The organism is Micromonospora sp. bgisy143 (assembly GCF_057708145.1).
Map to the genome: position 1 here is coordinate 1 of NZ_JBYIRN010000020.1, position 115,343 is coordinate 115,343.

93 protein-coding genes, 3 pseudogenes and 2 riboswitches (1 of these 98 running past the window's edge) are annotated in these 115,343 nt (G+C 71.7%); of the genes and pseudogenes, 38 read left to right on the forward strand and 58 right to left on the reverse strand.

Features of this window, described 5'->3' with window-relative positions; all coding sequences use genetic code 11:
- Positions 1 to 65: 65 nt before the first annotated feature.
- From AC3EN4_RS21895 to AC3EN4_RS21925, 7 genes and pseudogenes are all read right to left on the reverse strand, one after another.
- A pseudogene (locus AC3EN4_RS21895) lies at positions 66 to 1,436 on the reverse strand (RICIN domain-containing protein); the annotation flags it as partial.
- A 168-nt stretch (positions 1,437 to 1,604) separates the two neighbouring features.
- Positions 1,605 to 4,001 (reverse strand): ricin-type beta-trefoil lectin domain protein, encoded by a 2,397-nt coding sequence (locus tag AC3EN4_RS21900; RefSeq protein ID WP_435207584.1) that lies wholly within the window; start codon positions 3,999 to 4,001, stop codon positions 1,605 to 1,607.
- Between the two features lie 66 nt (positions 4,002 to 4,067).
- Positions 4,068 to 4,919, reverse strand: a complete 852-nt coding sequence (locus AC3EN4_RS21905; RefSeq protein WP_435207585.1) for a sugar phosphate isomerase/epimerase family protein — start codon at positions 4,917 to 4,919, stop codon at positions 4,068 to 4,070.
- A 6-nt stretch (positions 4,920 to 4,925) separates the two neighbouring features.
- The gene (locus tag AC3EN4_RS21910; protein WP_435207586.1) at positions 4,926 to 6,113 is read right to left on the reverse strand and encodes an ABC transporter substrate-binding protein; all 1,188 of its coding nucleotides are present in this window, start codon (positions 6,111 to 6,113) and stop codon (positions 4,926 to 4,928) included.
- A 10-nt stretch (positions 6,114 to 6,123) separates the two neighbouring features.
- Positions 6,124 to 7,101, reverse strand: a complete 978-nt coding sequence (locus tag AC3EN4_RS21915; RefSeq protein WP_435207587.1) for an ABC transporter permease — start codon at positions 7,099 to 7,101, stop codon at positions 6,124 to 6,126.
- A 2-nt stretch (positions 7,102 to 7,103) separates the two neighbouring features.
- Entirely contained in the window at positions 7,104 to 8,078 is a 975-nt protein-coding gene (locus AC3EN4_RS21920; RefSeq protein ID WP_435207588.1) for an ABC transporter permease, read from the reverse strand.
- 58 nt (positions 8,079 to 8,136) lie between these two features.
- The gene (locus tag AC3EN4_RS21925) at positions 8,137 to 9,651 is read right to left on the reverse strand and encodes a sugar ABC transporter ATP-binding protein (RefSeq protein ID WP_435207589.1); all 1,515 of its coding nucleotides are present in this window, start codon (positions 9,649 to 9,651) and stop codon (positions 8,137 to 8,139) included.
- Between the two features lie 524 nt (positions 9,652 to 10,175).
- Between AC3EN4_RS21925 and AC3EN4_RS21930 the strand changes: the two genes are divergently transcribed.
- Positions 10,176 to 13,730 carry a ThuA domain-containing protein gene (locus AC3EN4_RS21930; protein ID WP_435207590.1) on the forward strand — a complete coding sequence of 1,185 codons (3,555 nt, stop codon included), beginning with the start codon at positions 10,176 to 10,178 and terminating at the stop codon, positions 13,728 to 13,730.
- A gap of 84 nt (positions 13,731 to 13,814) precedes the next feature.
- Here the strand turns inward: AC3EN4_RS21930 and AC3EN4_RS21935 are convergent, their stop codons facing one another.
- The 8 genes from AC3EN4_RS21935 to AC3EN4_RS21970 form a co-directional block, all read right to left on the reverse strand.
- Positions 13,815 to 14,786, reverse strand: a complete 972-nt coding sequence (locus AC3EN4_RS21935; protein WP_435207591.1) for an aldo/keto reductase — start codon at positions 14,784 to 14,786, stop codon at positions 13,815 to 13,817.
- Positions 14,783 to 15,661 carry an amidohydrolase family protein gene (locus tag AC3EN4_RS21940; protein ID WP_435207592.1) on the reverse strand — a complete coding sequence of 293 codons (879 nt, stop codon included), beginning with the start codon at positions 15,659 to 15,661 and terminating at the stop codon, positions 14,783 to 14,785. Before AC3EN4_RS21940 ends, AC3EN4_RS21935 begins: the two co-directional genes overlap by 4 nt.
- Complete coding sequence (locus tag AC3EN4_RS21945) at positions 15,658 to 16,419, reverse strand: SDR family NAD(P)-dependent oxidoreductase (protein ID WP_435207593.1); 762 nt, start codon at positions 16,417 to 16,419, stop codon at positions 15,658 to 15,660. Before AC3EN4_RS21945 ends, AC3EN4_RS21940 begins: the two co-directional genes overlap by 4 nt.
- The gene (locus AC3EN4_RS21950) at positions 16,416 to 17,444 is read right to left on the reverse strand and encodes a zinc-dependent alcohol dehydrogenase (RefSeq protein ID WP_435207594.1); all 1,029 of its coding nucleotides are present in this window, start codon (positions 17,442 to 17,444) and stop codon (positions 16,416 to 16,418) included. Before AC3EN4_RS21950 ends, AC3EN4_RS21945 begins: the two co-directional genes overlap by 4 nt.
- Positions 17,445 to 17,581: 137 nt before the next feature.
- Complete coding sequence (locus AC3EN4_RS21955; protein WP_435207595.1) at positions 17,582 to 18,817, reverse strand: mandelate racemase/muconate lactonizing enzyme family protein; 1,236 nt, start codon at positions 18,815 to 18,817, stop codon at positions 17,582 to 17,584.
- A 1-nt stretch (position 18,818) separates the two neighbouring features.
- Complete coding sequence (locus AC3EN4_RS21960) at positions 18,819 to 19,646, reverse strand: carbohydrate ABC transporter permease (protein ID WP_435207596.1); 828 nt, start codon at positions 19,644 to 19,646, stop codon at positions 18,819 to 18,821.
- Positions 19,646 to 20,626, reverse strand: coding sequence for a carbohydrate ABC transporter permease (locus tag AC3EN4_RS21965; RefSeq protein ID WP_422739783.1), 981 nt, complete (start codon positions 20,624 to 20,626; stop codon positions 19,646 to 19,648). Before AC3EN4_RS21965 ends, AC3EN4_RS21960 begins: the two co-directional genes overlap by 1 nt.
- A gap of 5 nt (positions 20,627 to 20,631) precedes the next feature.
- The gene (locus tag AC3EN4_RS21970) at positions 20,632 to 21,900 is read right to left on the reverse strand and encodes an ABC transporter substrate-binding protein (RefSeq protein WP_435207597.1); all 1,269 of its coding nucleotides are present in this window, start codon (positions 21,898 to 21,900) and stop codon (positions 20,632 to 20,634) included.
- A 150-nt stretch (positions 21,901 to 22,050) separates the two neighbouring features.
- Here AC3EN4_RS21970 and AC3EN4_RS21975 point away from each other — a divergent pair, with 150 nt between their 5' ends.
- On the forward strand, positions 22,051 to 22,821 hold the full coding sequence (locus AC3EN4_RS21975; RefSeq protein ID WP_435207598.1) for a FadR/GntR family transcriptional regulator: 771 nt from the start codon (positions 22,051 to 22,053) through the stop codon (positions 22,819 to 22,821).
- A gap of 410 nt (positions 22,822 to 23,231) precedes the next feature.
- On the forward strand, positions 23,232 to 25,046 hold the full coding sequence (locus AC3EN4_RS21980; protein ID WP_435207599.1) for a family 43 glycosylhydrolase: 1,815 nt from the start codon (positions 23,232 to 23,234) through the stop codon (positions 25,044 to 25,046).
- 162 nt (positions 25,047 to 25,208) lie between these two features.
- On the opposite strand, the gene AC3EN4_RS21985 is transcribed toward AC3EN4_RS21980, so the two are convergent.
- Positions 25,209 to 26,204, reverse strand: a complete 996-nt coding sequence (locus AC3EN4_RS21985) for a ribonucleotide-diphosphate reductase subunit beta (protein WP_422740679.1) — start codon at positions 26,202 to 26,204, stop codon at positions 25,209 to 25,211.
- Between the two features lie 53 nt (positions 26,205 to 26,257).
- Positions 26,258 to 28,645, reverse strand: coding sequence for a ribonucleoside-diphosphate reductase subunit alpha (locus AC3EN4_RS21990; protein ID WP_435207600.1), 2,388 nt, complete (start codon positions 28,643 to 28,645; stop codon positions 26,258 to 26,260).
- A 139-nt stretch (positions 28,646 to 28,784) separates the two neighbouring features.
- A riboswitch (cobalamin riboswitch) is annotated at positions 28,785 to 28,998 on the reverse strand.
- A 175-nt stretch (positions 28,999 to 29,173) separates the two neighbouring features.
- Positions 29,174 to 29,247, forward strand: a riboswitch (cobalamin riboswitch).
- Between the two features lie 57 nt (positions 29,248 to 29,304).
- On the opposite strand from AC3EN4_RS21990, the gene AC3EN4_RS21995 reads away from it, so the two are divergent.
- The 3 genes from AC3EN4_RS21995 to AC3EN4_RS22005 are packed head-to-tail and all read left to right on the forward strand — an operon-like array spanning position 29,305 to position 30,856.
- Positions 29,305 to 29,508, forward strand: a complete 204-nt coding sequence (locus tag AC3EN4_RS21995; RefSeq protein WP_422739778.1) for a CbtB domain-containing protein — start codon at positions 29,305 to 29,307, stop codon at positions 29,506 to 29,508.
- Positions 29,499 to 30,263, forward strand: a complete 765-nt coding sequence (locus AC3EN4_RS22000) for a CbtA family protein (protein ID WP_435207601.1) — start codon at positions 29,499 to 29,501, stop codon at positions 30,261 to 30,263. The genes AC3EN4_RS21995 and AC3EN4_RS22000 overlap by 10 nt, the downstream gene beginning before the upstream one ends.
- Positions 30,260 to 30,856 (forward strand): histidine phosphatase family protein, encoded by a 597-nt coding sequence (locus tag AC3EN4_RS22005; RefSeq protein ID WP_435207602.1) that lies wholly within the window; start codon positions 30,260 to 30,262, stop codon positions 30,854 to 30,856. The genes AC3EN4_RS22000 and AC3EN4_RS22005 overlap by 4 nt, the downstream gene beginning before the upstream one ends.
- A 134-nt stretch (positions 30,857 to 30,990) precedes the next feature.
- On the opposite strand, the gene AC3EN4_RS22010 is transcribed toward AC3EN4_RS22005, so the two are convergent.
- The 4 genes from AC3EN4_RS22010 to AC3EN4_RS22025 all read right to left on the reverse strand — a co-directional run bounded on the left by AC3EN4_RS22010 (position 30,991) and on the right by AC3EN4_RS22025 (position 41,156).
- On the reverse strand, positions 30,991 to 36,615 hold the full coding sequence (locus AC3EN4_RS22010; RefSeq protein ID WP_435207603.1) for a GH92 family glycosyl hydrolase: 5,625 nt from the start codon (positions 36,613 to 36,615) through the stop codon (positions 30,991 to 30,993).
- Between the two features lie 227 nt (positions 36,616 to 36,842).
- A complete protein-coding gene (locus AC3EN4_RS22015; protein WP_435207604.1) occupies positions 36,843 to 38,303 on the reverse strand; it encodes a hypothetical protein in 1,461 nt (486 codons plus the stop codon).
- Positions 38,300 to 40,156 (reverse strand): dynamin family protein, encoded by a 1,857-nt coding sequence (locus AC3EN4_RS22020; RefSeq protein ID WP_435207605.1) that lies wholly within the window; start codon positions 40,154 to 40,156, stop codon positions 38,300 to 38,302. Before AC3EN4_RS22020 ends, AC3EN4_RS22015 begins: the two co-directional genes overlap by 4 nt.
- 115 nt (positions 40,157 to 40,271) lie before the next feature.
- Positions 40,272 to 41,156: an IniB N-terminal domain-containing protein gene (locus AC3EN4_RS22025; protein WP_435207606.1), complete on the reverse strand. Its 885-nt coding sequence runs from the start codon at positions 41,154 to 41,156 to the stop codon at positions 40,272 to 40,274.
- A gap of 287 nt (positions 41,157 to 41,443) precedes the next feature.
- On the opposite strand from AC3EN4_RS22025, the gene AC3EN4_RS22030 reads away from it, so the two are divergent.
- The 8 genes from AC3EN4_RS22030 (at position 41,444) to AC3EN4_RS22065 (ending at position 50,225) form a co-directional block, all read left to right on the forward strand.
- The gene (locus AC3EN4_RS22030) at positions 41,444 to 42,715 is read left to right on the forward strand and encodes an Hsp70 family protein (protein ID WP_435207607.1); all 1,272 of its coding nucleotides are present in this window, start codon (positions 41,444 to 41,446) and stop codon (positions 42,713 to 42,715) included.
- A gap of 5 nt (positions 42,716 to 42,720) precedes the next feature.
- Positions 42,721 to 45,288: a helix-turn-helix transcriptional regulator gene (locus AC3EN4_RS22035; protein ID WP_435207608.1), complete on the forward strand. Its 2,568-nt coding sequence runs from the start codon at positions 42,721 to 42,723 to the stop codon at positions 45,286 to 45,288.
- A gap of 25 nt (positions 45,289 to 45,313) precedes the next feature.
- The gene (locus tag AC3EN4_RS22040) at positions 45,314 to 47,287 is read left to right on the forward strand and encodes a nitrate- and nitrite sensing domain-containing protein (RefSeq protein ID WP_435207609.1); all 1,974 of its coding nucleotides are present in this window, start codon (positions 45,314 to 45,316) and stop codon (positions 47,285 to 47,287) included.
- Entirely contained in the window at positions 47,284 to 47,733 is a 450-nt protein-coding gene (locus AC3EN4_RS22045) for a roadblock/LC7 domain-containing protein (RefSeq protein ID WP_422739767.1), read from the forward strand. Before AC3EN4_RS22040 ends, AC3EN4_RS22045 begins: the two co-directional genes overlap by 4 nt.
- On the forward strand, positions 47,711 to 48,091 hold the full coding sequence (locus AC3EN4_RS22050; protein WP_422739766.1) for a DUF742 domain-containing protein: 381 nt from the start codon (positions 47,711 to 47,713) through the stop codon (positions 48,089 to 48,091). The genes AC3EN4_RS22045 and AC3EN4_RS22050 overlap by 23 nt, the downstream gene beginning before the upstream one ends.
- Before the next feature lie 71 nt (positions 48,092 to 48,162).
- On the forward strand, positions 48,163 to 48,897 hold the full coding sequence (locus AC3EN4_RS22055; RefSeq protein ID WP_435207610.1) for a cellulose binding domain-containing protein: 735 nt from the start codon (positions 48,163 to 48,165) through the stop codon (positions 48,895 to 48,897).
- A gap of 41 nt (positions 48,898 to 48,938) precedes the next feature.
- Complete coding sequence (locus AC3EN4_RS22060; protein ID WP_422739764.1) at positions 48,939 to 49,319, forward strand: YccF domain-containing protein; 381 nt, start codon at positions 48,939 to 48,941, stop codon at positions 49,317 to 49,319.
- A 108-nt stretch (positions 49,320 to 49,427) separates the two neighbouring features.
- A complete protein-coding gene (locus tag AC3EN4_RS22065) occupies positions 49,428 to 50,225 on the forward strand; it encodes an SAM-dependent methyltransferase (RefSeq protein ID WP_422739763.1) in 798 nt (265 codons plus the stop codon).
- Positions 50,226 to 50,307: 82 nt separating this feature from the next.
- On the opposite strand, the gene AC3EN4_RS22070 is transcribed toward AC3EN4_RS22065, so the two are convergent.
- Entirely contained in the window at positions 50,308 to 51,054 is a 747-nt protein-coding gene (locus AC3EN4_RS22070) for a cellulose binding domain-containing protein (RefSeq protein WP_435207611.1), read from the reverse strand.
- A gap of 349 nt (positions 51,055 to 51,403) precedes the next feature.
- On the opposite strand from AC3EN4_RS22070, the gene AC3EN4_RS22075 reads away from it, so the two are divergent.
- Positions 51,404 to 52,471, forward strand: coding sequence for a hypothetical protein (locus AC3EN4_RS22075; protein WP_435207612.1), 1,068 nt, complete (start codon positions 51,404 to 51,406; stop codon positions 52,469 to 52,471).
- Between the two features lie 91 nt (positions 52,472 to 52,562).
- On the forward strand, positions 52,563 to 53,489 hold the full coding sequence (locus AC3EN4_RS22080) for an acetamidase/formamidase family protein (RefSeq protein WP_435207613.1): 927 nt from the start codon (positions 52,563 to 52,565) through the stop codon (positions 53,487 to 53,489).
- A 59-nt stretch (positions 53,490 to 53,548) separates the two neighbouring features.
- Here the strand turns inward: AC3EN4_RS22080 and pdxY are convergent, their stop codons facing one another.
- The 3 genes from pdxY to AC3EN4_RS22095 form a co-directional block, all read right to left on the reverse strand.
- Positions 53,549 to 54,400: a pyridoxal kinase PdxY gene (gene pdxY / locus AC3EN4_RS22085; protein ID WP_435207614.1), complete on the reverse strand. Its 852-nt coding sequence runs from the start codon at positions 54,398 to 54,400 to the stop codon at positions 53,549 to 53,551.
- Between the two features lie 166 nt (positions 54,401 to 54,566).
- Entirely contained in the window at positions 54,567 to 55,349 is a 783-nt protein-coding gene (locus tag AC3EN4_RS22090) for a S1 family peptidase (RefSeq protein ID WP_435207615.1), read from the reverse strand.
- Positions 55,350 to 55,812: 463 nt separating this feature from the next.
- Positions 55,813 to 55,956 (reverse strand): hypothetical protein, encoded by a 144-nt coding sequence (locus tag AC3EN4_RS22095; RefSeq protein WP_435207616.1) that lies wholly within the window; start codon positions 55,954 to 55,956, stop codon positions 55,813 to 55,815.
- Positions 55,957 to 56,202: 246 nt separating this feature from the next.
- Here AC3EN4_RS22095 and AC3EN4_RS22100 point away from each other — a divergent pair, with 246 nt between their 5' ends.
- Positions 56,203 to 57,183: an ATP-binding cassette domain-containing protein gene (locus AC3EN4_RS22100; RefSeq protein WP_435207617.1), complete on the forward strand. Its 981-nt coding sequence runs from the start codon at positions 56,203 to 56,205 to the stop codon at positions 57,181 to 57,183.
- Positions 57,180 to 58,007, forward strand: a complete 828-nt coding sequence (locus AC3EN4_RS22105; RefSeq protein ID WP_435207618.1) for an ABC transporter permease — start codon at positions 57,180 to 57,182, stop codon at positions 58,005 to 58,007. Before AC3EN4_RS22100 ends, AC3EN4_RS22105 begins: the two co-directional genes overlap by 4 nt.
- On the opposite strand, the gene AC3EN4_RS22110 is transcribed toward AC3EN4_RS22105, so the two are convergent.
- Complete coding sequence (locus AC3EN4_RS22110; RefSeq protein WP_435207619.1) at positions 58,008 to 61,184, reverse strand: ATP-binding protein; 3,177 nt, start codon at positions 61,182 to 61,184, stop codon at positions 58,008 to 58,010.
- A gap of 150 nt (positions 61,185 to 61,334) precedes the next feature.
- On the opposite strand from AC3EN4_RS22110, the gene AC3EN4_RS22115 reads away from it, so the two are divergent.
- On the forward strand, positions 61,335 to 62,786 hold the full coding sequence (locus AC3EN4_RS22115; protein ID WP_435207620.1) for an SDR family NAD(P)-dependent oxidoreductase: 1,452 nt from the start codon (positions 61,335 to 61,337) through the stop codon (positions 62,784 to 62,786).
- Between the two features lie 21 nt (positions 62,787 to 62,807).
- A complete protein-coding gene (locus tag AC3EN4_RS22120; protein ID WP_435207621.1) occupies positions 62,808 to 63,278 on the forward strand; it encodes a heme-degrading domain-containing protein in 471 nt (156 codons plus the stop codon).
- A 51-nt stretch (positions 63,279 to 63,329) separates the two neighbouring features.
- Here the strand turns inward: AC3EN4_RS22120 and AC3EN4_RS22125 are convergent, their stop codons facing one another.
- Positions 63,330 to 64,706: an FAD-dependent oxidoreductase gene (locus AC3EN4_RS22125; protein ID WP_435207622.1), complete on the reverse strand. Its 1,377-nt coding sequence runs from the start codon at positions 64,704 to 64,706 to the stop codon at positions 63,330 to 63,332.
- 228 nt (positions 64,707 to 64,934) lie between these two features.
- Between AC3EN4_RS22125 and AC3EN4_RS22130 the strand changes: the two genes are divergently transcribed.
- The gene (locus tag AC3EN4_RS22130; RefSeq protein WP_435207623.1) at positions 64,935 to 66,311 is read left to right on the forward strand and encodes a serine hydrolase domain-containing protein; all 1,377 of its coding nucleotides are present in this window, start codon (positions 64,935 to 64,937) and stop codon (positions 66,309 to 66,311) included.
- A 40-nt stretch (positions 66,312 to 66,351) separates the two neighbouring features.
- Here the strand turns inward: AC3EN4_RS22130 and AC3EN4_RS22135 are convergent, their stop codons facing one another.
- On the reverse strand, positions 66,352 to 67,572 hold the full coding sequence (locus tag AC3EN4_RS22135; protein WP_435207624.1) for an MFS transporter: 1,221 nt from the start codon (positions 67,570 to 67,572) through the stop codon (positions 66,352 to 66,354).
- Positions 67,573 to 67,613: 41 nt separating this feature from the next.
- Here AC3EN4_RS22135 and AC3EN4_RS22140 point away from each other — a divergent pair, with 41 nt between their 5' ends.
- A complete protein-coding gene (locus AC3EN4_RS22140; protein WP_435207625.1) occupies positions 67,614 to 68,750 on the forward strand; it encodes an ROK family protein in 1,137 nt (378 codons plus the stop codon).
- Between the two features lie 24 nt (positions 68,751 to 68,774).
- Here the strand turns inward: AC3EN4_RS22140 and AC3EN4_RS22145 are convergent, their stop codons facing one another.
- Entirely contained in the window at positions 68,775 to 69,152 is a 378-nt protein-coding gene (locus AC3EN4_RS22145; protein ID WP_435207626.1) for a MerR family transcriptional regulator, read from the reverse strand.
- Between the two features lie 137 nt (positions 69,153 to 69,289).
- Positions 69,290 to 69,739 (reverse strand): Rv0361 family membrane protein, encoded by a 450-nt coding sequence (locus AC3EN4_RS22150; protein WP_435207627.1) that lies wholly within the window; start codon positions 69,737 to 69,739, stop codon positions 69,290 to 69,292.
- 429 nt (positions 69,740 to 70,168) lie between these two features.
- On the opposite strand from AC3EN4_RS22150, the gene AC3EN4_RS22155 reads away from it, so the two are divergent.
- Positions 70,169 to 71,293, forward strand: a complete 1,125-nt coding sequence (locus tag AC3EN4_RS22155) for a DUF1996 domain-containing protein (RefSeq protein ID WP_435207628.1) — start codon at positions 70,169 to 70,171, stop codon at positions 71,291 to 71,293.
- 80 nt (positions 71,294 to 71,373) lie between these two features.
- On the opposite strand, the gene AC3EN4_RS22160 is transcribed toward AC3EN4_RS22155, so the two are convergent.
- The 3 genes from AC3EN4_RS22160 to AC3EN4_RS22170 form a co-directional block, all read right to left on the reverse strand.
- Positions 71,374 to 72,201, reverse strand: a complete 828-nt coding sequence (locus AC3EN4_RS22160; protein ID WP_435207629.1) for a hypothetical protein — start codon at positions 72,199 to 72,201, stop codon at positions 71,374 to 71,376.
- 198 nt (positions 72,202 to 72,399) lie between these two features.
- Positions 72,400 to 72,618, reverse strand: a complete 219-nt coding sequence (locus AC3EN4_RS22165; RefSeq protein WP_435207682.1) for a hypothetical protein — start codon at positions 72,616 to 72,618, stop codon at positions 72,400 to 72,402.
- A 20-nt stretch (positions 72,619 to 72,638) separates the two neighbouring features.
- Positions 72,639 to 72,845: a hypothetical protein gene (locus tag AC3EN4_RS22170; protein WP_435207630.1), complete on the reverse strand. Its 207-nt coding sequence runs from the start codon at positions 72,843 to 72,845 to the stop codon at positions 72,639 to 72,641.
- A 201-nt stretch (positions 72,846 to 73,046) separates the two neighbouring features.
- On the opposite strand from AC3EN4_RS22170, the gene AC3EN4_RS22175 reads away from it, so the two are divergent.
- Both AC3EN4_RS22175 and AC3EN4_RS22180 read left to right on the forward strand, forming a co-directional pair.
- Positions 73,047 to 74,174, forward strand: coding sequence for a helix-turn-helix transcriptional regulator (locus tag AC3EN4_RS22175; RefSeq protein WP_435207631.1), 1,128 nt, complete (start codon positions 73,047 to 73,049; stop codon positions 74,172 to 74,174).
- Positions 74,171 to 74,800 (forward strand): HD domain-containing protein, encoded by a 630-nt coding sequence (locus AC3EN4_RS22180; protein WP_435207632.1) that lies wholly within the window; start codon positions 74,171 to 74,173, stop codon positions 74,798 to 74,800. The genes AC3EN4_RS22175 and AC3EN4_RS22180 overlap by 4 nt, the downstream gene beginning before the upstream one ends.
- Before the next feature lie 218 nt (positions 74,801 to 75,018).
- Here the strand turns inward: AC3EN4_RS22180 and AC3EN4_RS22185 are convergent, their stop codons facing one another.
- From AC3EN4_RS22185 to AC3EN4_RS22215, 7 genes are all read right to left on the reverse strand, one after another.
- Positions 75,019 to 75,996: a hypothetical protein gene (locus AC3EN4_RS22185; protein WP_435207633.1), complete on the reverse strand. Its 978-nt coding sequence runs from the start codon at positions 75,994 to 75,996 to the stop codon at positions 75,019 to 75,021.
- A 32-nt stretch (positions 75,997 to 76,028) separates the two neighbouring features.
- On the reverse strand, positions 76,029 to 77,558 hold the full coding sequence (locus AC3EN4_RS22190; RefSeq protein WP_435207634.1) for an OmpL47-type beta-barrel domain-containing protein: 1,530 nt from the start codon (positions 77,556 to 77,558) through the stop codon (positions 76,029 to 76,031).
- Positions 77,559 to 77,566: 8 nt separating this feature from the next.
- The gene (locus AC3EN4_RS22195) at positions 77,567 to 81,511 is read right to left on the reverse strand and encodes a ThuA domain-containing protein (RefSeq protein ID WP_435207635.1); all 3,945 of its coding nucleotides are present in this window, start codon (positions 81,509 to 81,511) and stop codon (positions 77,567 to 77,569) included.
- Positions 81,512 to 81,530: 19 nt separating this feature from the next.
- Complete coding sequence (locus tag AC3EN4_RS22200; protein ID WP_435207636.1) at positions 81,531 to 82,535, reverse strand: multicopper oxidase domain-containing protein; 1,005 nt, start codon at positions 82,533 to 82,535, stop codon at positions 81,531 to 81,533.
- A 232-nt stretch (positions 82,536 to 82,767) separates the two neighbouring features.
- Positions 82,768 to 83,604 (reverse strand): amino acid ABC transporter ATP-binding protein, encoded by an 837-nt coding sequence (locus tag AC3EN4_RS22205; protein WP_435207637.1) that lies wholly within the window; start codon positions 83,602 to 83,604, stop codon positions 82,768 to 82,770.
- A gap of 5 nt (positions 83,605 to 83,609) precedes the next feature.
- Complete coding sequence (locus AC3EN4_RS22210; protein WP_396799691.1) at positions 83,610 to 84,404, reverse strand: amino acid ABC transporter permease; 795 nt, start codon at positions 84,402 to 84,404, stop codon at positions 83,610 to 83,612.
- Between the two features lie 76 nt (positions 84,405 to 84,480).
- Positions 84,481 to 85,299: a basic amino acid ABC transporter substrate-binding protein gene (locus AC3EN4_RS22215; protein ID WP_435207638.1), complete on the reverse strand. Its 819-nt coding sequence runs from the start codon at positions 85,297 to 85,299 to the stop codon at positions 84,481 to 84,483.
- Positions 85,300 to 85,663: 364 nt separating this feature from the next.
- Between AC3EN4_RS22215 and AC3EN4_RS22220 the strand changes: the two are divergent.
- A pseudogene (locus AC3EN4_RS22220) lies at positions 85,664 to 86,056 on the forward strand (helix-turn-helix domain-containing protein); the annotation flags it as partial.
- Positions 86,057 to 86,173: 117 nt separating this feature from the next.
- On the opposite strand, the gene AC3EN4_RS22225 reads toward AC3EN4_RS22220, so the two are convergent.
- The 3 genes from AC3EN4_RS22225 to AC3EN4_RS22235 form a co-directional block, all read right to left on the reverse strand.
- Positions 86,174 to 87,082: a hypothetical protein gene (locus AC3EN4_RS22225; RefSeq protein WP_435207639.1), complete on the reverse strand. Its 909-nt coding sequence runs from the start codon at positions 87,080 to 87,082 to the stop codon at positions 86,174 to 86,176.
- A 79-nt stretch (positions 87,083 to 87,161) separates the two neighbouring features.
- Positions 87,162 to 87,824: a response regulator gene (locus AC3EN4_RS22230; RefSeq protein WP_435207640.1), complete on the reverse strand. Its 663-nt coding sequence runs from the start codon at positions 87,822 to 87,824 to the stop codon at positions 87,162 to 87,164.
- A complete protein-coding gene (locus tag AC3EN4_RS22235) occupies positions 87,821 to 88,939 on the reverse strand; it encodes a sensor histidine kinase (protein WP_435207641.1) in 1,119 nt (372 codons plus the stop codon). Before AC3EN4_RS22235 ends, AC3EN4_RS22230 begins: the two co-directional genes overlap by 4 nt.
- Positions 88,940 to 89,155: 216 nt before the next feature.
- Here AC3EN4_RS22235 and AC3EN4_RS22240 point away from each other — a divergent pair, with 216 nt between their 5' ends.
- Positions 89,156 to 89,539, forward strand: a complete 384-nt coding sequence (locus tag AC3EN4_RS22240) for a DUF6223 family protein (RefSeq protein WP_435207642.1) — start codon at positions 89,156 to 89,158, stop codon at positions 89,537 to 89,539.
- Between the two features lie 51 nt (positions 89,540 to 89,590).
- Here AC3EN4_RS22240 and AC3EN4_RS22245 read toward each other — a convergent pair whose 3' ends face one another.
- Positions 89,591 to 90,013 carry a DUF6069 family protein gene (locus tag AC3EN4_RS22245; RefSeq protein WP_435207643.1) on the reverse strand — a complete coding sequence of 141 codons (423 nt, stop codon included), beginning with the start codon at positions 90,011 to 90,013 and terminating at the stop codon, positions 89,591 to 89,593.
- A 153-nt stretch (positions 90,014 to 90,166) separates the two neighbouring features.
- Between AC3EN4_RS22245 and AC3EN4_RS22250 the strand changes: the two genes are divergently transcribed.
- A complete protein-coding gene (locus AC3EN4_RS22250; protein ID WP_435207644.1) occupies positions 90,167 to 90,661 on the forward strand; it encodes a MarR family winged helix-turn-helix transcriptional regulator in 495 nt (164 codons plus the stop codon).
- 23 nt (positions 90,662 to 90,684) lie between these two features.
- On the forward strand, positions 90,685 to 92,196 hold the full coding sequence (gene pdxR / locus AC3EN4_RS22255; protein ID WP_435207645.1) for a MocR-like pyridoxine biosynthesis transcription factor PdxR: 1,512 nt from the start codon (positions 90,685 to 90,687) through the stop codon (positions 92,194 to 92,196).
- On the opposite strand, the gene AC3EN4_RS22260 is transcribed toward pdxR (AC3EN4_RS22255), so the two are convergent.
- The 10 genes from AC3EN4_RS22260 to AC3EN4_RS22305 are packed head-to-tail and all read right to left on the reverse strand — an operon-like array spanning position 92,141 to position 101,614.
- Positions 92,141 to 93,601, reverse strand: a complete 1,461-nt coding sequence (locus tag AC3EN4_RS22260) for a UbiD family decarboxylase (RefSeq protein ID WP_435207646.1) — start codon at positions 93,599 to 93,601, stop codon at positions 92,141 to 92,143. The two genes, pdxR (AC3EN4_RS22255) and AC3EN4_RS22260, sit on opposite strands and share 56 nt — an antisense overlap.
- Positions 93,598 to 93,963: a chorismate mutase gene (locus AC3EN4_RS22265; RefSeq protein ID WP_435207647.1), complete on the reverse strand. Its 366-nt coding sequence runs from the start codon at positions 93,961 to 93,963 to the stop codon at positions 93,598 to 93,600. The genes AC3EN4_RS22260 and AC3EN4_RS22265 overlap by 4 nt, the downstream gene beginning before the upstream one ends.
- Complete coding sequence (locus AC3EN4_RS22270; protein WP_355050129.1) at positions 93,960 to 94,307, reverse strand: cupin domain-containing protein; 348 nt, start codon at positions 94,305 to 94,307, stop codon at positions 93,960 to 93,962. The genes AC3EN4_RS22265 and AC3EN4_RS22270 overlap by 4 nt, the downstream gene beginning before the upstream one ends.
- A complete protein-coding gene (locus AC3EN4_RS22275) occupies positions 94,297 to 95,001 on the reverse strand; it encodes a flavodoxin family protein (RefSeq protein ID WP_422739729.1) in 705 nt (234 codons plus the stop codon). The genes AC3EN4_RS22270 and AC3EN4_RS22275 overlap by 11 nt, the downstream gene beginning before the upstream one ends.
- A gap of 54 nt (positions 95,002 to 95,055) precedes the next feature.
- Positions 95,056 to 96,360 (reverse strand): TrpB-like pyridoxal phosphate-dependent enzyme, encoded by a 1,305-nt coding sequence (locus tag AC3EN4_RS22280; RefSeq protein ID WP_435207648.1) that lies wholly within the window; start codon positions 96,358 to 96,360, stop codon positions 95,056 to 95,058.
- A gap of 29 nt (positions 96,361 to 96,389) precedes the next feature.
- The gene (locus AC3EN4_RS22285) at positions 96,390 to 97,610 is read right to left on the reverse strand and encodes an MFS transporter (protein ID WP_435207649.1); all 1,221 of its coding nucleotides are present in this window, start codon (positions 97,608 to 97,610) and stop codon (positions 96,390 to 96,392) included.
- Entirely contained in the window at positions 97,610 to 98,836 is a 1,227-nt protein-coding gene (locus AC3EN4_RS22290) for an ATP-grasp domain-containing protein (RefSeq protein ID WP_435207650.1), read from the reverse strand. Before AC3EN4_RS22290 ends, AC3EN4_RS22285 begins: the two co-directional genes overlap by 1 nt.
- Positions 98,833 to 99,621 (reverse strand): B3/B4 domain-containing protein, encoded by a 789-nt coding sequence (locus AC3EN4_RS22295; RefSeq protein WP_435207651.1) that lies wholly within the window; start codon positions 99,619 to 99,621, stop codon positions 98,833 to 98,835. The genes AC3EN4_RS22290 and AC3EN4_RS22295 overlap by 4 nt, the downstream gene beginning before the upstream one ends.
- Positions 99,618 to 100,310, reverse strand: coding sequence for an anthranilate synthase component II (locus AC3EN4_RS22300; protein ID WP_435207652.1), 693 nt, complete (start codon positions 100,308 to 100,310; stop codon positions 99,618 to 99,620). Before AC3EN4_RS22300 ends, AC3EN4_RS22295 begins: the two co-directional genes overlap by 4 nt.
- Entirely contained in the window at positions 100,307 to 101,614 is a 1,308-nt protein-coding gene (locus tag AC3EN4_RS22305) for an anthranilate synthase component I family protein (protein WP_435207653.1), read from the reverse strand. The genes AC3EN4_RS22300 and AC3EN4_RS22305 overlap by 4 nt, the downstream gene beginning before the upstream one ends.
- A gap of 515 nt (positions 101,615 to 102,129) precedes the next feature.
- Here AC3EN4_RS22305 and pdxR (AC3EN4_RS22310) point away from each other — a divergent pair.
- Positions 102,130 to 103,530, forward strand: a complete 1,401-nt coding sequence (pdxR, locus tag AC3EN4_RS22310; RefSeq protein ID WP_435207654.1) for a MocR-like pyridoxine biosynthesis transcription factor PdxR — start codon at positions 102,130 to 102,132, stop codon at positions 103,528 to 103,530.
- Here pdxR (AC3EN4_RS22310) and AC3EN4_RS22315 read toward each other — a convergent pair whose 3' ends face one another.
- Positions 103,531 to 103,989 carry a GNAT family N-acetyltransferase gene (locus AC3EN4_RS22315; RefSeq protein WP_435207655.1) on the reverse strand — a complete coding sequence of 153 codons (459 nt, stop codon included), beginning with the start codon at positions 103,987 to 103,989 and terminating at the stop codon, positions 103,531 to 103,533. It abuts the gene before it with no gap.
- A 57-nt stretch (positions 103,990 to 104,046) separates the two neighbouring features.
- Positions 104,047 to 104,763, reverse strand: coding sequence for an alpha/beta fold hydrolase (locus AC3EN4_RS22320; RefSeq protein ID WP_435207656.1), 717 nt, complete (start codon positions 104,761 to 104,763; stop codon positions 104,047 to 104,049).
- Positions 104,764 to 105,089: 326 nt separating this feature from the next.
- Between AC3EN4_RS22320 and AC3EN4_RS22325 the strand changes: the two genes are divergently transcribed.
- From AC3EN4_RS22325 to AC3EN4_RS22355, 7 genes and pseudogenes are all read left to right on the forward strand, one after another.
- On the forward strand, positions 105,090 to 106,571 hold the full coding sequence (locus AC3EN4_RS22325) for a family 43 glycosylhydrolase (protein ID WP_435207657.1): 1,482 nt from the start codon (positions 105,090 to 105,092) through the stop codon (positions 106,569 to 106,571).
- A gap of 90 nt (positions 106,572 to 106,661) precedes the next feature.
- On the forward strand, positions 106,662 to 107,711 hold the full coding sequence (locus tag AC3EN4_RS22330; RefSeq protein WP_435207658.1) for an SMP-30/gluconolactonase/LRE family protein: 1,050 nt from the start codon (positions 106,662 to 106,664) through the stop codon (positions 107,709 to 107,711).
- A 257-nt stretch (positions 107,712 to 107,968) separates the two neighbouring features.
- A pseudogene (locus AC3EN4_RS22335) lies at positions 107,969 to 108,456 on the forward strand (hypothetical protein); the annotation flags it as partial.
- A 25-nt stretch (positions 108,457 to 108,481) separates the two neighbouring features.
- The gene (locus AC3EN4_RS22340; protein WP_435207659.1) at positions 108,482 to 109,060 is read left to right on the forward strand and encodes a hypothetical protein; all 579 of its coding nucleotides are present in this window, start codon (positions 108,482 to 108,484) and stop codon (positions 109,058 to 109,060) included.
- Positions 109,061 to 109,067: 7 nt separating this feature from the next.
- Entirely contained in the window at positions 109,068 to 110,285 is a 1,218-nt protein-coding gene (locus AC3EN4_RS22345; RefSeq protein WP_435207660.1) for an MAB_1171c family putative transporter, read from the forward strand.
- Positions 110,282 to 111,124, forward strand: coding sequence for an oxygenase MpaB family protein (locus AC3EN4_RS22350; RefSeq protein ID WP_435207661.1), 843 nt, complete (start codon positions 110,282 to 110,284; stop codon positions 111,122 to 111,124). The genes AC3EN4_RS22345 and AC3EN4_RS22350 overlap by 4 nt, the downstream gene beginning before the upstream one ends.
- A gap of 109 nt (positions 111,125 to 111,233) precedes the next feature.
- On the forward strand, positions 111,234 to 111,797 hold the full coding sequence (locus AC3EN4_RS22355; RefSeq protein WP_435207662.1) for a hypothetical protein: 564 nt from the start codon (positions 111,234 to 111,236) through the stop codon (positions 111,795 to 111,797).
- 95 nt (positions 111,798 to 111,892) lie between these two features.
- Here the strand turns inward: AC3EN4_RS22355 and AC3EN4_RS22360 are convergent, their stop codons facing one another.
- Positions 111,893 to 113,128 (reverse strand): low temperature requirement protein A, encoded by a 1,236-nt coding sequence (locus AC3EN4_RS22360; RefSeq protein WP_435207663.1) that lies wholly within the window; start codon positions 113,126 to 113,128, stop codon positions 111,893 to 111,895.
- A 157-nt stretch (positions 113,129 to 113,285) separates the two neighbouring features.
- On the opposite strand from AC3EN4_RS22360, the gene AC3EN4_RS22365 reads away from it, so the two are divergent.
- Positions 113,286 to 115,133, forward strand: a complete 1,848-nt coding sequence (locus AC3EN4_RS22365) for a glycoside hydrolase family 15 protein (protein WP_435207664.1) — start codon at positions 113,286 to 113,288, stop codon at positions 115,131 to 115,133.
- 15 nt (positions 115,134 to 115,148) lie between these two features.
- Here the strand turns inward: AC3EN4_RS22365 and AC3EN4_RS22370 are convergent, their stop codons facing one another.
- Positions 115,149 to 115,343 carry the end of a LysR family transcriptional regulator gene (locus AC3EN4_RS22370; RefSeq protein ID WP_435207665.1) on the reverse strand. 699 nt of this gene lie beyond the right edge of the window, so the window shows 195 of its 894 coding nt (coding positions 700-894); its start codon lies off the right edge, out of view; it ends in the stop codon at positions 115,149 to 115,151.

A 115,343-nucleotide genomic window follows, 5' to 3' on the forward strand; every position in this document is an offset into this window, starting at 1 on the left:
CTTTTTTTTTTCTGCCCCCCCCCCCCCCCCCCCCCGCCTCGACCGGCCTTGCGGAACAGGGTCTAGAACTGCGCGAAAAACCGCCAGACCTCGCCCTTGGTCCAGGTCGTGATGCCGCTCTCGGCGTAGGTGCCGTCCACCGGCCCCGGCATGTGGCCGTTGTCGAACGCGGCCCACTGCACCGGATAGCCGGCGCGGCAGCCGGAGTAGGCGGTGGTGATGTGCGTACGGCTGCCCGACGCCGGCTCCCGCGGACTCTGCGCGGCGCAGCCGTTGGTCCGCACGAAGGTGTCCCGCAGCGACCGCCCCGAGGAGATGTTGAGCACCGAGTCGCTGATGCCGTGCAGACCGAAGTACGCGATCGGCTGGGTGCCGCCGCTGCACCCGCTGAGCTGGGCGCCACTGAACACCGCCACCGCCCGGAACACGTTCGCCCGCGCGCACGCGAGCGCGTAGCTCATGCCGCCCCCGTAGCTGAAGCCGAGCGCGAAGCGCTGCGTCGTGTTGACGCACAGCGTGCCCTCGATCAGCCGAATCATGTCGTCGACGAAGGTGATGTCCTCGCCGCCGGAGTTGGCCCAGCCGTTGCCGAGGCCCTGCGGGGCGACCAGGATCGCCGTGTTGTTCGACTGCTCCTGCTGTCCGTAGTAGGACCACGGCGACCCGCTCGTGCCGCCGGAGTTGACCTCGGCGGCGGTGCCACCCCGCCAGTGGAAGGCGAAGATCAACCGGTAGCGGGTGGCGGAGTTGTAGTTGGCGGGGACCCGCAGGATGAAGCTGCGGCTCTTGCCGCTGCTCTGGATCGTGTGGGTGCCGCTGGCCAGCGTGGGGCTCTTGCCGCAGCCGCCGCCGGTGCCGGTGTCGCCGGACACCTTGACCAGTTGCCACTGCTGGTGGGCGCCGCCGCCGTCGGCGTACTGGACGACGTTGGCGCCGTCGGCGGTCGAGGCGCCCTGGACCTCCACCGCCTTGCCGCTGTGCCGGGCGACCAGGCGGACGTTCCCGCCGTCCGAGTCGGCCAGTCGGAACTGCTGGTTCGCGCCGTTGTTGTCGGTCCACTGCACGACCGACGCGCCGTCGGCGGTCGACGCGCCACTGACGTCCAGCACCTTGCCGGAGAGCCGCGACTTCAACCGGTAGAAGCCGCCACCGGAGTCGGCGAACTGCCACTGCTGGTTGGTGCCGTTGTTAAGCGTCCACTGCGTGATCCGCGCGCCGTCGGTGGTGGCCTGGCCGTACACGTCCAACGCCTTGCCGCTGTTGCGGTTGACCAGGACGTACCAGGCGCTGGTGTCCACCGTCGCCGCGGCGGCGGGCGTCGCCGCGACCGCGACGAGCGTGCCGGCCGTGAGTACCGTCGCCGCCACGGCGGCCAGTCCCGACCGCCAGCGGCGCTGCGACGCCGAGTCGGGACGGACCGCACCGTTGGTTCTCATGAGTCACTCCCTTGCCGTGGCCACGCGTACCGAGGGCAGGCATGACCGGAACGGGTTAGCGTTAACAGGCGCACCGGCGAATGACCGGCATCAATGGCGGGCGGCGTTCTCACGGTGGCCCGCCGGGAAGCCCCGGCCGGGGTGCGGCCGGCCGGGGCGAGCCCAGGTTCAGCCGCGCAACTGCCACTGCTGGTTCGTGCCACCGTTGCACGACCAGAGGATGAGCTTCGTACCGTTCGCCGTCGCGGCGCCGTTCGCGTCCAGGCAGAGGCCCGACTGCACGCCCGTGATCGTGCCGTTGGCGTTGATGTTCCACTGCTGGTTGGCCTGACCGTTGCAGTCCCAGATCACCACGGTGGTGCCGTTGGTGGTGCCCGCGCCGGAGGCGTCCAGGCACTTGGTGCCGTACACCATGAGCTGCTTGCTGGCGGTCGCCGTCCACCGCTGGTTGGCGGCCCCGCTGATGCAGTCCCAGAGCTGGGCCTGGGTGCCGTTGGTCGTGCTCGATCCGCCGATCTCGGCGCAACGGCCGGACTGGACACCCACGATCTGCCCGTTCTGCGGGTTGGTGCTGCCGCCGCTCTGGACGCCGGCCGCCGCGATCACGGACTGCGCGCCCGACGGCCAGTTCCCGTTGGAGACCGTGACGTTGCTGTTGACCACGTTGCCCCGGTCGCCGTTCGTCACGTTGGTGCTGCCGTTCGTCGACCAGTTGTTGGTGACGGTGAAGTTGCCCATGTTCTCCGCGTAGTAGTAGTTCGCGGTGGCCCAGGTGCCGGTGGAGGAGAACACGTTGTTGCGGGCGGTGTAGTAGCGCGAGCCCTCGTCGAAGTAGAGCCCGAACCAGCCGTTGGTCCGCAGGCAGTAGTTCTGGTTGATGGTCCCGCCCGGGTTCGCCGAGAGCGTGTAGATGCACCCGCCGTCGGTCATCTGCTGCATCACGTCGTGCACGTAGTTGCCGATGACCTGGTTGTTCGACGCGGTGGTGGCCGTGGAGTAGCGCGGCTGGTAGTTGTAGAGACCCCGGTTGGCGTAGTGCTGGCTGCCACCGGCGTCGTTGGCACCCCAGCCGTAACCCACGGACAGACCGGTGTACGGCATGTTGTAGACCTCGTTGTGCGAGACCAGCGAGGTGCTGACGTAGGTGGTCAGGATCGACACCACACCCCGGTACTCCACGCCCAGGTCATGCACCCGGTTGTTGCTGATGGTGACGTTCCGGTTGACCATCCGCTGGTCACCGGGGTGGTGGGCGTCAGCGCGCACGCCGCCGACCACGATGCCGCCGGCCGAGTTGCGGGCGATCTCGGAGCGGGTGACCGTGATGTTGCTGGTGCCCAGGCCGACACCGCTGGCGTGGGCGTTGGCGTCGTTGCCGATGCCGATGGCCGTCTGACCCAGGTTGACGAACTGAGAGTCGCTGAAGGAGATGGTGTTGGCGGCCGAGACCTGCACGGCCGCGGGCATCTGGGCCCAGCTCGGCCGGGTGGCCTCGAACAGCGGGCAGCCCTCCTGGCAGGAGGTCAGGGCGTCGGACGGGCGGGCCCAGGTGCCGACGATGTGCGCGCCGGTCTGCTGGTCGGCGAAGCCGTTGCTGCTGCTCGGGCCGAGCCAGCTCGTACCGGTGAAGGTGATGCCGCTGAACGAGATGTGGTGCGCGGGCGCGTCGTACGTGCCGCCCACGTTGACCAGTGACTGGAGCTGCGGAAGCTCCACGCTCACGCTGTTCATGTTCTGCCCGGACAGCGGGATGTAGTTGAGCTGCCCGCTGCCCGGGTTGAGGTACCACTCCCCCGGCGAGTCGAGGAACTCGTACGCGTTGGCCAGGTAGAACGGCCCGGCCCGGTGCGGGCGGGACAGGGTGTCGAAGCCGAACGTGTTGTTGTTCCAGGCCGGCTGCTGCATCGTCAGGAAGTTCCCGCTGATGCTCTGGACGGGCGAGTACCGGTCGGTGAACGAGCCGACGCTCTCCACCTCGACCCGGTTCTGGTTACCGACGTTGTTCAGGTAGCTCAGCGCGCTGTTGCTGAACCGCATGCCGCTGGTGGTGAAGGTGAAGTCGGCGCGGTTGACGGCGGTACGCGCCCGGGTGGCGATGGCGCCGTTGACGTAGAGCTGCCGGCTGTCCAGCCCGGCCGGGACGTTGGCCCGCCAGATGTTCTTGCCGGAGTCGACCTGCGACCAGCCGGTGACCGCCCGCGCACCGCTGATCGTCGGTCGGGCCGAGGCGGCCGCCCGCCAGATCACCTGGTAGCCGTTGGTGCCGGAGTCGGCGGCGGTCAGCCGCAGCGGCGAGGTGAGCCGGTACACGCCGTCGGCCAGTTCCACGACGATGTCGCCGGACATCGAGCTGTTGAGCGTCCGTACCGCCGCCTGGGCGCCGGCCAGTGAGCACGGCTGGCTGGCGGAGCAGGTGCTGCCGCCGCCGGACGGGGACGCGTAGAGGGTGGTGGTCGCCGCGGCGGCCGGCGTGGCCGAGGCGGTGACGGCGACCAGTGCGGTCAGTGCCGCCGTGGCGGCGCCGGCGAGGAGCCGGCGCGCTACGGAGATGGATGAGACGGACACGGGACGGTCTCCTGAGGTGGTGGGGTGGGGGGTTAGCGCTAACAACGTGCGCGTGCCGACGCCCGGTCAGGCGACGACCTTGCGGAGGTGGTGCAGGCCGTCGACGGCGAGGCGGTCCTGGGAGGGGGCCAGGGGCCGCCAGATCGAGGCCGCGGTGGCGATGGTCTCGTTCTCGGCCGTGAACGACTCAATACAGACCGCGCCGCGGTAGCCGGTGCCCCGCAGGACGGAGAAGAAGCGGGGCCAGTCGAAGTGGTCCGCGCCGGGGGAACCCCGGTCGGTGCCACTGACCTGGACGTGCTTGATGTGCGGTCCGGCCAGCGCGAGGGCCGCGTAGGGGTCGGCCTCCTCGATGTTCATGTGATAGGTGTCGATCATGATGCCGACGCTGTCGGGCAGCCCGTCGATCGCCTCGATGGTCTGTTCGACGGTGTTGACCACGCTCGTCTCGTAGCGGTTCAACGCCTCGACGCCGATGGTCACGCCCACCTCACCGGCCCGGTCGGCGACCGGCGCGAGCGCCCGCCGGAAGTCGGCGTAGCAGGCCACGCGGGCCTCCGCCGACATCCGCCAGGTGCGCCCGACGGACGCGTACACCGGCCCGCCGACGCAGGGCGCGCCGACCGCCGCCGCGCTCGCCACACACCCCATGAGGTACGCGACGGTCGACTCGACGACGTCCGGCGGGGCATCCACCAGGTCGCGCCCGGGCGGCGTGACCGCGCAGACCCCGGCCGCCGCGAGGCCGTGCTCGGCCAACAGGTCCCGCGTGCGGCCGGGATCCCAGTCGCCGGGCTGCTCGATCGGCAGTTCGACCGCGTCGAACCCGAACGAGGCGATCCGCGGGATCAGCCGGGCGAGGGCCTCGTCGTCGACCGGCGAGGCCCACACCCAGGGGTTGACGCCAATGGCGTACACCGCAACCTACTTCCAGCGCTGCGGGTAGCCGGGCAGGTCACGGCAGCCGCACATCGCGTAGTGCAGCGGCGGCATGCTCGCGTCGAGGTACTGGTCCAGGTTCTCCTGGGTGATCGTGGGCTGCGGCAGCTTCCACGGGTCGGAAACCTGGGTGCCGTCGAGGATGTTCAGCGCCGCGATGATCGGCGTCCGCCACTGGTACGTCGGGTAGGTCGGCGCGATGGCGGTGAGCTGCTTGTCCTTCCAGAGCTTGAGGAAGTCGAGCTGGTCCTCGCCGTTCATCGGGGGCACCGGCTTGCCGGCGTCCTGGAATGCCTCGACCGTCGCCACGGCGACCGCCCCGGCGTCCATCCAGACGCCGTCGATCGTGCCGTACCGCTGGATGTAGTCGTTCACGATCTTCTTGGTCTTGGCCGGGTCGCCGTCGGTGAACTCCACGCCGACGACGTCGACCTTCGCCTTGTCCAGCGCGATCTTCGCGGCCGACCAGCGGGTCTCCAGCACGTCGACGCCGGGCAGGATGCGCAGCGCCAGCAGCTTGCCGCCGGGCTTCATCTTCTGGCTGACGAACTCCGCGCCGACGTGGCCGAAGCCGTAGCCGCCCACCGGGTTGATGAACGTCACCGGGCAGGTGGTGTTGACGCCCCGGTCGAAGACGACCACCGGCAGACCGGCCTTGCAGGCGGCCTCCACGGCCGGGGTGAGCGTCGCGGTGGTGTTCGGCGACACGATCAGCGCGTCGCAGCTCTTGCCGAGCAGATCGTTGATGTCGGCGATCTGCTTCTGGTCCTTGCCCTCGGCGTCGACGTGCACGAACTCGCTGATCCGCGACTTCTGCGCCTCGACCTCGGCCTGCATGGTCTTGAACCCGACCTGTCGCCACGGGTTGTTCAGCGCCGCATTGGAGAAGCAGATCTTGTGCTTACCGGTCTTCTTGTACTTCGCGGTGTCCACCATCTTCGGGTTGAGCACCTGCTCCCACGGCTTGTCGGCCGGGCCCGTCGGGGTGGCGTCGAGCAGCGCCAGTTCGTTGTCGTAGTCGGCCTGCACGAAGAACTTGGACTGTTCCCCGGTGCCCGACCCGGCGGCGGCGGACGCGCTGCCGGACGGGGACGCGGTGGGCTCGTCCGTGGCGCACCCGGCGGCCAGCACCAGCACACCCACCGCGGCCAGGGCGGTCATGGATCGTCTCATCGAATCACCTTTATCTTGAGGAGGAGGAACGCGAAGCCGAGACCGCCACGGCGAGCAGGATGATCGCGCCCTGGACGGTCGATCTGAGGGCGCCGGAGACGCCGGTGAAGTTCATCAGCGCGAAGAGCGTCTCGAGGGTCAGTGCGCCGAGCATCGCCCCGACGACCGAGCCGCGACCGCCGCCGAGGGCGACGCCGCCGAGCACGACCGCGGTGATCGCGGCGAACTCCAGGCCGACGCCGGCCTGGAACGACACACCGCTGTACCCGCCGAGCAGGATCGCCGCGACCGCCGCCGCGACACCACTGAGCACGAACGCCATCGTCTTGGTCAGCTCGACGCGTACCCCGCTCAACTCGGCGGTACGCGGGTTGTCCCCGACCGCGACGAGCGTGCGGCCGAAGTCCGAGCGCGTCAGCAGCACGGCGATGGCGGCGACGACCACCAGCACGAGCAGCGCGTACGGAATCCGGCCGAGCAGCGGCACGTCCTCGATGGCCCGTCGGCCGAACCGGCGGAACTCCTCCGACAGCCCGCCCTTCGGCGCGCCGTCGGACCACAGGTAGACGGCGCCGACGAGGATCAGGAACATGCCGAGGGTGGTGATGAAGGACGGCACCCGCAGCACCGTGGTGACCAGACCGTTGACCAGTCCGACGAACGCGCCGCCGACGAGCAGCAGCGCAACCACCGGCCAGGTGCGTGACGGGTCGCTGTCGATGAGCCGGGCGGCGACCACGACCTGCGCCGTGACCAGGGAGCCCACCGAGAGGTCGAACTCCCCGCTGACGATCACGAAGTACTGACCGGCGGCGAGCAGGATGATCGGCGCGGAGCGGCCCAGGAACGACATCAGCGATCCGGGAGCCAGGAAGTCGGGTTGGACGAAGGCGATGATGATCAGCAGCACCGCCAGGAGCGCGGCGATCGGCGCGATCCCGTCGGGGCGGATCCGGAGGGTGAGCGGACGACGCTCGGCGACCCGCATGGTCAGGACCCCGCCTTTCGCATGGCCCGTCGGGCGTAGACGGCGACCGCGGCGATGATGATCACGCCACGGATCACCTGCTTGAAGAACGCGTCGACCTCGAGCTGGTTGAAGACCGCGTCGATGCTGGCGAGCAGCAGCACGCCGCCGATCGTGCCGAGGACGCCCCCGCGCCCGCCGGCGAGGGCGGTGCCGCCGAGGACCACCGCGGCGATCGACTCCAGGTCGTAGAGCCCTTCGGTGCCCACCCGCGGGGCGCCGGAGCCGAGTCGGCTGGCCAGGTAGACGCCGGCCAGGCCGGCACAGAGGGAGCACAGCACGTGGGCCGTGACGAGGACCCGGTCGTTGCGGACGCCGGAGAGCCGGGCGACCTCCGGATCGCCGCCGACGGCGACCAGGTGGTGGCCGAACCGGGTGCGCGAGAGCGCGAACCAGGCCGCCGCGGTCACCGCGAGCAGCAGCAGGAAGGAGACCGGCACCGGACCGATCCGCTGGTAGCCGAGCGTGCGGACCAGGGCGGGGGCGCTCTCGCCGGCCGGGCCGTCGTACCCGTTGTCGAGGTAACCCTTGAGCAGCAGCCCGACGCCGAGGGTGGCGATGAACGCGTTGATCCGCAGCTTGGTGACGAGCAGCCCGTTGAGCAGCCCGACGGCGGCGCTGACCGCGAGCGCCAGACCGATCGCCGGGAGCAGGGCGCCGTCGCTGCCGTTCATCGCCTCGGCCGCCACCAACGTGCTGAGGCTGATCACGTAGGCGACCGAGAGGTCGAGTGAGCCGCCGAGGATGACCAGGGTCTGCCCGACGGCGACGAGGCCGAGGCCGGCGGCGACGTGCAGCAGACTCACCGTCGTCGACTGGTTGAAGAGTTGACCGCCGTCGAGCGTGACGATCAGCCAGCCGAGCACGAGGGTGAGGGCCAGGGCCACGTACACGCCGGGGACGGCACGGCGGGCCGGACGCAACGACAGCGCGGTCATGCCGAACCACCTTCCGTTCGCGACTGCGGGGCTCGCAAAACCGGCTCACTCCTCGCGCTCACGCGGCTGCCTCCGAGACGGCGGTGCCGACGGCCAGGGCGACGACGTCCTCCTCGGTCGCGCCGGCGGGCAGCTCCCCCGCGATCCGGCCGTCGCGCAGCACGATGATCCGATCGCTCATGCCGAGCAGCTCGGGCAGCTCCGACGAGATCATCAGGACCGCCGCGCCGTCGCCGGCGAGGCGGCGGACCAGGTCGTGGATGGCGGACTTCGCGCCCACGTCGATACCCCGGGTCGGCTCGTCGAAAATCAGGATGCGCGGTTTCAGCGCCAGCCACCGGGCCAGCACGACCTTCTGCTGGTTGCCGCCGGAGAGGAAACGGATCTCCTGGTCGTCACCGGCGGCGCGGACCTCCACGGCGGCGAGCAGCTCGCGTACCCGTGCGGTGCGGGCGGCGCGGCCGGACCGTGCCGCGAAGACGGCCCGGCTGGCCAGCAACGCGTTGTCGAGCACCGACTGCCGTGCCACGATGCCCTCACCCTTGCGGTCCTCGGTGACGTACGCGATGCCGGCCCGCATGGCGGCGCGGGGTGAGCGCAGCCGCACCGGTTCGCCGTCCAGCTCGACGTCGCCGGTGGTGAACGGCGCCACGCCGAAGAGCGCCCGGGCGAGCGCCGATCGTCCGGAGCCCTGGAGCCCGCCGACGCCGAGCACCTCACCGGCCCGCAGCTCAAGGTCCACTCCCCGCAGCTTGCGGTTCCCCCCGCCGCGGACGGTGAGCCGTACCGGCCCCCGGTCGTCGGGGCCGGCCCGGTCGGGGTAGTAGCTGGACAGCTCGCGGCCGACCATGTGCCGGACCAGCTCGTCGGCGGTCGTGCTCGCGGTGTCCACGGTGGTCACTCGACGGCCGTCCTTGAGGACCGTGATCCGGTTGGACAGGTCGAAGACCTCGGTGAGCCGGTGTGAGACGTACAGCAGACCGATCCCGCGCTCCTGGAGCCGGCGTACCAGCCCGTAGAGCAGCTCGACCTCCTGGTCCGCCAACGCCGCGGTCGGTTCGTCCATGATGAGCAGCCGGGCGTCCAGGGCGAGCGCCTTGGCGATCTCGACGACCTGCTGCTGGGCGACGCCGAGGCGGCCGACCCGGGCGTCGGCCGGCAGGGCGGTCTCCCCGATCGAGGTGAGGAGTTCGCGGGTGCGGTCGAGCATCGCGCGGCGGTCGACCAGCCCGCGCCGGAGGGGTTCGTGGCCCAGGTAGACGTTCTCCGCGACGGTGCGCTCGGGCAGCAGGTTGAACTCCTGGTGGATGATGCCGACGCCGGCGCGCTGCGCGTCGCGGGGGCCGTGGAACGCGCGCGGCTGACCGGCGAACTCGATGGTGCCCTCGTCTGGGGCGTACCCACCCGAAACGATCTTCATGAGCGTCGACTTGCCGGCGCCGTTCTCCCCGACGACGGCGTGCACCTCACCCGGGGCGACGTCGAGGTCGACGTCGCCGAGGACGCGTACGCCGAGGAAGGACTTGCCGATGCCCCGCAGGGCCAGCAGCGGTGCCGGTGGTGGATCTGACATCCCGATAGCCCTTACAGATAGTAGTCAAAGACGGGGTCGGCACAACGGCCGGTAGGCCGTCCGACGCGCTGAGCGACGCACTTTCGCAGGCTGCTGCAGAACTTGCGTTTTTATGGTGCAAACATTTCCTTGACATCGAGGAAACATCACACGTATGAAGATAGATGTTTGGATGCGGGTCCGCAATCCTCGATCTGCGGCGACTGCCAGGCCCGGCACTCGATCGGCACGAGTGTCGGCTCGGACGAGTCAGGCCCGGCCACCCCTACCGGGGGGTAACATCAGACGCTCGACGTTGCATTGACAGTCTTCGATAGATGGCTCATCCTGACCTCGCAGACCACGGACGAGATCACAGCCCACATCACGCTGTGTGACATCCAGCGGGGCTGAATGCCGTTTCGGCGGACGGCACGACGACCGCGACCAGCACACTCGTGACCCCCGCGCGCCCAGGCACGACCTGACGCGCTGTCGGTCCGTGCCCGCAATCGCCAGTTGCCCGCCCAGACCTAGGAGACGGCATGCGTCGCCCCACAATGATCATCGGACTGATCGTCGGCCTGTTGGTGGCCCTCGGTCTGGCCCCGCCAGCATCGGCCGCCCCGGCCTTCCGCGCCCTGTTGTTCACCAAGACCGCCGGCTACCGGCACGACTCGATCCCCGCCGGGATCTCGATGTTCCAGCAGCAGGCTGCCGCGAACAACTTCGAGCTGGTGGCGACCGAGGACTCGAGCGTCTTCACGCCCGCCAACCTCGCCACCTTCGACGTCGTCATCATGTTCCAGACCTCCGGCATGGTCTGGACCTCGACCGCCCAGCGCCAGGCCATCGAGGGCTACCTCGCCAGCGGCAAGGGCATCGTCGGCGTACACAACGCCACCGACATGGGTATCGAGGCCGAGTACCCGTGGTGGGACCAGATGATGAACGGCGGCGCCCACATGCCCGAGCACTCCCCCGGAGTGCTCGCCGGCACCGCCATCGTCGCCGACAAGCAGCACCCGTCGACGGCCGGCCTGCCGGACCGCTGGAGCCGCAGCGAGGAGTGGTACAACTTCGACGCCAACCCGCGCGGTAACGTGCACGTGCTGGTGACGGCCGACGAGCGCACGTACAACCCGGGTTCGCGGGCGATGGGCCCGGACCACCCGATCTCGTGGTGCCGCAACACCGGCGGCGGCCGGGTGTGGGCCACCGCGATGGGCCACGCCATCGAGTCGTACAGCGAGACGAACTTCCGCAACCACGTCCTCGGCGGCGTCAAGTGGGCCGCCGGCAACGTGCCCGGCGACTGCGGCGGCACCGTCTGGGGCAACTTCGAGAAGCGCACCCTCGACGACAACACCGCCGACCCGATGGCGCTGGCCGTACTGCCCGACGGCCGGGTGCTGTACGTGCAGCGCGGCGGCCAGGTGAAGATCTTCAAGCCGAGCACCAACAGCACCGTCACCGCCGCCACGCTGAGCGTCTACACCGGCGGTGAGGACGGCCTGACCGGCGTCGCGATCGACCCGGCGTTCGCCAGCAACGGGTACGTCTACCTGTACCACTCACCGGCGAGCAGCTCGACGGACGTCAACCGGGTGTCCCGCTACACGCTCTCCGGTGACACGCTCAACCTGTCCACCGAGGCCCGGATCATCGACATCCCCGCGTACCGGGACCGGACCTTCGCCGAGCCCGGGCACACCGGCGGCTACATCGAGTTCGGCCCGGACGGCAACCTGTACATCGGCACCGGCGACGACACGCCGCCGAACCTCGACCCCAACTGGCAGGGCTACGCCCCGCTGGACTGGCGCTCGGGCAAGTCCAACCTGGACGCCGCCCGCTCCGCCGGCAACACCAACGATCTGCGCGGCAAGCTGCTGCGGATCAAGCCCTCGGCCACCGGCGGGTACACCATCCCGACGGGCAACCTCTACCCGCAGGGCACCGCGCAGACCAGGCCCGAGGTGTACGCCATGGGCTTCCGCAACCCGTTCCGCTTCTCGATCGACCCCGCCACCGGCTGGGTCTACCTGGCCGACTACGGCCCGGACCGCAACCCGCCGACCACCAACCGCGGTCCGGAGGGTCTCGTCGAGCTGAACGTGATCAAGTCCGCCGGTAACTACGGCTGGCCGTTCTGCCACGGCAACAACCAGCCGTACGCGCCGTTCAACCCGGACACCGGCGTCGTCGGGGCGAAGTTCAACTGCAACGCGCCGGTCAACAACTCGCCGAACAACACCGGCCTGGTCAACCTCAAGCCGGTCGTCGCGCCGAACATCTGGTACGGCTACCCGGCCTCGACGACCTTCCCCGAGCTGGGCTCCGGCGGGTCGGCGCCGATGGGTGGCCCGGTGTACCGGTACGACGCGAACAACCCGTCCGCGACCAAGTTCCCGCCGTACTACGACGGCGTGCACTTCTTCTACGAGTGGGCCCGCAACTACGTCAAGGAGGTCCACTTCGACTCCTCGACGGCGGTCACCCGGACCAACCCGTTCCTGCCCGGCGGCAACTTCAACAAGCCGATGGACATGGAGTTCGGTCCCGACGGCTCGCTGTACCTACTGGAGTGGGGCTCGAACTTCGGCGGCGGCAACAACGACTCCGGGCTCTACCGGATCGACTACATCCAGGGCGGCCGGTCACCGATCGCGAAGGCCGTCGGCACGCCGACCAGCGGCAGCGCCCCGCTGACCGTCCAGTTCAGCAGCGCCGGCACCATCGACCCGGACCCGGGCAACACACTGAGCTACCAGTGGACGTTCGGTGACGGTGGCACGTCCACCGCCGCGAACCCGACGTACACCTACACGACCAACGGCAACTACACCGCGCAGCTCAAGGTCACCGACAACACCGGCAAGACCGGCTTCGCCAACGTGCAGATCACCGTCGGCAACACCGCCCCGGTGGTCACCATCACCGTGCCGCCCAACGGAGGCATGCTGAACTTCGGCGACAAGGTCTCGTACACGGTCAGCGTCTCCGACCCCGGCGGCGCGGCCATCGACTGCACCAAGGTGTTCGTCAACCCGGCCCTGGGCCACGACGACCACGCCCACGAGACCACCGAGTACCCGGGCTGTTCGGGCACCATCTCCACCGACCTGCTCGGTGGGCACCCCGAGGGCGCGAACCTGTACTACGTGCTCAACGCCCGCTACACCGATAACGGTGGCTCGGGTGGCGCGGCGCCGCTGACCGGCTACGCGACGGCGATCCTGCAACCCAAGCACAAGCAGGCCGAGTACTTCAGCAGCCAGTCCGGCGTGCGGGTCGTCGACCAGAGCGCCGCGGAGAGCGGTAAGCGCGTCGGCGACATCTCCAACAACGACTGGGTGGCGTTCAACCCGATGAGCCTGTCGGGCATCAGCACGGTCAGCTACCGGCTGTCGTCGCCCAGCGGTGGCGGCTCCATCGAGCTGCGGGCGGACTCGCCGACCGGCACCCTGCTGGCGACGACGTCGGTGCCCAGCACCGGCGGCTGGGACAACTACCAGTCCACGGCGGCGACGAACGTCGCGGCGCTGTCCGGGACCCACACCCTCTACATGGTGTTCAAGGGCAGTTCGTCCAACTGGTTCGACCTCGACGCGTTCACCTTCGGCGGCAACGGCGTGGGGGTGCCCGGCACGGGCACCGGTACCGGCGTGGCCGGGAAGACCTGGACCCTCACGGCCCAACACAGTGGCAAGCTGATGGACGTCAGTGGGGTCTCCACCGCCGACGGCGCCCAGGTCGTGCAGTGGGCGGCGACCGGTGGCAACAACCAGAAGTGGCAGGCGGTGGACGCCGGCAACGGCGCCGTCTACCTCAAGGCGGTGCACAGCGGTAAGTGCCTCGACGTCGTCGGCGGCTCCACCGCGCAGGGCGCCTTCCTGCAACACACCACCTGCAACAACTCCAACCAACAGAAGTTTACCGTGACGGCGACCAGCACGACCGGGATCTACACGGTCAAGAGCGCGCTCAGCGGGCTCTGCCTGGACGTCAACGGCGCCTCGACCGCCGACGGGGCCCGACTGCTGCAGTGGGGCTGCCACAGCGCCGCCAACCAGCAGTGGCGGTTCACCCAGGTCTGACCACCGGCCCGGGCGCGAACGAAGCGCCGGCCACCCGCTCCTGACGACGGGTGGCCGGCGCTTCGGCCTTTCGGCGGCGGGCCGTCAGCCCAGCAGTCCGGCGTCCCGCAGCGCCGCCCAGAGCTGCTCCGGGACGTCCGCGTCGAAGCGACGCAGCGTCTCGGTCACCTGGGCGGCGTCCCGGAGGCCCACCACCGTGGAGACCACCACCGGGTGCCGGCGGACGAACGCCAGCGCCGCCTGGGGCAGCGTGACGCCGTACTCCTGACAGACGGCGGCGATCCGCCGGGCCCGCTCGATCACCTCCGGCGGCGCCTGCTGGTAGTTGTAGGTCGCATCGGCCGGTGGCTGGTCGCGGGCCAGCAGCCCCGAGTTGTAGACCCCGGCGATCACCACGCCCACCCCCGCGGCCTGCGCCGCCGGCAGCAGGTCGTCGAGCGCGCCCTGTTCGAGCAGGGTGTAACGGCCGGCACACATCACCACGTCGATGTCGGTCTCCTGGACGAACCGCGCCAGCATCGCCGACTGGTTCATGCCGGCCCCGATCGCGCCGACGACCCCCTGCTCGCGCAGCTCGACCAGGGCCGGTACCGCCTCGGTCGCCGCCTGCCCCCAGTGCTCGTCCGGGTCGTGCAGGTAGACGACATCGACTCGGTCCAGGCCGGTGCGCTCCAGGCTGGCCTCCAACGACCGCAGGACGCCGTCCCGGCTGAAATCCCAGACCCGCCGGTGGTCGGCCGGCACGTCGAAGCCCTCCGGGTCGCGCTCCCGCGCGCTCTCCGGCGACGGTACGAGCAGCCGCCCGACCTTCGTCGACACCACGTACTCGTCGCGGGGCCGGGACCGCAGCGCCGCCCCGAGCCGCCGTTCGGACAGGCCGAGGCCGTAGTGCGGTGCGGTGTCGAAGTAGCGGATGCCGGCGTCCCAGGCGGTGTCGACGGCCGCGCTGAACTCCTCGTCCGACGTCGCCCGGTACAGGTTGCCGCCCTGCGCCGCGCCGAAGCCCAGCGTGCTGAGGCGTACGCCCGGTCGGCGGGGCAACTCGCGGCCGGTCACGACGCACCCAACCCGTACGCGCGCACCGCGGTCTCCCGCCAGATCGACGCCTGTTCCTGGTCGCCGAGCGGTTCCAGCAGGTCGGCGAGGACGCCGACCCACCGGGTGTAGGAGCTGGCGAGCAGGCACACCGGCCAGTCGGAACCGAACATGAGCCGGTGCGGTCCGAACGCGTCGAGCGCGTGGTCGACGGCGGGGCGCAGGTCGTCCGCCGACCAGGACGGGACGTCCACCTCGGTCACCAGGCCGGAGAGCTTCGCCGTGACGTTCGGCTCGGCGGCGAGTGCCCGCAGGTTGGCCGGCCAGTCCCCCAGGTCTCCCCGGCCGAGCGCCGGCTTGGCCAGGTGGTCCAGGATGAACGTCACCTCGGGCAGGTCCCGGACGAGCCGGGTGGCCGCCGGCAGTTGGTGGTCGCGGACCAGCAGGTCGTAGGCGAGACCGGCGGCACCGACCGCGGCGACGCCCCGCCGGACGTCGCGCCGGTCCAGGTACGCCGGGTCGGTCTCGGACTGGACCAGGTGGCGGATGGCGACCAGTCGCTCCCCGCCACGGGCGGCGCGCAGCCGGTCCAGGCGCTCGTCGATGTCGTCGGCGGTGAGGTTGACCCAGCCGACGACGCCGCCGATGAGGGGATCGTCGGCCGCGATGCTCAGCAGGTGTTCGGTCTCCGCGACGGAGGCGATGGACTGCACGACGACGGTCTCGGTGACCCCGGCTGCGAGCGCCGCCGGAGCGAGATCCGCCGGGGTGAAGTCGTTGTCGATCGCCGCCATCGTGTCCGGGTCGATCCACGGTTGCGGGTGCCGGGCACGGACCCAGAGGTGGTGGTGCGCGTCGACGATGCCGGGGCGCCCGGCCGGCGTTGGCCCGGTCATCGGCCCAACCATCCGCCGTCGACGGGCAGGACGGCGCCGTGCACGTAGTCCGACGCGGCGGCGGCCAGGAACACGGTGGCGCCGGCCAGGTCGTCGGCGCGTCCCCACCGGCCGGCCGGTATCCGGCCCAGGATGGCGTCGTTGCGCACGGGGTCGTCGCGCAGCGCCTGGGTGTTGTCGGTGGCGATGTACCCGGGCGCGATCGCGTTGACGTTCACCCCGTGTCCGGCCCACTCGTTGGACAGGGCCTTGGTCAGCCCGGCGAGGCCCGACTTGGCCGCGGTGTAGCTCGCGACGTTGATGCCGCCCTGGAAGCTGAGCAGGGAGGCGGTGAAGATGACCTTGCCTCGGCCCCGGTCGACCATCCGTCGGCCGATCTCCCGGGTCAGCACGAACTGGCTGGACAGGTTCACCTGCACCACCCGGTCCCACATCTCGTCGGGGTGCTCCGCGGCCGGCGCCCGGGCGATGGTGCCGCCGTTGTTCACCAGGATGTCCACCGGCGCGACCGCCTCGGCCTCCTCGGCCAGCCGGTACACCGCGGCCCGGTCACCGAGGTCGGTCCGGATGCCGGTGAACCGGCGACCGGCCGCCTCGACACGCCGCTGGACCTCACTGCCCTCCGGCTCCAACTGCGCCGACACCCCGATGACGTCCGCGCCGGCCGATGCCAGTGCCTCGGCCATCGCGAGGCCGATCCCCCGCCGGGCGCCGGTCACCAGGGCGGTCCGTCCGGTCAGGTCGAACAGGGTGCTCATCGCTCCTCCTCCCGCCAGTCGAGCAGCACCTTCATGACGCCGCCGCCGGACTCCAGGGCCTCGAACGCGTCCGTGACGCCGGCCACCGGCAGCACCCGGGAGATCAGCTCCTGGGCCGGGATGACGCCCGCCGCCACCAGCCGGATCGCCTCGACGACGTCCGCGCGGCGGTACAGCCGCGCGCCCAGCAACTCCAGCTCCCGCCAGAAGAAGCGGTGCAGGTTCACCGGACGGGGCTGCGGGTGGATCGCCACCATCACCAGCCGGCCCCGGGTGGTCAGCACGTCCACCGCGGTGCCGACGCCGGCGGCGGAGCCGGACACCTCGAACGCGACGTCCGCGCCGGCGCCGCCGGTCCGGTCGTTGACCAGCGCCACCACATCGGTCGGCCCCGGGTCCACGGCATCGATGCCGATGCCCGACGCGACCCCGCGCCGGAAACCGTCCGGTTCGACGAGCAGGACCCGGGCCCCACGCTCGCGGGCGACGGCCGCGATGAGGACGCCCACCGGCCCTCCGCCGACGACGACCACGTGCTCGCCGGACGCCACCTGCGCCCGGCCGACGTCGTGCACCGCCACGGCGACCGGTTCGACGAGCGCCGCCCGGTCCAACGGCAGGTCGTCCGGGAGCGGCAGCACCAGGTTGGCCGGCACCGTCCAGGACGACTGCATCGCGCCGGGCGAGTCGATGCCGAGGAAGTCCATCGCGTGACAGATGTGCGAGTGGCCGCGACGGCACGCCGGGCACTTCCCGCAGGCGCGGGTCGGCATCACCGTGACGGGCTGCCCGACCCGCAGGTCGGTCACGCCGTCGCCGACCGCGGCGACGTGGCCCGACATCTCGTGCCCCAGGACCGCCGACGCGCCGACCCGGGCGTCCATGTCGCCGTGGAAGATGTGCAGGTCCGTACCGCAGATCCCGGTGTACGCCACCGCGATCCGTACCTGGCCGGGGCCCGGCGGTTCCGGTGCGCGGTCCTCGATACCGAGGTCCCGTGCTCCCTTGTAGACAACTGCCTTCACTGCTGCTCCGTCTCGACGTGGTTGGTACGCACGGTGCGTGGGACAGGGCGGCCGGAGTCGCGCGCGCGGTGTCGCCGCCACGGACACGGTAATCATCCGACCAATTGCGGTCCAGTGCGGATGCGGGCCGTACCGGCTCAGTGCCGCAGCGGCGCGACGTCGTTCGGGGACGCGACGGCGTCGACGAGCAGGGCTTCGACCCCGGCCGGCACGGCGGTAACCGGGTGCTCGGCCGCCGCCAGCAGACGCTTGCCGGCCCGCTCGGGGCGGACGTTCGGGCTGTCGGCGGTCGGGGTGGCCGGGCGGTGTTCGGCGGCCGCGATCGCCGCCTCGTCCACCCGGATGCCGAGGCCCGGCGCCTCGCCCAGGACGAACGCGCCGTCCTCGACGTGCAGGTCGAGGCCGATGCCGGCCGGCGGTCGCAGATCCTGCAACTCGCTGACCAGATGGTTCGGCACCGAGGTCGCGGCGTGCAGGAGCCCGACCGGAATGTTGCCGATCGGGCTGACCGGCAGGTCGTGCGCGTGTGCCAGGGCCGCGACCCGCAGGAAGTGGGTGACCCCCCAGACGGCGGCCGTCTGGACGATGTCGACCGCGCCGGCCGCGATCAGCGGACGGTACTGCTCCAGCCCGGTGAGGTTCTCGCCGGTGGCGATCGAGGCCCGTACGCCCCGACCCACCGCGGCCAGGCCCTCGGCGTCCCAGCGGCGGACCGGCTCCTCGATCCAGATCAGATCGAGGGTACGTTCCAGCTCGGCCACGTGCCGGACGGCCTGCTTGCGTGACCACGCCTCGTTGACGTCGAGCATCAGGCCCGGCCGTCGGCCGTGTCCGGCCTCGGTCAGCACCTCCCGGACCAGGCCCAGCCGATGCCGGTCCCGCTCGATGTCGAGGCCGCCCTTGAGTTTGGCGGCCCGCAGGCCGTACCCGGCGTAGACCTCGTACTCGGCAACCAACTCGTCGTCGGTCAGCCCGATGTCGAGGCCCGACGCGTACGCCTGGACGCGGCGGTCCCGTCCGCCGAGCAGCCGCCACAGCGGCTCACCGGCCAACTGCGCCTTGATGTCCCAGAGGGCGGTGTCCAGCGCGCCGATCGTCCCGAACACCAGGCCGGCGTGGCCGGCCTTGAACGTCTGCCGCAGCATCCGGTCGTACAGGGTGGACACCGCGCGGGGATCTTCCCCTTCGATGGCCGGGAAGATCGCGTCGATCTCCACGTGCGGCCCCAGGCCGACGCCGCTGATCCCCTCGTCGGTCTCGACGATGGTGATCGGCACCGTGGTGACGCCGTCGGGATACACCCCGTTGGCGTCGCCGACGGGTCGGCCCCACTCCTGGACCGTCGTCAGGGTTCGATACCCGGTGATGCGCATGTCAGCCTTTCGTGGAACCAGCGGCGACGCCGTCGGCGATCTGGCGCTGAAGGAACAGGTAGACCGCCAGCACGGGGATCGCCGCGATGAGCACCCCGGAGGCGAAGGTGGGGATGTCCTCCGAGTACTGCCCGCGTAGCGAGGTCACCCCGACCATCAGGGTCCGATGGTCGGCCGACGGCATCAGCAGCAGCGAGATGAGCACGTCGTTCCAGCAGAACAGCGTGTCGAGGATGCCGACGGACAGCAGCGCGGGGGCGCCCAGCGGCAACATGATCCGCCGGTAGACGCCGTACACGGTGTTGCCGTCGATCCGGGCCGCGTCGACGATTTCCGCCGGGATGGTCCGGTAGTAGCTGGTCATCAGGAAGACCGTGAAGGGCAGGAACTGCGCGACGTACGCCAGGATCAGCCCCGGGTACGTGTCGACCAGCCCGCTGTCGGCCATGACCCGGGCCAGCGGCACCATGATCACCTGGAACGGGATGAAGAGCGCCGCGAGGCAGCCGATGAACAGCGCCGTCGAGCCGCGGAAGCGCAGTTGGCTCAGCGCGAAGCCGGCCATCGACCCGAACAGCAGCAGCAGGAACACCGAGCAGCCGACGACGATGACCGAGTTGACGGTGTACCGGCCCATGCCGACGCTGGTCCACGCCGTGGTGATGTTCTCGAAGCGCAGCGAGTCCGCCAGCGTGAAGCGGTCGAGGATGTACTCCCGGCGGGTCTTCATGGCCACATTGGCCGTGAACAGCAGGGGGTAGATCGTCGCCAGCGCGAGCAGCCCCATCGGGATCACGAGCAACCATCTACCGAGTCGGACGCGGGGCATCAGTCCTCCCTTCCCGCGCGTCGGAGCAGCTTGAGCTGCACCAACCCGACGACGAGCATGATGACGAACAGGACGGTGGACGCCGCCGACGCGAGCGCCGGGCGGTTCATCCGGCCCTGCTGGATCCAGATGTAGTACTCGGGCAGGTAGGTCGAGCCCTCCGGACCACCGCTGGTCATGACGTAGAGCAGGCCGAACATCGAGGTGAGCATCCCGATCATCGTGGTCACGAAGACGAACTGGATGGTGCGGGTCAGGCTGGGGATGATCACGTGCCAGATCACCTGGGCCAGTGACGCGCCGTCCACCCGCGCGGCGTCCAGCAGGGCGGCGTCCAGGGTCGCGAAGCCGGCGAGGAAGACGACCAGGGCCATCCCGAAGGTCGCCCAGACGTGGACGCCCACGACCGCGAACATGGCGACGTCGGGATCACCGAGCCAGTCCACGGGCCCGATGCCGACGGTGGACAGGACAACGTTGACAGGACCGTCGAACGAGAGCAGCAGGTTGAAGATCGCGCCGACGATGACCGGGGACAGCACCGCCGGGAAGAAGTAGACGCTGCGGTAGAACCGGTGCCCGGGCACGCGCAGGTAGATGAACGTGGCGAGCAGACCCGGGATGGCCACCGCCACCGGCAGGAGCAGCACCAGCAGCCCCACGTTGCGCAGCGCCTGCCGGAACAGCGGGTCGTGGAGCAGGTCCAGGTAGTTGTCGAAGCCGACCATCGCCCCGTCCCGGTCGCCGTCGCCGGTGAACGAGAAGTTGACGCCCAGCGCCAGCGGGTACAGCCGCAGCAGCACGAGGATCAGGACGGCCGGGGCGACCAGCACGAAGGGCGCCAACTGTTCGGCGCGACGGCCCCCGGCGGCGCGCCGGGAGACGGCGCGGTCGCGCGGCGGCGGCGTGGAGGGCGGGACCCCGCCGGCCCGCCCGGCCGAAGCCGAGCGGACCGACGGGAGCGAGTTGCCGATCGTCACGGAGATCAGCCCGCCGTGTCCGAGGCGGCCATCTGCTTCACGACCTCGTCCACGCTGATCGAGCCGCTGAGCAACTGCTGCGAGAGGCGACCCATCAGGTCGAGCGACTTCGAGGAGAGCGCCACGTGCACCGCCGGCTTGCCGGCCTTGAGCGCGCCGACGATCGTGGTGACCGACGGGCCACCCGCGGACACGTCGACGGTGGTGTCCGCGGTGATCGCGCCCGCGTTGGCGTAGAACGCCTTCAGCGCTTCGGTGGAGGTCAGCGAGCGCACCAGGTCGGCGGCGACCTTCGGGTCCTTGGTCCACTTGGCGACCGCGTACCCGATGCCACCGTCGTACGGCAGGCTGGGGGTCACGCCGCTGGTCACCGTGGGGGCCATCATCACGCCGAGCTTCTCGGGCGTGATGAACTCGTTGAAGTCCTTCCAGTGCCCGATGTCGGACATCAGGCCGATCATGTGGGCGGCCTTGCCGGACTGGAAGACGGCGAACGCGTCGTTGAACATGGCGGTGGAGTTGGCCCCGTCGTTGTTCAGCTTCGCGGTGCCGGTCTCCTTCCACAGCTCGAAGAGCCGCTTGACGTTCGGCGAGTTCCAGTCGCGCTTGCCGGCGATCCAGTTGTCGTACTCCTGCGGGGTCAGGACGCCCGACGCCATGGCCGACAGGAAGAACTGGATGCCGTAGCCCTCCTTGTTGCCCAGGGCGAAGCACTTGGCGCCGGTCTGCTTGGTGATGACACCGCAGTTGGCGACGAACTCCTGCCACGTCGTGGCGGGCTTCGCCGGGTCGAGGCCGGCCTTCTCGTAGAGCGCCTTGTTGTAGTAGATCGGGTGACCCTGGAGCGTCACCGGTGCGGCGTAGGTCTTGCCGCCCTTGGCGAACGCCTCCCAGCCGGCCAGCCGTTGGCGGTCCTCGCCCACGTACTCGTCAAGCGGCTGGAGCGAGTCCACCCGGTCGCGGATCTGGCCGCCACCGTTGAACAGGATGACGTCCGGTCCCTTGCCCGACTGGATGGCCGCGCCCAGCAGCGTGTAGTACTCGTCGTAGGGCTGCGCCACGAACTCGACCTGGACGTCCTTGTGCTTCTTGGCGAAGTCGGCCTTGGCCTTCTCCACGTACTGGGCGGAGCTGGCCTCGCCGGACTTCCAGTCCCAGACGACCAGCTTCTTGTCCGAGCCTCCGGACGATGAACCCGAACCTGTCGCGCTTCCACAACCTGTCAGCGCCAGCCCTGCAACGAGGACCGCGGACCAGACTGCTCGTTGCTTCATCGTTGCTCACCTTCATATGGGGAGTGGCCTGGGAACGGCCGTCGATGCAAGATTGACGAGAACGTAACTCGTATGACGTCTGACGTCAACGGTTGCCCGTACACTGGGGCGGACTCGTGGGCCCGCTCCCGCGGCTACGCGGAGGTGAACGTGACGACATCGAACCGGTCGGCCCTCAACGGCTCGGCGACCCCGACCTGGACGCGTCGCCCGACGAATCTGGCTCAGGCGATCACCGCCGAACTGGTGACCCGCATCGTTCAGGGAGCACACCCCTCGGGTACGCCACTGCCCCCCGAGCCGGTGCTCTGCGAGACCTTCTCGGTGAGCCGGACCGTCATCCGGGAGGCGGTGAAGATCCTCCAGGAGAAGGGGCTCGTGCAGGTCCGCCAGGGCAGCGGAACGCTCGTCACCCCACCCTCGTCGTGGGACATGCTCGACGAACTCGTCCTCGCGGCGACCATCGCCGAGGACGACACCCTGGCGATCCTGGACGACCTGGTGGTCACCCGCCGCGTGTTGGAGTCCGACATGGCCAACGTGGCCGCCCGCCTCGCCGATGAGGGCACGATCGACCGGCTACGGGCGCTGGTGGACCGGATGGATGAGTTGGTCGACGACCACGTCACCTACCAGGAGCACGACCGCGCCTTCCACGACACGGTCATGCAGGCGTCCGGGAACCGCATCGCCCGGGGCGTCGTCCGGTCCCTGGAGAGTCAGGTCGTCAACACCGCGCGCTACATGGGCCAGCCCGAACGGGCCATGTGCGTGGCGTCGAACCAGGGGCACCGGCGCATCTACGAGCGCATCGCCGCCCACGACCCCGACGGCGCGGCCCAGGCGATGTTCACGCACATCACCGAGGCGTGGCTGGTACGTCGCAGCGGACCGGGAAGCCCGACTCGACTGCAGCGCTGACCAGCCTTTCCACCGCTGCGTACGACCCTGCGCCGACCCGCCGGTGACGGCGGCGTGAAATCCAGGTCCGTCCATCGCTTGAGAATGTTAGCGATAACAGACTACCCTCGGGCCGCAGAGGCGAAGGGCACGCTTCACCGCTCCATCCGATCCAGCGAGGTCGATGGAGCAGTGCATGACCAACGCCCACTGGTGGGTGACCGGGCCTCCCGCAGGGACGTTGACCACCGCCGTCGACGTACGGCGGGCCGCCGCACGCGGGAGCCACGGGTGGACACGCGAGCGCCTCCCGCCGTGCTCGCGGCAAACGCCGCAGCCCCACCCCGAACGACCCGCGACGACACCCGCGACACGCCGCCAGCGCACGCGGCGGGCCGCCCCGCCCGTCGTGACCCACCCTGGAGGTACCGATGCGCCCCACCCCGCCACCGCGGACCACGAGCCGGCTCCGGCGCGGCCTCGCCTGGCTCGCGAGCCTGCTGCTCGTCTCGACGCTGATGCCGGCCACGGCCGCCCGCGCGGACAACCCCATCGTCCAGCACATCTACACGGCCGACCCGGCGCCGCTGGTCCACAACGGACGGGTCTACCTCTACACCGGCCACGACGAGGACGGCTCCACGTACTTCACCATGAAGGACTGGCGGGTCTGGTCGTCGGCCGACATGGTCAACTGGACCGACCACGGCTCGCCGCTGAGCGTCGCCACCTTCAGCTGGGCGAGCGCCAACGCGTGGGCAGGCCAGGTCGTGGCCCGCAACGGCAAGTTCTACTGGTACGTGCCGGTCACCGCCCGGGCCACCAACTCGATGGCCATCGGCGTCGCGGTCGCCGACAGCCCCACCGGACCGTTCCGGGACGCCATCGGCCGTCCCCTGGTGGGCAACGGCGAGATCGACCCCACGGTCTTCATCGACGATGACGGCCAGGCGTACCTGTACTGGGGCAACCCGAACCTGTGGTACGTCCGGCTGAACGCGGACATGATCTCCTACAGCGGCAGCGCCACCAAGATCCCGCTCACCACCGCCGGGTTCGGCACCCGGGCGGGCAACGCGAGCCGGCCCACCCTCTACGAGGAGGGCCCGTGGGTCTACAAGCGCAACGGCATCTACTACAACGTGTTCGCGGCGGAGTGCTGCTCCGAGTTCATCGGATACTCGACCGCCACCGGCCCGACCGGCCCGTGGACCTACCGTGGCACGGTCATGCCCCGCCAGGGAGCGAGCTTCACCAACCACCCCGGAGTCATCGACTTCAACGGCGGCTCGTACTTCTTCTACCACAACGGGGCGCTACCGGGGGGTGGTGGTTACACCCGCTCGGTGGCCGTGGAGAAGTTCACCTACAACACCAACGGCACCATCCCGACGATCAACATGACCACGACGGGTGCGCCGCAGATCGGCACGCTCAACCCGTACGTGCGGCAGGAGGCCGAGACCATCGCCTGGGGCTCCGGCATCGAGACCGAGGCCGCCAGCGAGGGCGGGATGAACGTCGGGTGGATCGAGAACGGGGACTACGTCAAGGTCAAGGGCGTCGGCTTCGGTACGGGCGCGACGTCCTTCTCCGCCCGGGTCGCGTCGGCGACGTCCGGCGGCACCATCGAACTGCGCCTCGGCGGTCCCACCGGCACCCGGGTGGGCAGCTGCGCGGTACCCGGCACCGGCGGCTGGCAGACCTGGCAGACCGTCTCCTGCCCGGTCTCCGGCGCCACCGGCACCCAGGACCTGTACCTGCGGTTCACCGGCGGCAGCGGCACCCTGTTCAACATCAACTGGTGGCAGTTCCAGGCCAACGGCACGACGCCCACCCCGACTCCGACCCCGACGCCGAGCCCGCCCGTGGACGCGACGCCCACGCCCACTCCGACGCCCACGACCACTCCCACGCCAACGCCGACGAGCCCGGCCGGGACATCCTGCGCGGTCACCAACACGGTGGTGAACACCTGGCAGGGCGGCTTCGAGGGGCGGCTGACGGTCACCAACTCCGGGTCGGCCGCGCTCAACGGCTGGCGGGTCACCTGGACGCTCGCCGGCGGCCAGACGGTGTCCCAGGTCTGGAACGGCACCCTCACCCAGTCGGGTAGTCAGGTGACCGTCGCGAACGCCGGCTACAACGGCCAGCTCGCGCCGGGCGCGTCGACCACCGCCGGCTACCTCAGTTCCATCACCTCGTCCAGTCCGCCCACCACGACCCCCACCTGCACCCCCGCCTGACCCCTCCCACGTCCCCCGTTCCCCACCCCCAAGAACACCCCCACCCCATCCCCACACCCCGTCCGCCGCCGACGTCGATCATGAAGTTAATGCCCCCGAAACGCCGATAGGGGTGCAACAACTTCATGATCGACGGGGCGGGGCGGGGGTGGGGTGGGGGTTCTAGAAGTCGTCGTCGAAGGCGACCGTGCCGGTCACCCCGACCTGGTACGCGGACACCCGCCGTTCGAAGAAGTTGGACAGCTCCTGCACGTCCTGCAACTCCATGAAGGCGAACGGGTTGGCCGACCCGTAGTGCGGCGCGATCCCGAGCTGCGCGAGACGGCGATCGGCGACGTGCTGGAGGTACTGGCGCATGTCCGCCAGGGTGAGCCCGGGCACCCCCTGACCCACCAGGTCCTCGGCGAACTGGACCTCACACTCGACCGCCTCGGTGAGCATCCGGCGGACCTGGTCGGCCAGGTCGTCGTCGAACAGGTCGGGCTCCTCGGCGCGTACGGTGTCGACCACGTCGAACGCGAACGCCATGTGCATCGACTCGTCGCGGAACACCCAGTTGGTCCCGGAGGCCAGCCCGTGCAGCAGGCCCCGCGAGCGCAGGAAATAGACGTACGCGAACGCGCCGTAGAAGAACAGCCCCTCGATGCAGGCGGCGAAGCAGATCAGGTTGAGCAGGAACGCCCGCCGGTCCTCGCGGGTACGCAGCTCCCGCAGGTCGTGCAGGGAGTCGATCCACCGGAAGCAGAAGTCGGCCTTGCGACGGATCGAGGGGATGTTCTCGATGGCGGCGAAGGCCGCGAACCGCTCGCTCTCGTCCGGCACGTACGTGTCGAGCAGGTTGAGGTAGAACTGGACGTGCACGGCCTCCTCGAACAGCTGCCGGGACAGGTAGAGCCGACCTTCCGGGCTGTTGACGTGCTGGTACAGGTTGAGCACCAGGTTGTTGGCGACGATCGTGTCGCCGGTGGCGAAGAACGCGACGAGGCGGCTGACCAGGTGCCGCTCGGCCGGCGACAGCCGGTCCAGGTCGGCCAGGTCGGCGTGCAGGTCGACCTCCTCCACCGTCCAGGTGTTGCGGATGGCGTCCCGGAACCGGTCGAAGAAGTGCGGGTAGCGCATCGGACGGAGAGTCAGGTCCATCCCGGGGTCGAGCAGCATGTGCGTGGTCCTCGCGTCGGTGGTGCGGTCGGTCGTGGTGGTGTCGGCGACGGTCACTGGCACGCCTCGCAGGACTCGGGGTTCTCCAGCGAGCAGGCCAGCGCCTCGGCGTCGACGGCGACGGCGACGCGAGCGAGGGGCGTCACCGCGCTGACGGTGGCCTGCTGGATCCGGGTGGCCGGCCGGGACCGCAGGTAGTACGTGGTCTTCAGCCCGGACTTCCAGGCGTACAGGTACATCGAGGAGAGCTTGCCGATGGTGGGCGACGCCAGGAACAGGTTCAGCGACTGGGACTGGTCGATGAACGGCGCGCGGGCGGCGGCCAGGTCGATCAGCGCCCGCTGCGGCAGCTCCCACGCGGTGCGGAACAACTCCCGCACGTCGGCCGGCAGCTCCGCGATGGACTGCACCGAACCGTCGGCCCGCTTGATCGCCGAACGGATCTGCTCGGTCCACCGGCCGCGGGCCTTCAACTCGCGCACGAGAGCGGTGTTGACCTGGAGGAACTCCCCCGACAGCGTCTCGCGCTTGAACAGGTTGGAGACTTGCGGCTCGACGCACTCGTAGCAGCCGGCGATCGAGGCGATCGTCGCGGTGGGCGCGACCGCCACCAGCAGCGAGTTGCGCAGCCCGTACTCCCGCACCTGCTGGCGCAGCGCGTCCCAGCGCGCGGTCTGCGTACCCTCGACTCCCCACAGGTCCGGTTGCAGGTCCCCCCGCGCGGCCCGGGTCTGCGCGAACGCCGGGTGCGCGCCGAACCGGCGGGCCAGGTCGGCGGAGGTTTCCAGCGCGGTCAGGTACAGCTCCTCGCTGATCCGCGTGGACAGATCCCGGGCGGCCGGCGCGTCGAACGGCAACCGCAACGCGAAGAACACGTCCTGCAGCCCCATCAGCCCGAGCCCGACCGGCCGCCAGCGGGGATTGCTCGCCGCCGCCTGCGGGGTCGGGTAGTAGTTGATGTCGATGACCCGGTCGAGGAACGTCACCGCCGTCCGGACGGTGGCACGCAACCGTTCCCAGTCGATGCCGTCGTCGGTCAGGTGGGCGGCGACGTTCACCGAACCGAGGTTGCAGACGGCGGTCTCGTCGTCGCTGGACACCTCGATGATCTCAGTGCAGAGGTTGGAGAGGTGCACCACGTTGCCCGGCTCGGCGGTCTGGTTGCACAGCCGGTTGGATGCGTCCTTGAAGGTCATCCAGCCGTTGCCGGTCTGCGCGAGGGTCCGCATCATCTTCCCGTACAGCTCGCGGGCCGGGACCTGCCGCACGTAGCGGCCCTGCGCCTCGGCGGCCCGGTACGCCGCGTCGAACCGCTCTCCCCACAGGTCCGGCAGTTCGGGCACCTCGTTCGGGTCGAACAGCGACCACATCTCGTCCGCCTCGACCCGGCGCATGAACTCGTCCGGGATCCAGTTGGCCAGGTTGAGGTTGTGGGTACGCCGGGCGTCCTCACCGGTGTTGTCCCGTAGCTGGAGGAACTCCTCGATGTCCGGGTGCCACGGCTCCAGGTACACGCAGGCCGCGCCCTTGCGCCGGCCGCCCTGGTTGACCGCCGCGACGCTGGCGTCCAGTGTGCGCAGCCACGGCACGATGCCGTTGGACTGCCCGTTCGTGCCACGGATCAGCGCGCCCCGGGACCGGACCCGGGAGTACGCGATGCCGATGCCACCGGCGAACTTGGACAGGCTGGCGACCTGGGCGTAGCGCGCGTAGATCGAGTCCAACTCGTCGCGCGGCGAGTCCACGAGGTAGCACGAGGACATCTGGGTGTGTCGGGTGCCGGAGTTGAACAGCGTCGGCGAGCTGGGGAGATAGGCGAGGCTGGACATCAGCCGGTAGAAGTCGATTGCCTCGTCCGGGGTGCGGGACAGGCCGCAGGCCACCCGCAGCAGCCAGTACTGCGGGGTCTCCAGCACCTGGCGGCTCGTCGGGTGGCGCAGCAGGTACCGGTCGTAGACCGTGCGCAGGCCGAAGTACTCGAAACGGCGGTCGCCGTCGGCGTCCACGGCGTCGTCGAGCACCCGGGCGTGCGCGGCGACGAACGCGGCGGTGTCGTCGCCGATCAGGCCCTGGGCATGACCGGTCCGGATCGCCGCGCTGAACGACGCAATGTCCTGCCGGCGTACCTCCCGGTCCACCGCACTGGCGAGCAGCCGGGCGGCGAGGCGCGAGTACTGCGGCTCCACGCCGATCAGCTCGGCTGCGGTCTGGATGGTCAACCAGGACAGCTCGGCCGTCGTCGCGCCGTCGTACAGGCCGCTGATCGTACGGGTCGCCACCCGCATCGGGTCGACGTCGGGCAGGTCGTCGGCCCACCGCTCGACCGTCCGCACGATCCGGTGCACGTCCACGGCCTCGGTACCGCCGTCGCGGGTACGGACCCGCACGGGAACCGAGCGCGGGGCTTCGCCGTTGACCGGGACCACCTCGGTGACTGTCACCACTTGCTCCTCGCGAGTTCGGGACCTCCAGGGCCCTCGGACACGAGGAGACCGACACCGTCGAACGCCACGCCCGTACGGCGTGGGTCGGCTGGCGTCGGCCGTCCCACGCGGCCTCGGACCACCGCGCGCCCGGGTTCGGGTACGCGGCGCGCTGGCAGGTCTTCGGACTCGCGGGCGCGTCCGGGCCTGCCCGGTCACCTACTGGCCGTCGCTTCCCAGGCCGGTGGCCCAGTGCCGATGACGGCTTTCGTTCCCACTCACCGCTGCGGGGCAGTCCCGGATTTCCACCGGGTTCCCTCTTGCCTCGGCCACTCCTGACGAGCGGCCGAACCAGCTGCGGTCGACACCATATATAGGGGCGGGCACGTTTGTCACACCCCACATGTCGGGCTCGGCGTGTCGCGCTCGACGGTGACGGCCGTCGTCGATCGGTCCATCGGGCGGCGTTGCCGCCGACCGCCGTCATCGGCTTGACCGACCAATCCGGCCCGGATACGGTCGACCCACTATCTGCGGCGACGCGAGGGAAGCCGGTGAGAATCCGGCGCGGTCGCGCCACTGTGAGCGGCCCCCAGCCCGGGGGTCGCGAGCCAGGACGCTCGCTCGTCCGCAGCCTTGCGATGGGGACGCGTCATCCCCGAGGAGGTTCGTCACGCATGTCCAGTTCCACGTCCAGCCAGCCGCTGGCGCACCCCGCTGTCCCGACCCGTCTGCTGTGGACGGTGCTGGCCACCGTCGCCGCGCTCGCCCTGCTGACCTACCTCGTCGCCTTCGACCAGGGGGCGGTCTCGCGCAGCGGGACGTACCTGCACGAGCTGATGCACGACGGCCGGCACCTGCTCGGTGTCCCGTGCCACTGACCGGCACCGCACCCACGTTCGTCACGGTCCTGCTGCGCGGGCTGCTCGCCGGCCTGGTGGCCGGCCTGCTCGCCGGGACGTTCGCCTACGTCGTCGGAGAGCCACACGTCGAGGCGGCCATCGCCATCGAGGAGGCGGCCACGCACGCCGAGCCCGCCGCCGACGGGCACCAGCACGGCGAGGACGCCGTGGTCGGTCGCAACGGGCAACGCGGCGGTCTGTTCCTGGCCACCGGCCTGTTCGGAGTCGCCATGGGCGGCCTGTTGGCCACCGCGTACGTCCTGCTCGCCCGTCGTCGGCGCACCGTCGACGACGGGCGGTCGGGACTGCTGCTGGCCGCCGGCGCGCTGCTCGGCGCGGTGATCGTGCCGTTCCTCAAGTACCCGCCGAATCCGCCGGCCGTCGGCGACCCGGCCACCATCGACCAGCGCACGGTCACCTACCTGCTGATGGTGGTGCTCGGCCTGGTCGCGGTCTGGTCCGGTTCGCTCGGCTACCGATCGGTGGGCGAGCACGCGCCGGTCTGGCTGCGGGCCAGTGCCGCGGTCGGTGGGTTCCTGCTGGTCACCGTCGTGTCGTACGTGGTGCTGCCGTCGTTCCAGGAGGTCCCCGGTGACTTCCCGGCGACGCTGCTGTGGAGCTTCCGGCTCGCCTCGCTCGGCACCCAGACCGTGCTGTGGACCGGAATCGGCCTGCTCTTCGCCGCCCTGATGCACCGGCGGCTGGCGGCCACCGGCGCACGACTGGCCGGGTGAGCGTCACCCGCCTACGGCTGGTTGCCCACGGTCACACCGCAGCCCTGCGGCAGACCCGGTTCGGCGGGAACGACAACCTGGACGAGGGCGGCCGGCGGGCCGCCCTCGCCCTCTCCCCCGCCGACACCGGCCGGCGGGCGGGCGACACCGTGGCATGCCTGTCCAGCCCTGCGGCGGCGGCCGTCGAGACCGCCGAGATCTTCGGCCTCGCGCCCACCGTCGAGGCGGCGCTGGCCGACTGCGATTACGGCGACTGGACCGGCCGGCCCCTCGCGGAGATCGCGGCGGAACGGCCCGACGCGCTGCGCGAGTGGCTGTCCGATCCGAACGCCGCGCCGCACGGTGGTGAGTCGATCGTCGCCGTGCGCCGACGCGTCGGTCGGTGGCTGGACGCGCAGCGCGGAGGCGGCCGACGGGTCACCGCCGTCACCCACCCGCTCGTGATCCGGGTCGCCATCGTGCACGCCCTGGATCTGCCGCTGGCGACGTACCGGCAATTCGACGTCGCGCCGCTGGCGGTCGTCCGGCTCACCGGCCACGGCCCACATTGGCAGCTCCGCCTGGACGCGTCGCCGGCATGGGCGAAGGGGTGACGAACCTTCACCACGGCCCCTGTCGAGCTGCCCCAGATGTGGGGTGGCGAGGTCGGCGCCCTCGATCGGGTGGACCCCCAACGGATGTCGGGCGGGCCGTGGAGCACGGCCCGCCCGACTGAGGTACTTCCGGCCTACTTCGTGCCGGTGACCGTGAACGATTGGGACACCGTCGCCTTCGAGCGGGCCCCGGACAGCGTCACACTGGTGACTCCGGGCTCCATCGAATCCGGAACGGCCACGGTCCCACCGGCGACGATGCCGTCACCGTTCGCGCGTACCGTGCCGACCCGACGACCGTCGCCGAGGCTCACCGTGATCGTCTCGTTCGGTGCGAAGCCGGCGCCGTCGACGGTGATCGCCGTGCCGCGCGGCGCGGTCGGCGTGGGCAACGACAGGCGCGGCTGGTAGGCCGGGTCCGCCGAACCCGCGCTCACCTGCACGGTCGCCGTCGCCGGCGTGCCCGACGACGCGCCGGTGGCGCGGACCGCGTACCGCCCCGGCGGCGTGTCCCCGGAGGTCGGGACGGTCGCGCGGACCGTGCCCGTCGCGGACGCCGAGACCGTCACCTCGCGGGTCGTGCCGGCCGCGAGGCCCACCGTCACCCGCTCGCCGGCGGTGAACCCGCTGCCGACGACCGTGACCGTGTCACCGGCGGTGACCGACTGGGTGCCGGACACCGCGAGGGTGGTGGCCGCCCCGGCCGACCGGACCGTCACGGTGAAGGTGGCGGTGCTGCTGGACAGCGTGTCCCACGCGGTGACGCGCACCGTATAGGTGCCCGCAGCGGCGTAGGTGTGCCGGCCGCTCAGCGCGCCGTCCGCGCCGACCGTGGCGTCCTCCGGAACGGTGCCGTCGCCCCACTGGACGCGGGCCCGGTAGCCGGTGGTGTCGGGGACACCGCCGGTCACCGATCCGAGGTTCGCCGTGAGGACCTGCCCGGCGTCGACGCTCTGATCGCCCGGAGCGCTGGCTACCAGCGCGGCGGCCGGAGTGCCGTCGTCGGCGACGGCGAACACGTGGATCCGGCCCACCGAGCGCGGATCGCCGGTCTGCGTCGGCAGGGTCACCGACACCAGCGTCCTGCCCGCCGGGATCTGGTACGGCGTGGTGGCGAACAGGAACGGCTGGGCGCCGTCACGGCTGGTGCCACTGAGCCGGTACGCGGACTTCGCCACCACGATGTTGCCGTACGACGGCGTGCCGTTGGCGTTGCCGCCCAGCGTCCAGTCACTGAACCGGATCGGAACGCTGGCGGTGCTACCGTCGCTGAAGGTCGCCGTGCCGGTGGTGTCCTGGTTGCCCTGCGTGCCGGCGCCGATGAACGAGATGCTGGTGGCGTCGGCCGGCAGGCGCAGGGCGATCGTCGCGCCGTTGCCGGTGGCGTTGTCCGGCTGCCCGGCCGGGACCTGCGGCAGGGTGAAGCCCAGCGCGGTGCCCGGCACCTGGTGCCGCTGCCCCTGGGTCACGCCGGCCGCCGCCAGCGCGGCCCGCGAGTACGCCCACGACTTCGCGTCGCAGTCCGCCGCGAGGGTGCCCTCGTCACCGACACACACGGTGTCGAACGCCGCGGTGAGGCTGGACTTCGCCGCGTACGCGACGTCGACGCCGACCGTCACCGAACCCTGACCGACGCCGTCGGTCACCGTGACGCTCGCCTGGTGGTACCCGGGCGTGGCGTAGGTGTGCTCGCCGCTGACCCGGTAGACCTCCCGGGAACTCAGCGTCAGCGTGCCTTCGGTGGCCGGTGAGCCGTCGCCCCAGTCGATCGTGGCGCGGTAGTCGTCGGCGACGCCACCGGTGACGGTGGCCAGGGCCAGCGTGACGGGCGCGCCGGAGCGGGCGTGCACGCCGTCGGTGGCGGTCACCGTGATGTCGCCGCCGCCCAGGTCGAGGTCGCCGCCGGCGAGCAGTTCGATCTCGGCCAGGTTCGGTTGCGCCGCGCCGACGGTCTTCGTCACGACCAGGCGGAACCGGGAGTACCGCCCGGGCTTGTCGATCCGGAACGGCCGGGTCTGGTTGCGCCAGCGGAACACCTCGTCCGCCCGCGAGTCCAGCGTGTTCCAGGTGAGGCCGTCGGAGGAACCCTGCAACCGCCAGTCGGCCGGGTCGCCCGCGGCCGCGCCGGAGGTGATGGTGTAGTAGGTCGGCTGCTGCCGGCCGCCACGGGTGGTCCAGCCGATCTGCGGCGTACCCGACGACGCGGTCAACTGGGTGGTGGACGAGTCGTCGAAGAGCGTCGACGCGTCCTGACCCGTACCGACGGTGGCGGTGCCCAGGCCCGGCCCGGTGACGTCCTGCAACGGCTGCGGTACGGCGTTGCCCTTGGTCAGCGACGGGGGCGCGGCGTCCGGACCGGTGCCCCACGAGGACGGGTTCGGTCCCATCTGGAAGTCGATCGTGCCGCCCTTGGCGAGCGCGGACACGTCGACGGAGACGGCGCGTTGCTTCTTGCCGTTGACCTTCACGCTCTGCACGTACACGTTGCGGTTGTCGTTGTTCGCGGCGTTGACCACGATGTCGCCGGTCGGGCGGTGCACGGTCATCCGGGTGAACTGCGGCGAGCCGATCGCCCAGTGGGTCGAGCCCGCCTGCAACGGGTAGATGCCCAGCGAGCTGAGCACGTACCAGGCTGACATCTCGCCGTTGTCCTCGTCACCCAGGTAGCCCTGGCCGATCTCGCTGCCCACGTAGAGACGCCGCAGGATCTCGCGCACGGCCGCCTGCGTCTTGGCGGGAGCGCCGGCGACGTCGTACAGGTACGGGATGTGGTGCGACGGCTGGTTGCTCATGCCGAGCTGCCCCATCCGCACCGCGCGGGCCTCGATCATCTCGTGGATGACGCCGCCGTAGCCGCCGGGGCGGTCGGCGTTCTCCGGCGTGGCGAAGAAGGTGTCGAGCTTGTCACGCAACGCCTGCTGCCCGCCGTACAGGTTGATCAGGCCCCGGGGGTCCTGCTGCGCGGTGAACGCGAAGTTCCAGCCGTTGGTCTCGGTGTACACCCCACCCCAGTCCAATGGGTCACCGGCGAGGAACGTGCCGGCCGCGTCGCGGCCCTGGAAGAGCTTCGTCTTCGAGTCGAAGAGATGGACGTAGTTGCGCGCCCGCTCCAGGAAGTAGCGGGACTCCTCCTTGAGCTGGTCGCGTCGGGACTTCGGCGTGGCCGGGTCCTTGGCCAGCGCGGCGGCCATGTTGCCGATGCCGTAGTCGTTGATGTAGCCCTCCAGCGCCCACGACACCGACTCGCCGGTGGAGGTCGGCGTGTAGCCGAGGAACAGCGACGTCTCGATGCCCTTGCGGCCGACCGCGCCGCGCCCGGAGGCGACCGTCGCGTCCTTGGCGGCCGCGTCGTACGCCGCGAGCGGGTCGGGCAGCTTGACCCCGGTGAGGTACGCCTGCGCCAGGGCCACGTTCGCGCTGGTGCCGGTCATCAGGTCGGCATAGCCGGGCGACGACCAGCGGGCGATCCAGCCACCGTCACGGTAGTGCTGGACGAACCCGTCCGCGATCCGCGCGGCGACGTCCGGGTAGAGCAGCGAGTACGCGGGCCACACCGTGCGGTAGGTGTCCCAGAACCCGTTGTTGACGTAGATCTGCCCGTCGACGATCTTCGCGCCGGTACGGGTGGCGGTCGACGTCCCGGTCGGCGCGGACACCGGGCTGGCGTACTGCCAGCGCGGGGCGGCGGCGGTGCCGGTGTTCTCCGACTGCGAGTTCGGGTAGAGGTTCAGCCGGTACAGGTTGGAGTACATGGTGACCAACTGCGTCTCGGTCGCGCCTCGCAGCTCGACCCGGCCGAGGCGGTCCTTCCAGGCGGCGGTGGCGGCGTCGCGGATCGCGTCGAAGCTCCGGCCGGTCACCTCCAGGTCGAGGTTGCGCCGGGCCTGGTCGACGGAGAGGAACGAGGTCGCGATCCGCATCGTGACCTGCCGGTTCGCGGCGACGTCGAAGGTCGCGGATGTCGCGGTCACCGCCGTCGGCGCCCGGTCGAACGTGCCGGACACGAACATCCGGCTCCGCCCGGCCGAGAGACCGCTTCCGTTGTCGACCCAGCCGGTGAACGTGCTGTCCGTCCCGATGGTGAAGGTGCCCTTGGCGAAGACGAGACTTCCGGTGGACGCTCCCGGTCCGAAGGTGAACCGCATGATGCCGGCGTGGTCGGTCGGCGTCATCTCGGCGACCAGGCCGTTCTGCAGCGCGACCCGGTAGAGGTCCGGCCGTGCGATCTCATCCTCGTGGCGGAAGGCCAGCGCCCGGCTGGCGGGTGACCCGGTGAGCGGCCCGTCGCCGGCCACCGGCATCACCGACATCTGGTTGCGGTCGCCCATCCACGGGCTGGGCTCGTGGGAGATCGCCAGGCCCTGCAGGGTGGGCAGGTTCGCGGCGTTGTTGGCGCGGTGGTAGTCGTACTCCCAGGAGTCCGAGGTCGCGTCGGTCACCGGGGTGAAGAAGTTGAACCCGTTGGGCACGGCGGTGATCGGCAGGTTGTTGCCGCGCGAGAACCCGCTCGTGGAGTTGGTGCCACGGCGGGTGTCGACGTAGTTCGTCAGCCGGGAGCCGTCGATCGCAGCCGGGCTCCCGGTCACCTCGACGTCGTCGAGCCACCCCTGGAACAGGGTCTCCTCGGTGGCCTGCGGGTCGTCGTACGCGAGCAGGATGCCGTCGATCGTCTTGCCGCGCGCGACGGCGCCGAGGTCGGCGCTGACCGCGTTCCACTGGTCGGCGAAGAGCGCCTTGGCCGCGCCCTGACCGGCCGGCGTCAGCGAATTGCCGTGCTGGTCGACGGCCGAGCGTCCACTGAGGTAGCTGCCGTCGGTGAAGCGCAGGTCGACCGAGGCGTAGGTGGACGGGTAGCTGGCGTCCTGGCCGGTGAACTCGGGGAAGATCCGGTACGACAGGCGGGTCTTCGGCCCGACCGGGATGTCGACGTCGAACAGCTTGTTCGTCGCGTACGAGCGGCCGCCGGTCTGCGCGCCACCGTGGTAACGCAGCGCGGCCAGCCCGGTGAAGCCGACGCCCGGCTTCGTCGTGTAGCCGCCGACCGGCCCGGGGCCGATCTCGGTGACCATGGGGGTGGCCGGCGGTCGGACGTCCGAGCCGTCGCTGATGTCCCAGCCGGCGAGCTGGGTGAGGGAGTCGCCGGAGTTCGCGGAGACCGCCAGCCGGTACCAGCCGTAGGCCGTCGTGTTGGTGACGCCGTACCTGTTGGTGGCGAACCGCTTGGCGAACCGCTGCTTCGTCTGGCGGTCCAGGTCGACCCAGGTGCTGCCGTCGGTGGACCCCTGCAGGGTGAAGTCGCGGGGGTCGCGGCCCGGCTCGTCGTCCGCCGAGGTCAGCGCGTACCGCTTGACGGCCGCGGGCTCCGCCAGTTGGTACGTCAGCCAGGCGGTCGGTTCGAACGCCAGCCACTTGGTCGACGGGTTCCCGTCGGTGAGGTTCGCCGCGATCTCGTTCGGCGGGTTCTGGGCGCTCGCCGTGGCGGCCTCGACCCGGCCGAGCAGGCTGCCGGGCAGGTTCGCGTTGCTCGACCCGCTGAGGTTGCCCTGCACGGGCCGGCCTGAGCGGTCGACCTCGACGGTGCTGGTGGCGGGCTGCGGGTCGGCCGATTCGAACGAGGAACGGAAGTCGCCCGGGGGTGGGGCGCTGGGCGCGGCGCCGGCCGGCGGCGCGGCGACGACCATCCCCAGGGGAAGCAGGACGGCGGTCGCCGCTACGGCTATCCGCAGGGAGACGGCGCGCGCACGGGGGAGATACGGCATGGGGGCGGACCTTTCGACTCGATGCGTTCGAGGACGTCGAGCGTCTGGGTGAAGGGGCGGTGGTAGTGGACGGTCAACCGGGTCTGACATCGTTGTCATCGGGCGTGCCTGACAAGCGAGGCAGATCAGATGGATGTCGGGCAGATGCTGCCGCGCAACCACGGCCATGTCAATGGGTTGATCGCCGCGAAACGCGAGCACGGCGTCCCGGGTGGACCCCCGGCCGCTCAGCGACCGCCCGCGGCCAGCTCGGCCACCATTCCCTCGCAGCTCCGCACGACCACCTCCGCGCCCCGCCGCTGGGTCAGCGGCAGCAGCGGATCCTCGGCCCGGTCCCGCCACCGCCACTGGGCGTCCACGGCGGCCTCCCAGAGCCGCTGCGCGGTCGCCTCGTGCTCGACACCGAGCCGGGCGGCCAGGGAGACGCCGTCGCCGCCGACCAGCCGCTGTGCCTCGGCGGCCAACTCGGCGTCGAACCCGAGACGGGCGTTGCGCAGGGCCACCAGCAGGCGTAACTCACGGAACTCGTGCGCGCCGGCCAGGATCTGCTCGATGGCTCCGACCAGTTCGTCGCTGCCCCGGACCGGCTCGGCCCGCACCAGGGACTCCACCGCGGCCAGCGCCGAGCGGGCCTTGAGCGCGTCGCGCCGGTCGACGAAACAGCGGGTCATCGACTCGCGCAGCTCGGTGAGCCCGCTGCGCCGGATCAGTTCGGCCGACATCGTCACCCGGGTGTCGAACCCGCCGCGCACCAGGGTCGTCGCCAGCCGGATACCGAAGAGGCCGAGCCGGTCCAGCAGGCCCGCGCGCACCTCGGGGTCGAGGCGTACCGGCAGGTCGCCACGGACGAAGCGGTCGGCGGAGAGCAGGTGGGGCTCCAACTCGGCGCGCGGTACCCCGGCCAGCGTCGCCAACGCGGCGAAGTCGGACTCGCTGAGCAGCCGACCCGCGAGGCCGACAGCTCCACTGCACGCCACCACGTTGACGGCCAACGCACCCACCCGGGGATCCCGGTGGTGCCGCCGGGCCAGCTGTCGGGCGGTGAGCAGCCCGTCGATCCGGCCACCGCCGACCTCGTCCGCCCGGGACAACACCATGATCACGTTGACCGGGGCGGCCTGCCCGACGGCACTGTCCCGACCGGACTCCAACACCCGCAGATCGCTGTCGCGGCCGTCGCGGGTCAGGAACAACACCGCGTCCGCGTCGGCCAGCACGCGATCCAGCACCGGGGCGTGCCCCTGCTCGTCGACCGTGCCGAGCGCCGGGGTGTCGATCAGCGTCACCTGCCGCAGCGCCCGGGTCGGCCAGCGCACCACGATGTCGCGTACCTCCCCGGCCCGCCAGCCGAGATCCACCCGCATGCCCGTCGCCGACTTGACCACCGCCAACTCCTGCGCGGGTTGCCCCACCGGATAGGCGGTGGCCCCGGGGGACGCGCCGTCCTCGTACCAGGTGAACGCGCCGTCGGCGCCCTCGACCGGCGCGACCTCCTCCCCCATCAGCGCGTTGAGCACCGTCGACTTGCCCGCACGCCACGGCCCGGCGACCGCGATCCGCAGCGGCTGCTCCAACCGTGCGATCTGGTGCCGCAACCGCCCGACCGCCCGCGCGTCGTGCTGGTAGACCTCCAGCGCCTGGTGCAACAGCCCCCAGGCCGCCTCGTCCAGCCGCACCCCGACCGTCATGCCCCGGGCTCCAGCAGCACCGGCGTCGACCGGGCGGCGGTGAGCTGCTGGGACTGCTCGTAGAGCGCGGCGAGGCGGGTCATCTTCGACCGGATCTCCCGCTGCCGCTGCTCGCGCAGGGCGACATCGGTGTCCGCCTCCTGCTTCGCGCTGCGGAACGACTGCACGATGGCCTCCTGCAACTCCTCGGTCAGACCCGTGAAGTGGTCCCGCAGCATGCGTTGCACCTGTCGGGCGGCGTCCCGGCAGTCCCGGACCATCCGGACGAAGAACTCGTCGACGTGCCGCTGGATGGCCGTCTTCACGGTCGCCTGCCGGCGGCGCAGCATCTGCTTGCTCTCGTCGCGGATGCTCTTGCCGCCGAACAGGGCGCCGATGCCGACCGAGACCGGGTTGATCATCGGCATCCCGGCCAGGGTGGTCGCGAGACCGAACATCAACATGCCGCCGTACGAGCCCTTCATGCCGGTGAACAGCTTCTGACCCGTCGTGAAGCGGTCGACCCGCGGCCGTTCCAGGTCCGGCAGCCGATCGCCGAGATCCTCCGGCATCGTCATCGACCAGGGCGGCAGCACGTCGTAGCCGTACCGGTTGAAGTGCGCGGCCACCCGGCGGGCGATCCAGTCACAGCGCTGGACCAGCCACTCGTGGTTGGCCTCCGCGGCCTCGGTGAGACTGCGCGACAACCACTCCTCGAAGGTGTCCCAGGCGACGAGCGGGTCGGCCTCGTCGAACGCCTCGTCCACCGCCCGCAGGATCTGACGGGTCCGGTCCCGCAGGTCGTACTCGATGTCGGAGAGCAGGTCGGCCATCTCGTCGGTGAGGGTGTTCTGCCAGCGCGTCGAGCAGCGACGCAGCTCGTCGACCTCCCGTTGGGCCGCGTGCAGCCGCGAGATCGGCCCGGACTGCTCCTCGGCCTCCTGGGTGGCCAACTCGGCGCGCAGCGGTGCGGCCAGTTGCTCCACCACCGTACGGGCCACCGCCTGCACCGACGCCCGCGCCAGGTGGTCGGCCTTGCCACTCAGATCCCGTTGCAGACGGGCGATCAACGCCGGAAAGCCGGACTCGGCGTTCAGACCACGGTCGTCGGCCGCCGCCGCGCGCAACCGCAGCGTCGCCGAGACCGGGATCAGCGGCGCCGGGACACCCGCCTCGGCGAGGTGCTGCCGGTTGCGCTCGGCGACCGTCCGCCAGTCCGCCACCAGGTCGGTCTTGCTCTGCACCACGACCACGTTCGGTTGCGAGCGCATGACGTGCAGCAGCATGTTCAGCTCGGCCACCGAGAGTTCCCTCGTGGAGTCGGAGACCAGCAGCACGGCGTCCGCGCGGGCGGAGGCGGCCACCTCCCCGGCCGCGCCGAGCGCGGCGACCTGGTCGGTGCCCGGAGTGTCCACCAGCACCAGTCCGGCGGCGAGCAGCGCGCGGGGCACGCCGACCTCGACGTACGCCGGACCGCCGCCCGGCCGACGCCCGACCGCGCCGGACACCCCGGCCGCGACCTGGTCGAGCGCCAGGGGGGTGCGTTCGGCGAGCGTCGCCGCCGGCGACCCCGCGGCCCGGCCGGCCGGCGGCGCCGGTGCCTGAACCATCGTGGCGCAGGCGGCCTCGGCGTGCCGCACCACGGTCGGCAGGACGGTGGTACGACCGTCACCGACCGGGCAGGCCGGCGCGTTGATGATCGCGTTGATGAGCTGACTCTTGCCCTGGTTCGGCTCGCCGACGACCAGCACCCGCAACGTGGGTTCGAGCAGTTGGGCACGCTTCTGCCGGACCGTCTGCAGCAGATCGCCGCGACCGTGTGTCGTGCACGTCCGGGCGATCTCGTCCAGTACGTCCAGCCAGATCCCCGCCATCACCGCACCAAGTGTGCGGATTTCGGCTCAATTAGCAAGAGGCACCGGACGGAAAACCCGGAGAGGCCGGGCCGCTCGGCGCGACCCGGCCTCCCGCTCCCGACGGGAATTCCCGTCAGAGCAGACCGCCGGTGATGCCCAGCAACCCGTGGTCGGACGAGGCGGGCCCCCCGTCGTGCGAGTCGCCGGTCACACCGTCGGTGAGACCACCGGTCACGTCACCGACCGTGCCGGTGACACCGGGAACGAGGCTGTCCACGTGGTGCGTGACACCGCCCACCACGGACGGAACGTCCACCGGCGGAACCACGCCGCCGACAGCGCCGTCACCGAGGCCGAGGCCACCCAGGGTGTCGTGGACACCGAGGCCGCCGACGATGCCGTCGACCTGACCGTGCACGCCGGAGAGGACACCACCGGTCACGTCCCCGCCGAGCACCGGGTCGGTGACGCCGAGCACACCGGTCGGGTCCCCGACCGTGCCGGTCGCGCCGCCGAGCACCGGGTCGACGATGCCGTCGACCGGCTGCACCACGTCCGCGTCGAGCGTGTGCGCGATGTCGGCCACACCGGTCAGGTCGGTGTCGAGGCCGCTCGGGCCCACGCCCAGGCCGACACCCGGCAGCACGGTCACGCCGGCCGCGACGGTCGACGGGTCGACGGCGATGGCGCCGAGCACACCGGCCTTGACGTCCACACCGGACGGCGAGCTGGTGACGCTGATCTGCTGCGCCACGCTCTGCAGCTGGCCGACCACGTCGGTGGCGTCGGTGACCAGCGGGTCGAACCCGAGCTGCCCGACCACCGGGGTCAGCGGCGCGACCGCGCCCGGCGCGTAGTCGACCACGAGCGGCACCACGTCCTGCACGTCGGCGGCGGTGATGTCGCTGAGCCCCGCGGCGTGCAGCGCGCCCTCCGGGTCGAGGTCGAAGGCCGACCGCGCGTCGGGGTTGGTGAGCAGGTCGAGCACGAAGTCGTGGAGGGTCTGTTGCGAGTCCATGTGCCGGTTCTCCTCGGATTGCGTCGTTCGTCGAGAGGAACGCTATGGCCGGGGGCCGGTCCCGGACATCGGGGCTGCGCCCGCAATCGATCACCCCGCGTTAGGGGCCTTCGTGGGCTCCGCCGTTAGGGGGACTGGGGGAAACCGTCCCGGTCAGATTAGGGTGCCGACCACGCAGTGATCTCTGGTACGAACGTAGGGGCCCGCGGGTTTCGCCGGGGGTGGGTCGCCGGGCAATGCCGACGCCATCGCCATCAGCCGGCCACTCGCGGAAAGAGAAGAGACGGATGCCGTACGTCCTGGGGATAGACATCGGAAGCACCAACACCGCCGCCGCCGTCGCTCGGCGGGACGGCCGGACCTGGACGCGTCCGGAGGCTGTTCCACTGAACGCCGGCTCGCCGCTCGTACCGTCGGTGCTGCACCTGGCCGAGGACGGTGCCTTGCACATCGGCGGGCCCGCCACCGACGACGGCAGTCGTACCACCAGGGATTTCGTCCGCCGCATCGGCGACGACGTACCCCTTCTGCTCGGTGGCGAGGCGTGCCCGCCGCAGACGCTCACGGCGGAGTTGACGGCCTGGGTGGTGGAGCAGGTGCACGCCGCGGAGGGCGGCCCGGCCGAGGCGGTCGTGCTCAGCCACCCGGCGAGCTGGCGACCGTACCGGCGGGAGCTGCTGCGCCGGGCGCTCGTCGACCTCGGACTGCGCACGGTCACCCTGCTTCCCCGCACGGTCACGGTCGCGGAGAGTCACGCGGCGCGCGGCTTCGCGGGCACCACGGCGGCCGTCTACGCGTTGGGCGGCGCCAGTTTCGAGGCGGCCCTCGTCCGACGCACGCTCCGCGGCACCTACGAGAGCTTCGGCACACCGCAGGGCCTCGACCCGATCGGCGGGGCCGACTTCGACGAGTTGCTGGCGACCCACGTCCGTACGGTGCTGTCCCGGGAGCTGGCGGCCATCGGGCGGCGGGACCACCACGCCGCCCTGCGCGGCCTGCCGGCCGAGTGTGACCGGGTCAAGCGGGCGCTGACCGTCGAACCGGCCGCCGACGTGGTGTTGAGCCTGCCGACCGGCCCGGCACGGATCCCGGTGACCCGCGCGCAGTTCGAGGCGATGATCCGACCCACGGTGCAGGCCACCGTGGACCTCCTGCTGCGCACCGTGCACGGCGCCGGCCTGACGCCGACGCAGCTCGACGGCGTTCTGTTGGCCGGCGGGTCGACCCGCATCCCGCTGGTCAGCGAGCTGATCACCACGGCGCTCGGGGTACCGGTCGAGGTGGAGCCGGACGCGCAGCTCACCGCCGCCACCGGAGCCGCCCACGCCGCCTGCCAGGTGGTGTCCCCCCGGCCGCGCCCCCGCCCGCCGGCCCCGGTCCGCGACCCGGCACCGGCCGCCGCCGGGGGTCGGGCGGTCATCCCGGCCCTGCGGCGGCCCCGGGACCACGCCACCGATCCGGGCGACCCGCCACCCCGACCGCCGGTCCGGATCCTGCCCCTCGACCTGCCGAAGGCGTCCCGCCTGGCACTGACGCTCAGCCGGGGACGCGAAGGATGACCACAATGATCATGAAAGACCTCGTCGAGTCCCGACTGGTGCTGGGCCGCGCGCCCAGGGCCCTGCTGGACCGGGTCGCCGACGATCCGGTCGCGCCGCTCACCGTCGGTCTGGCCGGCCCCGCCGGACACGGCAAGACAGCCCTGCTCACCGAGCTGACGCGCATCCAGCAGCGGGCCGGCGGCACTGTCCGCACGGGCGTTCCCGGGCCCGGCGAGCCCATCGACCCGGACGACCTGCTCCTGGTCGACGACGCGCACCTGCTCGACGACGAGCGGATCGGCGTGCTGCTGCGGCTGGTCGCCACCCGCCGGCACCGCATGGTCGTCGCGCACCGCCCGTGGCCGCGCTCGGCGGCCCTCACCGAACTGGTCGACACGCTGCGCCGCGACGGGCAGGCCGTGCTGCTCGGGCCGTTCACTGTGGAGCAGACCGCGGCCTGCCTCGCCGGCGTCCCCGAGTTGGCCCCGCGTCCCGAACTCGTCGACTTCGTGCACGCGCAGACCGGTGGTGTCCCCCGCGACGTCGAGCGGCTGACCCGCGCGCTGCGCGCGGCACCGAGCCTGAGCACCGTGCCGACCGAGCCGCCCCGGTCCGTCGTGCTGGAATTCGCGCCGGAGCTGGAGATCCAGCCCGCCCCCGTACGACGGCTGCTGCTCGCGGTCGCGGCCGGCGTACCCCTGCCGGTGGCCCTGCTCGGCCCGCTGCTGGACCAGGAGCCGGAGGCGGTCGACGAGCTGATCGCCACGACCCGGGCGGCCGGCCTGATCGGCGCGGACGGCCGGCTCACCCCGTTGGTCCGTCGGGCCGTCACCACGCTCAGTCCGGCCACCGAGCGCAGCGCCCTCTGGCGTCGCCTCACGGAGTTGCAGCTCGCCCGGGGCGGCCCGGTGCTGCCGCTGGTCCGTTCCCTGCTCGCGGTGGGCGTCCTCGGCGACTGTCCGGCCCCGACGCTCGCCGCGGCGGCGCAGGAGGCGCTGGCCGACGAACCGGCCTTCGCCGCCGACCTGTTCGCCGCAGCCACCGCCGCCGGGCACCCGACCGGTGCCCGGCAGGCCCACGCCGCCGCGCTCGCCGGCGACCTCGACGACGCGCTGCGCCTGGCGGACCGGCTGCTGACCACCGCCGAGCCGGCGGATCGCGCCGAGGCGGCGGTGGTGGCCGCGACGGCGCTGGCGCACCGGGGCCACGCCGGCCGCAGTGTCGAGCTGTACCGCTGGTCGGGCACCGCCTCGTCGGTGGCGTTCGCCGCCGTGGGCGCGCTCGCCATCGGCGACCTGACCGCCGCCACGCCGCCCGTGGACGAGCCCGGCGGCGCGCCGCCCACCCTGCACGCCAGCGCCGCCCGGCTGATGGCCGACGGGGTACGCGAGAGCGTCGCCGGCACGCCGAGCGCGGCGCTCTCCGCGCTCGTGCAGTCCGCCGCCCTGCTGGAGCCGGACGGTCGGGCGGCCTTGCTGCCGGACAGTCCGGCCGCGCTGGCCGCGTTGACCGCCGTGCACTGTGGTGAGTTGGACATCGCCGAGCGGGTCCTGCACCGTGCGCAGACCGGCGGGGTCGGCGGTCCGCTGATGGCCCGCCGGCACCGGCTGTTGCAGGCCTGGATCCTCATGGTCCGGGGCCAGACGCTCGCGGCGGCCGAACGCCTCGCCACGGTCACCGCCGACGAACGCCCGTTGGAGTCCCGCGACCTGCTCTTCGCCGCCGCGCTGCGGATGGGCATCGCCCGGCGCACCAGCGACCTCGGCGCGCTCAAGCGGGGTTGGGGCCAGGCACTGGAGGCGGTGGTCCGGCACGGGGTGGACCTGTTCACGCTGCTGCCGCTGGGCGAGCTCGCCATCGCGGGCGCGCGCCTCGGTGACGTCGCCCGGTTGGCGCCCTACCTGCGCGAGGGCGACGCGCTGCTCGACCGGCTCGGCACACCGACGCTGTGGAGCGTGCCGCTGCGTTGGAGCGGGTTGCACGCCGCCATCCTGACCGGTGAGCCGACGGCCGCCGACGACCATGTCGCCGCCCTGCTGGCCGCCTCCGCGCACAGCCGCTACGCCGGCGTGGTCGCGGCGGCCGCCGAGAGCTGGGTCGAGGTGCTGCGGGGCGTGGTCGACCCGGTACGCGTCGAGGCCGCCGCCCGGGGCCTGCACGACACCGGACTGTGCTGGGACGGCGCGCGCCTCGCCGGTCAGGCCGCGATCCGCACCTCGGACCGGCGGGCGATGACCACCCTGCTCGAGTGCGCCCGGGTGCTGCAGGGCCGGCCCGCCGGCGCGTCCGGCGGGCAGCGCCCGAGCGACAGCGCGACGGCCCCGCCGGTCGCCGCCGCCGGTCCCACCCAGCAGGGACTGAGCGACCGCGAGTACGAGGTCGCCGAGCTGGTGCTGGCCGGGCTGACCTACCGGGAGATCGGTGACCGGCTCTTCATCTCGGCCAAGACCGTGGAGCACCACGTCGCCCGGATGCGCAACCGGCTGCACTGCGCCAACCGGGCCGAGCTGCTGGCGTTGCTGCGCACCATGGTCGCCGACCGGGCCAGCGACGCCGCCGGACAGCCGTGGCCGCAGCGGCCGGCCCGATGAGCCGGCCCACCGGACGGAGCGTCAGGTGACGCGCGCAGGACGGCCAGGGGTCCGGCTCCTCGCGGCAGCGGCGGTGCTGCTCACGCTCTGGTCGTACGCGGCCTATCTGACCTGCCAGGACGCCGTCGACCTGCTGCGGGTGCGGGCCCTGGCGGACACCCTGGGCCAGCCCATCGACCGGCTGGTCCTGAGTCTGCAGACCGAACGCCGGGCGACCGTCGAGACGTTGGCCGGCGCCGCAACCGCGCGGACCACGCTGGCCGAAACGCGGGCGGCGACCGACCGGGCAGCGGCACAGGTCCGGGCGTTCGGGAACGGACACGACCTGCGCCTGCTCAGCGCGGGCACGGTCCGTGACCGGGCCGACACCCTGATCCGGCGGCTGAACGGGCTGGGGGCGATCCGCTCCCGGCTGGACGACGGTCAGCTCGACCAGGCGGGGGCGGTCGACGGGTACGACACGCTCGTCGACGCCGCCTTCGACGTGTACGGACCGGAGTGGGGCGCGTACGAGAGCAGGCTGGCGGGCGACACCCGCGCGGTGATCGCGCTGGCCCGGGCCCGCGAGTTGCTGGCCCGGGAGGACACCCTGGTCACGGCGGCCGTGGTGAGCGGTCGGCTGAGCAGCGAGGAGCGCCGCCGGCTGGTCGAGCTGGTGGCCGTGCAGCGGTACGCCCGGGCCGAGGCGACGGCCGGCCTGCCGGACGGCGGCCCGGGCGAACACCAGCGGCTCGTGGCGGGCCCCGAGTTCGCGGGCCTGCTCGCCGTGGAGAACACCCTGCTGCGCCCCGACCGGGCCGACGCGCTGCGCGGGGTCAGCTCGCAGGACTGGCGCGCGGCGGCGGACCCGGCCCTCGGCGCGCTGCACGAGTTGGTGACCGACACCGCCCGCGCGAGCGTCGAACGGGCCACGCCCGGCGCCGCGGTGGTCGTGGGGCGGACCGGCCTGGTGGTGGGTCTCGGGCTGATCGCCGTACTGGCGGTGCTGTTCGGCTGGGCCAGGGCCGTCCGCCGGGAGCCCGACGACCAGGCCGCGCCGGGCACCGACCAGCGCCCCGAGCCGCCGGCCGCACCCGTCGACCCCGTGCCGCCGGACGCCGTGAGCGACGGCAGTGGCGATGGGCCGGATCGTCGTACCGCGGAGCTGTTCCTACGGATCACCCGGCGCAACCAGGTCCTGCTGCGCGACCAGCTCGACCTGCTGGACGCGATGCAGCGGCGCGAGCACGACGCCACGGAGGCCGACGAGCTGTTCCAGCTCGACCACCTCACCACCCGGATCCGCCGCAACGTGGAGAAGGTGATCACGCTGGCCGGCGCGAGGCCCGCGCGACGCTGGCGACGCCCGGTCCCCCTGCTCGACGTGACCCGTGGCGCGGTCGCCGAGGTGCCGGAGTACCACCGGGTCCTGGTGGCGCCGCACTGGCCGTGGTCGCTCGCCGGTCCCGCCGTCACGGACGTCGTGCACCTGCTGGCCGAGCTGATCGAGAACGCGCTGACCGTCTCGGCCACCGACACCACGGTCCGGGTCACCGGCGAGCACCGGCCGCACGGCTGCGCGATCGCGGTGGTCGACGACGGTCCCGGCCTCGACGCCGCCGCGCTCGACGCGCTGAACCACCTGCTCGCCAGCCCGCCGGGCGAGGCGCCGACCGACGCCGGAGGGCTGTACGCGGTCGCCCGGCTGGCCGCCCGGTGCGGTGCCCAGGTCACCCTGCGGCCCAGCCGGCGCGGCGGGACGGCGGCGATCGTGTACCTGCCGGCGGAGCTGGTCACCGTGACCGGCGGCGGACCGGGCCCGGCGGCCGCCGGAGCCGCGCACCGGCCCACGTCCGGCGCTCCGCCCCGGCCCGGTGCGGCCGACGCGGGCCGGACGGGCAGCGCCGACGGGCTGCCGATGCGGATCCGCCAATCCGGGCCGACCGTGCCCGGCCCGGGCAACGCCGGCCCCGAGACCGTCGAGCTGCCGATCACGAGAACAACGAGGAGACATCGATGACGCACGCAGTGGTCACCGAGGACAGCCTGACCGGCGCGCTGGACCGCCTGGTCGACCGGGTACGCGGTGCGGAGTTCGCCGTGGTGCTCTCCCCGGACGGGCTCCCGCTCGGCGGCTCCCGGCAGGTGGAGGCGAAACTGGCCGAACAGATCTCCGGGATCGTCGCCGGCCTGTTGGCGCTGGGACTGGCCGCCACCCGGACCTGCGACGCGGGCGGGCTGCGCCAGATCGTGGTGCAGATGTCGCGAGCCTTCCTGTTCGTCGCCACCATCTCGAACGGGACCATCCTGACCGTCCGGATCTCCGGCGACGAGGTCGAGGTGGGTGACATGGCGTACGAGGTCGCGCTCTTCGTCGGGCAGGCCGAACGGCACCTGCCGATCCGCCTGCAGACCGCTGCCGCGGCGAGGAGCGGAGATTCTGGTGCCCAGCGCCGGCTCCGCTGACGAGGCGTGGTACGACGACGACGCCGGCCCGGTCGCCCGTCCGTACACGATGACCGGTGGGCGTACCACGCCCGAGCGCGGCCGGTTCGACCTCATCTCGCTGGTCGTCGCGCGGAGATCGACGACAGCGCCGACGTCGCTCTTCCCCGAACAGGCGCGAATCGTCGAGCTGTGTCACCATCCAGTGTCGGTGGCTGAGGTCAGCGCCGAACTGGACCTGCCGCTGGGCACCGTCCGGGTTCTGCTCGGTGACCTGCTCGGGGCGGGACTGATCGAGACGCACGAGCCGCCGTCGCTGTCGGAGGTGCCGTCGCAGGAGCTGCTCGAGTCGATACTCGTCGGGCTGCGCGCCCTGTGACCGCTCGGGTGCCACCGCGACCCAGCGGTCGCGGGCGGGCGTCCGGTGACGAAGTGAAGGGGAGAAAGGCAGTGCCGGCAACACCGCCGCAGCCACGGCGTACTGTGGCGATCATCCTGCTGGACCGGATCGTGGCCGCCGCCGCAGCCGTACGGCGGGTGGTCACCGGCCAGGCCGACGTGTCGCGGGCCACCTGGGTCGCCGTAGTCGCGGCGCTCGGGGTGGTGGTGGCGACGGTGGTCTCGATCGTCGGCGTGGTGCGTACCCCGGAGCAGCTCGCGCCGGTGACGCTCGACGCGCCGCCGTCGGTGGACCAGCTGGGCACCCCCGGTCCCGGCACGCCCCGGGGGCAGGCCCGTCCGGCCGCCACCAGCCCGACCGGCGCGGGGTCGCCCTCGGCCAGCGCCGCGCCGCCACCCGCCGAGCCGTCGACGAGCGCGCCGGCCGTGACCCCCTCGTCGGCCCCGCCGACCCCGGCCGCCCTCGCCGCCGCCTTCGCCATCGAGGACAAGGCGCTGCTGAGCTATGGGGCGACCGTGACGATCAGCAATCCGGGGTCGGTGCCGGCGACGGGGTGGACGTTGGCCGTCACGCTGCCCCGGGAGTCGCTGCGGGTCAGCGCGGTCGAGGGCGCGCGGGCCACGCAGGACGGCGCCGTGTGGACGTTCGTGCCGGACGGCAGCGCGGGGCAGGTGCCGGGTGGCGCCTCGACGCGGGTGACCTTCCGGGTCAACGGTGCGGCGGTCGGCGCGACGCCGACGGCGTGCACGATCGACGGGGTCGCCTGCGGCGGTCTGGCGGACTGACCGCGGGATCGCCGGTGGCGGGCGTCGCTCATGCTGGAAGGGTGATTCGCTTCGTCCTGAACGTCCTGTGGCTCATCTTCGGTGGTGGCCTCGTGCTGGCGATCGGCTACGGCTTCGCCGCGCTGATCTGCTTCCTGCTGGTCGTCACCATCCCGTTCGGTGTCGCCTCGCTGCGCCTCGCCGTCTACTCGCTGTGGCCCTTCGGTCGCACGCTGGTGCCCAAGCCGGGCGCGGGCGTCGGCTCCGGGCTGGCGAACGTGCTCTGGGTGGTGCTGGCCGGCTGGTGGCTCGCCCTGTCGCACATCCTCGCCGGCATTGCGCTCTGCGTGACGGTCATCGGAATCCCCTTCGGCGTCGCCAACTTCAAGCTCGTCCCGGCCGCCTTCTGGCCGCTGGGCCGGGAGGTCGTCGACGTGCCGTGACGGGTCGCCGGGTCGCCCGTCGTACGGCGGGCGGCCCGGTCGGGGCCGGCTGCGTCGATAGTGGACAATCCGGTTACCCCCGACGGACCCCTCGGATAGGAGCCTGGCATGGCCGGCCCGGACGCAGAACTCACCGCGACGCTTCAGCCCGACGTGCCGCACGCGGCGCGGATCTGGAACTACTGGATGGGCGGCAAGGACAACTTCCAGTCCGACCGGGCGGCCGGTGACGCGGTCGCCGAGGTCTACCCGGAGATCGTCCTGATGGCGCAGCAGTCCCGCCGCTTCCTGGTCCGGGCGGTCCGGTACCTGGCCGCCGAGGCGGGCATCCGGCAGTTCCTGGACATCGGCACCGGCCTGCCGACCATGCAGAACACCCACGCGGTCGCCCAGGCCAGCACGCCCGACGCGCGGATCGTCTACGTCGACAACGACCCGATGGTCCTCGTGCACGCCCGCGCGCTGCTGGCCAGCACGACCGCCCAGGGCGTCACGACGTACGTGCCGGCCGACTACCACGACCCGGAGGCCATCCTCGCCGAGGCAGCGAAGACGCTCGACTTCGACCAGCCGATCGCCGTGATGTTCATGGGCGTGCTGGGGTACGAGCCGGACCTGGAGGTGGTGCGTTCGATCGTCGGGCGGACGATGGACGCGACCACGTCCGGCAGCTACCTGGTGCTCTGGGACGGCACCAACACCAGCCCGGAGGTGGTCTCCGGCGCGCAGCGACTGGCCGAGAACGGCGGAGTCCCGTACATCCTGCGCAGCCCGGCGGACCTCGCCGGCTGCTTCTCCGGGCTGACGATGGTGGAGCCCGGTCTCGTGCCGATCCCGCTGTGGCGTCCGGACGAGGCCGACGCCCGGGGTATCGACGCCTACGGCGCGGTGGCCCGCAAGCCCTGACCGACGCCGATCCCCGGCTGGGCCGTGTGTCGCAGTCCTCGGCTCGACCGAGGACTGCGACACACGGCCTGGGTCACCCCGATCAGCGCGCGCAGGCCAGCGTCAGTCCGGCCGGCGGCGCGCTGGCCGTCGCGAGCAGACCGAACGTCGTCACCCCGTCCGGCGCCAGCGTCCCGTTGTACGGTGCGTTGCGCACCACCACATCGGCGCCGGCCGGGTCGACGACACCACCCCACACCGCCTGGATCCGCTCGTCGCCCGCCCAGCGCCACGAGACGTGCCACTGATCCAACGGTTGCGTACCGACGTTCCGGACCGTCACCGTGGCGACGAAGCCGGTACCCCAACGGGAATCGATGCTGGCGGTCGCGCGGCAGGACTCCAGCGGGGCGGTCCGGCCGGACCCACCGTAGTAGGGCTCCCAGCGGCCGTCGGAGTCACGGAACCCGTACCAGTACTCGGTGTCGGGCGTCAGCCGGTCGAAGGTGACGCTGCCGTTCTGCTCGGGGCCGGAGACCGCCTCCGCGACCGGGTTCCGCCACGCGTAAGCGTCCTCGCGGCTGGCGAAGAGTCCCACCGTGATCGGCGGCCGGTAGCCGCACGGTGGGCCCATCACGATGAAGTAGGCGATGGTCAGGCTGGTCGTGGTGGCCGCGGACACCCGACCGCCGATGGGCAGCGCCGGCGGACAGGCCGGGGTGGGTGTCGGCGCCGCCGTGACCGACGCCGTGGGCGTCGGCGCCGCCTGGGCGACGCCGGTCGTCGCGGCCCAGCCGGTCATGGCGGTGGTCAGGGCGATGGTCGTGAGAGCCAGCAAGATGCGACGCATCCGTACCTCCGAGAAGCCGTCGCCGTCGCGGCCACGGGTGGGCGGCCGACCGTACGGATCCGGATCTGCGCGGCCGCCCGACGGCGATCGGCATGCGGCCGCTGACGGGGACTGCCCGGGCGCGGGTGGTGGGGCCACCTCGCGCGTCCCCGACTCCGGAACAGAGGTCGACCGCGCCGGCTCCCGAGCGCGGCCGAACCACAGCATGGCATTCGACGGATGTCGATACAAGCGGGGTGTCGCGAGCCCGTCGGACGCCCGCCGCCTGCGCGTCGCCGCGGGGACACGCGCCGGGCTCCCGGGTCGACCATCATCCATAGCGGTCTGTCAATTCGACGTGGGAGACAGCATGCGCGACAGGAGCAGCACGAACCGGCGGGTGACGAGGGCACTGACGGCGGCGGCCACCGTGGTGGCGCTGACACTCACCCCGCTCACGACGCCGTCGCCCGCCACCGCCGCGGTCAGCCGGGCCGAACTGGCCCTGCGCTGGGCGCCGATCCACCACCAGGACGTCGACGCCACCGGCACGCACGCCCTGGGCGGCCGGAGCGACTACCTCACCGCCGTAGACTTCGACGGCGACCTGAACGGGCGCAACAACTGGGACCGCGCCGGGACGTCCGGCACGTCGCTCGCCGCGCACGTGTACTACTCCGTGGTAGAGACGAGCACGCACTGGTACCTCACGTACCTGTTCTTCCACCCCCGGGACTGGACCGACCACCCGTTCTTCGAGACCGAGCACGAGAACGACGGCGAGGGCGTGCTCTTCGCGATCGAGCGGGACGGCTCGACGTACGGCGTGCTGCGCGGGGCGGTCACCGTCGCGCACAGCGACTTCTACTCGTACACCCCGAGCGGCAGCACCTGGACCAGCGGCCGGGAGAGCGTCGACGGCACCCTGCAGTTCCAGTCCTCGCCGCACGACTCCTTCTCGCACCCGGTCACCGCACAGGAGGCGCAGGGCCACGGACTGAAGGCGTACCCGCAGTACGCGATCAACGGCGACGGCTTGGTCTACTACCCGTCCACGGTGGCCGAGACGCCGGAGAGCGGCGACGACCGGAACGTCCGTTACCAACTCGTCGACATCTTCGCCGCCGGCGGGCTGTGGGCGCAGCGGACCAACGCGAACCTCTTCGCCAGCCTGGGCACCTTCGCCGGCGACACCTCCGGCGACTGCGGCTCGGGCACCTGGAGCTGCGGCACGAACTCCGCGAACGCCCCCTGGGGCTGGGACGACGGCAACGACGTGCCCGCCCGGGGCGAGCTGGCCAGCGACCCGGCCAAGCTGTCGGTGGAGTACTTCACCGTTCCGGCTGGTTTGGCGCGCAGCTACAGCTACAACCCGTACGCCGGTGCCGCCGCCGCCCTCTCCGAGGCGGCCCGGACGGCACCGCCGACCGTCGACTGATCGATGCGCGCGGGTGCGCGGCCGGCACCTGGTCGGCCGCGCACCCGCACGAAGGATCGCGCCGCGTCGGGCCGGCACGTAGCCTGCCCGCATGCGACACACCCTCGCACCGGACGACGAGACCCTGCACGGCCACTTCTCCCCCGACCTCGCGCCGGTGCTCACCATCGACCCCGGCGACACGGTCACCTACCGCACCCTGGACTGCTGGTGGTCCGACGGCCCCTATCCCGGCGGCGCGAACCGGGACCGTCCCCGGGCCCCGCAGTACCGGACCGGCGACGGCCACGCGCTCGTCGGACCGGTCGCGGTCCGCGGCGCTCGCGCCGGCCAGACCCTCGCGGTACGCGTCGACGCGATCGTCCCGGGCCGGTGGGGCACGACGGTGGCCGGCGGGTGGCCGAGCGGCTTCAACGAGCGCTACGGCGTCGAGTCGACGCAGGTGGTGCACGCCTGGGAACTGGACCCGGTGGCGATGACCGGCCGCAACCAGCACGGCCACACGGTGGCGCTGCGTCCCTTCATGGGCGTGCTCGGCATGCCGCCGCCGGAGCCGGGGCGGCACTCCACCACCCCGCCGCGCGACTGCGGCGGCAACCTGGACTGCAAGGATCTGACCGCCGGCAGCACGCTGCTGCTGCCGATCCCGGTCGACGGAGGGTTGTTCTCGGTCGGGGACGGGCACGCCGCGCAGGGCGACGGCGAGGTCGGCGGCACGGCGATCGAGTGCCCGATGGACGAGGTGACGCTGACCTTCGACGTCCGCGACGACTTCCCGGTCACCGGCCCGGTCGCCCGTACGGCCGATGCCTGGCTGACGCTGGGCCTGGGAGCGTCCCTCGACGAGGCGACGTTCCGGGCTCTGGAGCAGATGCTGACCCTGCTGCAACGGCTGCACGGCCTCAGCCGGCCGGACGCGGCGGCGCTGGCCAGCGTCGTCGTCGACGTGCGGGTGACCCAGATCGTCAACCAGACCGTCGGCGCGCACGCCGTGCTGCGCGACGACGCGCTGCGCTGAGCGGGCGCGTTCATCCGCCGCGACTCGCGCCGGCCGGACCGGCGCGCCCTCGCGCGTCGTCAGCGCAGTCGGCGGGCCGTGAACCGGGCCGGTGGCTCGGCGATCGCGTCCTGCGCCGCGACCAGTTGGATCTCCCGGGTGCCCGCCGCGAGGGTCGCTTCCAGGATCGTGAAGACGGAGGAGACGGTACGCTCCAGCGCCGTGGCCGGTGAGCCGGTGGTCGACAGGTGCGCCAGGTACAGCGCCGCCGTGACGTCGCCGCCGCCGTTCGGGTTGATCGGCAGCAGCGGGGTGGTCACCGCCCAGGCGCCCTCGTCGGAGACCGCCACCACCTCCAGCGAGCCGTCCGGCGCGTCGTCGTGCAGCACGCTGGTCACCAGGACGTGCCTCGGCCCGGTGGCCCGGACGACGTCGACCGCCGCCAGCACCTGCGCGAGGGTGGTGGTAGTACGGCCGGCGAGGAAGTCCAGCTCGAAGTGGTTCGGGGTGATGATGTCGGCGCGTGGCACGACGGTGTCGCGCAGGTACTCCGGGATGCCGGGCCGGACGAACATCCCCCGCCCGACGTCACCCATCACCGGGTCGCAGCAGTAGACGGCGGCCGGATTGGCAGCCTTCACCTGGGCCACCGCGTCCAGGATCACCGCGCCCATCGCCGGGTCGCCCTGGTAGCCGGAGAGCACCGCGTCGGCGCTGCCGAGGACGCCCCGGTCGGCGATGCCCGCGATCACCTCGGCGACGTCCGCGGCGGCCAGCAACGGGCCGCGCCACGCGCCGTACCCGGTGTGGTTGGAGAAGTGGACGGTCAGCACCGGCCACACCTCGTGCCCGAGACGCTGCAGGGGGAAGACGGCGGCCGAGTTGCCGACGTGGCCGTACGCGACCGACGACTGGATGGACAGGATCTGCACGGACTCATCATGGCCGCCCGCATCCCCGGGGGATGCGCGGGCCGCCCATTCTGTCGACTGGCCCACTGTCGCCGCGCATCCGGCCGGGCCCGACCGTCGACCGGCCGCCCGGCACGAACGGGCGGCCCGGACCGCCGACGTCCGGGCCGCCCGAGATGGCGTACGGTCAGCCGCCGAGGCTCGCCGCAGCCGAGGCGATCGACGAGGCGAAGTAGCTCACCTGGGTGTAGACGCCCGGGTAGTTGGGCCGGGCGCAGCCGTTGCCCCAGCTGACGATGCCGACCTGGATCCAGGCGTTGGTGGCGTCGCGGCGGAACATCGGGCCGCCCGAGTCGCCCTGGCAGGTGTCCGTGCCGCCGCTGGCGTAGCCGGCGCAGATCTCCTCGGCCGGGATGAGGTCGCCACCGTAGTTGGCGTTGCAGGTGGCGTCGCTGACGAACGGGACAGTCGCCTTGAGCAGGTACCGCTGCTGCGCGCCACCCTCGCGGGCCGCGCCCCAGCCGGCGACGGTGAAGGTGCCGGTGTCGTACGCGGTGGTGGTGGCGATCTTCAACGTGCTCAGCCCGGTGACGGGGGTGGCCAACCGGATCAGCGCCCAGTCCTTGCCGTTGCCGTTGTAGCCGGGCGCCCGGTAGACGTAGTTGGACCGGACGGTGATCCGGCTGGACGACTGGAGGTCGACCACCCCGAGCGTCGCGGTGATGCTGGTGTTGGTGCCGGTCGCGCCCACGCAGTGTGCGGCGGTGAGCACCAGCCGGGAGCTGTAGAGGGCCCCGCCGCAGCCCATCGAGAGCCGCACCATGAACGGGAACTCGCCCTGGGCGGCGCGGGTGCCGCCGACCACGTTCGGCGTGACGGGGCTGTCGGCCGCGGCGGGGGCCGCGAGGGTGAGGCTGGCCACGGCCAGCGCGGCGGCCACCAGGCCGGTGAGGGTACGCCAGCGAACCATGCATTCCTCCGCTTCGGTACGGCACGCCTCGTGAGCGAGCCTGATCGATAGCGGCCATCGTATTGATGCATATGGATGTTGCGGGTCATCCCCGCTGGGTCGTACCCCGGAGTTATGGACCTGGGCCGTGTCTTCAGTTCGGAACCACTGGAGTGGCGTGGCGATGGTGACGGTGGCCTGGAACGAGGCCGCGATCACCGCGGTCGGGCCCCGGCGCTGAGCGGCGGCGGTAATGCTGATAAGTGTGATGCCTGTGCGTCATCTAGATGACTCACAGGCATCACACTCATCAGGGTGTTGTCGCCGCCGGTCGCATGGCGTGGCGGTCGCGAAGACGCACGGTGTGCCTGAAGCGGGTGCAGTCGTTGACGTTGCCGCCCGAGAGCACGAACGCCAGAGTCCGACTCAGTCCATCGAGGCACGTGCTATATCCTGCCCCACCAAGATCCTTTGAAGACACCGCCTAGACGTCGCGGTCCCGCCCACGGCGACGCCCCCGGGCGGCGGCGACCGCCACCAGGCTGACCACCGCGGCGGCGAGTTGCAGCACCGCGCCGAGCAGGTCGACCAGGCTGGAGAGGGCGGTAGCGTCGGGAACAAGGTCCATCGCGGCCTCCGGGTTTCGACCCCCACCATCCGCGCCTTGCGGAGGGCTTCCCCCGGGGCCCAGCGGATATCGACGGGCACCACCGTCAGTATGGCAGCCTTCGGCGAGGCCACCAACCCGCCGAATGTCGAACCTCCAGCCGGCGCCGACCGGCCCAGCGCGCGACGCCCCGGTGTCAGCCCGCGTCGGCGGGGCTGTCAGCGCCGTGTCGGAGCCGTGTCAGGCGCGCCGCGCACGCTGGTCGGCATGACAACCGATCTGGTGATCGAGGCCGAGGGCCTCGTGAAGACCTTCGGGCAGACGAGGGCGCTGCAGGGCGTCGACCTCGCCGTGCCCCGCGGAACGGTGCTCGGGGTGCTCGGCCCCAACGGCGCCGGCAAGACCACCGCCGTCCGCATCCTCTCCACCCTGCTGACCCCGGACGCCGGAAGCGCCCGCATCGGCGGCTTCGACGTCGTCCGCGACGCCGGGCGGGTCCGGCAGCGCATCGGCCTCACCGGCCAGTACGCCTCGGTCGACGAGGACCTGACCGGCCGGCAGAACCTGGAGCTGTTCGGCACGCTGCTGGACCTCGGTCGCGCCGGCGCCCGGCGGCGGGCCACCGAACTGCTCGACTGGTTCGACCTGACCGACGCCGCCAACCGGCCCGCCAAGACGTACTCCGGGGGCATGCGGCGGCGGCTCGACCTGGCCGCGAGCCTGGTCGGCTCACCCGAGGTGATCTTCCTGGACGAGCCGACGACCGGGCTGGACCCGGCCAAGCGCGAGGACATGTGGGACGTGGTCCGCTCTCTGGTGACCAACGGCTCGACGGTGCTGCTCACCACGCAGTACCTGGAGGAGGCCGACGCGCTGGCCGACGCGATCACCGTGATCGACCACGGCCGGGTCATCGCGCACGACACGCCCGAAGGGCTCAAGCGGATCGTCGGCGGCCAGACCCTCGAGGTCCGGCCGTCCGACCCGGCGCAGCTTCCCCGGACCGCGGCGATCCTGACCGAGGTCGGCTCGGGCGGGCAGGCCGACGAGATCCGCAAGGGTGTCCTCGCCGTGCCGGTCACCGACGACACGGCGCTGACCGAGAGCGTCGCGCGCCTGGCCACCGCCGGCATCGCCGTCACCGAACTCTCCCTGCACCTGCCGAGCCTGGACGAGGTGTTCTTCACCCTCACCGGGCGTACGGCATCCGAGGACGACACCACTTCCCGTACGGAGGTAGCGGCATGAGCACCCTGTTGGGCGCACCACCCACGACGGGCCCGAAGCTGTCGACCGCAGCCGCGCACCCGCGACCGTTCCGGCTCGTGCGGCACTCGCTGGCGCTCGCCAAGCGCAGCCTCATCAAGACCTGGCGTACACCCGAGGCGCTGATCGACGTCACGCTGCAACCGGTGCTGTTCCTGGTCATCTTCGTCTACATCTTCGGTGGCGCGGTCGCCGGCTCCACCCATGACTACCTGCAGTTCCTGCTGCCCGGCATCCTGGCACAGACCATCGCGACCGGGGCGATCGCGATCGGCGTGAACCTCAACACCGACATCGCCAAGGGCATCTTCGACCGGTTCCGGTCGCTGCCGGTCCCCCGCTCCGCACCGCTGGTCGGCGCGGTCCTCGGCGACGTCGTCCGGTACGTGATCGTCACGGTCTCGACCCTCGCGATCGGTTACGTGATGGGTTTCCGGATCGAGACCGACCCGTTCCGGGCCATCGCCGGTTGCGCACTCGCGGTGCTGTTCGCGCTCTGCCTGAGCTGGCTGCCGGTCTGGGTGTCGATGAAGGTGCGCACCCCGGGTGCCGTGCAGGGCCTGATGTTCGCCCTGATCATGCCGCTGAGCTTCGGGTCGAACGTGTTCGTGGGCACCGACACCCTGCCCGGTTGGATGCAGGCCTTCGTGAAGGTCAACCCGATGACCCACCTGGTGGCCGCGGTCCGCGGACTGTTCCTCGGCACCCCGCTCGACGCACATGTGTGGTGGACCCTCGCCTGGTGCGCCGGCTTCGTCGCGGTGTTCATGCCGATGGCGCTGCGCGCGTACCGCAAGAAGGTCTAGCTAGAGCAGATCGTCCATCAGTTCACGGATGCGGGCGACCGCGACGGCGACCGGACGCTCGCGCCACGCGGCCAGCAACGGCTCACGCCGACTCTCGTCCCCGAGAGCGGCGTTGAGCCGTTCGCCCTGCCCGACCGGCAGGAACATTTCCATGTGGGTGCCGATCCGCCGAGCGATCGCGGTCAGTTCCCGCGCGGTCTCCACGTCACCCCGGTGGGCGGCGAGTTCCGCCCCGCCCGACGCCCACGCGCCGATCACCGGCAGGTCCCGTGACGTGAGCGCGTCCTCGCGGGCGGACGACAGCAGCGCGGCGGCGCGGGCGTCGGCCTCGCCGCCGGTGTCCCCCCGGGCGTGGGCCACCCGCAGGTAGAGCACCGCCGCCGCGGTCCGCAGCATCACCCGCGGCTGCGGCGGCGGCCCGGTCCAATCCACGAGGGTGCGGCTCACCTCGTCGGCGCGGGCGAGCGCCTCGTCGTACCGCTCGCGCCGCCAGGCGACCTGGGCCAGTCCGAGCAGCGCCTGCGCGACGTCCACCTGCTCGGCCTGACCCGAGCCGACCATCTCTGCCAGGCGGCGCTCCGCCTCGTCGTCACCGGTCAGGGCGAGGTGCACCTCGAGGCGTACCCGCACCGACCGAGCGTCCTGCTGGGCGCCCACCATCTCCATGTGCCGGACGCTGCGCGTCAGCCACTCGGCCGAGCGGTCCTCCCGTCCGGGCAGCAGGAACTGCCCCACGGCGCCCGCCGCCATCGCCATGCCCCAGTGGTCACCGGCGACCTCGAAGCGGTGGTACGCCTGCTCGGCGTCCTCGATCGACGACTCCGGCAGGCCGCCGTTCTCCCGTACGGCCGCGCGCGCGAACAGCCCGAGCCCCTGCACGTACGGATCCGGGTGGGCGACCAGTTCGTCCGCGCTCTTCAGGCTCTCCTCGACGTCGGACGCGTCGAAACCGGGCAACGCCGACGCGAGCGCGGTCATCCTCGGGGACACCTCGGCGGGCCGTTCGCCCAGGACGATGCGCAGGGCCCGCCGGGCGAGCACGGCCGGCCGCAGGTCGGCGCTGATGCCGGCGTTCACGCCGATCAGCAGGCACGTCCGGGCGAGCCGGTCAGCGTCGGGCAGCGGTCGGCCGCTGGCCCGGCCAGCGACGATCGCCGACCGTCGGCGCCGTTCCGGGTCGTCGACGTTCAGCAGTGGGCGTGCCCAGACCAGGACTTCGAGGTGCAGGCCGCGCACCGTCCAGAGGTGCAGCAGCGCGTCGGCCACGTCGACGGCGGCCGGCTCGTCGTCCGCCGCGAGCGCCCACCGCAGGCCCGCCAGCAGGTTGTCCTGCTCGGCGGCACAGCGGTCGAGCGCATCGACCTGGCCGGGCCCGATGAACCGCCCGGCGATCATCGCCGCCTCGCGCCGGGCCCAGTCGAGCAGGCCGGCCATCGCCGCGTCCCGGTCGCCGGACGCGCCCAGCCGGGCCTCGCCGTACTCGCGGACGGTCTCCAGCATCCGGTAGCGCGGCGGTCCGTCGGCCTCGACCAGGGTCAGCAGGGACTGTTCCACGAGGGTGGCCAGGCCACGACGGACGTCCGGCGTCCCGGCGACCGCCGCGGCGAGGTCGGCGGTGAACGGCGCGGGGATGACCGCGACCCGTTCCAGCAGCGCCCGGTCGTCGGGGGCGAGCAGTTCGCGGCTCCAGTCGACCATCGCCCACAGGCTCGCGTGGCGTTCCGGCAACCCGCGCAGCGCGTCGTCGAGCAGGGCGAACCGGTCGGCCAGGCCGGCCAGCACGTCGTCGATCGGCATGTGCCGCAGCCGCGCGGCGGCCAGTTCGAGGGCCAACGGCAGGTTGTCGAGCCGGTTGCACAGCGCGAGAGCCCGCGCGGTGTCCCAGGTCGGCACCGCGCCACCGGCCCGTGCCCGGGATTCGACAAGTCCGAGCGCGTCGGAGTCCGGCAGGGCGGTCAGTCGGTGGACCCGCTCGCCGGCCAGGCCCAGCGGGGCACGGCTGGTCGCGAGGACCGCCACCTCCGGTGAGCTCACCGCCAGCAGGTCGGCGACGACGGTGGCGACCGCGTCGAGGACGTGCTCGCAGTTGTCCAGGACCACCAGCCCGTCGAGGTCCGGCGCGAGGGCACCCAACCGCTCCTCGGGGCTGAGCACCCGGCGTTCGAGGCCCAGGTTGCCGCCGGTGGACGAGGTGTCCGCGCCGCCGAGCGCCGCGAGCACGGTGGGCAGCACCTCGTCGGGTGAGCGTAGGCCGGCCAGCTCGACCACCCGTACCCCCCGCCCGGCCGCCGCCGCACGGCGGGTCACCTCGGCCGCGAGACGGGTCTTGCCCGCGCCGCCGGTCGCCACGATCGTCACCAGGGCCGACTCGTCGAGCGCCGCGTCCAGTGCCGCGACGTCCCGCTCGCGCCCCACCAGGGCAGTCATCGGCCGGCGCCACGCGGCGGGCAGGACGACCCGCGCCGGTGGCCGGGGTGGCGCGACGACGGCCGGCGCGGTCAGTTCGCCGCGCAGCAGCGCCAGGTGGGCCTGAGTGACCACCGGGGACGGGTCGGTGCCGTAGCGGTCGGCGAGGTCGTCCCGGAGACGCTCGACCACCTCCAACGCCTCCGCCTCCCGCCCCTGGGCGGCGAGCACCCGGACCAGCAGGGCGGCGGACGGCTCGTCCGGCGGCGTCCGCGCGGCCAGCCGGCGCAGGTCGGTCTCGTCGTACGGCCCCGCGCCGGCGAGCGCCGCCTCGGCCCGCAGCGCGGCGACGTCGGTGAACAGGCGCGCGTCGTCCGCCTCGACGATCTCCGGGACCTCGGGGAACAGGGCACGGGCCCGGTCGGCCGCGTCGCGGGCGGCCCGCGGGTCGCCGGCCCGCAGGGCGACCCGACCGGTCTCGACGAGCGCCCGGGCCTCGACCGCGTCGACGGTGACCTCCTCGGCGGGCAGGCGGTATCCCCCCGGCACGGCCACCACGGGCAGCCCGAGTCGGCGGACGCGGGACACGAGCGCCTGCACGGCGCCGGTCGCGTCGTCCGGCGGGGCGCCGTCCCACACCGCGTCCACGAGCAGGCTGGTGGAGACCGCCCGGCCACGCGCGTCGACGAGCGCGCGGAGCACCGCGGCCAGCCGCTCGCCCCGGACCGGCCGGCCGTCGACGGCGAGGGGACCGAGGATCGTGATCTGCACGGGACCAGCATCCCCCACGGCCGCCACGGGCCGTGCGGGGTGCCCGACGGCGTGGGGTGTGTCCTCGACGCCGTGGTGCGTACAGTTTCGGGTCGGACGTGGGGTGGGCCGGGAGAATCCGGCACAGGAAACGGGACGAGACAACGACGCATGACGGTGGACAACATTCCCGACAACGCTCAGGACGGCATCGACCGGCACCGGCTGGAGACCTGCCTGAGCGTCTTCGAGGCGTTGGAGGCCCTGCCGCCGGACCACCCCGACGTGGTGCGGGTGCAGCGGGCCACCGCGCGGCTCTACAAGGTGATCAAGCAGCGGCGGCGTGAGGAGCGGCGGGACGCCATCCTGGCCGCCGACCGGGCGGTGACGGAGGCCACCGCCACCGGCGCCCCGGGCCGGATCGACGACGAGACCCAGGGCATCCCGCTCGCCTCGCCCACCACCGGCGCGACGGCGGGATTCCTGCACAACCCGCGCGGCTGCTACGTCTGCAAGCAGCGCTACCGCGAGGTGGACGCCTTCTACCACCAGCTCTGCCCGTCCTGCGCCGCGCTCAACCGAGAGCGCCGCGACGCCCGTACCGACCTGACCGGCCGGCGGGCGCTGCTCACCGGCGGGCGGGCGAAGATCGGCATGTACATCGCGCTGCGGCTGCTGCGCGACGGCGCGCACACGACGATCACCACGCGGTTCCCGCACGACGCGGTCCGCCGGTTCGCCGCGATGCCGGACAGCGCAGACTGGCTGCACCGGCTGCGGATCGTCGGGATCGACCTGCGTGACCCGGCGCAGGTGATCGCCCTGGCGGACTCGGTCAGCAGTCAGGGCCCCCTCGACATCCTGATCAACAACGCGGCGCAGACCGTGCGCCGCTCGCCCGGGGCGTACGCCCAGCTCGTCGCCGCGGAGGCCGCGGCCCTGCCGGAGGGTCCGCTGCCGGAACTGATCACGTTCGCCAAGCCGACCGGCTCGGCCGGCAGCCTCACCACCGGGTCGGAGCCGCCCGCTCTCACGCCGCACGCGCTCACCGCGTTGGCGTTGACCAGCGGCTCCGCCTCGCCGGAGCGGATCGCCGCGTCCACCGCCATCGACGCCGGCGGCCTCGTGCCGGACCTCGACCCGGTCAACAGCTGGGTGCAGCGGGTGCAGGAGGTCGACCCGGTCGAGCTGCTGGAAGTGCAGCTGTGCAACGTGACCGCGCCGTTCGTGCTGGTCAGCCGGCTACGTCCGGCGATGGCCGCCGCGAAGGCCCGCCGCAAGTACGTGGTGAACGTCTCCGCGATGGAGGGTCAGTTCGGTCGCGGCTACAAGGGTCCGGGACACCCGCACACCAACATGGCCAAGGCCGCGTTGAACATGCTGACCCGTACCAGCGCCCAGGAGATGCTGACCGACGGCATCCTGATGACCAGCGTCGACACGGGCTGGATCACCGACGAGCGGCCGCACCCGACGAAGATGCGGCTGGCCGACGAGGGGTTCCACGCCCCGCTGGACCTGGTCGACGGCGCGGCCCGGGTGTACGACCCGATCGTGCGCGGCGAGCAGGGCGAGGACCTGTACGGCTGCTTCCTGAAGGACTACGCGCCGTGCGCCTGGTGACCGACGCTCGAGGAGAAACACATGTCATCTGACCAGTGGCCGACGCTTGACGAGCTGCAGCGCGAGGAGAACGAGCTGGAGCTCGCGGGCCTGACCGAGACCGACGCGTACGAGCTGGGCGTGCGGGCCGTCACCGCCGCCGCGGAACGAGGGCTCCCGATCTCCGTGGGTGTGTGGCGGACCGGACGGCAGCTGTTCCACTGTGGCCTGCCCGGATCGACGGCGGACAACGACGCCTGGCTGCGCCGCAAGGGCCGGGTGGTGATGCGGTTCGAGCACTCGTCGCTCTACATGGCCCGGCTCTGTCGGGACAAGAACGTGACGCTGACCGAGCGCTACGGCCTGCCGGCGGCCCGGTACGCCGCCGCCGGGGGCGCGCTGCCGTTGCGGGTGCGTGGCACCGGCGTGGTGGGCTGGATGGGCGTGTCGGGGCTTCCGCAGGTGGAGGACCACCGCTTCGTCGTCGACATCCTGCGCGAGGCCGCGCGGTAGCCGGCGGGTCCCGCCGCCCGTCAGACGCCTGACGGGCGGCGGGGGTGTCCGTCAGCCCGCCCGGCGGTTGGCCCGCAGGGCGCCCAGGATCACGCCGGGAGTGGCCAGCGACAGCGGGTGCTCACGCATGGAGACGACCTCGTTGAACCGGCGGGCGATCCCCACGTCCGTCACGGTCGCCGAGAGGATCTGCCGGCTCACCCAGCTTGTGACCCGGTAGCCGCGCGGGTAGGGGCCGTCGACGTGCGGCAACCCCAGGTCGGCGGAGGTCGACGTGGACCACGCGGCGTCGACCACGACCTTCTGCAGGTCGAGGAAGTGGCGGGCGGGCGCGTTCAGGTCCGGTCCGGGGCGCAGGTACGCCGACAGGCAGGCCGCGTGCAGGGCCGCGGCCGTCATGCCCTGCCCGTACACCGGGTTGAACGACGCGACGGCGTCGCCCACGCTGACGAGCCGGGCCGGGAAACGCCGCAGCGCGTAGAAGTCCCGTCGCCGGCTGTCGGCGTGGTGGTAGGTCTGGACGTCACCGAGCATCTCCCGGTCCGCGATCTCGCCGAACTCGGGCGGGAACTGCTCGCGCAGCCGGCGGACGAAGTCCTGCGCGGTGCGTCCGGGCCGGTCGTCACCGTAGCCGGCCATCATCGCCATCCAACGGCCGTCCTCGATGGCGAAGAAGGCGGCGCCGGCGACGTCCGTCATGGTCCGTGGGGTGTGCAGGGCCATGACGACCCGCGCCTGCGGAGTCTCTTCCGGGCGTCGGAACAGCGCGGTGGCGTAGTTGAGGTGCACGGGCATCCGGCGGGTGACGGGGCGCTCCCAACCGGCCTGCTCCAGCCAGTCGGAGAGCCGGCTGGACCGGCCCATGGCATCCACCACCAGGTCGCCACCCTCGACGCCGGCGACCCCGTTGACCTCGCAGCGCACGCCGGTGACCGCGCCGTTCTCGATGAGGAGCCCGGTGGCGCGGGCGGTGACCGTCTTGACGTTCGGCAGTTGGAGCACCTGCTGGCGGATCAGCCCCTCCAGCAGCGGCCGGCTGCCGGCCAGGCTGTCGTCATCGTCGGGTACCACCACCTTGCGACGGCCGTCGAGGTAGCTGCGCCGGGTGGCGGGTGGCGCCTCGATCGCGCCGTGGGCCAGCGCCTGCTGGCGGAAACCGGGGAACAACTGCTCCAACTGAAGGAGGCCGCCGGGCAGCAGCGCGTGCAGTTGGGTGCCCTGGGGTACGCCGGGCCGGGCGCCGCTGAGCTGCGGGTCGTCCCGGTCGATGAGGACGACACTCTCGGCGTGGTCGGACAGGACCCGGGCGGCCAGCAGGCCGGCGACGCTGCCGCCGACCACCACCGCCTTACCCAGGATCGGAGTGGGCTGCTCGGGAGGTCGCACGGCGTTCAACGCGGCGAAGACCCGAACCGGGGAGAGGGACATGGTGCTCTCCAAAGGAGTACGCGGCAGGGCACCCTCCCCCGGGTCTGCCGCACGGACAGACCGGCGGCGCCGGCCGTTCGACAGGATGCCTGACGATAGTTGCACAGGCAGTGTCGGTTGCCCGTACGGCCCGCACGGGTGTCGGAAACCGGCCACATCGCTGGACGGGGTCGGCGTACGGCTGACGGGGCGTGGCGCACGCCGTTCGGATCTGTCAGCATCACCGGCATGCCCGTCGCCCGTCGTACCCTGCTCGGGGTTGGTCTGGCCGCCGCGACCTCCGCCCTCGCCGGTTGCGGCGGTGAGTCGGCGGGCGGGGCCGACCCGGGCGGCGCGGTGACCGCCACCGACGCGGCGGGGAACCGGGTGGGTTTCGGCGCGGCCGGAAAGCCCACAACCCCTTTGGCGGGTACGCCGAGCACCTCCCCCACGGCCGGCGCGGGCGCGCCGGGCAACCAGGCCCGGTACGCGGCGGACGTGACCGCGTTGCTGCGCCGGCACCTGCCCGCCTCGGCGCAGACCGTCACGCACCACGGCTTTCCCGGCGCGGTCGCCGTCGTGCTGGTCGACGGCAGGACGACCGTGCACACCGCGGTCGGGGAGGCCCTGCGCTACGCGGCCGGCCCGAAGCTGCTCGCGGCGAAGAGCCGGGTCGCGATGCGCCCCGATTCCATCTTCGACCTGGCCTCGGTCACCAAGGTCTACACCGCCATCCTGCTGCTCCAGCAGGTCGACAAGGGTCGTGTCGACCTGGGCGCCCCGGTGCGCGACTATCTGCCGGGGTTCACCGGCACGGGCAAGGACCGGGTCACCGTCGAGATGCTGCTCACCCACACCGGCGGCCTCCCGGTCGGGGCCAAGGTCACCGGCCTGCCGGACAACGCCGCCCGGTGGAACGCGGTGCTCGCCACCCCGCTGGTCGCGGGCGCCGTGCCCGGGGACACGTTCCGCTACTCCAGCGTCGGCCTCATGGTCGCCGGCAAGATCGTCGAGAAGGTCACCGGGAAACGCCTCGACCAGGCGCTCAAGGCCAACCTCACCGGTCCACTCGGCCTGCGCGACACCGGCTTCAACCCGATGACCTGGCTGTCGGCCACCGAGCGGGCGGCCCGGATGGTCGCCACCGACGCCCGCTCGTCGCGCGGCCTGCTCCGCGGCACCGTGCACGACGACGTCGCCAACAACCTCGGCGGCGTCGCCGGTCACGCCGGGGTGTTCGCGAGCGCCAGCGATCTCGCCGCCGTCGGCCAGATGCTCCTCGACGGTGGCACCTACCAGGGCCGACGGGTCCTCGCCGCCGGCACCGTGCGCCGGATGCTGACCAACCACAACGCGGGCAAGCCGGCCGTCGACCCGGAGCGTCCCCAGCGCACGGCCGCCCACGGTCTCGGCGTCGTCCTCGACCAGCCGTGGTTCATGGGGCGGCTCGCGTCGAGCCGCACCTTCGGTCACACCGGGTTCGCCGGCCCCTCGCTGCTGGTCGACCCGGGCCGCAGGCTGGTCCTCGCCCTGCTCACGAACCGGGCCCACCCGAACTGGTCCTGGGCGAATCCCGACCCGGTCCGCGCGGCCGTCGGCGACCTCCTCGCGGCAGCGGTCCGCTGACCGACGCCGGTGGCGGTGGCGGTGGCGGTGGCGGTGGCGGTCAGCCTGCCACGGTGGCCGGTTCCCGGTCTCGACGACGCCCCGCGTAGCTGACGATTCCCAGGCCCAGCCCGACGACCGCGAGGACCAGTCCCACCCGGGCCGGCGCGAGGTAGCCGAGCCCGGCGGCGATGCCGACGCTGCCCAGCGCCGCGCCCAGGCTGTTCGCGATGTTCATGGCGGACTGGTTGAGGGCCGCGCCCATCAACTGCGCTCCGGGGGCGACCGTGATGAGGCGTGCCTGAAGCACCGGACCGAGGTAGAGGCTCGTCGCGCCGACCAGGAACGCGCCGACGAACAGGCCCACCCGGTGCGACGCGACGAGACTGAACACGCCGATGCTGGCGATCATCGCCACGAAGCCGATCATCATGCTGCGACGCAGGTCCCGGTCGGCGAGCCAGCCGCCCAGGGCGTTGCCGACGGTCATGCCGAGGCCCACCGCGACCAGCACCCACGGCACCGTCGCGGCGGAGAGGCCGGCGACGTCGGTGGTGACCGGCGCGATGTACGAGTCGACCGCGAAGAACCCGGCGAAGCCGATCGCGCCGGTGGCCGCGACCAGCCAGACCTGCGAGGTCCGCAGCGCCCGCAGCTCGGCGGCCGGCGAGCCGTCCGCCGCCGCGGCCACCTCCGGCACGACCGCCAGCACCGCCAGCAGCGTGAGCAGGAAGACACCTGCGATGACCAGGTACGCGGTACGCCAGCCGGCTGCCTGCCCGAGTCGCGTGATCAGCGGTACGCCCACCACGTTGCTCACGGTCAGGCCACCGAGCACGGTGGCGAAGCCCCGGGCCTCGTTGCCGGGACCCATCAGGGTCGCGGCGAGCAGGCCGGCCGCGCCGAAGTACGCGCCGTGCGGCAGCGCGGCGACGAACCGCGCGACCAGCACCAGCTCGAAGTTCGGGGCGGTCGCCGAGGCGATCGTGCCGGCGGCGAAGAGGACGAGCAGCCCGAGCACGAGCCTGCGGCGGGGCAGGCGCGCGCTGAGCACGGCGATCAGTGGCGCGCCCACGACGACACCCAGCGCGTACGCCGTGATCATCCAACCGGCGCGGGCGACGGCGTCCGACGAGGAGCGCGCGTACTGCTGCGCCAGCAGGTCGCGTGCCATCTCGGGTAGCAGGCCCATCGCCACGAACTCGGTCAGGCCGACCGCCACCCCTCCGAGCGCCAGGGCGACAAGCGCCGCGAGTCGCTGACCTCTGCTCAGTTCATTCACCGAGCGAATTTAGCAACAGCGTTGCGTAATAGAGTGGCGAGATGACGCGGACCACAGCGGACGTGACGTTCCTGCGCGGCTACAACCAGGCGCAGGTGCTGGCCGTCGGGCGTACGACGCGCACGTTCGAACGGTCGACGGTCGTCGCCGCCACCGGCCTGACCCCGCAGGCCGTCTCCAAGGTCATCGCCCGGTTGACCGCCGCCGGGCTGATCCGTCCCGCCGGTGTCCGCCGCCCGGGCATCGGCAAACCGGCCGTCGTCTACGAACTCGTCCCCGACAGCCGGTACGCGATCGGCGCGCACGTCGCCCGGCGCACACTGCGACTGGTCCTGGTCGACCTGGCCGGCGCCGTACGCCACTCGACGGTCAGCCCGCTGCCGGAGGACTTCACCCCCGACCAACTCCTCCACGCCCTGTGCGCCGGCATCGAGACGATCACCGCGGACTCCGCCGCACAGGACCGGCTGACGGGCGTGGGCCTCGGCATGATCGGCCCCCTCGACCACGCCAACGGACTGGTCCGGGACGCGCACGGCCTACGGCACTGGCACGACGTACCGCTACGCGAACTGGCCGAGGCGCGGCTACGCCTGCCGGTGCACCTGGACAAGGACGTCACCGCCGGGATCACCGCCGAGGCGTGGCGGCACGGCACGACGTTCGGCGACGCGGCGCTCATCATGGTCGAATCCGGCATCGGGGGCGGGTTCTGGCTGGGCGGCGCGGCGCATCGGGGCGCGCACACCAACGCCGGCGAGTTCGGGCACACGGTCGTCGACCTGGACGGGCCCGCCTGCGTCTGCGGACGCCACGGCTGCCTGGAGGTCGTCCACCTGCACGCCGCCGAGGCCGGGGACATCCCGCGTGCCGCCCGGGTACTGGCGATCGGGGTCGTCAACCTGCTCCAGACCCTCGACCTCGCCCACGTGGTCCTGGCCGGCGCGGACCTGCTGCGCCACGCGGAGGTCTACCGCGCCGCCGTCGAGCGGGCCGTCCGTACCGACGTGCGGCGCGCGGACTGGCTGGTCCCGACCGTGACCCTGTCCGGCCTCGGCCCGGACGTGATCGCCGCCGGAGCCGCGATGCAGGTCCTCGACCAGCTCTACGGCATCCCGGACCTCACCTCCGGCCCTCCGCCCACGATCGCGCGACAGGCCGTCGTCGGTGCCCGCTGAGCGACCCCGGGACCGTACGGCCAACTACCGCGGGACGGTGTCGGCGTAGCCGCAGCCGTTGCCCGGGTCCTCGCTGGCGCTGATCACCGCGTCGAGGCGATCCCGGACCTGGACGAGCTGGTCGATCTGGTGGGTGATGCGGTCCCGTTCGGCGTTCAGCAGGGCACGGGACTGCGGCGTGTTGACCTGGGCGTCGACGCAGGGCAGCAGATCCAGGATCGTCCGGCTGGACAGACCTGCGGCGTACAGCGTCTGGATGAGCTGGACCCGGTCGACCGCCGTCTCGTCGTAGTGCCGCTGGCCGCCGCCGCTGCGCTCGGGGACCAGCAGCGACTGCTCCTCGTAGTAGCGCAGGGCGCGCACCGACACTCCCGTGTGGGACGCCAGCTCCCCGATCCGCACGACCCCTCCCCCCTGGCCGTGACGGGCGCCACGGCTCTGTCTCTCACGTCAACGTCAGGTTTCAGCGTAGGCCGCGTTCATGTCATCGCCCAATCACGGCCCGGCCGGGCCGTCGCCGTTGGAGCGCGAGGTGGCGCTCACTGGCAGACGCGCCACTCGTCGTCCTCCTTCACCAGACCCATGGTCTGGGTGGCCTGGGCGCCGGTGGACTTCTGGACCATGGTCACGGTGGCGGTGGCGGTCAGCCGCCCGTTGTAGTTGTTGACGTACACACCGGTGATCTCGTAACTGCTGATCTCCAGTTGCGCGGCCTGGACCCGTGAGAAGTCCTCCTGGGTCATGGCCGTGCGCACCCGCTCGCACAGCCGCCCGTACGCGCCCGAATAGTCGCCGGCCCGTACATCATCGATGTACCCGACCGCGACCGACCGGGCCGGTCCGACCTCCCGCTTGAGACTGCGGTAGAACCAGAGGCCGACGCAGCTGCCCACGACACAGCAGACCGCCAGCACGCCGGCAAGGACGAGCAGCACCCGACGAGCCGTCCGGGGCGGCGAGGCGGGCACCATTATCGGCTCGTACGTCATGACCTGGACGGTAGGGCCGCCCCGCAAGCACACGCGCTCTTCGGCACGGATAGGACCTCGCCCCCACATTTGTCGCTCCCGCATAAGTGTGCGCGTCGGCTGGACCTCGCGAGGGTTCGGCAAACACGAAGCAAAAGATTGATGTCGAACGGCATCGGACACCTCGTGAGGCCGGCGAGGCACCGGGGCGGACGACTCCGTGCGATGCTGTGGACATGACCGCCACCAGCGCAGCAACGAGATAGACCGTCGACGGAGCCACTGATTACGTTTTTCTGAGATTCGATACGCAATCGACACGGCCGATCGCCGCGCAGAGCCTACCGGGCAATCTCCCAGCGATATTTAAGGCACATTTAATCGGCGCGACCGGATAGGCGCAGCGGGTCAACTCGTACTCTTTCTTCTCGGAAGAAAGGTGCACCCTCGTTGACATATCTGCGACCCACCCCTCGACACCGTCATGCCCTGACCGCCCTGCTGGTGCTGGGCCTGGCGTTCACCGGCGGATGCAAGGAGTCTCCGGGCACACCCGGCGCGTCCGGCCCGTCCAGCGACACCGGCATCGGCTCGTCCGGCCCCGCGACACCGACGACCGCCACGGCGACCACGCCGAGCGCACCGGGCACCTCGACCAGCCCGCCCGCTCCGGCCAAGCCGGGCCCCTCGTCCACGAGCGCCGCGCCGCCGACCACATCGGGTGGCTGGATCACCGTCGACGCCGCCGCGCAGGCCGCCGCGACGAAGGCATTCTTCGCGCGCAAGCCGAAGCCGGTGACCGGCAACCCGGTGAAGGTCGCCGAGTTCAACGTCGGCTGCACGGTCAGCCACCACAACAGCGACGACCCGATCGTCCTGCCCAAGCTGGTCGGCGCCTCGCACAACCACACCTTCTGGGGCAACAGGTCGACCGACGCCACCTCGACCGCCGAGTCGCTGCGAGCGTCGAAGGCGACCACCTGCAACTCGCCCGACGACCAGTCCGCCTACTGGGTACCGACCATGTACCAGAACGGCAAGGTCGTCGACCCGACCGAGGTGACCGTCTACTACGGCTCCCGACTGAAGGACCCGAGCAGGACCCAGCCCTTCCCGTTCGGCCTGCGGATGATCACCGGCAATGCCAAGAACCAGGTGGACACCCCGGACAAGCAGGGCAACCACTTCTGGTGCGCCGGCATCGGCGGCGAGATCGGCCGCAGCGCCGACAAGACCTTCCCGGTCTGCGCCAAGACCGCGCACGTCGTCCGGCAGATCACCTTCCCGGACTGCTGGGACGGCAAGCACCTGGACAGCCCCGACCACAAGGCGCACATGGCCAACGGCGACCACACCGGAGCCTGCCCGAAGAGCCACCCGGTGCCCGTCCCGTCGGTGTCCTTCGTGATCTCGTACCCGTTGAGCGCGAACACGAACGGCATCACCCTCGCGTCCGGCACCTCGTTCTCGATGCACGCCGACTTCTTCAACGCCTGGAAGGACGAGGCGCTGGCCGCAAGGGTCCGCAACTGCCTCGACCAAAAGGTGAAGTGCAACTCCGCTGGCAACTTCTGAGCTGACCTGACCCGCGCGGTCTCCGGTGGTCGGGTTAGGCGACCGGGCCGAACCCGACGCCGGAGACCTCGCGTAATCACCTACTTGCGCAGCAGGCCCAGGAAGTCGGCTGCCGCCGGGAACGGCCGGTCCGGGGCGAACTCGCCGATGTAGACGACGGCCTCCTCGTCCTGACCATAGGAGTAACCGTCCAGGGCGGGACCGAGCACGATGATGGTGCCGCCGCGTCGCCAGGCGGCGTACCGCCAGGAGTAGTGACCAATGGCGAGGTACCTGCCCTCGGTCCGGACGTCACACTCCGGCGGGCCGAGCCGTTCGGAAAACCGGTCGATCGCCGCATCAAGGTACGCCTCGAACTCCACGCGTCCGGCGCCCCGCTCGCTCGACCAGCCGGGCTGCGAACCCCAGAAGTCATCCGGCCACAACTCTCCGCCCACCACGTAGTAGTGGACGAAGGGCAGGTAGAGGCCGTAGTCGGTGTAGACGGCGTGACCGGCCGGGGTGACGAAACGCGCCTCGTCGGTCGGCACCCCGTCGGTGGACCAACCGAGGCTCCGCATCGCCCGGCTGGTGACGGCCGGATCGTGCCAGGGCAGGTCGGCCAACCCAATGAGCTGATCGACCAACTCCCCGCCGATGGGGCAGCTGACGACGTGCTCCTCGATGTCCGTCTCGTCCTCGCCGCGCTCCGGCTGATGATCTTCCGACATGGCCGGGAATTCTTCCGACGCCCGCAGCGGCGCGCAAGCGTGGACATCCCTGGTCCAACCGAGGAATCGGCGGTGCAGCGCACCGGCCGGCGTCCAGTGCATGTCCCCGGTCGCCTGCACGAGGTAGGACGCGAGGTAGAGGGCCAATGACGCCGGAGCGTCCGCATACTCCGCGCGCAACTCGCGCTTCCGGGTCATGCAGGGCCAGGGCAGGCCGCACCCATCGCAGCTCCAGATCGGCATGACCTGGCCGGTGGACGGCTCAGCCACTGCAGGGAATCGAAGACCCGGAGACCTCGCGTCGTCGCAGGTCTGGCATCAGATGAGACGCTGGACCCGCACCTTCGGGTGCACGTTTCTCAGGTGGCCTTGCTCGTGTTGGCGGGCGCAGGGTGCTCACCGAAGCCAACCAAGGAAGCGTCTGTGCAGCGTCCTCGCCGGCACCCACGTCAGGTCCTCAGAGGCCCGCACCAGTTGGGCACCCAGATAGAGAGCCAGCGAGAGCGGAGAGTCGTCGAACTCCGCACGTAGCTCGCGCTGCCGCGTGCGGCAGGGCCAGGGCGCGCCGCAACCGCCGCAACTCCAGATCGGCAGCACCGGATCGTGCATGGTCATGCTCGGCAGGGCTTGGTTGCTCACTGCTCCTCCTCGGCGGGCCAGTGGCCCCGACTGATCGGGATGCGGTGTCGGCTACGGCAGGGCAGGTCGCCCCCACAGCGACAGATCCACCTCCACTTCGGCCACGACCAGGCCGGGCGGTGTCGCCGTGCCAGGGTCATCGCGACGGCGATCAGGTACTGGTCGTAGGTGACTCGTCGCCATGGTGGTGTCCTGTTCCGCATCGCTGGCTCCCTCCACCGCGCAGCACGTCGTGGCCGGCCCCGAACCACGGGACCGGATCTGGAACATTCGGTAACTGCGACGCTACGATCACGACGACGGCGGTTGGACTCACCCGCAGTACGACTGAACAGGCGAGATGCGCTTCCGCAGTACGCGTTGCACGGCGGAACGTCGACCACGGGTCAATGTAGGGACGACGCATGCAGGGTCGCAGACGATCAGCGCCACATCGCGGCGAGATAACCGGCTACCTGTTGAAGCTGGTCCGGGAGTCCATCCCGCTCACGCAGGAGCAGCTTGCCGTCGACCTAGAGGTCGATCGCGTAACCGTGCAGAGTTGGGAATCCGGGCGAAGACCATTCATCGCGGTACCGCTCGGACAGGCGATCGCCGTCCGACGCCGACTCGGACGGCTCGGCGCGAACACACTCCTACTCACAGCGCTCGACGACGCCGCCGAGGCGGATCTCATCCTCGCCGCCGTCCTCGACAAGCATGTGGACCGCTGCGACATCACCGAACAGCCACTGGGCTGGTCCGTGCTCACCCACCGTCTGACCGACCTGATCCTCTGGGCCGTCCTCGGGCAGACACCGACAATCACCAGAGGGCTGCCTCTCGCCCATCCCCGCCGAGGTCCAGTAGCGTCCGGGCCCACCCTGCCCGTCGACGAGCAACGTGCGTTCTTCGCTCACCTTCGGGTGCTCGCCGAACGCGCCGCCGCCGGACGGCGCCGGAACGTACTGCTACACCGGCAAGCCTGCTTCCTCGCCGGCATGGACCCCACCAAGGCAGCAGCAGACTGGCTCACCCAGGCCACCACCCGAGCACACCGCACGACAACCTTCCGCACCTGGTCACCGCTGTGGCCAGACGCCCGCTCCGTCGTCACGTCCCTCGCCAACCAGGGTGACCCGGAGCCATTGCGGGACTTCATCGCTCGGGCGCATCCCGACGACGCCTGCGAGCGAGCGGCCCTCAACTACTCGGCCTACTGGGTGGGCGAGATCCCATACCGCCACCGCGACGACTCCTTCATGCCCGGACCGCTCGCTGAGTGGCACGGCGCAACCCTGCTTCGGCACCTGGTCTGTCGCCTCGAACCAGGGCATCCCTTCGTGGATCTCAACATCCACAATATCTGGGCTCTGCTGACTGCACGACGCGGAATCGCTCTCGACAACCCCGCCCCAACTCGGGCACTTCTCGACCGCAGCGTCCCGCTCTTGGACAGCGACCGGATCTCCGCGCAGTCGCGGCAGGAACTAACCTCTATCGCCTACCGCCTGCGGGCGGACGGATTCACCGGCACAGGGACGGGCAGATGACCGACGACCACGACGCCGCCGCAGCGATGCGCTTCATCTTCGAAGCCGGCGTTCTCAAACGCGCCGCGCGCACCGGCTGGTGGTTCGCAGGCGTCAAGCAACCCGAGTCCATCGCCGAACACTCGTTCCGGACCGCGCTCATCGGAATGATGCTCGCTGCCATGGAGAGCGCTGACCCAGGCCGCGTGTCGATGCTCTGCACCCTGCACGACACCCAGGAAACCCGAATCACCGACATCCCCCACATCGCCAAGCGCTACCTCACCGCCGTACCCAACACCGCCGTCACCGCCGACCAGGTCGCCGCCTGCCCACCGGCCGTCGCCGACGTCATCACCGCCGCAGTCGCCGAATACGAAGCCGGCGAGACACTTGAAGCCATCGTCGCCCGCGACGCCGACAAGTTGGAATGCCTCGTGCAAGCCGTCGAGTACCGCCACCAGGGCATCGACAACGTGCAGCGCTGGATCGACAGCTCACGAGCGGCGCTCAAGACCGCCAGCGCCCTCCGCCTCGCCGAAGCCGCTCTCACCGGACAACCACTCGCCTGGCTCACACCCCCGCCACAGTCGGCGGACCAGCCGACACCGGCCCGTCCGCACCAGGCTCTGAACGGCGACCTCTGACACGATCCGGGAGGCTTCCGACGCCGCATCCACCACGCGGAGGCCGCCGCGGCGGGCCCGACCCGGCACGACGGCGATGGCCGATCACCTAGTGACCGGCCCTCGTACGCGTCGATCATGGAGTTGTGGTGGGGACGAACCAGATGTCGTCGCCCATGTCGGGCACCACAACCCCATGATCGACGAGGTCGGGCCGCACGGCGGCCCCGGCCGTTGGGCTAGAGCTTGGCGGCGCCCGCCTCGGTGGCGTCCTGCACCGCCGAGGTACGCCGGACCTCGGCCCGCTCGTCGCCCGCCTCCTCGCGGTCCGGGGCCGCCATCCGGGCCGCCCGGTTGGCGCTCGGCGCGGCCTGATCGCCCGTCACGCCGCCCCGGATGCGGTTGTTCGCCGCCACCTGCGCGGCCGGGTCGTTGCCCGTCACGGTCAACTGGCCGTTGATGATGTTGTCGTCGACGGTGACGCCACCGGTGGTGTTGGTGACACTGACGTCCGCGCCCCAGTAGCCGCCGGAGGCGCAACTGTCCAGGGCGCCGTTCGGGCCGAGTTGGACGCCGCCGAGGTTGCCGGCGAAGGTGGCCCGGCCCCGGACGGCGCTGCCGCACACGACACTGCCGGTGGCGCTGTTGAGCACCGACAGGGTGCCGTCGACGAACGAGTCGTGCACGTCGGTGTAGTAGGTGCCGGTGCTGCTGACGTTGCGCGTCACCTGGGTGCCGCCGTCGAGCCGTACCTCACCGGCGCCGACGGTGACGTTCCCGCTGATCGTGGACGCCTCGGCGAACAGGAAGCTGTCGATGGTCGCCGAGCCCTTCGGCCGGACGGTCAACGCGCCCGTGGAGGCGTCGGACAGGTAGATGCCGTACCCTCCGGCGGCCAGCACGACCTGGCCGTCGACGGTCGTCTCGGTGGCGTCGAGGTAGCCGTCGGCGGCGACCCGTACCTCGCCGCTGACCCGGCCGCCAGTGACCACCAGGTTGGCGCCGGCGGCGACGGTGACGTTGCCGGTGATCGTGGTGCCGGTCAGCGCGCAGGACTCACCGGCCGGGACGAGCAGGTCGTTGGGCACGGTCACCGCACCGCCGGTGCCGATGCAGTGGGTGACCAGGTCGGCGTGGGCGGTCGGTGCCACGGCCAGCACCGAGGCGGCGATGACGGCGCTCACGGTGGCCAGCTTGGCGGCGGTACGTCCGGGCATCGTGGTTCTCCCTCTCGATGAGATGCGGGGGCTCATGCGCCGACGTCCGATCGGGCCGCAGCCCGGACGATGGCGCCCTGCTGGCGCTTGGTGAGCGTGCCGGCGGTCACCAGCGCGGTGGTGACCGCCTCGACGTGCCGGACGAAGTCGGCGTGACCGGGATAGTCCGCGTCCTCGTCGATCAGGTCGTTGATGGTGCAGCCATCACCGGTGTCGACGTTGGCCACGCCGGTGTCGACGCCGCCGACGATCACCGTGTCCCGCGTGTCGGAGGCGGGACAGGCGTCGGTGCCGTCGGCCACGACGGTGAACGTCACCGACTGCTCGGCGGCGGTGTTACCGGCGGTGTCCGTCGCCCGGTGGCGCAGGGTGTGCGCCCCGACGGTACGGACGACGACCGGGGTGGTGTACGCGGTCCACGCGCCGGTGTCGAGGGCGTACTCGGTCCGCGCCACGCCCGAGTCGGCGTCGGTGGCCGTCACGGTGACGGTCGCCGCGCCGACGTACGCGCCGTCATCGTTGCGGTCGCCGGCCACCGTGGCCGTCACGGTGGGTGGGGTGGTGTCCTCGGCCGGCGGCGCGACGACGGTGAAGTGGGCCATCTGCTCGGCCGAGGTGTTGCCGGCGACGTCGGTGGCCCGGTAGTGCAGCATGTGCATCCCGGTGGCGGTCACCACGACCGGGCTCGTGTACGAGGTGAACGCGGCCCCGTCGAGGGCGTACTCGATGGTGGCGACGCCCGACCCGGCGTCGGTGGCGGTCAGCGTGGCGGTGACCGTACCCACGTAGTTGCCGTCGCCGTCGCGGTCGCCGGCCAGCGCGGCCGTGACCACCGGCGCGGTGGTGTCCTCCTCGGTCGGCTCGACGACCCGGAACGACACCGAGCCGACGGCGCTGGTGTTGCCGGCCTGGTCGGTGGCGCGGAACTGCACCGAGTGGTCGCCGACCGCGGTGACCCGCACCGGCTGGGTGTACGGCTGGAAGCTGGTGTCGTCGACCTGGTACTCGACGGTGTCGACGCCGGAGTCCGCGTCGGTGGCCGTGACGGTCACCGTCGCCGCGCCGACGTAGTTGCCGTCGCCGTCGCGGTCACCGGACACGGCGGCGGTGACGGTCGGTGCCGTGGTGTCGCCGCCTCCCCCGCCGTCGGTGACCACCAGTTCGCCGACCATCTGGCTGTGGCCGGGAATGGCGCAGAAGTAGCGGTACCGGCCCGGGGTCAGCGTGACGGTCGCCTCGTGGCGGCCGTTGTTGGCGTCGAACGGACTGGCCAGGATGTTGATGGTGACGTCGTGGTTGTAACCCTCGGTGGACGTGTCGAAGGTCAGCGTGTGCGGCATCCCGGTGGTGTTGCCGGTGGCCGCGCTGTTCTCCCAGACGATCGTTGTCGTGCCGGCCACCGCGGTGGTGGGCACGGACTTGTAGCGGGTGGTGTTGTCGTCGGCGGTCCAGGTCAGCACCTGGTCCGCGGCGGCACGGGGGGCGGCGGAGGCGGGCGGCGCGGCCAACGGTGCGACCGTGAGCAGGACCGCCGCCAACGCGGCCGTGAGTCGTCGGATCATCGTCTCTCCTAGAGTTCGCGCACGCGGATGTTGCGGAACTCGGTCAGGTCGTTGTCACCGTGGTTCTGCAGGCCGATGAAGCCGCGCAGGAACTGCCGCAGGTCGGTCGGCGGATCGCCGGCCCGGGAGGACTGCTTGCCGGGCGTGTTGTCGAACTCGTTGATCACCACGCCGTTACGGATCATCGTGTAGTGCTGTCCGACCACCCGGATCTCGTAGTCGTTCCACTGGTTCTTCGGGGTGACGCCGGCCTGGGCGAGCGGCACCGGGTCGAAGTTGTAGACCGAGCCGGTCTTCTGCGGCTCGCCGCTCTCACCGTCGTAGATCTGGATCTCGTGTCCGCAGTAGATCGCCATCCAGGCGGTCGAGGTCCGGGCCGACCCGATGGTGCCGCAGCTGCCCGGCGGCCGCTGCTCCAGCGGGACCCGCAGGTCCGGGAAGCGGATGAAGACCCCGGTGTTGGCCCGGTTGGTGCCCGGCGCAATGTCCTTGAACTGCACCTTCAGCGAGAAGTCACCCAGCTCCTTGGTGTGCCAGAGCATGCCGAGACCACCGCTGGAGCGCAGTGCCCCGTCCGGCTGGATGCTGAACGACCCGGTCGGCGCCTGCTCCCAACCGCGCAGCGACTCGGCGGTGCCGTCGTAGAGCGGCTCGTACCCGGTGCGACCGTCCCGGCCGATGTCGGACGCGGCGGCCAGGCGGGTGAGCGTGCCCGACTCGCGGGCGTTGAGCAGGCCGTCGTCCTGCAACGCGCGGGTCACCGTGGTGACGTGCCGGACGAAGGCGTTGTGGTCGGGCCAGGTGCTCTCGTCGTCGATCAGGTCGTTGATCGTGCAGCCCTGCCCGACCGTCCGACTGGCCACGCCGGTGTCGGTGTCGCCGAGCCACACGGTGGCCCGGGCGTCCGGCACCGCGCACCCGACCGTGACGGTGGTCCGTACGGTGGCCGTCTCGCCGTCGGCGTACGTGACGGTGAGCTTCGCGGTGTAGGTGCCCACCTTGGCGTACGTGTGTCGGGGGTCCGCCTCAGTCGACGTGGCACCGTCGCCGAACTCCCACCGGTGGCTCACCCCGCCGGACTTCGAGCCGGTGAAGGCGATCGTCAGCGGCTTGTTCTGCACGGCCACCGAGGTCGCCGCCGGTGCCGGGGTGGGCGCGCCACCGGTGTAGGTGACCCGGCTCAGCTTCTGGTTGGGGTTGAGGCTGAAGAAGCCGCCTCCGTAGTCGAGCAGGTAGAGCGCGCCGTCCGGGCCGAACTTGGCGTCCATCCAGCTCTGCAACCGGTTGTCACCGTTGCCGCTGGGGATGATGGCCCGCAGCGACTCGGCGTACACCGGCGGGGCGGCCTGCGGCACGCCGGCGGGGTCGACGGTGACCGCGACCCGGTTGACCGGGTTCGACTGGTCGCCGATGAGCCACTTACCGTCCCAGTGCTCCGGCCACGCGACGCCGCTGTTCGTGTCGACGAGGCTGCGGTGGTAGGTGGGGCCGGACATGATGGCCTGCCCGCCGCCGCGCAGGTACGGCTGCGTGTAGGTGGCGTCGGCGGCGACGTACGTGGGCAGGCCACTGCCATCGGTCCGCTTCGGGAAGACCGGGCCGCCGCCGTCCGGCGAGTACCAGATCATGTTGTCCCGGGCGGCGGGGATGTCCACCAGGCCGGTGTTGCGCGGCGAGGTGTTCTTCAGGTTGTCGCAGTCGTACCAGCCGGTCAGCACGCTGGCGTCGGTGTTGCTGCGGTCCCGGTACGGCTGCCGGTTGCCCATGCAGTACGGCCAGCCCTGGTTGCCGGCCGAGGTGATGATGGTGGCCGTCTCGTACTTCGCCGGGCCGAGGGTGGGGCTGGGCGACGAGGCGTCCGGACCGACCCAGCCGGCGGTCAGCCACTGGTGCACCGGGTCGATCTGGAGGCGGGCGATGTTGCGCACGCCCATCACGTAGATCTCCGGCCGGGTCTTCTCGGTGCCCGGCGGGAAGAGGTTGCCCTCGGGGATGGTGTACGTGCCGTCCGGCTCCGGGTGGATCCGGATGATCTTGCCGGCGAGGTCGTTGGTGTTACCCGACGTACGGCGGGCGTCCTGGAACGAGATGCCCTGGTACTCCTCGGTCCAGTTGTTGCCGGAGTAGCCCTGCGACCCCTCCGAGGAGTTGTTGTCGCCGGAGCCGACGTAGAGGTTGCCCTTGGCGTCGAAGGCCATGCCGCCACCGGCGTGGCAGCAGCTGTGGATCTGCACCGGGAACTGCAACAGGTCCTTGCGGGTGCCCTGGTCGATGGTCTGGGTCGCCCGGTCGTAGGTGAAGCGGGAGATGGTCCGCTGCCCGACCCGCTTCACCCGGTCGATCGACTCGTGCGGCATCCAGTAGACGTAGAGCCAGCCGTTGTCGGCGAACTTCGGGTCCGGCACGATGCCGAGCAGGCCCTCCTCGTTCTTCACCAACTCCGAGCCGCTGCCCCGGTTACCCATGACCCGCAGGGTGGTGAGCAGTTTGACCTGCTTGCTGCGCGGGTCGAAGGAGTGGATGGTGCCGCAACCCAGGCCGACGTTCGGATCGTTCCAGTCGGCGATCGGGCCGCTCGGGCAGGCCGCCTTGCCGACGTAGAAGACGGTGCCGTCGGGGGCGATGGTCAGCCCGTGCGGCTCGCCGACCTGGTCGAGCTGCCCGGTCTGGTTCGCGGCGGTCAGCCGCTCGATCTTGTAGTTCGCGGCGATCGTCGCCTGACAGTCACCGCGTACCCGGCCGGTGGTCCAGTTCAGCGCCCCGGCCAGGTGGTCGCGGAACGCCTCCTCGCCGTAGCTGCCCTCGGTGTGGCCCATGCCGGTGTAGAACGACCGGCCGCCGTCGTAGTCCCGGCACCAGGACACCGGGTGGAACGGGCCGTTGGCGCCCGGGCCCGGGTCGTAGTGCCGTTCCTCGACCTGGGCGAGGGTGTGCACCGTGCCGATCGGGTTCGTCTCCCAGTTGTCCCAGCGGTCCGACCGGGTGAGGGTCAGCGGCAGCGACGCGGTGGCCGGGTGGTTGCGGTCCAGGATGTCGACCACCGCCCGGTTCACCGGGGTCGGCGGCGGTGCGGTGGCCGTCCCGGTGAACAGGCGCAGGTCGGCGAGCTGGATCAGCGGCTCCCCGCTGTTGGCGGTGATGTTCAGCCGGTAGCGGCTGAACTCCTGCGGCGTGCCGATGTCGAACCGCCGGGTCTGGAACCGCTCGGCGAAGGTCTGGTTGGTGCGCGTGTCCAGGTCGGACCAGTTCTGGCCGTCCGTGGAGCCCTGCAGGGTCCAGTCCTTCGGGTCCCGCCCGACGAAGTCGTTGGCCGAGGTCAACGCGTACCCGGTGATCCGCTTCGGCGCGGCCAGCTCGTAGCTCACCCAGGCCGTGGGGGTGCGGACCAGCCACTTGGTGTTGGCGTCGCCGTCGGTCAGCTTCTCCTTGGTCTCGCTGGGCGGGTTCTCGCCGCTGGCGGTCACCCGGGCCACCGGTTCGGCCACCGGGATCGCGCCGGCCGGGCGGGCGCCGATCAGGCCGGTGAACCAGGTCGAGTCGACCTGCGCGCGGGCGGCGTCGGCGATGCCGACGAAGCCACCGCCGGCCTTCATGTAGGACTGGAGCGCCGACTCCTGGTCGCGGTTGAGCGCGGCGCCCGTCGCGGAGAGGAACACCACGCTCCGGTACGCGGACAGCTTCGTCGGAGTGAACACAGCCGGGTCGGTGGTGGCCATGACATCGATGTCATGACTGGCCGCAAGTTGTCGGATGGTGTCCACCGCGCGCGCCACCGGGTCCTGCTGCTCGGCCACCGGGCCGTGGAACACGAGCACAGCGGTGCCGCTCTGCTGGGTCTGCGCCGGTGCGGCGGTCACCGCTCGCGGCGCGGCGGCCGCCGCCGATGCCGTCGCCGGTATCAGCGTGGCGAAGGCCGCCATCGCCGCGAGGGCTCGTCGTACGTCTCTTCTCATCCCCGTCCCCACCTTTCGGTCAGCTTCCGTGCGTGTGGGTGTGGCCCTGGAACCGGTGGATCGCCTCCTCGGCGCCGGGGGGCATGCTGCCGTCGGCGTTGCGCACCAGGAAGATCCCGGCCATGCCGCCGTCGGAGTGGTTCTGCACGTGGCAGTGGTACATCCACGCGCCGGGCCCGACGCCCTCCCCGGCCAGCACCTGGAACCCGAACGAGCTGCCCGGGTTGAGGTCCTTGTTGTCGATGACCAGGCTCGGGTCGGCCGGCCCTTCGAGCATTCCGGTGCGGTTGTCCGCCCAGCGGTGGGCGTGCAGGTGGAAGGTGTGGAACAGGTTGCCGTGCCCGATGGCGAGCCACTCCACCCGCTGCCCCAGGTTCGCCTCGAAGATGGGCGTGTTCGGGGCCATCTTGTTGTTGATCGTCATGTCGTGGAACACGACCGTGAACTGCTTCTCCGGCAGGATGTCGCCCCGACGACGGACGATCAGCGCGCCGTACAGTCCCTTCGCGACGCCGGCGGTGCCGTGGTCGGTCCCCATGGCGTGGTCGTGGTAGTGCCAGTAGCCGGCGCTGCCCGGCATGTAGCGGCGACCCGACGCGGCGACCATCTCGTGCGAGCGCCACACGTACGTCCGGGTCTCGCCGGGGTTGTTGAAGGAGTCGTTGAACGGGCTGCCGTCCGATTCGGTGCTGTAGTCCACCCCGTGCGGGTGGATGGACAACCGCTGGTCGGTGGTGTTGACCAGGGTGATCTCCAGGGTGTCACCCTCGTAGATCTCCAGCACCGGCCCGGGCACGGTGGCCTGGCCGGGCGCGAGGCCGTAGCCGTACAGTCCGCCGGGCAACTGCTCGGCGTAGATGGTGACCTTCCTGGTCACTCCGGCGGCGGCCTGCGCTGGGGTGCCCCCGAACGCGCCGCCGAGCGTGGGGGCGGACGCACCCAACGCTCCGGCGGCGAGCGCACCGGTGGCGATCAGTGATCGGCGGGACAGGTGGCGGTGGGAGCCAACGGCGTGATCGTCCATGGGTCTCCGTTCCCGACCGGGCGAAGACGCGACGAGGGCAGGGTGCAGCGACCGCCGAGCACGGGGCGGCAGCACGACCGAGGTGAGGCTCGTCGCGGACTTTGCTCGGAAGACTCAGAACTTTCGATGGATGGACTTAACTTATGTAATCCATCGACGAAAGTACAGGGTCTGATTGCAGGAAGATTACCGCGACATCACGACGGCCGTCGATCGGCCGGAGCTGGTGGTCTCAGAGACCGTGCCGGTCGTCGGCCGGCAGGCTGGGGGTCCCCGGCGGCGCGGGCGGCTGCTCGGGCCGACCGAGACGCGCGTGGGTCGGGTCGAGGACGCGGGACAGGAACGCGCGGGTCCGCTCGTGCTTCGGCGCGCCCAGCACCTCGTGCGGCGGCCCCTGCTCGACGACCACGCCACCGTCCATGAAGACCACCCGGTCGGCGACGTCCCGGGCGAACGCCATCTCGTGGGTGACCACCATCATCGTCATGCCGTCCTCGGCCAGCCCGCGCATGACGGTGAGCACGTCACCGACCAGCTCCGGGTCGAGCGCCGAGGTCGGCTCGTCGAAGAGCATCAGCTTCGGGTCCATCGACAACGACCGGGCGATCGCCACCCGCTGCTGCTGCCCGCCGGAGAGCTGTGCGGGGAACGCGTCGGCCTTGTCGGTGAGGCCGACCCGCTCCAGATTGGCCCGGGCGATCCGCTCGGCCTCGGCGCGGGAGCGCCGCAGCACCTTGCGCTGCGCGACGGTGAGGTTGTTGAGCACGGTCAGGTGCGGGAACAGGTTGAACGACTGGAACACCATGCCGATGCCCCGGCGGACCGCGTCGATCTCGACGTCCGGGTCGGTCATCTCCACGCCGTTCACCCAGATCGTGCCGGCGGTGGGTTCCTCCAGCAGGTCGACACAGCGCAGCAGGGTCGACTTGCCGGACCCGGACGGCCCGATCACGCAGACGACCTCGCCCTGACCGACCTCGAAGTCGATGCCCTTGAGCACCTCGATCGAGCCGAAGGACTTGTGCAGGTCGCGGATCTGGACGGCGGGACGGGACGGGCTGGTCGTCATGCGGGTCACCGGGCCTTGGCGTAGCGGAGTTCGAGGCGGCGTACCACCTGGGACAGCGGCAGGGTGATGACCAGGTAGGCGAGGCCGGCCACCAGCAGCGGGGTGGCGTTCACCCGGTCGTTGAGCATGTCCCGGCCGAACTTGGTGACCTCGATGGTCTGCGCCGTCACGCCCAGCACGTACGCCAGCGACGAGTCCTTGGTGAGCAGGATGAGCTCGTTCGTCAGCGGCGGGATGACGATCCGGAACGCCTGCGGGATGACGATCGTGCGCATCGCGGTGAAGTGCGACATGCCGAGGGTGCGGGCGGCCTCCATCTGCCCCTTCGGCACGGCCTGGATGCCGGCGCGGATGGTCTCGGCCATGTACGCCGCGGCGGTCAACCCGAGACCGATCGCGATCGAGCCGAACACGCCGCCGGGGATCTCCCGCTCCGGAAAGGCGATCGGAATGCCGTACCCGACGAGGAAGAGCACCAGCAGCGCCGGCAGCCCTCGGAACAGCTCGATGTACGCGGTCGCCAGCCAGCGGTACGGCGCGACCCGGGACAGCCGCATGAGCGCGAGGACGGTGCCGAACACGAGGCCGAAGGCGAACGCGCCGAGCGTGTAGAGGATCGTGTTGCGCAGCGCCACGGTGATGATCGTGGGGAACATCGACTCGATGATGTCGACGCGGAAGAACGCGTCGGCGAGTCGACCCCAGTCCGCGGCGAGGAGCACCGCGGCGATGATCGCGACGAAGACCAGGTACTGGATACCGAGGGACAGTCGTTCCCGCTGGCGGCGGCGCAGCTTCACGTTGGCTCGTTGCCTTCCCGGAGTGTGTCGACGGGGAGGGCGCGCGTCCTGCGCGCCCTCCCCCGCGGAGCGTCGATCAGGCGTTCGGCCGCTTGCCGATCCACTTCTCATAGATCGTGTCGTACGAGCCGTCCTGCTTGGCCTTGGCCAGCGTCTCGTTGATCTTCTTGAGCAGTTCCGGGTTGCCGTCCTTCTTCACCGAGAACCCGTACTGCTCGCCGGTGTCGAACTCGGCGGTCACCGCGAACCCACCCGGGTTCTTGCGCAGGTACTCGGTCCACACCGGCAGGTCGTTGACGGCGGCCTCGACCTGACCGTTCGAGACGGCCTGCTGCAGGGCGGCGAGATCCTCGAACTCGACCAGCTGCAGACCCTTCTCCTTCTCGAACTTGCGGGCGTAGTCACGACCGGTGGTGGCCGCCTGCACGCCGAGCTTCTTGCCCCGCAGGTCGTCGAGCGACTTGTACGGCTTGCCAGTCTTGACCAGCAGCGCCTGCGTCGCGTCGAAGTACGGGTCGGAGAAGTCCATCACCTTCTGCCGCTCGGCGGTGATGGTCATGCCGGCGGCGGCCGCGTCGCACTTGCCGGTGTTCAGGTCCTGACCGGACTTGATCCCCTCGAAGGGCGTGTCGATGATCGTCTGCTCGACGCCCAGCTCCTTGGCCACCAGGTCCATCACGTCGACGTCGAACCCGGTGACCTTGCCGCTGGCGTCCTTGGACTGGAACGGCGGGTACGGCAGGTGGGTGCAGACGGTCAGCTTGCCGCCCTCGACCAGCTTCACCCCACTGGCCTGGACCTCACTGTCGTCCTTCTTGGCACACCCGGCGGTCACCGCCAGAGCGGCGATCGCCACGACGAGGCCGGCCTGACGGACTGCGCTTCGGACTCTCACGAGTGTGTCCCTCCGGTTCGGCTTCCCCGGTGACGGGCAGCCAGCTTGGTACGAAAACGGTGTGACAGGGGACGGTACCTGACCCGAGGAACAGTAACTCAGGTCACGCGGCGTAGTCGCCGCGCTGCGGCGACCATCACAGTCAGTGAACCCGACGTCCGGTCACGAACCGGACGTCGGGCCGACTCCCGACCCGCGCCTCCCGGCCACGGCGATCGGCATTTGAGTATCCGGGCCACCCCGAACGAGTAGGCCACCGCGCCGGACACCGCTGCGCCACCGCAGAAGCTGATGGACGATCAGTGGTACCGCCGTCACCCCGAAGGTGAGCAGATCCGACCCCGGATGGAGGGCAGACCTGCGAATGGACACCTACCCCACGACGCCTCAGATGGCCTTCGCGCAGTTCGTCCGCAAGGCCGTCGACGACGCCCGCGAGGAGCACGGTTGGACCGTCGGCGACATCGCCCACCACACCGGGGTGAGCCGCTCGACGCTGTTCCGCTGGCTCGCCGGTGACTGGCAGCGCTACCCGGAACTGGCGAAGGTCCGGAGCCTCTGCGCCACCCTCGACCTCTCCATCGCCGCCGCGATCCGGCCGCTCGCGATGCCGAACGCGGCCGTCACGCCACGGGTGCTGGCGCAGGTCGAGGCGGACATGGGCAGCATCCGCCGGCGACTGCTCGACGACACCGTCTCGGCCGCGGACAAACGCCAGATCCGCGACCATCTCCGCCGACTCGCCGGCCGGGACCTCCCGGTGCAGGCGGCGTCACCGACCGGGACGGGTTCCCGCGCCAGCGCGTCCGCACCGCCGCGGGTGGGCGCGTCCCGCCGGTAGCCCGACCGGACGCGCCACGCGGCGCAGGCGGGTTCAGCGCGTGGCGCGACCCGACCGACCCGGACCGGTGCCGGAGCGTCGGGATCCGATGCGGGGCGCCCGCACCACCGGGGAGCTGACGGCTCCGGGGCGGAAGTCCCGAGCCGCGGCGGCCACCATCTCGTCGGGGTCATCTTCGAGCGTCTGCCGGACGTGCGCAGGGATGATCTCGGACGTGGCCAGCGCCAGCCGGACCTGCACCGAGCGGTCGTCGACCAGCGTCGCCAGATCCGCCTCGTCCAGCTCCAGCGCGCGGACGAGTGCGGCCCGTACGTCGACCGCAGGGTCCCTGGCCAGGGCGCTGCGCTGCGCCGCGGTGGTCTGCGGGTTGCGGGCGAGCCCCTTGCGGACGCGGACGGTGCGGTCGGCGAGCAGGGCGACGATGACGTCGGGGTCCTGGGTGTGCGTGGCGAGCCGCTCGCGTACCTCGGGCGAGGCGTCCTCGACCAGCCGGGCGGCGAGGTCGGGCTCCAACTCGCTGGTCTCGGCGAGCAGGCCCCGAAGCTCCTTGTCGGGCGCGGCGACCATCGCCCGACGGACCGACTCGTCGCAGGCCGGGTTGCCGGCGACGGCCCAACGGACCCACCGGTCCGCGTCCTTGACCAGCCGCAGGAGATTGCCGACCGACGTGGCGGGATTGCGTGCCACCGTCTCCCGGACCTGACGATCGTGGTCGCGGGTCAACGTCCGCAGCGCCTGCGCGGGCGCGTCCGGCCGCGCCGCGACCGCCCTGCGCACCGGGACCGACGAATCCGACGCCAGCTCGATGAGGGTCATCTGTGGTGTCGCGGGGTCCTGTGCGAGCGCGAGCCGCGCGTCCGCCCCACCGTCGGTCGGACGGTCGGCCGTGGTTCCCGACCCGCTGTGCCGGTCGGTCCCGCCGACGTGCTGCTGCTTGCCCATGGCCGCAATCATGGCACGGGCCGACCCGGGCGCCGCGCGGCAAGCCGGTACCCCGTCCCTGGTCCGGCGCCCGCCGACTTCAGTGCTGACGCGGGGCGACCAGCCCCGACTCGTACGCGACGACCACGAGCTGGGCGCGGTCACGGACGTGCAGCTTGGTCATGGCCCGGTTGACGTGGGTCTTGGCGGTCAACGGACTGATCACCATGCGGGCCGCGACGTCGTCGTTCGACAGGCCCTGGGCGACCAGCATCACGGCCTCGCGTTCGCGGCTGGTCAACTCCGCGAGGCCGGCCGGGGCGCGCAGGTGACGCGGCTCGGCGACGTACCGGTCGATGAGCCGGCGGGTGATCGACGGCGCGAGCAACGCGTCACCCCGCGCGGCGACGCGTACGGAGTGCAGGAAGTCCTCCGGCTCGATGTCCTTCACGAGGAACCCGGCAGCACCGGCGCGCAGCGCGTGGAAGACGTGTTCGTCCAGGCCGTAGTTGGTCAGGATGACGACGTGCACTCCGGCCAGGGCCGGATCGGCGGCGATGAGCCGGGTCGCCTCGATGCCGTCCAGCACCGGCATCTGGATGTCGATCAGGGCGATGTCGGGCAGGTGACGCCGGGCGAGGGCGACTCCCTCCCGCCCGTCGGCGGCCTCGGCCACCACCTCGATGTCGTCCTCGATGTCCAGGAGCGCGCGGAAGCCGCTGCGCAGCAGCGCCTGGTCGTCGACAAGCAGGACGCGGATCACGCGGCCGGTCCGACCGGGAGTTCGGCGTGGACGGTGAAGCCGCCCTCGTCGCGGGGCGCGGCGTGCAGGCGTCCGCCCAGGGCGGTGACCCGCTCCCGCATGCCGAGCAGCCCGACTCCGGGCGTCGGGGCGGTGGTCGGCGTGGCGGCGCCGTCGTCGTCGACGCGGATGGCGAGGGCGTCCGGACGGTAGTCGACGTGGACCGACGCGGTGGCCGCGGCGGCGTGCCGGGCCACGTTGGTGAGGGACTCCTGGACGATCCGGTAGGCGGTCCGGTCCACGGCAACCGGCACGGTCTGTCGCCGCCCCTGCACCGTCAACGTCGCGTCCAGCCCGGCCATCCGGGCCCGCTGCACCAGCTCCGGCAGGTGGTCCAGGCCGTGCCTCGGGTTCCGGTTGTCGTCCCGCAGCGCCTCCAGGGTCGCGCGCAGCTCACGGCTGGCCTCCCGACCGGCCTCCCGGATCGCCAACAGCGCCTCCGGCACCGTCTCGCCGCGCCGCTGGGCCACGTGAACGGCCACCTCGGCCTGCACCTTGATGATCGAGATCTGGTGGGTCAGCGAGTCGTGCAGCTCCCGCGCGATGTGCAACCGCTCCTCGTCGGCGCGGCGGCGCGCGGTCTCCTCGCGGGTGCGCTCGGCCTCGTCGGCCCGCCGCTCGGCCTGCCGCAACGCCTCCCCCGCCGCACCGGCGGCGATCAGCCACGCCAGCTCCAGCGCGCCCCGGCCCCGGGCGAGCGCGTCACCCAGCGGCAGGTCCTGCGGCGGGGCGAGTGCGCTGAGCGGCAACGCGACGAGCATCAGCACGGCGGCGACGATCGTGACGGCCCGGTGACCGGCCCGTACGCCGGCGTACACGGCGAACAGGAAGGCGACGGCCGGCACGTCGAAACCGGCCGCCTGGTAGCCCACGGCGCACAGCCCGGTGACGGCCAGGACGGCGACGGGAGCGCGGCGACGGGCCGCCAACGCCAGACCACCGGCGACCAGCAGCGGGTAACCCAGCAGGTTGGCGTCGATCGTGGCGGAGTCCGCGGACCGCCCGGCGACCAGCAGCACCACCGCCACGCCGACGGCGATGGCCCAGTCCCGGGCAACGGCACGCGCTGTGCTCATGCGCGCACCCTAGCCCGCGACGCGCCCCGGGCGACTCCTGCGCGCGGACGACCGGGAACTACCGCGTCCGCGGTAGTCGTGCGGCGGGTGCGTCGTACGTGGCAGCCGTCTGCGGCCGCCGCGGCAGGGCGAAGAGCCTCCGACTGCCGGACGACCGACGGTCGACGCGGCGACAGGATCGAACGAGACAGCACGACGTCCGAGAAGGAGAAGCACATGTCGGTGTTCACCGCTGCCGCGTCCGCCCTGGTCGAAGGGTTCGCCGCCCCTGACCAGCAGTTGGCGGCCACGGTCACCACCATGAGCGCCGGGCGGCTCGGGGCCAGCCTGGGCGGCCTGCTGGGCCTGGCGGGGGTGATCGTCGGCGCGTTGGCCCTGGCCCGCCCGAGCAGCCGCGTCGGCACCGGCAGCGGACCGCTCGGCGCGACCGTGGCCCTGGCCGCCGGGCTGATCGGCGTCGCCCTCGGGGCGCTGGTGGTGGCGACCTCCGACAGCGGGATCGGCACCGGCAACGGTCGGGGCGGGGCGTACGTGGCCCTGGTGGTGGGGTCCGCCGCGCTGGTCCTCGGTGGTCTCGCGCTGCGCCGTACCCGCGCCTGACGGGCGGCCCGTCCTGCTCCCCCGTGGAGCAGGACGGGCGATCAGCAGCGGTCAGGCGCGCCGTGCGCCCCTGCGGAAGCCCACGATCACGACCGCACCCACCACCAGGTGCATCAGGACGAGGGCGGCCCTGGTGCCGGCCGAGGCGCCGACCAGGGATGCCGGCACGAGCGACAGCACGAGGACGGTGAGAGCGATCCCCGTCCAGATCCTCCTGGCGCGCGCCGAGAAGCGTTCGAGCACCGCGAGCAGGCCCCAGCCGAGCAGCGCCGCGATCGCGGCGTTCAGGACGACGGCGAGCACCGTGACATCCTGCGGGCCGGCGCCCTGGTCGACGGTGAGCTGCGCACCGGAGAGGGTCGCGATCGACCACACGGCCACGGCGGCGAGCACGGCGACCACGACGGCGACGGCCCGGTCGCGTATCGGCGAGGCGCCGTCGACGGCACGGGGAACAGAGGCTTCCGTAGACATCAGAGGTGACTCCTTAATGGAGGGGACGCGCTGTCGAGATCGAACCGTATCAGAAGGTTCCGTTCTTTACTATCTCGTTCTTAACTTCTTTCGGTGCGGCGATGCTCCGCTACGAGATAGTTCGAATCACGAACCAGTTGCTAGGCTGCCGCCATGACCACCGGCACCTCCGGGCCCGATGCCGTGACACCGGACCTGATGTTCCTGATGTCCTGGGCCACCCACGCGCTGGCTCAGGAACACGCCGCCGCCCTCTCCGGCCTGGGCATCTCGACGCGTGCCTACTGCGTGCTCGATCGCGGCAGCACCGGCGAGTTCACCCAGAGCCAGCTCGGCGAGATGTGCGGCATCGACAAGACGACGATGGTCGTCACCCTCGACGAGCTGGAACGCGCCGGCCTGGTCGGGCGTCGCACCTCGACGACCGACCGACGCGCCCGCATCGTCACCGTCACGCCGGACGGCGAGCGGCTGGTCGCCACGGCGCGGCAGATCGTCGCGGGACTCCAGGGCGACATCCTCGCCACGGTCCCGTCGCGCGACCGCGCGATCTTCCTGGACGTGCTCGGCCGGCTGGTCGAGGGCCGACTGTCGACATTCGTGCAGACCGACCGCCCCGCCCGCAGGCGATCCTCCCGGGCAGCCTGACCTCGATCGGGGAGCATGCCCAGGTGAGTTCGGACCAGCTCCTCGTCACGCTGGACCGCGCCAGCGCGGTGCCGTTGCAGCAGCAACTCTGCGACCAGATCAGCTCGTCCGTCCGCGCCGGCCGGCTGCGTCCCGGCGACACGGTGCCGCCCAGCCGCGAGCTGGCGCACCAGCTCGGGGTCTCCCGGACGGTGGTGACCCGCGCCTACGAACTGCTGCGCGCCAACGGGGTGCTCACGTCCCGGCGTGGCTCCGGCACACGCGTCAGCGCCGCCCCGACGGGCACGTCACCGGCCATCCCCCGCGCCACCCGCGCACATCTGCGGCCCGAGCCCCCACTGCCCACCGACGCCGGCAGTCCCCTCTGGAAACCGTGGGAGCCGGCGCCGATGCACCGGCCGGACGGCACGTACGACTTCCGGCACGGCACCCCGGCGCTGGCCAGCTTCCCGGTGACCCGGTGGCGGCAGTCGCTCGCCGACGCGGTCAGCCGGGCCGACGCGGTGGCGTTGGGCTACGGCCCGGCCGAGGGTTCCCCGTCGTTGCGTACCCAGATCACCGCCCTGCTGCGACGCAGCCGGGCGTTGGACGCCCGGCGCGAGGACACGGTGGTGACCAGCGGCGCGACCCAGGCCATGGACATCCTGGTCCGGCTGCTCGTCGGCCCGGACGACGTGGTGGTGATCGAGGACCCGAGCCACACCGTGCTGCGGCAGATCTTCGGCTACTCGCGGGCCGCCGTGGTGCCGGTGCCGGTCGACGAGGAGGGCCTACGGGTCGACGAGATCGACTGCCGGGTCCGCGCGCACGGCCTCGACCCGGCCCGGGTACGCCTCGTCTACGTCACCCCGTCGCACCAGTTCCCGACCGGGTTCATCATGTCCGACCGGCGACGGCGGGCGTTGCTGCGCTGGGCCCGCGAGCACGCGGCGACGGTGCTGGAGGACGACTACCACAACGAGTTCACCTTCGCCGAGGAGCGGCTCCCGTCGCTGGCCGCCGACCGGCAGGACGCGGACGTGGTCTACGTCGGCAGCTTCAGCAAGACCCTCTTCCCGTCGCTGCGCATCGGGTACGCGGTGTTGCCGCCGCACCTCGTCCGGTCGTTCCTGGGCGTCAAGTGGATCACCGACCGGCTGACCCCGACGGTGACCCAGGAGGCGCTGGCCGAGTTCATCTCCTCCGGCGCGTACGCCCGGCACATCGGCCGGATGGACCGCCTCTACCGGCAGCGACGCGCCCGCCTGCTGGAGTCGCTGTACGAGCACTTCGGCGCCGGGGTGCGGATCTCCGGCACGGCGGCCGGGCTGCACGTACTGGTGACCCTGGGCGGCGCGCCCGACGTCGACGAGGCCGAGATCGTGCGCGCCGCCGCCGCGCGCGGCGTCCGGGTCTACCCCGCCTCGGGCTACTTCGTCACCCGACCGCCGACCGAACCGACCTTCCTGATCGGGTACGCGGCGCTGCCCACCGCCCGGATCACCGAGGGAGTGGCGCTGCTGGCCGCCGCGGTGCGGGACGTGACGGCTCGGTGAAGCGGGGCCGGCGGAACCGGGCGCTCTGGGCGTACGGGACGGTGCAGTCGAACACCGCCTTGGCCGTGCGCCCGTCGGCGGAGAGCGCAGGCGAGTAGCCGGTGTGCTGGCTCGGGTCCAGGGGGAAGCCCTCCCGGTCCGGCAGCACGACCAGATCCTGGTCGGCCTGGAAGCGGGTGACCATGGCCCACCACAGGTCCTGGTCGGACTCGATGTCGACGTCCTCGCCCACGCACAGCACCAGCTTGGCCATCCGGAACTGCTCCAGCACCGCCTCGGCGGCGGCGCGCACCGCGAGGTCGTCCTCGGGGCCGCGCTTGGCCGGCCACTGGAGCACGACCATGAGCTGACCACCGCCGGCGGTGTGGCAGTGCGCCGCGAGCGCCGGTGTTCCCCGCCGCCGCAGCACGTCCAGCACGGCGGCCTCCATCCCGAAGCCGAGCAGGATCGACTGCTCGTGCCCGGGCCCGGAGACCGCCTGCAGGATCGGGCTCTCCCGGGCGGTGATCCCGGTGACCCGGATCAGCGGCAGCGAGGGGTTGGCCCGGCCCTGGTAGCCGAGGAACTCCGGCGTGGCGACCGTGCCGTGCGCGCTCTCCGGCGCGTGGTCGGCCAGCAGCTCACCCTCGATGACGTACTCGGCGTGGGCGATGAACTCGGCGTCCACCGTGGCGCAGGGCAGCAGCTCCACCGGGTGGCCGGCGAGCGCGCCGGCCACCGCCAGCTCGTCGAGGTCCGACGGGACCAGCGAGGTCGGGCAGCACGACGAGAGCAGCACCGCCGGGCTCAGTCCGAGATGGATCGCCACCGGCAGCGCGCGACCCCGGCGCAGGGCGGCCTGGTACGCGAGTTCCAGGTCCCGCCCCGGCACCATCCAGATGGTCAGCGTGTCGGGCCCCTGCACGCACATCCGGTGCACGGACAGGTTGCGGACCCCGGTGTCCGGGTCGGTGGCGAGCACCGCGCCGAGAGTCAGGTAGGGCCCGGCGTCCTCGTCGGTGAGGACCGGCACCGGCAGCGCGGTCAGGTCCCGAGGCAGGACCTCGCGCGGCCAGCGGGAGGCGTCGACGGCGGGCACCGCCGGTCGGGGCGCGGCCACCGCGTCGAGCAGCCGGTGGGGCAGTTCCGCGGGCGTGCAGCCGAGGAGGCCGGCGGCGCGTCGACGGGTGCCGTAGAGGCCCATCAGCACCGCCCGGGTGGGGCCGTCGTCGGGGCGTACCCGGTCGAAGAGCACGGCCGGCCCGGCGCCGGTGGGCGGGGCGGCCGGCGCGCCCGCCCACCGGGCGTAGTGGGCGGACACGCCGTACCGGGCGGGCAGCTCGGTGCCGACCCGCACCAGCTCGCCCGGGAGCGGGTCGAGGCTGGCCAGGGCGTGCCGCAGGTCGACGGGCGAACGGTGGCTCATCTGGCGTCCGCCGACGCGGCGGCGCGGCGGGCCGCCAGCATGTCGAGCTGCATCAGGGTCAGCTCCTCGATGAGGGCCCGGTACGTGCCGACGGCCACCTCGGGCGGCATGCCCTGCCCGACCGCCAGGCCGTGGATGCGGTCGAGGACCTGCCGCACCCGCTCGGGTGAGCGGACGGTCGCCTCGTCCGTCTTGTGCACGGTCAGCTCCCGCACCACCCGGGTGCGCTCGGCCAGCAGGGCGATGATCTGCCGGTCGAGCCCGTCGATGGCGACCCGCAGCTCGGCGATCCGGGCCGGACCGTCGACGTCGCCGACCGACGCCGACCCGGCCGGCGACGCGACTGGTTGCTGGTCGCTCACGGCTGCGGAACCTCGTCGACCACGAAGACGACGGTGGGTTCGGCGTCGCTGCCCTGGGACCGGTGTTCCTCGTCGTCGGGGATGACGAACCCCATCCCGGGACGGCAGGGCACCGACCGGTCCCGGAAGTGGATGGTGAACTCGCCCTGCAGGACGTAGCCGGTGTGCCCGCGCAGACACCAGTGGTGCTCGTCGAAGCCGGGCGGCAGCTCCAGCAGGCGGAGTCGCTGACCGCCCACGTACGTCATCTTGACCCGGCCCTCGGCGCCCGGCTTGTCCCACCGCTCCCACTCGGTGGCCGGGAAGTCGATGCCGACCGGGGCGGCGACCTGCTCAGTGGACATTCTCGATATCTCCTCTGCTCTGGACGGGTTCGGCGCGGCGGGGCCGCGGGACACGTTCGTTGCGGTCCCGCCGCGGCAGGACCGGGCCACCGCCGATGGGCTGGTGCCGCTTGAGCAGCTGCACCATGTCGAGCATCCGGTGCACCATCCGCTCGAGCGCGTCGACGCCCTCGGCGTCGGTCAGGCCCGGGCTGCCGGTGGTGTTGCGCAGCAGGACGGGGAATCCGCTGCCCACCAGAATCATCCTGTTGAGCAGCAGGTTGTTGACGATCTGGTTGTGCACCGAGGAGTCGCTGTACCGACGCCCGGTGACGATGATGCCGCCGACCTTGTCGGCCAGCGGCCTGGTGAACCGCAGGTAGCCGACGCCCGCCCGCTCGATGAAGACCTGCATGAGGTGGGCGAGACCGAAGCCGTGCACCGGGGCCGCGTAGATCAGCCCGTCGGCGGCGGCCATCTGCTCCACCAGGGCGGGGACGTCGTCGTCCACCCGGCAGGGCAGGGTACGGCTGTTGCAGTCGCCGCACGGGCTGCACGGCGAGATGCGGTGCTCGCGGAGCACGATGGTGCGCAGGGTCGCGCCGCGCTCGGCGATCAGCCGGCCCGCGTACGCGATGGCGTGGTCGGTGTTGCCGCCGGCCCGTTCCGACCCGTTGATGGCGAGGATGGTCGCTGCTTCGCTGTGCAAGGGCACCCCCGGTGCTCGGCGCGGGGGCGGACGCCACGACGGCGCCCACCCCCGACGCGGTCAGTCCGTCAGCTTCCCGGCGAAGTAGTCGATGTAGGCCTGCATGTCGAAGTGACCGTGCCCGGAGAGCGAGAAGACGATCGCCTTGGACTCGCCCGTCTCCCGGCACCGCAGCGCCTCGTCCACCGCCACCCGGACGGCGTGGGTGGACTCCGGCGCCGGCACGATCCCCTCGCTGCGGGCGAAGAGCACACCCGCCTCGAAGCACGCGCTCTGCGGCACCGCCCGGGCCTCGATGAGGTCGATGTCCCGTAGCGCGCTGATGATCGGCGCCATGCCGTGGTAGCGCAGTCCACCGGCGTGGATGGCCGGTGGGCGGAAGTCGTGGCCCAGGGTGTGCATCTTGGTCAGCGGGGTGAGGCCGGCGGTGTCGCCGAAGTCGTAGTCGTAGGTGCCCTGGGTCAGCGACGGGCAGGAGGACGGTTCGACCGCGACGAACCGCACGGTCGGGCCGCCGCCGAGCTGGCGGCGCAGGAACGGCAGGGCCAGGCCGGCGAAGTTGGAGCCACCGCCGGCCGCGCCGATGACGATGTCCGGGTAGTCGTCGGCCATGGCGAGCTGGAGCAGCGCCTCCTGGCCGATGATCGTCTGGTGCATCAGCACCAGGTTGAGCACCGAGCCGAGGGAGTACTTGGCGACGCCGCCGCTGACCATCGCCGCCTCCACCGCCTCGGAGATGGCCAGGCCGAGGCTGCCGGTGGAGTCGGGGTCGGCGGCGAGCGCGGCCCGGCCCGCCTCGGTACGGTCGCTCGGGCTCGCCGTCACCGAGGCGCCGAACGTCTCCATCAGCCCGCGCCGGTACGGCTTCTGGTCGTAGCTGACCCGCACCATGAAGACCTCACAGTCGAGGCCGAAGTAGGTGCAGGCCATGGAGAGCGAGCTGCCCCACTGGCCGGCGCCGGTCTCCGTGGTCAACCGCTGCACGCCGTCGAGCTTGCTGTAGTACGCCTGCGGCACCGCGGTGTTCGGCTTGTGACTGCCGGACGGACTGACCCCTTCGTACTTGAAGTAGATCCGGGCCGGCGTGCCGAGGGCCTTCTCCAGCCGGTGGGCGCGTACGAGCGGGCTGGGCCGCCACTGGCGGTAGATGTCCAGCACCGGCCCGGGGATGTCCACGTCCCGTTCGGTGCTGAACTCCTGCTCGATCATGCCGGTGGCGAAGAGCGGTTCGAGGTCCGCCGGTGTGAGGGGTTCCCGGGTGCCGGGGTGCAGCATCGGGGGCAGTCCCTTGGGCAGGTCGGGAACCACGTTGTACCAGGTCGTCGGGATGTCGCTCTCGGGCAGCACGAACTTCGACGTGGTCATGGCACCTTCCGATGAGGGGTGGGTGGGTGTCAGGGACTCGCGGTGGCCGGTTCGGCGGGCGCCGGCACGGGCCGGACGGCCGGTCGGATTCGCAGCGCCGCGAACGCGACCACACCGACCACCGGGGTCAGCAGGAGGATGAGCAGGACGGGTCGGTGCCCCTGGGTCTGCCACACGAAGCCGAGACCCATCGGTACGACCAACCGGGCGGAGCTGAGCACGAAGGCGTTCAGAGCCATGAAGCTGCTGACCCGCCGTTCCTCGACGTGGTCGGCGATGTAGGTGGGCACCACCACCGAGGCGATGATCTCCCCGAGGGTCCAGACCACCGTGGAGAGCAGGACGGCGGGCAGGGAGAAGGCGAACACCAGGACGGCCATGCCGGCCGACCAGAGCAGGCCGGCCACGACCAGCAGGACCCGGGTGGAGTACGCCTTGATCCGCTTCTCGATCAGCAGGCTGGCGCTGACCACGACGACGCTGTTGATGGTGTAGACCGCGCCGACCACGGCCACCGACGAGTACAGCACGGTGGTGACCGCGAGGGGCAGCGTGTACTCCAGGCCGATCAGCGGTGCGACGTAGCAGAACGAGACCAGCACCAGCAGCGCCACGTCGACGTCCCGGCGCAGGCCGGCCCACCGGGTGGTGGCGACCGGCGCGGCCGTCGGGGCACGGCGGGTCTGCGCGGGTACGAACAGCCAGATGGTGGCCGCCGCGAGCAGGCCGAGCAGGATGTTGCCGGCGAACATCAGCTGGTACGACAGGGCCGCCGCGAATCCGCCGAGCAGCGGGCCGACGCCCATGCCGAGGTTGTTGGCGAGGTAGCTGACCGTGTACGCGAACGGCCGCTCGCCCGGCTCGGTCAGGTCGGCGATCAGCGTGTTCGCCGCCGGGGAGAACATGCCCATCCCGACCAGCGCGACGAAGAGCAGCACCGCGTACGTCCACGTCGGACCGTCGACCACGGCCAGGCCCAGGTAGCCGGCCGCGTTGAGCAGCAGGCTCGAAACCAGCGCCGCGCGGCGGCCGGCCCGGGCGCAGACCGGTCCGCTGAGCAGGCTGCCGGCGAGCAGGCCGGTGCTGCCCACGGAGATCAGCACGCCCGCCTCGCCGGTGCTCAGGTGCCGGCTCTGCACCAGGTAGACCGCGAGCAGCGGGAAGACGAACATGCCGGCCCGGTTGATGAAGGACGCGTAGACCAGCATCCGCAGCGGGCGGGGCAGCGCCCGGAAACGGCTCAACCACATCACGACTCCCCCACCGGTTCGGTGCGCACCTCGAAGGAGTCGCGGATGACTTTGAACCGGGCGCGGACGTCGTCGAAGTCCCGCCCCTCGCAGACGTACCAGCCGAGCACGTCGTTCGAGGCGGTCGGCGCGGCGAGCACGTCACCGACGCTCTTCCACACGTCCGCGTCGCGCACCGCGTCGAGCGCCCGCAACTCCTGCGCCGAGGTGATCGCGGTGATCCGCCCGTACCGGTCGGAGCAGAGGTACTCGGTGCCGATCTCCGGCCCGAGGCCGGCGGCCGGCACGTGCTCCGGGTCCAGTTCGAGCCGGCACCACTCCCCGGCCAGGTTGATCCCCCGTCCGGCCTCGATGGCGGGCACGATGGAACCGCCACCGGCCCGGGCGGCCGCCTCGCCGAAGATCACTTCGCCGTCGTCGCGGAGGAAGAACTCGACGTGCGCCACCCCGGTGCGCATCCCGAACCCGCGCAGCACGGTGGCGCTGGCGGTCAGGATGCGCCGCTCGGCGTCGGTCAGGTCGTGCTTGCGGGAGACCGTCCCGCCGGGCTCGTCGCGGAACTCCAGGACCGAGTACGTGTAGCGGGAGAGCTGTTCGAAGACCACCTCACCGGCGCGCAGCAGCGAGTCGACGTGGTACTCGGCCCCCCGGACGTACTCCTCCACCCGGTAGTCGTGCCGGTCGTCGGCGATCAGCGGCCACGCCCGGGCCAGGTCCTCGGCGGAGTCCACCCGGTGGGTGTCGCCGCAGGCCCAGCCTGCGTACGGCTTGACCACCACCGGCCAGCCCACCTCGGCGGCGAACTCGGCGACCGCCCCGACCGTCTCCGGACGGCACGAGCGGGCCACCGGCACCCCCAGCTCGGTGGCTCGGCGGTGCATGACGTTCTTGTCCCGGAAGGTCAGCGCCTGCTCCGGGTCGAGCCCGTCGATGCCGTGGTCCCGCCGGCAGTGCGCGGCGGTCAGCACGTCACCCTCGAAGAGCGGGAAGATGCGGCGCACCGGGTGCTCGGCGACGATCGTCGCGACGACCGCCCGGACGGCCTCGCGGTCGTCGAGGTCGGCGTGGTAGCAGGGCAGCCCGGCGGTGTCGGCGGACGGCTGCCCGGTCGGCAGCAGCGCGACGGCCGCCACGCCCCGCTCGGCCGCGGCGGCGACCACGGCGCGGAACTGGGCGGCGTACCGCCCGGCCGCCGGGCGGTAGATGACCAGGATCGCGCCGGTCACGGCCGGCCCCGACCGTTGCTGCCCGCCGGGCTCAGCGGTCCGGCGGTACGCAGCACCGCGCTCGTCGCGTCGCGGTCGAGCACCGCCGCCTGCCGTGGGCCGGCGGACATCTGGTCGAGGACGTCGCCGAGGCGGGCCAGCGCGTCCACCACCTCCGCCCGTCCGCCGGGGTGGGCCGACTCGACGGTGAGCAGCAGCGCGTGCGGGCCCAGGTCGGTGCGGACCAGGTGACCCTGCCGCCAGTTCCAGCGCCGCGAGTGGGCCCGCCCGGCGGCGTCGGCGTAGACGACCTCGCCCGGCTCCGGGCGCTCCGGCGCGTCCGGCACGCCCAGGGGCAGGTACGTCTCGGTGCCGTCGGCCGGCCGCACCACGAGGTCGGTGAGGCCGTCGACCGCGCACGAGGCGACCGGCAGCGCCGTGCCGAGCGAGACGGCGTTGCAGAGGTCGACCAGGGCGTTGATCCGGGGCAGCCGGTCACCCTTGGCCACCCGCCGGCTGATCGACTCGGCGGCGCAGGGGAAGCGGTTCGGGTTCACCCCCACCGCCCGGTACGCCTCGCGCCAGGCCGCGATGCCCGGCAGATCGGCCACGCCGGCCTTGTCCAGGCCGGCGGCGTGCAGCGCGTCCTCGGCGGCGGTCAGCAGCGCCGACACGGCGGGAGGCGCCGGTACGACCTCGACCTGCGCCACGGCGAGCACGCCGAGCACGTAGTCCGGCACCGCGGTCAGCACCCGGTCGTCGATGCGGACGGTGAGCGTGGCCGCACCGTCGCTGAGCTGGGTCATCGTGATCCTCGTGAGGTTCGGGTCCGATTGTCCGCCCGACCGTACGCAGCGGGACGACCACCGGTTGTGGCCAATCCGGGGTGATCCGGTGAGGCCAATCCGGATGGCCGCTGCGCGGTCGCCGACGCGTCACGCAGGAAGTTGTCGAAGAGCCGTAGTCCGGCCTCGGTGAGCACGCTCTCCGGATGGAACTGCACCCCCTGCACCGCGAGCGTGTCGTGTCGTACCCCCATCACGTAGCCGTCGTCGGACGACCGGGCGGTGACCCGCAGGGCCGGCGGCACCGGCTCCGCGACGATCAGCGAGTGGTAGCGGGTGACGGTGAGCGGGGCGGGCACGCCCTCGAAGACGCCCCGGCCGTCGTGGGTGACCACGCTGGTCTTGCCGTGCATCAGGTGGCGGGCGACCGCGACCGTCCCCCCGTAGGCGAGGCCGATCGCCTGGTGGCCGAGGCAGACCCCGAGCAGCGGGACCCGGCCGGCGAAGGCGTGCACCAGCTCCACGTGTCCGGACTCGGCGGGGTGGCCGGGCCCGGGGCCGAGCACCACCGCGTCGGGCCGCAGGGCCGCGAGCTGGTCGCTTGTCGCCGAGCGGGAACGGACCACCACGGTCCGCGCGCCGAGGGTGCGCAGGTACTGGTCGATGATGTGGGTGAAGCTGTCGTACGCGTCGACGAGCAGGACCTTCACGACAGCAACTCCCCACCGGTCAGGGCCCAGTAGGTGGGGTTCATCTTGGCCAGCGTCTCGCGCCACTCGTCGCCCGGGACGGAGTCGGCCACCACCCCGGCGGACGCCTGGGTCCGGTAGTGCCGGCCGTCGTGCACGGCGGTACGGATGCAGAGCGCGAGCACCGCGTACCCGCGGACGTCGACCAGCCCGACCGCGCCGGCGTAGACGCCCCGGGGCTCGTCCTCCAGACCGTCGATGATCTCCATGGCCCGCAGTTTCGGGGCGCCGGTCATGGTGCCGGCCGGAAAGGTGGCGCAGATCGCCGCCCACACGTCGGCGTCGTCGGCGAGCTGACCCGAGACGGTCGAGACCAGGTGGTGCACGTACGCGAACGGCTCGACGTCGAACATGCTGTCGACGCTGAGCGTCCCCGGCACGCAGACCCGGCCGATGTCGTTGCGGCACAGGTCGACGAGCATGACGTGCTCGGCCCGCTCCTTCTCGCTCGTCGCCAGCGCGGCGACCCGACGTCGGTCGGCCTCGGGGTCGGCGGCGCGGGGCGCGGTGCCGGCGATCGGGCGCATCGAGAGCCGGCCGTCCCGGACGCGCAGGAACAGCTCCGGGCTCGCCCCGATGACGGTCCGGCCGGCCCACGGCGTCAGGTACATGTACGGCGACGGGTTGCGGTGACGCAGCCGCCGGTAGACCTCCAGCGGCGTGAGCGTCGTCTCCACGTCGATCCGGTGGCCGATCTGGATCTGGTAGCTGTCCCCGACCTCGATGTGTCGCAGGCACTGCTTCACCCGGGCGGCGAACGTCTCCTCGTCCACGGTGTCCCGGATCAGACCCGGCGGCGGGGCGGCCGGCACGCGTGCGAGGTCGGCGGCCTGCCGCTCGGCCAGCTCGGGCAGCCGGGCGATGTCCTCCGGCGGCAGGTGCGGGCCGGTGGCGTGGAGCCGGCGCACCGTGCCGGCGCGCAGATCCCACCAGACGGTGTGCCGGAACAGCGCGAGCGTGCAGCGCGGGATGTCGTCGACCGCCCGGTCGGTCCCGAGCTCGTCCATGTCCCGCGCGGCCTCGTACGCCAGGGTGGTGAGGAAACCGAAGGCGAAGGTGTCGGTGGGGACGGTCGTGCGCACGGCGAACGCCCACTGGATCGCCCGGACGGCGGCCCACACCTCGGGCGGGCCGGCGACCGGCCAGATCCGCGACGTCTCGCGGCGCCGGCCCGGCTCGCCCAGGACGGCGGTGAGCACGGCGGCCAGGGCGTCGCCCAGCGGACCGTCGGCGCTCAGTTCGAGGCGGTCGGCGATGAATCGCACCTCGGCGAGAAGACCCCAGCCGACGGCTGCGGCATACCGGTCCTGAGCTGGACCGTCCAGGCTTTCGAACAGATACGGACCGGGCTGGGAAAGACTGTCGGCAAGTGCCGCGTAGAGCGACAACGGATCGATCGACGGCAGTGTGATAGATGTCACTTGCACCGGAATTGAGCCCATAAATGGTGTACGGGCACCGGCCGACGAATGTGACCGGTTCGACCACGCGGCGCGCTCGGTTGACAATAGGGACACTTGCGGAACCCCCTCTGAACAGCCCGCTGCCACGCCACCGTTGGCGCTGGCCCCACCGACAACGCGGCAGGTCGGGCCCTTCCCCCAGGCGAAAGGACTTCGCACGACCACCCCGGCACCGGCGGCGGGGTCGTCCGCATTGGACACGCTCGGAACGTACGCCCTGATTCGCCGGCCACCGGGCGGTTGCGCACCCGCCCAACACTTTCCACAGGCACCGATCACGCTGTCCATACCACTTCGACGATCTCGGAGCGGACCACTTGCCAATAAATCTAAGCTTGTCAATAGATGTGCAATCCCGGGGAACGCTGGCGGTGCAGCTCCGTAACGCATTCCGGACGCAGATCGAGGAGGGGGCGTTACGCCCCGGCACCCGGGTGCCGTCGAGCCGGCAACTCGCCGCCGATCTCGGCGTGTCCCGCAGTGTGGTCGTCGAGGCGTACGAACAGCTCTGCGCCGAGGGGTACCTCGTCTCCCACCACGGCTCGGGCACCTCCGTGGCGGCCTCGGCCCGGGCGGACGTCGGCTCGGCGCTCACCCCGGACGACCACACACCCGCCCCGACGGTCTGTGACCTGCGCACCGGCAGCCCGCACGACTCGGCGTTCCCCCGGCAGGACTGGATCCGGGCGGTCAGCGCGGTGGTCACCTCGGCCGGCCGTCGCGAGCTGGACTACGCCCCACCGTCCGGCCTGCCAGTCGTGCGGCACACCCTCGCCGGCTACCTGGGCCGGGTACGCGGGGTGCGGACCCGACCCGAACACGTCATGGTCACGTCCGGCTTCGCGCAGGGGCTCGCGCTGCTCTGCCGGGTGCTGCGCGACCGGGGCCACGACACGCTCGCGGTGGAGGACCCGGGACACCCGGGCGAGTGGAGGTTCATCGCCGAGGCCGGGCTGCGGCCGGTGGGCATTCCGGTGGACTCCGACGGCATCCGGGTGGACGCGCTCGCCGCGAGCGGCGCCCGTGCCGTGCTGGTCACCCCGGCCAGCCAGTTCCCCACCGGGGTCACGCTCACCGGACGACGCCGGGCCCAGCTCGTGGCCTGGGCGCAGGAGGTCGACGGCTACGTCGTCGAGGACGACTTCGACGCCGCCCTGGTCGCCCCGGCGCAGCGGATGCCCGCGGTGCAGAGCCTCGCGCCCGACCGGGTGGTCTACGCCGGCAGCGCCAGCAAGGTGCTCACCCCGGCGCTGCGCCTCGGCTGGCTGGCCACCCCCGCCGACCTGACCGCCCCGGTCGAGCGCGTCCGGGCCAGCTGGGACATCGGCTGCTCCGGCCTGGAACAGCTCGCCTTCGCGCGGCTGATCGACACCGGCGCCTTCGACCGGCACCTGCGCCGCCTCGGCGCGGACGTGCAGAAGCGTCGCCAGGCGGTCCGGGACTTCGTCGCCGGGCACCTGCCCGACGTCACCCTCGTCGGTGGAGACGGCGGGCTCCAGGCGTACCTGCTGCTGCCGGCCCGACACCCGGAGGAGGCCCTGGTCCGCGCGGCCCGGCGCCGCTCGGTGCTGGTGCGCGGTGGCCGCTTCTACGCCCTGCGGCCGGACAACCGTCCGCCGGCGCTGGTCCTCGGGTACGCCGGGGTACGCGGCCCGGAGTTGGGGCGCGGCCTGGCCGGGATAGCCGCGGCGTACCGGGAGTCGGCCGGCCGGGGTTGATCAGTCGGCCGGCGCGGCCGGCGTCGGCTCGCGCACCATGAACACGTCGACCGCGTCCTCACTCTCGAGGGTGAACCCGTGCCGCTCGTACAGTCGCCGGGCCGGACTGCCGCTCAGCACGTTCAACCGGACCCGGAAGCCGTCGCGGTCGCACCGGTCGAGCAGCGAGCGCAGCACGGCCGCGCCGATGCCACCGCCCTGCACCTCTGGCGCCAGATAGAAATGCTCCAGCCAGTGGGCATCCTCGCCCGGCCGCAGGGACACGCACCCGGCGAACGCGCCGCCCACCTCGATCAGCCAGGTGTGCGCCGGCGAGAACCCGTCCCGCAGTCGCTGCCGGACCCGCTGCTCGTCGTACCGTCCGAGCCGTTCCAGATCCGGCCGCAGCACCACGGACCGCAACTCGGCCACCGCCTCGACGTCCGCCGTCGACGCCGGCCGAAGCGCCCAGTCCCCCACGAGCGCAAGGCTACGCGGCGCGATCCGGCGCTCGCGTCGCGCTGCCGGCGCACGTGGTCAGGTGGCCCGGACCGCCTCGATGATCGTCTCGGCGACCTCGCTCGCGGCCTGCGGGGCCGCCGCCATCGCGTGCGAACCGCCGGCCACCTCGCGTTGGCCGCGCGGTGCGGCCCGCTCGGCCATGAAGCGGTGTACGGCGACCGGAATGTTCTTGTCGGCGTCACCGAACACGAACCAGCTCGGCAGGGACCGCCAGGCGGGTTCTCCGGTGAGCCCGTCACTCAGGGCCTGCTCGGTGATCGGCCGTTGGGTGCGGGCCATCAGCGAGGCGAGATCGTCCGACACGTCGGCGCAGAACTGGGCGTGGTAGGCGTCCTGACCGATCGCCACGTCGTTGCCCCCGGCCGACAGCGGGTACTGCACGAGCGTGTCCGCGAGCGTGCTGCCGGGGAACTTCGCGTTCAGCGACATCGCGGACTCACCCGTGTCCGGGCACAGCGCGTTGACGTAGACAAGGGCGCGTACCGACGTGTCGCCCGCGGCGGCCTGCGTGATCACCATGCCGCCGTAGGAGTGGCCGACGAGCACGACCGGCCCGCCGATTCCCCGGACGACGTCCCGCACGTACGCGGCGTCGTTCGCGACGCCCCGCAGCGGGTTGGCGGCGGCCACGACGTTGTAAGCGTTGCCCAGCCGCTCGATCACGGCGTTCCAGCTCGACGACTCGGCGAACGCGCCGTGCACCAGAACGACGGTGGGGTCCGCATCGGGCATGACAGGCGCTCCCTCGCTCGTGACGCTGGTCCTCGACCGGCCGTGCCGGTGCGCCTGAGTACCCGCCAGGCGACGGTGAAACCTCCGTTCCGACCGACCGCCCCACCGCCACCCGCACGCGGTCCCGCGCCGCGCGACCCGCCCGGGAACTACCGGAAGACCTTGACACTCGTCGATGTTAGCGCCAACACTGAGGCCGTTACCTGGGCGCAACACTCCCGTCACACATTCCTGTCCACGGGCGTTCGCGCCCTCGCCGGTGTCCCAGATCGACCGCCGGGGGCAGCGTCGACACACGCGGTACCCACACAGCTCACGGAGGACAGATGCCGCTGCCACTTGACCGGGGAACCGCCGCTTCGGGCGCCCCCCGCCGTCGACGGTCGGTGCTGGCCGCGATGCTGATGGCGCTCGCCGTGTCGGCCGGGCTGCCGGTGGCCGGGCCCGCGCAGGCCGCGCCCGCCGTGACCTACACCAACCCGTTGGTCAACCAGCGGGCCGACCCGCACATCTTCCGGCACACCGACGGCTACTACTACCTGACCGCGACCGTGCCGCAGTACGACCGGATCGTCCTGCGCCGCGCGACCACCCTGTCGGGGCTGGCGACGGCACCGGAGACCACGATCTGGAGCCGGCACACCAGCGGCGAGATGGGCGCCCACATCTGGGCCCCGGAGATCCACTTCATCAACAACCGCTGGTACGTCTACTTCGCCGCCGGGCGGACCGATGACGTGTGGCGCATCCGGATGTACGTGCTGGAGAACGCCAACGCGAATCCGCTCACCGGAGGGTGGACCGAACGCGGCCGGATCACGACGCCCTGGGACACCTTCAGCCTGGACGCCTCGACCTTCGTGGCCAACGGGGTGCGCTACCTGACCTGGGCGCAGCAGGAGCCGGGCATCTCCACCAACTCGAACGTCTACCTCGCCCGGATGGGCGCCAACCCGTGGCAGATCACCGGCACCGTGACCCGGCTCGTCGTGCCGACGTACGCCTGGGAGACCCGCGGCTACCGGGTCGCCGAGGGACCGGCGGTCATCCAGCGCAACGGACGCCTCTTCCTGACCTACTCGGCCAGCGCCACCGATGCCAACTACTGCCTCGGGATGCTCAGCGCCTCCGCCACCGCGAACCTGCTCGACGCGGCCTCCTGGAGCAAGAGCCCCAACCCGGTCTTCGCCACCAGCGCGGCCACCGGCCAGTACGGCCCGGGCCACAACTCGTTCACCGTCTCCGAGGACGGACAGAGCGACATCCTGGTCTATCACGACCGGAACTACCGGGACATCAGCGGCGACCCCCTCAACGATCCCAACCGGCGGACCCGGCTCCAGAAGGTCTACTGGAACGCCGACGGCACCCCGAACTTCGGCATCCCGGTGCCCGACGGTGTCACCCCGGTCCGGCTGCGCTCGCACGACCTCACGACCAGCTACGTCCGGCACTACGACTACCGGGCGCGGGTCGAGCCGAACGTGACAAACCTGGCCGACTCCCAGTTCCGCATCGTCAACGGTCTGGCCGGCGGCGGCAGCGTGTCGTTGGAGTCGACCAACTTCCCGGGCTACTACCTGCGCCACTACGGTTTCGCGCTGTCCATCGCGCCCAACGACTCATCGTCGATCTTCGCCGGTGACGCGAGCTTCCAACGCCGATCCGGCCTGGCCGACAGCGCCGGGATCTCGTTGGAGTCACAGAACTACCCGGGCCGCTTCGTGCGCCACCGCGACGGCCTGCTCTACCTGGAGGCGGTCAGTACGAGCGCCGAGCGCGGCTCCGCCACCTTCCACCTGGAATAGCCCCGGCGGGCGGGCCGTATCGCGCCCGCACGCGCCCTGCGACACCGTCGGCCGGTCCCCGGGACCCGTCGACGCCGATTGGAGCACCCGATGAACCGGCGTCCCACCATCGCCATCCTGGCCGGACTCTGCCTCGCGGTCAGCGCGGCCCCCGTTCCCGCCGCCGCCCGAGGATCGGCGACCGCCCCGGCAGGCGCGTACGCCAGGCTCGCCGGCCCGCCCGGCACGCCGCCCGGCGCCTGCCCGACGGGGGCCGGCTACGGCTCGCCCCTGCCGTCCAACTCGGTGACGGCGCCCCGCATCCAGGGCGGGTTCTCGTTCCTCGAAGGGCCCGTCTGGGTCGCCGACGGCGGCTACCTGCTCTTCTCCGACATGGCCGCGGGCACCGGGCCGTACAACGTGCAGCCGTCCACGATCCGCAGGTTCACACCGCCGTCGACCTTCGACACGTTCATCCCCAACGCGGGCAGCAACGGCATCGCGCTGAGTGCGGACGGCCAGCAACTCGTGGCGGCCACCCACGACCAGCGCAACGTGTCCGCGTACCGGCTGAGCGACCGGGCCCGCAGCACCGTCGCGGCGAACTACCAGGGTCGGGCGTTCAACTCGCCGAACGACGTCGCGGTCCGCTCGGACGGCGTCGTCTACTTCACCGACCCCAACTTCCAGCGCGGCAACCGCCCGGACCAGATGAACGGACGCACCAGCGTCTTCCGCGTGGTCAACGGTCAGGTGTCGCTGGTGGACGACCAACTGCGTCAGCCCAACGGCATCTCGCTGTCGCCGGACGGGAGCACCCTGTACGTGGGCGCCTACTCCGAGAACAAGATCTACAAGTACGCCGTCCAGCCCGATGGCAGCACCGGCGCGCGCAGCGTGTTCGTGAACTACATCGGCGGCCCGGACGGCGGCACGATCGACTGCGCGGGGAACGTGTACTGGACCTCCGGCGGGGACTCCCTCGTCCACGTCTACTCGCCCGCGGGCGTCCAGTTGGGCACGATCCGGTCCGGCTTCACCGGCACGACGAACGTGGCCTTCGGCGGGTCCGACCGGCAGACCCTCTTCATCACCTCGGGTCCACGCAACGACTCCGGTCTCTACAGCGTGCGGCTGAACGTCCCGGGGTACCCGTACTGACGGACCGGCCGTGGGAGGAATCCCCCGTTGTGCTCCTCGCGGAGCGGATTCCTCCCCGCTCGCCCCCCCAGGTTCGGCCGGACAGGCCAGGTACGGCCCGCCGCGCAACACGCGTTGAGCGTATCGGGTTCCCACTCAACGTGCGTTGCTCCAAACAGGTGCGAGCTTACGCTCACGTTCCGTGCGCGTGTCAACGGGTGTTTCGTCCGGGGGCGCATCTGCGACACTGTCGTTCAGGTCGCCGGAGGGTGAAGAGCATGGTGGACGTTCGGCGCGCGGAGCGGGAGTTGCCGCCCCTCGACACGTTGGCAGCACGGCTGGAGTACCTGTTCGACAAGATCCGCCCGACACCCGACGAACTCGGCGACTCCGACGAGCCGGGGCGGCGGTACACCAACCGGGAGATCGCCGACAAGATCAACGAAGCGGCGGCCGAGACGGGCGTGACGATCAGCGCCGCCTACATCGGTGAGCTGCGCCGAGGCGTGGCGAGCGACCCGCGTACCTCGCACGTACGCGCCCTGGCCACCGCCTTCGGGGTCAACTCGGGCTACTTCGTGGACGACGCGGCGGCCCGACGGATCCAGGACCAGATCACGTTGCTCAGCGAGCTGCGCCGGATGGACGTCAAGCGGGTGGCGCTGCGGCAGGTGCTCGCCGACAACGGCCTCTCGGCGACCGACACCCGCCTCGTCGAACAGATGGTGGCCCGGCTACGCGCCGTGGCGGAGGGCACCGACACGGCCGTCTCCGACGATCGTCGGTAGCCGATGGCCGTGCAGATCCTGCGGTGGGAGCACACCGACGAGTGGGAGAACACCGACGTGACGTCGCACCGGTTACGCAGACGCTGCGCGCGCATCGTCGCCGAGTTGGAGATACCGCTGCCCTTCGACATCCGGACGCTGTGCGACGCCCTCGGCGAACGTCGTGGCCGGCCCATCCACCTGGTGCCGATCAAACTGCCGGCGCAGACGGTGTGCGGCATGTGCGTGCCGACGAACGACTTCGACGCGATCTTCTACGAGCAGGACACCTCACCCCTGCACCAACTGCTGATCATCGGTCACGAACTGGGTCATCTGCTCGCCGGGCACCAGGCGACCGAGGTGCTGGACGCGGACGCGTCCCGGCTGCTGCTGCCCGACCTCGACCCGCAACTCGTGCGGCGCAGCCTCGGCCGCAGCAACTACGCCGCGGCCGAGGAGCGCGAGGCCGAGATGATCGGCTCGCTGCTGCTGCGGCGGGTCCGCAGCGGGCGCGGCGAGGCGGACGACGCCCCGGTCGACGGGCCGGACGCCGAGCTGTACGGCCGGCTGCGGCACTCGCTCGAACACCCGCACTGGTAGCACAGCGATGGACACCGTCCTCTACGCCGTGTGCGCGGCCTCCGGTTGGGTCGCGTTCGCCTACATGGTGCGGTTGCAACGCCGGCATCCCAGTCGGGCCCGCCGCGCGATCTGCGCGGGCCTCGGGGCGTTCGCGGCCGGGATCACGGTCGCCATCCCGCCCGTCGCCGTCGCGATCGACGAGGTGTCGGGCCTGCCCAACCTCGCCAAGATCATGGCGCACGCCGGCGCCCTGAGCATCTCGGCCAACGCCGAGATCATGCTGCTGCACTTCGCGCTGCCCCCGGCGACGGCCGCCGTCCGTGCCCGCCGCTGGGTCTGGGTGACCGCGTGCGCGTTCCTCGTCATGCTCGGCCTGTTCGCCGTCACCCTCACGTACGACGAGCCGGTGCGCCTGACCGTCGAGTACGCGACCGACCCCGTCGTCACCGCCTACCTGCTGATCTTCCTGCTGCTCGGGTTCTTCGCCTACTGCGTCGACATCACCCGACTGTGCTGGGGCTTCGCGAAGATCTGCGGACGCCCCTGGCTGCGCCGCGGCCTGCGCATCACCGCCGTGGGCGCCACCTTCGCGCTGCTCTACAGCACCAACAAGATCGTCTACCTGGTGGCGTACTGGGCCGGCTACCGGCCGACCGGCGAGCGGCAGATCGCCGCGGTGCTGGTGACCATCGGCGCGTTGCTCATCACGATCGGCCTCACCATGCCGGCGTGGGGTCCCACTCTCAAGATCGGTCAGCGGTGGGCGGACTTCCGCTCCTACCGTCGACTCGAACCGCTCTGGCGGGACCTCGTCGCGGCCCTTCCCGAGCTGGAACTCGATCCCGCCCTGCGCCGCCGGTTCGCGGCCCTGCGCGACACCGACTACGCGCTCACCCGCCGGGTTGCCGAGATCCGCGACGGCCGGCTGGCGCTGCGCCCGTACACCGACACGGGGGTGACGGCGCTGGCCGAGCGGTTCGCCGCAGGGGCCGGTCTCGGCGCCACCGAACGGCAGGCGGCAATCGAGGCGGCGCACCTGGCCTGCGCGCTGCGGCGGCATCGGGCCGGGCTGGTGGCCGCGGCACCGCAGCCCGCCGACGAGCTGCACCGACCGGACGGGGGCTACGCCGGCGAGGTGGCGTGGCTGACGCTCGTCACCGACGCCTACGCCCGATCAGCCGTGGTGGCCCGGACGCTCGCCGCCGCCACCCCGCAACCGACGGCAGGAGACCCGCGCCGATGAGGGGCCGCTACAACAACCTCAAGCGGATCCGCACGCTGGACCCGCAGCGCGACTACCTGGACATCTACCAGACGATGCTGCGCTACGAGTTCCCGTGGGACATGAAGCTGGGCCTCAACCTCGCGTTCAACAGGTCCTTCTCGGTGCCGGCGATCGCCGCCGTACACACCACCACCGGTGAGCTGACCGAGCGCACCCAGAAGCGCATCGACGACACCGGCCTGCTGATGTACGAGATGGTCCTCAACGGCTTCGACCAGCCCCGGGGCCGTGACGCGCTACGCCGGGTCAACCAGATCCACCGCCCGTACGACATCGACAACGACGACTTCCGCTACGTCCTGGGCTGCCTCGTGGTGATCCCGATCCGCTGGCTGCGCGAGCACGGTTGGCGTCCGCCCTGCTGTCACGAGCGGCAGGCCACCTACCTGTTCTACCGGGAGCTCGGTCGGCGGATGGGCATCACCGACATCCCCGGGTCGTTCGAGGAGTTCGAAACCTGGTTCGACGCCCACGACGCCGCCCACCTGCTGCCCAACGACGACGCCGCGGCCATCGAGCGGGCCACCCGCATGTTGCTGCTCGCCCGTCTCCCCCGCGTCCTCGCGCCGCTGGGAAACGCGCTGGTCAGCGCGATGTATGACGAACCGCTGCGGCGCGCGACCCGGGTCGACGCGCCGCCCTGGCCGATCCGGGCCGGCCTGCGCATCGCGTTGCGGACCCGCGCGCGATGGCAGCGGTGGTTCGGCGCGCCGCGGACCACGCCGCTGTTCGCCGACGGCATCCGGGCCCGGACCTACCCCCAGGGGTACGAGATCAGTCAGCTCGGTCCGCACTGATCGGCGGCTGACTGACGCAGCGGCCGCCGGAGTCGGGAACGGCTTGACGTGGCGGCCCTCGTCACGCAAGGTCAGATATCGGCAACCTTCGATGATCTGAGGAGGACCGATGAAGGCACTCGCCACCACCGCCGCAGCCCTGCTGCTCCTGACCACGGGCGCATCCGCCGCACGGGCCGCATCCGACGCAGCACCGGCACCCGCCGCGCCGTGCGCCGGGCAGGTTCACCCGAACCCGTCGTTCGAGCGCGGCGCCAGCGGCTGGACCGCCGGCCCCCGCATGGTCGTGCTCGGCGACGAGACCCGGCCCGCACACACCGGTCGCGCGTACGCCACCTTCGCCGGGTTGGACGTGACGCGTAGCGACCTGCTGCGCACCACCGTCACCGTGCCGGCCAACTGCGACCTGACGGTTCGCTTCTGGGTCCGTACCACCACCACCGAAACCACCCGGGGCGACTACCTGAACGTCGGGCTGGCGGTCACCGGCATCCCGCCGAAGACGAGGTTCTCGCTGGCCTTCGACGGCGGGGCGCAGTGGCGGCAGTACAGCATGTCGAGCGGAACGGCGGCGGTCGAGCGCACCGCGACGGCCAGCTTCCTGAGCAGCGAGACGGCCGGCAACGGCGTCACGGCCTTCGACGTCGACGACGTGACCTTCACCCTGAGCTGAGGACACCGGGCGGGCGGTCGACCCGACCGCCCGCCCCGGCGTCGCTCACCCCTCGGTCAGCTTCGCGGTACGGGCGACGGCCGCAGGGTCCACCGTCACGCCTCGAAGTCGCGTCCGTCGGGCGTCTCCCGCCCGACCGACGGGCTGGGGGCCTGCGGCGCGTACCGCCGACCGTCCAGCGCGTCGAGGACCGCGACCACGGCCAGCGTCCCGGCCACCGCACACAGACCGACCATCGGCGGCCACCGGGTCAACGCCGGCGTGACCAGCAGCAGGACCACCAACCCGAGCAGCCGCGAGCGGGAGATCCGCCCGAACACCTCGTACTCGAGGCGCAGCCGCGCGACGAGGAAGAGCGCCGGACCACCCACCACGAACAGCAGCCACGTCGGTCGGGGAGCCCCGAACGGGTCGTCGATCACCAGTTCGTAGCCGACCGACGCGAGCAGGACGCTGAGCACGATGAGCAGGTGCGTCCGCTCCGACGCCGTACCGAGTCGGGCGGGCTGCGCGGCCCGGCCCAGCGCCTCGCCCAACAGCAGACCGGCGCGGTGGAAGTAGATCCGCCAGAGCAGGGCGCTGGTGACGAACGCGATCGTGAAGGCGGCCGCCCGCCCACCGGAGTAGTCCCGGCCACTGAACACCACCCCGATCACCAGGATCGACTCGCCGAGCGCGATGAGGAACATCTGCTGGTAGCGGTCCGCGAGGTGGGTACCCGCGATCCGCCAGCGCGCCACCGCCGCGGCCCCGAGTCGCGGCAGCGGCCACCCCAGGAACCACGCGAGGTAGTCGACCCCGACGGCGACGGCCCACAGCGGCAGGCGCAGTCGCTCCGGGCCGAGCGCGCCGACCAGCCAGATCGGCGCGCTCAGCGCAGCCCACGCGGAGAGCCGGAACGCGACCAGCCGTCTCGGATGGCCACGCAGCGCGAGCGCGATCACCAGCGGCCGGACCACCATCACCAGCAGGTACGCGACCACGAACGGCAGCGCCCGCTCCTGGGTCGCCCTGGGCAGCGTCACCGCCATGACCAGCCCGGCGAACATCGTGGCCACCACGACGGCCTGGATGACCGATCGCTCCGGCTCGTACCGGCTGGTGATCCAGGTGGTGTGCGACCAGATCAGCCAGAGCGCCAGGAAGAGCAGCAGAGTACCGCCGAGCCCGCTGACGAGCGCCCAGCCGGTGTCGCCGTTGAGCTCGACGAAACGCTGCGAGACCCGGGTGAGCGCCACCACGAAGGCCAGGTCGAAGAAGAGCTCCAGGAACGTGGCGCGGCCCGCGCTGTCCGGAGGACGCAGGAGGTCCGCACCGTGCCTCGCCGACATCGTCCCCCTCCGTCCGCCCTCGTCGCACCAACGAGCGGTCCGTCGAGGGGATGTGTCCCGGGGCACGCGACAGGGTGGTTGATCCCAAATCCCCGCTTAATCGACAATTTTTCCCTTTAAGTTCGGTGCGCAGGAGGCCGCCGACCCGGGGAGAGATGTGGACAGCTATCCGGCGATCGAAGATCACGGACTCATTGGCGACCTGCAAACCGCCGCGCTGGTGACGTGTGACGGCACTGTCGACTGGTTCTGCGCGCCGCGCTTCGACTCGCCGAGCATCTTCGCCGCCCTGCTGGACAAGGAGCGGGGCGGCTACTTCCGGATCGCGCCGCACGACGTGCGGTACGTGACCAAACAGCTCTACCTGCCCGGCACACCCATCCTGATCACCCGGTTCATCAGCGCCGACGGGGTGGCCGAGGTGATGGACTTCATGCCGGTCACGGGCGAGCGGGCCACCGACACGCACCGGCTGGTCCGCCTCGTCACCATGGTCCGCGGCAGCATGCGCTTCCGGGTGGAGTGCCGGCCCCGCTTCGACTACGCCCGGGAGGAGCACCAACTGGAGCGCCACCCCAACGGCTACCTCTTTCGCAGCCGGTCCGCGACGCTGACGTTCAACCCCGTCGACCCCATCCGGCGGCTCATCCGCGAACACGGCGACGTCCGCATCGAGGACGGCGACCTCGTCGCGTTCGGCACCCTCAACGAGGGCGACGTCGGCGGCGTGGTCCTGGAGACGGGCGACACCGAGCCACGGATCTTCCCGCCGGAGGAGATCCAGGGCATGTTCGAGTGGACGCGCGACTACTGGCGACGCTGGCTGGAACGCTCCAGCTACACCGGCCGCTGGCGGGAGATGGTCGAGCGCTCCGCCATCACGCTGAAACTCATGACGTACGCGCCGACCGGCGCGATGATCGCCGCGCCCACCGCCGCGCTCCCCGAGCTGGTCGGCGGCAGCCGCAACTGGGACTACCGCTACACCTGGGTACGCGACACGTCGTTCTCGGTGCACGCGCTGCTCGGCCTGGGCTTCACCGAGGAGGTCAGCCGGTACATGGACTGGCTGGACGAGCGCATCCGCACGGCCAGTGACCACCAGGACCCACTGAAGATCATGTACCGGGTGGACGGCTCCTCCGACCTGCACGAGGAGGTGCTCGACCACCTGGAGGGCTACCGCGGCTCCCGGCCCGTGCGGATCGGCAACGGCGCCGCCGATCAACTCCAGCTCGACATCCACGGTGAGGCGCTGTACGCCATGCACCTCGCCGACGAGCAGGGCATCCGCGTCTCCCACCAGGTGTGGAAGAGCACCGTCCGGCTGGTCGACTGGCTCTGCCACAACTGGGACCAGCGCGACGCCGGCATCTGGGAGAGCCGGCACCACCCCCGCAACTACACGTTCGGGCGGGTGATGTCCTGGGTGGCGCTGGACCGGGCCATCCGCCTGGCCAACCGTACCGGCCGCCCCGGCGACCTGACCTGCTGGACCGAACAGCGCAACCGCATCTACAACCAGGTCATGGCCCGCGGGTACCACCCGGAACGCGGCAGTTTCGTGCAGGCGTACGACGAGAACGTGCTCGACGCCGCGCTGCTGGCCATGCCTGCGGTCGGTTTCGTCACGCCCAGCGACCCGCTGTGGCTGTCCACCCTGAACGCGATCGAACGCGAACTCGTCTCCGACAGCCTCGTGCACCGGTACGACCCGGTCCACTCCCCCGACGGCCTGCCGGGCCACGAGGGCACCTTCAACATGTGCACCTTCTGGTACGTCGAGGCGCTGGCCCGCTCCGGCCGCCTCGACGACGCCCGACTCACCTTCGAGAAGATGTTCACCTTCAGCAACCACCTCGGCCTCTACGCCGAGGAGATCGCCGCGACCGGTGAGCAGATCGGCAACTACCCCCAGGCCTTCAGCCACCTGTCCCTGATCAACACGGCGTTGACCCTCAACAGCCTGCTCGACGCGGAGGCCGACGCCCGCCGCCGCCGGTAGCGGGCGCGGGCGTCGTCAGGCGGTCTCCGCAGCCTCCGCCGACCGGCTGGCCCGGCGGGAGGCCGAGACCGCCGTGGCGAGCCGGACGAACGCGGCGACCGCGAGCGAGCGCGAATGCTGCGGCCACGCCACCGCGAAGGCGGCTTCCGGCGCGTCGTCGACCGACCGCCAGCTGAGCTGCGGCCGGGCGTTGCGCTCGGCGAGCGAGAC

What these genes read in the sequence shown, in the direction of transcription:
- AC3EN4_RS22015 (WP_435207604.1), bottom strand. Translation starts at nt 38,303, where the DNA reads ATGACGGTCGGGGTGCGGCTGGACGAGGCGGCCTGGGGGCTGTTGCAC.
- AC3EN4_RS22360 (WP_435207663.1), bottom strand. Translation starts at nt 113,128, where the DNA reads ATGTCGGCGAGGCACGGTGCGGACCTCCTGCGTCCTCCGGACAGCGCG.
- AC3EN4_RS22140 (WP_435207625.1), top strand. Translation starts at nt 67,614, where the DNA reads ATGACGCGGACCACAGCGGACGTGACGTTCCTGCGCGGCTACAACCAG.
- AC3EN4_RS22235 (WP_435207641.1), bottom strand. Translation starts at nt 88,939, where the DNA reads ATGAGCACAGCGCGTGCCGTTGCCCGGGACTGGGCCATCGCCGTCGGC.
- AC3EN4_RS22170 (WP_435207630.1), bottom strand. Translation starts at nt 72,845, where the DNA reads ATGCGGAACAGGACACCACCATGGCGACGAGTCACCTACGACCAGTAC.
- AC3EN4_RS21995 (WP_422739778.1), top strand. Translation starts at nt 29,305, where the DNA reads ATGTCCAGTTCCACGTCCAGCCAGCCGCTGGCGCACCCCGCTGTCCCG.
- AC3EN4_RS22185 (WP_435207633.1), bottom strand. Translation starts at nt 75,996, where the DNA reads ATGCCCGGACGTACCGCCGCCAAGCTGGCCACCGTGAGCGCCGTCATC.
- AC3EN4_RS22330 (WP_435207658.1), top strand. Translation starts at nt 106,662, where the DNA reads ATGAACCGGCGTCCCACCATCGCCATCCTGGCCGGACTCTGCCTCGCG.
- AC3EN4_RS22345 (WP_435207660.1), top strand. Translation starts at nt 109,068, where the DNA reads ATGGACACCGTCCTCTACGCCGTGTGCGCGGCCTCCGGTTGGGTCGCG.
- AC3EN4_RS22115 (WP_435207620.1), top strand. Translation starts at nt 61,335, where the DNA reads ATGACGGTGGACAACATTCCCGACAACGCTCAGGACGGCATCGACCGG.
- AC3EN4_RS22150 (WP_435207627.1), bottom strand. Translation starts at nt 69,739, where the DNA reads ATGACGTACGAGCCGATAATGGTGCCCGCCTCGCCGCCCCGGACGGCT.
- AC3EN4_RS22195 (WP_435207635.1), bottom strand. Translation starts at nt 81,511, where the DNA reads ATGAGAAGAGACGTACGACGAGCCCTCGCGGCGATGGCGGCCTTCGCC.
- AC3EN4_RS21910 (WP_435207586.1), bottom strand. Translation starts at nt 6,113, where the DNA reads ATGAGACGATCCATGACCGCCCTGGCCGCGGTGGGTGTGCTGGTGCTG.
- AC3EN4_RS22095 (WP_435207616.1), bottom strand. Translation starts at nt 55,956, where the DNA reads ATGGACCTTGTTCCCGACGCTACCGCCCTCTCCAGCCTGGTCGACCTG.
- AC3EN4_RS22025 (WP_435207606.1), bottom strand. Translation starts at nt 41,156, where the DNA reads ATGGACTCGCAACAGACCCTCCACGACTTCGTGCTCGACCTGCTCACC.
- AC3EN4_RS21920 (WP_435207588.1), bottom strand. Translation starts at nt 8,078, where the DNA reads ATGACCGCGCTGTCGTTGCGTCCGGCCCGCCGTGCCGTCCCCGGCGTG.
- AC3EN4_RS22175 (WP_435207631.1), top strand. Translation starts at nt 73,047, where the DNA reads ATGCAGGGTCGCAGACGATCAGCGCCACATCGCGGCGAGATAACCGGC.
- AC3EN4_RS22105 (WP_435207618.1), top strand. Translation starts at nt 57,180, where the DNA reads ATGAGCACCCTGTTGGGCGCACCACCCACGACGGGCCCGAAGCTGTCG.
- AC3EN4_RS22165 (WP_435207682.1), bottom strand. Translation starts at nt 72,618, where the DNA reads ATGACCATGCACGATCCGGTGCTGCCGATCTGGAGTTGCGGCGGTTGC.
- AC3EN4_RS22120 (WP_435207621.1), top strand. Translation starts at nt 62,808, where the DNA reads ATGTCATCTGACCAGTGGCCGACGCTTGACGAGCTGCAGCGCGAGGAG.
- AC3EN4_RS22090 (WP_435207615.1), bottom strand. Translation starts at nt 55,349, where the DNA reads ATGGTTCGCTGGCGTACCCTCACCGGCCTGGTGGCCGCCGCGCTGGCC.
- AC3EN4_RS21925 (WP_435207589.1), bottom strand. Translation starts at nt 9,651, where the DNA reads ATGTCAGATCCACCACCGGCACCGCTGCTGGCCCTGCGGGGCATCGGC.
- AC3EN4_RS22245 (WP_435207643.1), bottom strand. Translation starts at nt 90,013, where the DNA reads ATGTCTACGGAAGCCTCTGTTCCCCGTGCCGTCGACGGCGCCTCGCCG.
- AC3EN4_RS21970 (WP_435207597.1), bottom strand. Translation starts at nt 21,900, where the DNA reads ATGAAGCAACGAGCAGTCTGGTCCGCGGTCCTCGTTGCAGGGCTGGCG.
- AC3EN4_RS21940 (WP_435207592.1), bottom strand. Translation starts at nt 15,661, where the DNA reads ATGACCGGGCCAACGCCGGCCGGGCGCCCCGGCATCGTCGACGCGCAC.
- AC3EN4_RS22285 (WP_435207649.1), bottom strand. Translation starts at nt 97,610, where the DNA reads ATGTGGTTGAGCCGTTTCCGGGCGCTGCCCCGCCCGCTGCGGATGCTG.
- AC3EN4_RS22240 (WP_435207642.1), top strand. Translation starts at nt 89,156, where the DNA reads ATGTCGGTGTTCACCGCTGCCGCGTCCGCCCTGGTCGAAGGGTTCGCC.
- AC3EN4_RS21945 (WP_435207593.1), bottom strand. Translation starts at nt 16,419, where the DNA reads ATGAGCACCCTGTTCGACCTGACCGGACGGACCGCCCTGGTGACCGGC.
- AC3EN4_RS21960 (WP_435207596.1), bottom strand. Translation starts at nt 19,646, where the DNA reads ATGCCCCGCGTCCGACTCGGTAGATGGTTGCTCGTGATCCCGATGGGG.
- AC3EN4_RS22125 (WP_435207622.1), bottom strand. Translation starts at nt 64,706, where the DNA reads ATGTCCCTCTCCCCGGTTCGGGTCTTCGCCGCGTTGAACGCCGTGCGA.
- AC3EN4_RS22260 (WP_435207646.1), bottom strand. Translation starts at nt 93,601, where the DNA reads ATGAGCCACCGTTCGCCCGTCGACCTGCGGCACGCCCTGGCCAGCCTC.
- AC3EN4_RS22130 (WP_435207623.1), top strand. Translation starts at nt 64,935, where the DNA reads ATGCCCGTCGCCCGTCGTACCCTGCTCGGGGTTGGTCTGGCCGCCGCG.
- AC3EN4_RS22270 (WP_355050129.1), bottom strand. Translation starts at nt 94,307, where the DNA reads ATGTCCACTGAGCAGGTCGCCGCCCCGGTCGGCATCGACTTCCCGGCC.
- AC3EN4_RS22020 (WP_435207605.1), bottom strand. Translation starts at nt 40,156, where the DNA reads ATGGCGGGGATCTGGCTGGACGTACTGGACGAGATCGCCCGGACGTGC.
- AC3EN4_RS22180 (WP_435207632.1), top strand. Translation starts at nt 74,171, where the DNA reads ATGACCGACGACCACGACGCCGCCGCAGCGATGCGCTTCATCTTCGAA.
- AC3EN4_RS22250 (WP_435207644.1), top strand. Translation starts at nt 90,167, where the DNA reads ATGACCACCGGCACCTCCGGGCCCGATGCCGTGACACCGGACCTGATG.
- AC3EN4_RS22295 (WP_435207651.1), bottom strand. Translation starts at nt 99,621, where the DNA reads ATGACCCAGCTCAGCGACGGTGCGGCCACGCTCACCGTCCGCATCGAC.
- AC3EN4_RS22340 (WP_435207659.1), top strand. Translation starts at nt 108,482, where the DNA reads ATGGCCGTGCAGATCCTGCGGTGGGAGCACACCGACGAGTGGGAGAAC.
- AC3EN4_RS21915 (WP_435207587.1), bottom strand. Translation starts at nt 7,101, where the DNA reads ATGCGGGTCGCCGAGCGTCGTCCGCTCACCCTCCGGATCCGCCCCGAC.
- AC3EN4_RS22200 (WP_435207636.1), bottom strand. Translation starts at nt 82,535, where the DNA reads ATGGACGATCACGCCGTTGGCTCCCACCGCCACCTGTCCCGCCGATCA.
- AC3EN4_RS22350 (WP_435207661.1), top strand. Translation starts at nt 110,282, where the DNA reads ATGAGGGGCCGCTACAACAACCTCAAGCGGATCCGCACGCTGGACCCG.
- AC3EN4_RS22030 (WP_435207607.1), top strand. Translation starts at nt 41,444, where the DNA reads ATGCCGTACGTCCTGGGGATAGACATCGGAAGCACCAACACCGCCGCC.
- AC3EN4_RS22075 (WP_435207612.1), top strand. Translation starts at nt 51,404, where the DNA reads ATGCGCGACAGGAGCAGCACGAACCGGCGGGTGACGAGGGCACTGACG.
- AC3EN4_RS21985 (WP_422740679.1), bottom strand. Translation starts at nt 26,204, where the DNA reads ATGCTGCTCGACCCCGGGATGGACCTGACTCTCCGTCCGATGCGCTAC.
- AC3EN4_RS22280 (WP_435207648.1), bottom strand. Translation starts at nt 96,360, where the DNA reads ATGACCACGTCGAAGTTCGTGCTGCCCGAGAGCGACATCCCGACGACC.
- AC3EN4_RS22355 (WP_435207662.1), top strand. Translation starts at nt 111,234, where the DNA reads ATGAAGGCACTCGCCACCACCGCCGCAGCCCTGCTGCTCCTGACCACG.
- AC3EN4_RS22065 (WP_422739763.1), top strand. Translation starts at nt 49,428, where the DNA reads ATGGCCGGCCCGGACGCAGAACTCACCGCGACGCTTCAGCCCGACGTG.
- AC3EN4_RS22035 (WP_435207608.1), top strand. Translation starts at nt 42,721, where the DNA reads ATGATCATGAAAGACCTCGTCGAGTCCCGACTGGTGCTGGGCCGCGCG.
- AC3EN4_RS22205 (WP_435207637.1), bottom strand. Translation starts at nt 83,604, where the DNA reads ATGACGACCAGCCCGTCCCGTCCCGCCGTCCAGATCCGCGACCTGCAC.
- AC3EN4_RS22160 (WP_435207629.1), bottom strand. Translation starts at nt 72,201, where the DNA reads ATGACCCGGAAGCGCGAGTTGCGCGCGGAGTATGCGGACGCTCCGGCG.
- AC3EN4_RS21930 (WP_435207590.1), top strand. Translation starts at nt 10,176, where the DNA reads ATGCGTCGCCCCACAATGATCATCGGACTGATCGTCGGCCTGTTGGTG.
- AC3EN4_RS22100 (WP_435207617.1), top strand. Translation starts at nt 56,203, where the DNA reads ATGACAACCGATCTGGTGATCGAGGCCGAGGGCCTCGTGAAGACCTTC.
- AC3EN4_RS21955 (WP_435207595.1), bottom strand. Translation starts at nt 18,817, where the DNA reads ATGCGCATCACCGGGTATCGAACCCTGACGACGGTCCAGGAGTGGGGC.
- AC3EN4_RS21980 (WP_435207599.1), top strand. Translation starts at nt 23,232, where the DNA reads ATGCGCCCCACCCCGCCACCGCGGACCACGAGCCGGCTCCGGCGCGGC.
- AC3EN4_RS22010 (WP_435207603.1), bottom strand. Translation starts at nt 36,615, where the DNA reads ATGCCGTATCTCCCCCGTGCGCGCGCCGTCTCCCTGCGGATAGCCGTA.
- AC3EN4_RS22325 (WP_435207657.1), top strand. Translation starts at nt 105,090, where the DNA reads ATGCCGCTGCCACTTGACCGGGGAACCGCCGCTTCGGGCGCCCCCCGC.
- AC3EN4_RS22070 (WP_435207611.1), bottom strand. Translation starts at nt 51,054, where the DNA reads ATGCGTCGCATCTTGCTGGCTCTCACGACCATCGCCCTGACCACCGCC.
- AC3EN4_RS22225 (WP_435207639.1), bottom strand. Translation starts at nt 87,082, where the DNA reads ATGGGCAAGCAGCAGCACGTCGGCGGGACCGACCGGCACAGCGGGTCG.
- AC3EN4_RS22080 (WP_435207613.1), top strand. Translation starts at nt 52,563, where the DNA reads ATGCGACACACCCTCGCACCGGACGACGAGACCCTGCACGGCCACTTC.
- AC3EN4_RS22190 (WP_435207634.1), bottom strand. Translation starts at nt 77,558, where the DNA reads ATGATCCGACGACTCACGGCCGCGTTGGCGGCGGTCCTGCTCACGGTC.
- AC3EN4_RS22320 (WP_435207656.1), bottom strand. Translation starts at nt 104,763, where the DNA reads ATGCCCGATGCGGACCCCACCGTCGTTCTGGTGCACGGCGCGTTCGCC.
- AC3EN4_RS22045 (WP_422739767.1), top strand. Translation starts at nt 47,284, where the DNA reads ATGACGCACGCAGTGGTCACCGAGGACAGCCTGACCGGCGCGCTGGAC.